The 115343-nt window shown below is 39.0% G+C and carries 103 protein-coding genes and 3 pseudogenes (2 of these 106 cut by a window edge); 72 read left to right on the top strand and 34 right to left on the bottom strand.

What is annotated here, in order from left to right:
• Positions 1-622, top strand: the 3' portion of a protein-coding gene (locus tag BK575_RS17365; RefSeq protein ID WP_078412050.1) for a CitMHS family transporter. The gene continues 701 nt to the left of window position 1, outside the view; the window shows 622 of its 1323 coding nt (coding positions 702-1323); its start codon lies off the left edge, out of view; the stop codon is at positions 620-622.
• Positions 623-757: 135 nt separating this feature from the next.
• Here the strand turns inward: BK575_RS17365 and yyaC are convergent, their stop codons facing one another.
• Positions 758-1369, bottom strand: a complete 612-nt coding sequence (gene yyaC, locus BK575_RS17360; RefSeq protein ID WP_078412048.1) for a spore protease YyaC — start codon at positions 1367-1369, stop codon at positions 758-760.
• Between the two features lie 94 nt (positions 1370-1463).
• The gene (locus tag BK575_RS17355) at positions 1464-2606 is read right to left on the bottom strand and encodes an AbrB family transcriptional regulator (RefSeq protein ID WP_078412046.1); all 1143 of its coding nucleotides are present in this window, start codon (positions 2604-2606) and stop codon (positions 1464-1466) included.
• 211 nt (positions 2607-2817) lie between these two features.
• Here BK575_RS17355 and BK575_RS17350 point away from each other — a divergent pair, with 211 nt between their 5' ends.
• A complete protein-coding gene (locus BK575_RS17350) occupies positions 2818-3690 on the top strand; it encodes a LysR family transcriptional regulator (protein WP_078412044.1) in 873 nt (290 codons plus the stop codon).
• Positions 3691-4166: 476 nt separating this feature from the next.
• Here the strand turns inward: BK575_RS17350 and BK575_RS17340 are convergent, their stop codons facing one another.
• Positions 4167-4673, bottom strand: coding sequence for an acyl-CoA thioesterase (locus BK575_RS17340; RefSeq protein ID WP_078412042.1), 507 nt, complete (start codon positions 4671-4673; stop codon positions 4167-4169).
• Positions 4674-5168: 495 nt separating this feature from the next.
• Here BK575_RS17340 and BK575_RS17335 point away from each other — a divergent pair, with 495 nt between their 5' ends.
• The 7 genes from BK575_RS17335 (at position 5169) to ftsZ (ending at position 13649) form a co-directional block, all read left to right on the top strand.
• Entirely contained in the window at positions 5169-6743 is a 1575-nt protein-coding gene (locus BK575_RS17335) for a spore germination protein (RefSeq protein WP_078414843.1), read from the top strand.
• A gap of 28 nt (positions 6744-6771) precedes the next feature.
• Complete coding sequence (locus tag BK575_RS17330) at positions 6772-7875, top strand: spore germination protein (protein ID WP_078412040.1); 1104 nt, start codon at positions 6772-6774, stop codon at positions 7873-7875.
• Positions 7859-9070, top strand: coding sequence for a Ger(x)C family spore germination protein (locus BK575_RS17325; RefSeq protein WP_078412037.1), 1212 nt, complete (start codon positions 7859-7861; stop codon positions 9068-9070). The genes BK575_RS17330 and BK575_RS17325 overlap by 17 nt, the downstream gene beginning before the upstream one ends.
• A 76-nt stretch (positions 9071-9146) precedes the next feature.
• Positions 9147-10250: a spore germination protein gene (locus BK575_RS17320; RefSeq protein WP_078414842.1), complete on the top strand. Its 1104-nt coding sequence runs from the start codon at positions 9147-9149 to the stop codon at positions 10248-10250.
• On the top strand, positions 10234-11445 hold the full coding sequence (locus BK575_RS17315; protein ID WP_078412035.1) for a Ger(x)C family spore germination protein: 1212 nt from the start codon (positions 10234-10236) through the stop codon (positions 11443-11445). Before BK575_RS17320 ends, BK575_RS17315 begins: the two co-directional genes overlap by 17 nt.
• Positions 11446-11652: 207 nt before the next feature.
• Positions 11653-12108 (top strand): NUDIX domain-containing protein, encoded by a 456-nt coding sequence (locus tag BK575_RS17310; RefSeq protein ID WP_235867407.1) that lies wholly within the window; start codon positions 11653-11655, stop codon positions 12106-12108.
• Between the two features lie 173 nt (positions 12109-12281).
• Positions 12282-13649, top strand: coding sequence for a cell division protein FtsZ (ftsZ, locus tag BK575_RS17305; protein ID WP_169907868.1), 1368 nt, complete (start codon positions 12282-12284; stop codon positions 13647-13649).
• Between the two features lie 174 nt (positions 13650-13823).
• Here the strand turns inward: ftsZ and BK575_RS17300 are convergent, their stop codons facing one another.
• A complete protein-coding gene (locus BK575_RS17300; protein ID WP_078412033.1) occupies positions 13824-14039 on the bottom strand; it encodes a hypothetical protein in 216 nt (71 codons plus the stop codon).
• Between the two features lie 431 nt (positions 14040-14470).
• On the opposite strand from BK575_RS17300, the gene BK575_RS17295 reads away from it, so the two are divergent.
• From BK575_RS17295 to BK575_RS17280, 4 genes and pseudogenes are all read left to right on the top strand, one after another.
• Positions 14471-15286 (top strand): cell wall hydrolase, encoded by an 816-nt coding sequence (locus BK575_RS17295; protein WP_078412031.1) that lies wholly within the window; start codon positions 14471-14473, stop codon positions 15284-15286.
• A gap of 52 nt (positions 15287-15338) precedes the next feature.
• A complete protein-coding gene (locus tag BK575_RS17290) occupies positions 15339-15863 on the top strand; it encodes a hypothetical protein (RefSeq protein ID WP_078412029.1) in 525 nt (174 codons plus the stop codon).
• A gap of 15 nt (positions 15864-15878) precedes the next feature.
• A pseudogene (locus BK575_RS17285) lies at positions 15879-16109 on the top strand (DDE-type integrase/transposase/recombinase); the annotation flags it as partial.
• An 830-nt stretch (positions 16110-16939) separates the two neighbouring features.
• A complete protein-coding gene (locus tag BK575_RS17280) occupies positions 16940-18208 on the top strand; it encodes a cation:dicarboxylate symporter family transporter (RefSeq protein ID WP_078414841.1) in 1269 nt (422 codons plus the stop codon).
• Between the two features lie 251 nt (positions 18209-18459).
• Here BK575_RS17280 and BK575_RS17275 read toward each other — a convergent pair whose 3' ends face one another.
• Complete coding sequence (locus BK575_RS17275) at positions 18460-19383, bottom strand: MFS transporter (RefSeq protein ID WP_078412027.1); 924 nt, start codon at positions 19381-19383, stop codon at positions 18460-18462.
• A gap of 674 nt (positions 19384-20057) precedes the next feature.
• Here BK575_RS17275 and BK575_RS17270 point away from each other — a divergent pair.
• Complete coding sequence (locus tag BK575_RS17270) at positions 20058-21662, top strand: sensor domain-containing diguanylate cyclase (protein WP_235867500.1); 1605 nt, start codon at positions 20058-20060, stop codon at positions 21660-21662.
• A gap of 226 nt (positions 21663-21888) precedes the next feature.
• On the opposite strand, the gene sstT is transcribed toward BK575_RS17270, so the two are convergent.
• The 6 genes from sstT to BK575_RS17235 all read right to left on the bottom strand — a co-directional run bounded on the left by sstT (position 21889) and on the right by BK575_RS17235 (position 28426).
• Complete coding sequence (sstT, locus tag BK575_RS17265) at positions 21889-23127, bottom strand: serine/threonine transporter SstT (RefSeq protein WP_078412025.1); 1239 nt, start codon at positions 23125-23127, stop codon at positions 21889-21891.
• Positions 23128-23548: 421 nt separating this feature from the next.
• Positions 23549-24508 (bottom strand): L-threonine 3-dehydrogenase, encoded by a 960-nt coding sequence (locus tag BK575_RS17260; RefSeq protein ID WP_078412023.1) that lies wholly within the window; start codon positions 24506-24508, stop codon positions 23549-23551.
• 202 nt (positions 24509-24710) lie between these two features.
• The gene (locus BK575_RS17255; RefSeq protein WP_078412021.1) at positions 24711-25901 is read right to left on the bottom strand and encodes a glycine C-acetyltransferase; all 1191 of its coding nucleotides are present in this window, start codon (positions 25899-25901) and stop codon (positions 24711-24713) included.
• A 381-nt stretch (positions 25902-26282) separates the two neighbouring features.
• On the bottom strand, positions 26283-26846 hold the full coding sequence (locus BK575_RS17245; RefSeq protein WP_078412017.1) for an MFS transporter: 564 nt from the start codon (positions 26844-26846) through the stop codon (positions 26283-26285).
• Positions 26847-26978: 132 nt separating this feature from the next.
• The gene (locus tag BK575_RS17240) at positions 26979-27209 is read right to left on the bottom strand and encodes a DUF1450 domain-containing protein (protein ID WP_169907865.1); all 231 of its coding nucleotides are present in this window, start codon (positions 27207-27209) and stop codon (positions 26979-26981) included.
• A gap of 245 nt (positions 27210-27454) precedes the next feature.
• Positions 27455-28426 carry a cupin domain-containing protein gene (locus BK575_RS17235; protein WP_078412013.1) on the bottom strand — a complete coding sequence of 324 codons (972 nt, stop codon included), beginning with the start codon at positions 28424-28426 and terminating at the stop codon, positions 27455-27457.
• 119 nt (positions 28427-28545) lie between these two features.
• Here BK575_RS17235 and BK575_RS17230 point away from each other — a divergent pair, with 119 nt between their 5' ends.
• From BK575_RS17230 to BK575_RS17205, 6 genes are all read left to right on the top strand, one after another.
• On the top strand, positions 28546-29409 hold the full coding sequence (locus BK575_RS17230; RefSeq protein WP_078412011.1) for a LysR family transcriptional regulator: 864 nt from the start codon (positions 28546-28548) through the stop codon (positions 29407-29409).
• A 54-nt stretch (positions 29410-29463) separates the two neighbouring features.
• Entirely contained in the window at positions 29464-29877 is a 414-nt protein-coding gene (locus BK575_RS17225) for a BlaI/MecI/CopY family transcriptional regulator (RefSeq protein WP_078412009.1), read from the top strand.
• 3 nt (positions 29878-29880) lie between these two features.
• Positions 29881-30729 (top strand): M56 family metallopeptidase, encoded by an 849-nt coding sequence (locus BK575_RS17220; protein WP_078412007.1) that lies wholly within the window; start codon positions 29881-29883, stop codon positions 30727-30729.
• Positions 30730-30820: 91 nt separating this feature from the next.
• Positions 30821-31225 carry a DoxX family protein gene (locus tag BK575_RS17215; RefSeq protein ID WP_078412005.1) on the top strand — a complete coding sequence of 135 codons (405 nt, stop codon included), beginning with the start codon at positions 30821-30823 and terminating at the stop codon, positions 31223-31225.
• A gap of 69 nt (positions 31226-31294) precedes the next feature.
• On the top strand, positions 31295-31987 hold the full coding sequence (locus tag BK575_RS17210; protein ID WP_078412003.1) for a DsbA family protein: 693 nt from the start codon (positions 31295-31297) through the stop codon (positions 31985-31987).
• A gap of 207 nt (positions 31988-32194) precedes the next feature.
• Positions 32195-33574 carry a protoporphyrinogen oxidase gene (locus BK575_RS17205; protein ID WP_078412000.1) on the top strand — a complete coding sequence of 460 codons (1380 nt, stop codon included), beginning with the start codon at positions 32195-32197 and terminating at the stop codon, positions 33572-33574.
• 125 nt (positions 33575-33699) lie between these two features.
• On the opposite strand, the gene BK575_RS17200 is transcribed toward BK575_RS17205, so the two are convergent.
• From BK575_RS17200 to BK575_RS17185, 4 genes are all read right to left on the bottom strand, one after another.
• Positions 33700-34029: an antibiotic biosynthesis monooxygenase family protein gene (locus tag BK575_RS17200; RefSeq protein WP_078411988.1), complete on the bottom strand. Its 330-nt coding sequence runs from the start codon at positions 34027-34029 to the stop codon at positions 33700-33702.
• A gap of 159 nt (positions 34030-34188) precedes the next feature.
• Entirely contained in the window at positions 34189-35982 is a 1794-nt protein-coding gene (locus BK575_RS17195; RefSeq protein WP_328589555.1) for an ABC transporter ATP-binding protein, read from the bottom strand.
• A gap of 10 nt (positions 35983-35992) precedes the next feature.
• On the bottom strand, positions 35993-37735 hold the full coding sequence (locus BK575_RS17190) for an ABC transporter ATP-binding protein (RefSeq protein ID WP_078411986.1): 1743 nt from the start codon (positions 37733-37735) through the stop codon (positions 35993-35995).
• Entirely contained in the window at positions 37732-38475 is a 744-nt protein-coding gene (locus BK575_RS17185) for a PadR family transcriptional regulator (RefSeq protein WP_078411984.1), read from the bottom strand. The genes BK575_RS17190 and BK575_RS17185 overlap by 4 nt, the downstream gene beginning before the upstream one ends.
• Positions 38476-39065: 590 nt before the next feature.
• On the opposite strand from BK575_RS17185, the gene BK575_RS17180 reads away from it, so the two are divergent.
• A complete protein-coding gene (locus tag BK575_RS17180) occupies positions 39066-39302 on the top strand; it encodes a hypothetical protein (RefSeq protein WP_078411982.1) in 237 nt (78 codons plus the stop codon).
• A 47-nt stretch (positions 39303-39349) separates the two neighbouring features.
• Here BK575_RS17180 and BK575_RS17175 read toward each other — a convergent pair whose 3' ends face one another.
• On the bottom strand, positions 39350-39562 hold the full coding sequence (locus BK575_RS17175) for a phosphoglycerate mutase (RefSeq protein ID WP_078411980.1): 213 nt from the start codon (positions 39560-39562) through the stop codon (positions 39350-39352).
• A 518-nt stretch (positions 39563-40080) separates the two neighbouring features.
• Positions 40081-41286: an MFS transporter gene (locus BK575_RS17170; RefSeq protein WP_078411978.1), complete on the bottom strand. Its 1206-nt coding sequence runs from the start codon at positions 41284-41286 to the stop codon at positions 40081-40083.
• A gap of 278 nt (positions 41287-41564) precedes the next feature.
• Here BK575_RS17170 and BK575_RS17165 point away from each other — a divergent pair, with 278 nt between their 5' ends.
• Positions 41565-42449, top strand: a complete 885-nt coding sequence (locus BK575_RS17165; protein ID WP_078411976.1) for a LysR family transcriptional regulator — start codon at positions 41565-41567, stop codon at positions 42447-42449.
• Positions 42450-42721: 272 nt separating this feature from the next.
• Entirely contained in the window at positions 42722-43954 is a 1233-nt protein-coding gene (locus BK575_RS17160) for a Bcr/CflA family efflux MFS transporter (protein ID WP_078411974.1), read from the top strand.
• A gap of 158 nt (positions 43955-44112) precedes the next feature.
• Here the strand turns inward: BK575_RS17160 and BK575_RS17155 are convergent, their stop codons facing one another.
• The gene (locus BK575_RS17155) at positions 44113-44295 is read right to left on the bottom strand and encodes a YolD-like family protein (RefSeq protein WP_078411972.1); all 183 of its coding nucleotides are present in this window, start codon (positions 44293-44295) and stop codon (positions 44113-44115) included.
• 883 nt (positions 44296-45178) lie between these two features.
• Between BK575_RS17155 and BK575_RS17150 the strand changes: the two genes are divergently transcribed.
• Positions 45179-46636, top strand: a complete 1458-nt coding sequence (locus tag BK575_RS17150) for a protein adenylyltransferase SelO (RefSeq protein ID WP_078414838.1) — start codon at positions 45179-45181, stop codon at positions 46634-46636.
• 543 nt (positions 46637-47179) lie between these two features.
• Here the strand turns inward: BK575_RS17150 and ftsX are convergent.
• The 3 genes from ftsX to BK575_RS17135 form a co-directional block, all read right to left on the bottom strand.
• Positions 47180-48073 carry a permease-like cell division protein FtsX gene (gene ftsX, locus BK575_RS17145; RefSeq protein WP_078411970.1) on the bottom strand — a complete coding sequence of 298 codons (894 nt, stop codon included), beginning with the start codon at positions 48071-48073 and terminating at the stop codon, positions 47180-47182.
• A complete protein-coding gene (ftsE, locus tag BK575_RS17140) occupies positions 48070-48750 on the bottom strand; it encodes a cell division ATP-binding protein FtsE (RefSeq protein ID WP_078411968.1) in 681 nt (226 codons plus the stop codon). The genes ftsX and ftsE overlap by 4 nt, the downstream gene beginning before the upstream one ends.
• A gap of 159 nt (positions 48751-48909) precedes the next feature.
• Positions 48910-50118 carry a glucosaminidase domain-containing protein gene (locus BK575_RS17135; protein WP_078411966.1) on the bottom strand — a complete coding sequence of 403 codons (1209 nt, stop codon included), beginning with the start codon at positions 50116-50118 and terminating at the stop codon, positions 48910-48912.
• 320 nt (positions 50119-50438) lie between these two features.
• Between BK575_RS17135 and BK575_RS17130 the strand changes: the two genes are divergently transcribed.
• The 28 genes from BK575_RS17130 (at position 50439) to BK575_RS16990 (ending at position 80550) form a co-directional block, all read left to right on the top strand.
• Complete coding sequence (locus BK575_RS17130) at positions 50439-50744, top strand: antibiotic biosynthesis monooxygenase family protein (RefSeq protein ID WP_078411964.1); 306 nt, start codon at positions 50439-50441, stop codon at positions 50742-50744.
• Complete coding sequence (locus BK575_RS17125; protein ID WP_078411962.1) at positions 50741-51121, top strand: hypothetical protein; 381 nt, start codon at positions 50741-50743, stop codon at positions 51119-51121. The genes BK575_RS17130 and BK575_RS17125 overlap by 4 nt, the downstream gene beginning before the upstream one ends.
• Before the next feature lie 14 nt (positions 51122-51135).
• Entirely contained in the window at positions 51136-51804 is a 669-nt protein-coding gene (locus BK575_RS17120; RefSeq protein WP_078411960.1) for a cobalamin B12-binding domain-containing protein, read from the top strand.
• Positions 51773-52528 (top strand): STAS domain-containing protein, encoded by a 756-nt coding sequence (locus BK575_RS17115; protein WP_139368064.1) that lies wholly within the window; start codon positions 51773-51775, stop codon positions 52526-52528. Before BK575_RS17120 ends, BK575_RS17115 begins: the two co-directional genes overlap by 32 nt.
• A gap of 1085 nt (positions 52529-53613) precedes the next feature.
• The gene (locus tag BK575_RS17110; protein ID WP_078411956.1) at positions 53614-54948 is read left to right on the top strand and encodes an ABC transporter substrate-binding protein; all 1335 of its coding nucleotides are present in this window, start codon (positions 53614-53616) and stop codon (positions 54946-54948) included.
• Between the two features lie 489 nt (positions 54949-55437).
• Positions 55438-56745, top strand: a complete 1308-nt coding sequence (locus BK575_RS17100) for a Gfo/Idh/MocA family protein (RefSeq protein WP_078411952.1) — start codon at positions 55438-55440, stop codon at positions 56743-56745.
• Positions 56746-56936: 191 nt separating this feature from the next.
• A complete protein-coding gene (locus BK575_RS17095; RefSeq protein ID WP_078411950.1) occupies positions 56937-57878 on the top strand; it encodes a carbohydrate ABC transporter permease in 942 nt (313 codons plus the stop codon).
• An 8-nt stretch (positions 57879-57886) separates the two neighbouring features.
• A complete protein-coding gene (locus BK575_RS17090) occupies positions 57887-58723 on the top strand; it encodes a carbohydrate ABC transporter permease (RefSeq protein WP_078411948.1) in 837 nt (278 codons plus the stop codon).
• 44 nt (positions 58724-58767) lie between these two features.
• Complete coding sequence (locus BK575_RS17085; RefSeq protein ID WP_235867406.1) at positions 58768-60114, top strand: ABC transporter substrate-binding protein; 1347 nt, start codon at positions 58768-58770, stop codon at positions 60112-60114.
• A gap of 214 nt (positions 60115-60328) precedes the next feature.
• The gene (locus BK575_RS17080; RefSeq protein WP_078411946.1) at positions 60329-61438 is read left to right on the top strand and encodes a glycoside hydrolase family 88/105 protein; all 1110 of its coding nucleotides are present in this window, start codon (positions 60329-60331) and stop codon (positions 61436-61438) included.
• A gap of 375 nt (positions 61439-61813) precedes the next feature.
• Positions 61814-63619: a sensor histidine kinase gene (locus BK575_RS17075; protein WP_235867405.1), complete on the top strand. Its 1806-nt coding sequence runs from the start codon at positions 61814-61816 to the stop codon at positions 63617-63619.
• Entirely contained in the window at positions 63606-65159 is a 1554-nt protein-coding gene (locus tag BK575_RS17070; RefSeq protein WP_235867404.1) for a response regulator, read from the top strand. Before BK575_RS17075 ends, BK575_RS17070 begins: the two co-directional genes overlap by 14 nt.
• 337 nt (positions 65160-65496) lie before the next feature.
• Positions 65497-66144 carry a bifunctional 4-hydroxy-2-oxoglutarate aldolase/2-dehydro-3-deoxy-phosphogluconate aldolase gene (locus tag BK575_RS17065; protein ID WP_078411944.1) on the top strand — a complete coding sequence of 216 codons (648 nt, stop codon included), beginning with the start codon at positions 65497-65499 and terminating at the stop codon, positions 66142-66144.
• Positions 66144-67160 carry a sugar kinase gene (locus tag BK575_RS17060; protein WP_328589518.1) on the top strand — a complete coding sequence of 339 codons (1017 nt, stop codon included), beginning with the start codon at positions 66144-66146 and terminating at the stop codon, positions 67158-67160. Before BK575_RS17065 ends, BK575_RS17060 begins: the two co-directional genes overlap by 1 nt.
• A gap of 27 nt (positions 67161-67187) precedes the next feature.
• A complete protein-coding gene (gene kduI / locus BK575_RS17055) occupies positions 67188-68018 on the top strand; it encodes a 5-dehydro-4-deoxy-D-glucuronate isomerase (RefSeq protein ID WP_078411940.1) in 831 nt (276 codons plus the stop codon).
• A 40-nt stretch (positions 68019-68058) separates the two neighbouring features.
• Positions 68059-68841, top strand: a complete 783-nt coding sequence (gene kduD / locus BK575_RS17050; RefSeq protein ID WP_078411938.1) for a 2-dehydro-3-deoxy-D-gluconate 5-dehydrogenase KduD — start codon at positions 68059-68061, stop codon at positions 68839-68841.
• Between the two features lie 111 nt (positions 68842-68952).
• Positions 68953-69798: a sugar phosphate isomerase/epimerase family protein gene (locus tag BK575_RS17045; protein WP_078411925.1), complete on the top strand. Its 846-nt coding sequence runs from the start codon at positions 68953-68955 to the stop codon at positions 69796-69798.
• Positions 69799-69928: 130 nt separating this feature from the next.
• Positions 69929-71332, top strand: coding sequence for a glucuronate isomerase (gene uxaC / locus BK575_RS17040; RefSeq protein WP_078411923.1), 1404 nt, complete (start codon positions 69929-69931; stop codon positions 71330-71332).
• Positions 71333-71400: 68 nt separating this feature from the next.
• The gene (locus tag BK575_RS17035; protein ID WP_407984353.1) at positions 71401-72870 is read left to right on the top strand and encodes a tagaturonate reductase; all 1470 of its coding nucleotides are present in this window, start codon (positions 71401-71403) and stop codon (positions 72868-72870) included.
• 14 nt (positions 72871-72884) lie between these two features.
• Positions 72885-74372 (top strand): UxaA family hydrolase, encoded by a 1488-nt coding sequence (locus tag BK575_RS17030; RefSeq protein ID WP_078411919.1) that lies wholly within the window; start codon positions 72885-72887, stop codon positions 74370-74372.
• 129 nt (positions 74373-74501) lie between these two features.
• Positions 74502-75830: a pectate lyase family protein gene (locus BK575_RS17025; protein ID WP_078411917.1), complete on the top strand. Its 1329-nt coding sequence runs from the start codon at positions 74502-74504 to the stop codon at positions 75828-75830.
• A 574-nt stretch (positions 75831-76404) separates the two neighbouring features.
• Positions 76405-76791: a DUF192 domain-containing protein gene (locus BK575_RS17020; RefSeq protein ID WP_078411915.1), complete on the top strand. Its 387-nt coding sequence runs from the start codon at positions 76405-76407 to the stop codon at positions 76789-76791.
• Positions 76792-77097: 306 nt separating this feature from the next.
• Entirely contained in the window at positions 77098-77574 is a 477-nt protein-coding gene (locus BK575_RS17015; RefSeq protein ID WP_078411913.1) for a DUF2975 domain-containing protein, read from the top strand.
• Between the two features lie 10 nt (positions 77575-77584).
• The gene (locus BK575_RS17010; RefSeq protein ID WP_078411911.1) at positions 77585-77803 is read left to right on the top strand and encodes a helix-turn-helix domain-containing protein; all 219 of its coding nucleotides are present in this window, start codon (positions 77585-77587) and stop codon (positions 77801-77803) included.
• A 344-nt stretch (positions 77804-78147) separates the two neighbouring features.
• Positions 78148-78687, top strand: a complete 540-nt coding sequence (locus BK575_RS17005) for a CBO0543 family protein (RefSeq protein ID WP_078411909.1) — start codon at positions 78148-78150, stop codon at positions 78685-78687.
• Positions 78688-78901: 214 nt separating this feature from the next.
• Positions 78902-79258 (top strand): DoxX family protein, encoded by a 357-nt coding sequence (locus tag BK575_RS17000; RefSeq protein WP_078411907.1) that lies wholly within the window; start codon positions 78902-78904, stop codon positions 79256-79258.
• 30 nt (positions 79259-79288) lie between these two features.
• Positions 79289-80056: a pirin family protein gene (locus tag BK575_RS16995; RefSeq protein WP_078411905.1), complete on the top strand. Its 768-nt coding sequence runs from the start codon at positions 79289-79291 to the stop codon at positions 80054-80056.
• Between the two features lie 44 nt (positions 80057-80100).
• Complete coding sequence (locus BK575_RS16990) at positions 80101-80550, top strand: MarR family winged helix-turn-helix transcriptional regulator (RefSeq protein WP_078411903.1); 450 nt, start codon at positions 80101-80103, stop codon at positions 80548-80550.
• 102 nt (positions 80551-80652) lie between these two features.
• Here the strand turns inward: BK575_RS16990 and BK575_RS16985 are convergent, their stop codons facing one another.
• Positions 80653-80856, bottom strand: coding sequence for a tautomerase family protein (locus BK575_RS16985; protein ID WP_078411901.1), 204 nt, complete (start codon positions 80854-80856; stop codon positions 80653-80655).
• A gap of 22 nt (positions 80857-80878) precedes the next feature.
• Entirely contained in the window at positions 80879-82078 is a 1200-nt protein-coding gene (locus tag BK575_RS16980; RefSeq protein WP_078411899.1) for a YbfB/YjiJ family MFS transporter, read from the bottom strand.
• A gap of 139 nt (positions 82079-82217) precedes the next feature.
• On the opposite strand from BK575_RS16980, the gene BK575_RS16975 reads away from it, so the two are divergent.
• A complete protein-coding gene (locus BK575_RS16975) occupies positions 82218-83096 on the top strand; it encodes a LysR family transcriptional regulator (RefSeq protein WP_078411897.1) in 879 nt (292 codons plus the stop codon).
• Position 83097: 1 nt separating this feature from the next.
• On the opposite strand, the pseudogene BK575_RS29145 reads toward BK575_RS16975, so the two are convergent.
• Positions 83098-83234, bottom strand: a pseudogene (locus BK575_RS29145) (FMN-binding negative transcriptional regulator); the annotation flags it as partial.
• Positions 83222-84124 (bottom strand): DMT family transporter, encoded by a 903-nt coding sequence (locus BK575_RS16965; RefSeq protein ID WP_078411895.1) that lies wholly within the window; start codon positions 84122-84124, stop codon positions 83222-83224. The pseudogene BK575_RS29145 and the gene BK575_RS16965, both read right to left, overlap by 13 nt.
• Positions 84125-84285: 161 nt before the next feature.
• Between BK575_RS16965 and BK575_RS16960 the strand changes: the two genes are divergently transcribed.
• A complete protein-coding gene (locus tag BK575_RS16960; RefSeq protein ID WP_078411893.1) occupies positions 84286-85662 on the top strand; it encodes an aminotransferase-like domain-containing protein in 1377 nt (458 codons plus the stop codon).
• Between the two features lie 203 nt (positions 85663-85865).
• On the opposite strand, the gene BK575_RS16955 is transcribed toward BK575_RS16960, so the two are convergent.
• Genes BK575_RS16955 through BK575_RS16940 form a run of 4 tightly spaced genes read right to left on the bottom strand, consistent with a single transcriptional unit; the run spans position 85866 to position 89136 of the window.
• Entirely contained in the window at positions 85866-86171 is a 306-nt protein-coding gene (locus tag BK575_RS16955) for a PTS sugar transporter subunit IIB (protein ID WP_078411891.1), read from the bottom strand.
• A 15-nt stretch (positions 86172-86186) separates the two neighbouring features.
• Positions 86187-86516 (bottom strand): PTS lactose/cellobiose transporter subunit IIA, encoded by a 330-nt coding sequence (locus BK575_RS16950; RefSeq protein WP_235867403.1) that lies wholly within the window; start codon positions 86514-86516, stop codon positions 86187-86189.
• A 12-nt stretch (positions 86517-86528) separates the two neighbouring features.
• A complete protein-coding gene (gene celB / locus BK575_RS16945) occupies positions 86529-87809 on the bottom strand; it encodes a PTS cellobiose transporter subunit IIC (protein ID WP_078411889.1) in 1281 nt (426 codons plus the stop codon).
• A 13-nt stretch (positions 87810-87822) separates the two neighbouring features.
• Positions 87823-89136: a 6-phospho-beta-glucosidase gene (locus BK575_RS16940; RefSeq protein ID WP_078411887.1), complete on the bottom strand. Its 1314-nt coding sequence runs from the start codon at positions 89134-89136 to the stop codon at positions 87823-87825.
• A gap of 221 nt (positions 89137-89357) precedes the next feature.
• Here BK575_RS16940 and BK575_RS16935 point away from each other — a divergent pair, with 221 nt between their 5' ends.
• The 3 genes from BK575_RS16935 to BK575_RS16925 all read left to right on the top strand — a co-directional run bounded on the left by BK575_RS16935 (position 89358) and on the right by BK575_RS16925 (position 91546).
• Positions 89358-90083: a GntR family transcriptional regulator gene (locus BK575_RS16935; RefSeq protein ID WP_078411885.1), complete on the top strand. Its 726-nt coding sequence runs from the start codon at positions 89358-89360 to the stop codon at positions 90081-90083.
• A gap of 49 nt (positions 90084-90132) precedes the next feature.
• Positions 90133-90849, top strand: a complete 717-nt coding sequence (gene chbG / locus BK575_RS16930) for a chitin disaccharide deacetylase (protein ID WP_078414833.1) — start codon at positions 90133-90135, stop codon at positions 90847-90849.
• Between the two features lie 196 nt (positions 90850-91045).
• The gene (locus BK575_RS16925; RefSeq protein WP_078411883.1) at positions 91046-91546 is read left to right on the top strand and encodes a sigma-70 family RNA polymerase sigma factor; all 501 of its coding nucleotides are present in this window, start codon (positions 91046-91048) and stop codon (positions 91544-91546) included.
• A 134-nt stretch (positions 91547-91680) separates the two neighbouring features.
• On the opposite strand, the gene BK575_RS16920 is transcribed toward BK575_RS16925, so the two are convergent.
• From BK575_RS16920 to BK575_RS16910, 3 genes are all read right to left on the bottom strand, one after another.
• Positions 91681-92961, bottom strand: coding sequence for an ATP-binding protein (locus tag BK575_RS16920; protein WP_078411881.1), 1281 nt, complete (start codon positions 92959-92961; stop codon positions 91681-91683).
• Between the two features lie 176 nt (positions 92962-93137).
• The gene (locus BK575_RS16915; RefSeq protein ID WP_078411879.1) at positions 93138-94340 is read right to left on the bottom strand and encodes an MFS transporter; all 1203 of its coding nucleotides are present in this window, start codon (positions 94338-94340) and stop codon (positions 93138-93140) included.
• A gap of 28 nt (positions 94341-94368) precedes the next feature.
• A complete protein-coding gene (locus BK575_RS16910) occupies positions 94369-94947 on the bottom strand; it encodes a TetR/AcrR family transcriptional regulator (protein WP_078411877.1) in 579 nt (192 codons plus the stop codon).
• A 366-nt stretch (positions 94948-95313) separates the two neighbouring features.
• Here BK575_RS16910 and BK575_RS16905 point away from each other — a divergent pair, with 366 nt between their 5' ends.
• Positions 95314-96264, top strand: coding sequence for a nucleoside hydrolase (locus BK575_RS16905; RefSeq protein WP_078411875.1), 951 nt, complete (start codon positions 95314-95316; stop codon positions 96262-96264).
• 349 nt (positions 96265-96613) lie between these two features.
• Here BK575_RS16905 and BK575_RS16900 read toward each other — a convergent pair whose 3' ends face one another.
• Complete coding sequence (locus BK575_RS16900) at positions 96614-97168, bottom strand: helix-turn-helix domain-containing protein (protein WP_078411873.1); 555 nt, start codon at positions 97166-97168, stop codon at positions 96614-96616.
• Between the two features lie 113 nt (positions 97169-97281).
• On the opposite strand from BK575_RS16900, the gene BK575_RS16895 reads away from it, so the two are divergent.
• The 8 genes and pseudogenes from BK575_RS16895 to BK575_RS16855 all read left to right on the top strand — a co-directional run bounded on the left by BK575_RS16895 (position 97282) and on the right by BK575_RS16855 (position 106227).
• Positions 97282-97866, top strand: coding sequence for a LysE family transporter (locus BK575_RS16895; protein WP_078411871.1), 585 nt, complete (start codon positions 97282-97284; stop codon positions 97864-97866).
• Positions 97867-97965: 99 nt separating this feature from the next.
• A pseudogene (locus BK575_RS16890) lies at positions 97966-98520 on the top strand (MBL fold metallo-hydrolase); the annotation flags it as partial.
• Positions 98521-98705: 185 nt separating this feature from the next.
• Positions 98706-99701, top strand: coding sequence for a LacI family DNA-binding transcriptional regulator (locus BK575_RS16885; protein WP_078411869.1), 996 nt, complete (start codon positions 98706-98708; stop codon positions 99699-99701).
• Between the two features lie 186 nt (positions 99702-99887).
• Positions 99888-101336, top strand: a complete 1449-nt coding sequence (locus BK575_RS16880) for a sucrose-specific PTS transporter subunit IIBC (RefSeq protein ID WP_078411867.1) — start codon at positions 99888-99890, stop codon at positions 101334-101336.
• 66 nt (positions 101337-101402) lie between these two features.
• On the top strand, positions 101403-102932 hold the full coding sequence (locus BK575_RS16875; RefSeq protein WP_078411865.1) for a glycoside hydrolase family 32 protein: 1530 nt from the start codon (positions 101403-101405) through the stop codon (positions 102930-102932).
• Positions 102933-102948: 16 nt separating this feature from the next.
• Entirely contained in the window at positions 102949-103923 is a 975-nt protein-coding gene (locus BK575_RS16870; RefSeq protein ID WP_078411863.1) for a carbohydrate kinase family protein, read from the top strand.
• 104 nt (positions 103924-104027) lie between these two features.
• Entirely contained in the window at positions 104028-104555 is a 528-nt protein-coding gene (locus BK575_RS16865; RefSeq protein WP_235867498.1) for a GNAT family N-acetyltransferase, read from the top strand.
• A 604-nt stretch (positions 104556-105159) separates the two neighbouring features.
• Positions 105160-106227 carry a M14 family zinc carboxypeptidase gene (locus BK575_RS16855; protein WP_078411857.1) on the top strand — a complete coding sequence of 356 codons (1068 nt, stop codon included), beginning with the start codon at positions 105160-105162 and terminating at the stop codon, positions 106225-106227.
• Between the two features lie 713 nt (positions 106228-106940).
• On the opposite strand, the gene BK575_RS16850 is transcribed toward BK575_RS16855, so the two are convergent.
• A complete protein-coding gene (locus tag BK575_RS16850; RefSeq protein WP_078411855.1) occupies positions 106941-107531 on the bottom strand; it encodes a hypothetical protein in 591 nt (196 codons plus the stop codon).
• A gap of 389 nt (positions 107532-107920) precedes the next feature.
• Between BK575_RS16850 and BK575_RS16845 the strand changes: the two genes are divergently transcribed.
• The 6 genes from BK575_RS16845 to BK575_RS16820 form a co-directional block, all read left to right on the top strand.
• Complete coding sequence (locus BK575_RS16845) at positions 107921-109165, top strand: ABC transporter substrate-binding protein (RefSeq protein ID WP_078411853.1); 1245 nt, start codon at positions 107921-107923, stop codon at positions 109163-109165.
• A gap of 8 nt (positions 109166-109173) precedes the next feature.
• A complete protein-coding gene (locus BK575_RS16840) occupies positions 109174-110928 on the top strand; it encodes a cache domain-containing sensor histidine kinase (protein ID WP_078411851.1) in 1755 nt (584 codons plus the stop codon).
• Positions 110929-112101 (top strand): response regulator transcription factor, encoded by a 1173-nt coding sequence (locus BK575_RS16835; protein ID WP_078411849.1) that lies wholly within the window; start codon positions 110929-110931, stop codon positions 112099-112101. It abuts the gene before it with no gap.
• A gap of 234 nt (positions 112102-112335) precedes the next feature.
• Positions 112336-113715, top strand: a complete 1380-nt coding sequence (locus BK575_RS16830; RefSeq protein WP_078411847.1) for an ABC transporter substrate-binding protein — start codon at positions 112336-112338, stop codon at positions 113713-113715.
• A gap of 65 nt (positions 113716-113780) precedes the next feature.
• On the top strand, positions 113781-114725 hold the full coding sequence (locus BK575_RS16825) for a carbohydrate ABC transporter permease (RefSeq protein WP_078411845.1): 945 nt from the start codon (positions 113781-113783) through the stop codon (positions 114723-114725).
• Positions 114722-115343: the 5' portion of a carbohydrate ABC transporter permease gene (locus BK575_RS16820; protein WP_078411843.1), read on the top strand. It continues 212 nt past the right edge of the window; only the first 622 of its 834 coding nucleotides appear in the window; its start codon is at positions 114722-114724; the stop codon falls past the right edge of the window. The genes BK575_RS16825 and BK575_RS16820 overlap by 4 nt, the downstream gene beginning before the upstream one ends.

Here is a 115343-nt window from a genome sequence, read left to right as displayed (position 1 = left end):
TAAACGCCCCAAACTATTATGGGTCAATTTGCTTCTAACGCTTACTGTCATGGTTGTATTGGTTATGGGGATATTGCCTGTTCCGGTATTGTTTCTTATAGGATTTGTTGTGGCTTCCATGATCAACTATCCTGATTTAGAACAGCAAAAAGAACGCTTACTAGCTCATGCCGGGAATGCGTTAACAGTGGTAACTTTAGTATTCGCCGCCGGTATATTCACAGGGATTTTCTCTGGAACAAAAATGGTAGATGCAATCGCAAACTCATTAGTTTCCATTATTCCAGATTCTTTAGGTTCTTTTTTTCCTATAGTCGTTGCCCTTACTAGCATGCCATTTACATTTGTTCTATCTAATGATGCTTATTACTTCGGGGTGTTACCGATTTTAGCTGAAGCGGCATCCGCTTATGGAGTAGATCCCGTAGAAATTGCGAGAGCTTCCGTATTAGGACAGCCTGTACATTTTTTAAGCCCACTTGTTGCATCAACGCTTTTGCTGGTAGGAATGGTCAAAACGGATATTGGGCAGCTTCAGCGTTACGGATTTAAATGGGCCGTTTTTTGTTCCATTGGTGTGACAATCATTGCGGTGTTAACCGGAGCGATTAGTTTATTTTAATGAAAATCTTCAATTAGTTCATTTTATTAGGTGAATGGGGTTGTCAAAAAATCCAGTCAAGGGCTGAATTTTTTGACAACCCCATTTTTTTAGGAGATGCAAAGTATAAAAATCATAAGACATTTGAGAAATGGGTTAACTCTTATGTTCTAAGCCATTATCTAATGCAGCCGTTTCGGTAATAATCTTTGTAATCGTTTTAGCCAGGTTCATAACGGTATATAACCGAGTGTCATTTAAAAATTGCGATGTTGGTAAAGGATCTATATAGTTGACCATTCCTTTAATATGGTAGTCTCCGACTTCAGGCAAAACTTTTTCAAGAGCTTTTCCTGGAAGAAGCGGTCCCTCTTTGAAAAGGACGTAACCCACTTGGTCTTGATCTCCTAAGCAGGCATCAAGACTAAAGATAAGAGGCTTTACAAATCTCTTATGGATTTCTTTTAATGTTGCTTTTAAATTAAACGCATGAACAGGGGCTTCTAATGTTCCATAAACATGATAAGGAACTTCATTTTCTTTAAGCATCGTACCTACTAAAGGACCTAAAGAATCTCCAACATAGCGATCTGATCCAATGCACAAAAAGATAACCTCTTCATTCTTGCATGGTGAGTTTTGAATAAGCTCTCTCATTTTAAGGGCTACGGTTTTAATGTCTTTTTCTTTCGTTCTTTCATCGGGTCTCACATAGTAGACCTTTTTTTCTGGAGTTTCTCCCGTTTTCTCGTTATAAAAAGGGCACATCTCCATCCTCCTCACTGAAATTTCAGTATACACTCCGATATTAAAAGGCTTTTCATTTATTATACAGCCAAAAGAAAGCCAGGACACCGAAAAATTAAGCTGATGCATGAGAGTGCATGTTTTTTCGTAATCTCCGCCGATTTAATAGTTTAAAGAATGGAGGTAATATCATACATACCATTATAACCCGGAGTACTTGCACCACTACTACAAGTGTTGAATCCGCATGAAGGACAACCGCTGTTGTAGCCATTTCAGCAATACCGCCGGGCGCAAATGCCAAAGCTGCCGTGATAAAAGTAATCCCTGTTATTTTTGAAACGAAAAATGCGCATACAAACATGGCGATAATAAGGCCAAGCGTACTTAATAAAGCAACTAACAATGTTTTCTTTAATCCTATAAACATATTTTTTCGAAAACGGGAACCGATACTGGAAGCTATTAAAACTTGTGATAAAATGATGACGGTATGAGGCCACCAGGCAATGAGGTTGTGACCAACATAAGAGGAACCGAGTGCTTGGATGACCGAAACACTTAACATACTTCCAACTAACCATGGAGCAGGAAACTTTAAATGTTTTCCTATATAATAACCGCCCCATGCTGCCACTACTAAAATAATGGTCCAAAAAAGCTGGTTTACCTCAAAATTGGAGATTCCACGGGAAACAGGAGCATTATAGGTTATTGTAGGATCTGCAGTATGAACGGCCAAAGAAGAGACAATGATTGGGACGGTAAATACAACTAAAAAAACACGCATGGTCTGAATAATACTGACTACTGCCGTGTTCGCACCTACCTCTTCTGCAATGCCTGGGATTGCGGATAATCCTCCAGGGGCCGTTCCAAAAAAGCTCGTCAGCATATCTGTTTGGCTGAACTTCCATAGAACGAAACCAGAAAGCAAGGAAAACACAACTGATAGAAAAAGCATGATGAGGATGGATGCCCAATTTTCTTGAAAAATGGAGATAACGGACAGATTCATTTTTTGACCCAGTTCAATACCTAAAATGCCCTGACCGGCATACAACCAATATCGTGGAAGCCCCTTTTGATGATGAGGCAGCTGTAATGAAGACAGTCGCCGAAAAGAAAGAAAAACCGCCATGATCAATGTTCCGATCATCCAACCAATTGAAAGACCTGTCAAGGAAAGAATCAATCCGCCGATGCTGCATACGGCAATAAACCAAACATCTTGAAAAAACTTTTTATTTCTTTTCATATAAAGCCTTCTTTCTTTAAATGCGTTGTTAGAAGTGAAGATTAAGAGTACGATATGAAACCAATGCAGTTTGGAGAGTGTAGGTATTCGCTGATTTGTAAATAAATATAGTATAATTTTAGAAATAAATAAAATATTAATATTTTATAATTATCCATAGAAAAAATTGATGGTATAGAGATCGATTTAGAATATTGAGAGGAGAGTTTATATGGATGAACGGGATTGGTTAATTTTGCAAATCCTTTATAAGGAGAAAAATATTACGAAGTCAGCGAAAAGCTTGCATATTTCCCAGCCTGCTTTAACACATCGCTTGCAGCAAATGGAAAAAGAATTCGGAGTTCAAATTGTAAACAGAGGGAGATGGGGCGTCCAGTTTACCCCCCAGGGAGAGTATTTAGCAAAATGTGCGCATCAAATGTTATTGAACATTCAGCAAATCAAGGAGAATGTTATGAACATGGAGCATAAAGCAGCTGGAACATTAAGGCTGGGCGTTTCCACCTTTTTTACCGATTATAAACTTCCTGGTCTATTAAAACTCTTTAAAGACCAATATCCCAACATTGAATTCAAAGTAACGACAGGGTGGAGCAGCGATATGGTCCATTTAATTTACAATCAAGATGTACATATTGGTTTTGTGAAAGGAGACTATAGCTGGAAAGATGAAAAACGTTTGTTATTTGAAGAAACCATCTGTATTGCTTCGAAAGAAAAGATAGATATTCACAACCTTCCCCATTTGCCAAGAATTGATTATCTTACAGATCACTTGTTAAAAACCACCGTGCATAATTGGTGGGTAGAAAATTATTCTCAGCCGCCATTGGTGAGCATAGAAGTCGATAAAGCGGATACATGTAAAAAAATGGTTGCGAACGGCTTAGGTTATGCTATTTTACCAAGTATGATTTTACAAGATGTAGAAGGCATACATAAAATTGATCTCAAAACCAAAGATGGGGAGCCCATCATACGAAAAACGTGGATGTTTTTCCATAAGGAAGCTTTAAAGCTAAATATAGTGAAAGCATTTGTTCAATTTGTAGAAAATTTGGATTTACATAACATTAAATAATAGAAGTTGAAGGGATTATTAATAATAAAGCATGTCCTTGCTGAATTAGTATCTCATCTCGCAAGGACTGGCAGAAGAACTTTTAAGAAAAGGGTTAGATTTCATTTAAAACGAATTGAAAGAAACAACTGTTAAAATCCAAGCCCAAGCGTATTTGCAGGAATTCTACAGCTCCTTTGGTTTTCAGCCTATATGTCATACTTAGAAGATCACATTCCTCGCACTAATATACATTTACGGACTGGAAAAGGTGGTTTCTAATACGAAATATTTTTGTTTGCATAACACTAATTTCGGAAATCAAAAAAATGAATGAATATAGGGTTTAGGAGGCAGGAGGAAATGGTAGATGTTATAACAGAAATAAAAATTCGGTTTGACTATTAGATCGATTTAGAACATTCGACATGACCAAAGAACGGCCACGTCGAATGTTTTTGTGCCTGAATTCCAAATTAACAGGGTTTATGTGAGCCCTAGCGATGATTAATCGTTAAAAACGCGGCCAGTTCTTTACTTTTTTGTTTTCGTTCTTTGCGTATTCTCGCTCGTTCTGGTGCGGTTTCATGCAGTTTTTTCTCTTCTTCGGTTTCTGGAATGACTTCTGGAACACGTGCAGGACGTTTATGTTCATCAAGTGCGACAAATGTCAATAGAGCCGTTGCGGCAATTTTGCACTCGCCGCTCATTAAATCTTCGGCAATAATTTTGACGAACACTTCCATGGATGATGTGCCTGTCCATGTCACATATGACTCAAAACAGACTGAATCGCTTGGTCGAATCGGATGTAAAAAGTCGACTGAATCCGTAGAAGCCGTTACACACTCTCTTCGACTGTGACGCGCTGCGGAAATCGAGGCCACTTGGTCCACATCACTCATGAGCCGACCGCCAAATAGTGTATTGTGATTGTTTACATCGTTTGGGAATACACGACTTGTTCGTATCACTCGTGATTCCTTGCAATATTTTGCTTCCATTGTATGGCCCCCTTGGTCTAAAATTCTTAACTTTATCACTTCTTTTTCCTCAATCTTTCTACTTGATTCAGCAAGGAACATGTCGAGTTTTTTGTCGCATAAAGTTATTTTATAAGAAAACCTTGATTTTTTAAATATATATCTGAATTTTCATTATTCGACATGACCATCCTTTGGTCATGTCAAATGTTCTACATCGATTTTTATAGTGGAAAATTTTGATTGATTTACATGTCTTCATGTAAGTAAGGCAATAATACTATTCAAGAAATAATGAACTTTTTCATTGAATAAACAACAAAATTTTACAGGACTTCACTCCCTATGCCAGCTGCTGAAAGGGAGTATTTATAGGGTGTTGAAAATGTGGAAAACGATCGTCTCCTATCTTCCCGATTGGCAAGTTTTTATACAAGCTTTTATTGTATTTTTCACTCCGTATATGATTTCAAGACTTTTTAATTGGATTCGTAATTTAGAGGAAGAGTGATGAAAATGAGAGAACGGAAATCCAAGATTAGACAAACGCAAAAATATGCCAGTCAAGCGAATAAAAAGCAGGAAGATAAGTCTTCTACGGATTCAGCAGGTGATTTTACGGGTGATTTCATCTTGGATCTGGAACTTGTCAGGCAAGAAATCAGTCATCACTCAGATGTCCACTTTCGAGAGTTTACTATAGGAAGAACCGGCATTCGAGCGGCTATCATTTTTGTGGAAGCCTTGTCGGATAAAAACCTTATTGACACACATATTATGAAGTCATTGATGGTTGATTTCTTCGACGAATATAAATATGAACCATCTTATATGAAAGGGGACGCTTTTAAAGAGCTGATTAAAAATCAAGTTCTGTCCATTAGTGAAATAAACGAACTACATACCGTACATGATTTGGTGTCAAAAGTATTGACAGGCTGGACGGGTCTTTTGATTGATGGATTATCAGATGTGCTCATTCTGGGTACAATCAAAACAAACAAACGGAATATCGAAGAGCCCGTATCAGAGGCGTTGGTCAGAGGTCCACGGGTAGGTTTTACTGAATGTATAAGCGATAATACCGCCCTCTTGCGGAGCCATGGTGAAAATGAGAACTTATCATTAACAAAGTTCCAGGTAGGAAAGCGGGTAAAAAAAGAACTGGTTATCGCCTATATGGAAGAAATCGCTGATCCGGAATTAGTGGAAGAAGTAAAGAAAAGAATACAAAAAATCGATATTGATCATTTACCGGAATCAGGCTATGTAGAGCAGCTCATTGAAGATAATTACCTTAGTCCTTTTCCGCAAGTACAGAATACGGAGCGCCCCGACCGCGTCATCAGTGCCTTACTCGAAGGACGAGTGGCCATTTTGTTGGATGGAACACCTTTCGCCTTGATTGTTCCTGTTACATTCAGCATGATGCTGCAATCACCGGAAGATTATTATGAACGCTGGATTCCCGGCACGTTCATCCGCCTATTGCGTTTTGGAGCAGCTATGATTTCTCTATTTGCTCCTGCTTTATATATTTCTTTTATCTCGTTTCATCCAGGGTTAATCCCGACCAAGCTGGCTATTTCCATCACCGGCACAAGGGAGGGCGTTCCATTTCCTTCGCTTATAGAAGCCCTGATTATGGAAGTAGCCATTGAAATTTTACGGGAAGCCGGATTGCGCTTGCCAAAGCCGATTGGTCCGGCGATGGGGATTGTCGGGGGGTTAATTATTGGGGAGGCCGCCGTACAAGCAGGAATCGTCAGTAATATTATGGTCATTGTAGTGGCGATAACCGCCATTTCCTCCTTTGCTCTCGCACAGTATAGTGCAGGGATTCCATTGCGCATGCTTCGCTTTGTGGCCATGTTTTTCGCTGCTGTATTTGGGTTGTACGGAGTCCTTTTGTTTTTCCTCTTGCTCTGCAGTCATTTGGTGAAGCTGAAAAGTTTTGGCGTACCTTATGCAAGCCCGGCCGTTCCTTATCACCTAAGCGATTGGAAAGATTTTATGGTTCGCATGCCGCTCCAGATGATGAAACGCCGACCAAAAATGATGCATACGAAAGATCCGATACGAAAAGGATAACTCACTATGAAAGGGAGAGGGCCCAGCGATGATTCTCAATCCCAAAGACCAAATTACGGCTTCTCAAACAGCTATTATCACCATCAATTTCATTCTTGGAACAGGCATTCTCACCTTACCAAGAACATCTGTGGAGAAGGTAAAAACACCCGATGTTTGGATAAGCGTTCTATTAGGCGGTCTAATTGCGATGATGGTGGGGGTAATCATTGTTAAATTGAGCCAGAAGTTTCCCGGAAGAACCTTTTATCAATACAGTCAAGAAATTGTGGGGAAATGGATTGGCGGTGGGTTTAGTCTCCTGGTTCTATGTTATTTCCTTACAACTTCCGGTTTTCAGATCCGTGCAATGGCAGAAGTGACAGGTTTGCTGCTGCTTGAAGGTACCCCTATATGGGCCATCATTATGCCATTCATGTGGATAGGCCTCTATCTAATCATGGGAGGTATCAATTCGATTGCCCGTCTGTTTGAAATCATCTTCCCGATTACAGTTTTTCTTTTTTTACTGGTAGTTCTTTTGAGCATCGGAATATTTGAAATCAATCATCTGCGCCCCGTATTAGGGCTAGGAATCATGCCTGTACTGAAAGGGGTAAAGACAACATCTCTCGCGTTTTCAGGTCCTGAAATCATGCTGCTCCTTTTAGCATTTATGCAAAATCCAAACAAAGCGGTAAAAACCGTACTAGTGGGAGTTTCCGTTCCCTTGATTTTCTACATGATAACGGTCGTGATGGTCATTGGAGCGTTATCCATTGATGGAGTGGTCACGAGAACGTGGCCGACCATTGACCTTATCCGAAGTTTTGAAGTACCTGGCTTGATCTTTGAACGATTTGAGTCTTTGCTGCTTGTCATCTGGATTATGCAGCTATTTTCTACCTTCACGATCACCTACTATGCTGCGGCTTTAGGGCTGGCTCAACTTTTCAAAAAGAACATCCATCCATGTATGTATGTCTTGCTTCCGGTTATTTACATCATTGCCATGACTCCTGGAAACACGAATGACCTATTTAAACTTGGCGATATGGTTGGGAATATGGCGTTGTATCTATTTGGCGGACTACCGTTGCTGCTTCTTATCGTCACGAGCTGGAAGGGGAGAAAGCATGAAGCAAAAGGCTAAAAATGCAGAAATATTCTTTGTTTTGTTATTGGGGCTTTTGCTTCTATCTATGACAGGGTGCTGGAGCAGCAAAGAAATTGAAGAGGTAGGTTTAGCTGCAGGTCTGGCATTGGATAAAGGAGAGGAGTCCACCATTGAGAAAGAGCTGAAAGAACAAGGTGGGGGATATCCCAAAAGAGATATCATAACAGTGACGTATCAATTCGTTAACCCGCAAGCAGAAGATAAAGAAAGCAGCAGTGGAGGAGCGCAGCAGAAATCTTACACAAATGTTTCAGAAACCGGTGACTCTGTCCATCAAATAACTCGTGAAGTTTCATTGAGAAGGGAAGGTCCCTTATTCAGTCCACACTTAAAAGTGATCGTCATCGGTGAGGACCTTGCACGTACGTATAGTTTAGAGCCATTGCTCAATCAATTTATTCGTGATAATGAGATCAGGCCAAGCTGCCTTGTGTTCATTAGCAAAGGCCAAGCCCGTAAAGTCATGGAATCAAAGGAACCAGGAGAAGTTCCATCGTTTCGTTTAGTCGGGATTGTAGATAATGAATATCGAACAACAAGGATTTTGCCCTCTGTATCGCTCGCTAAATTAGAGGGAAAGATGCAATCGGGATCCAGTTTTCTGTTGCAAAATATCATCTCGGCAAACGGAGAAGTAAAATTTGCGGGAGCTGCCGTCATCAAAGGAAAGACGAAAAAGCTGAACGGTTTTTTGGATGAAGCGGAATTAGATGGCATAACGTGGATAACCGGAAAGGGGAAAGGCGGTTTGGTAAAGAGTTTTGATGAAAAGACAGGGCAATTGGTCGTATACGAGATCAAGTCCATGAAAAGCAGAATCATCCCTCATGTTCATGGAAACAAAATTTCGTTTGATGTGGACATCGAATCAGAAGGACGCTTATCTGAAAATTGGGCGGTGTCGGAGGCCGCTTTTGAAAATGAATTTTTAAAAAGGGTGGAAAAAGCCGCTGAACAAGAAGTGAAAGGTCTGGTGAAGAATGTAACAGAAAAGATGCAGAAGGAATATGAAGCGGACGTTGCAGGCTTCGGAAACCGTTTGAGAATTGAGCATCCTAAAGTATGGGAAAAGGTCAAAAAAGATTGGGATGAAACATTTAGTGAAGTTCCAATCAAATACAACGTAAAATTAACGATCAAAGATTATGGAACATCCGGCTCCAATCAATGAGAAATTTCACCCGAAAACGAATGGACTTTACCTCTTATACAAAGGGCAGCTCACGATGAAAGGAAGCAAACGAGCGATGATTATCACCCAAAAAGATCGAATTACCACTCCGCAAGCAGCTGTTATCCTCATCAACCATATACTTGCAGCAGGGGTTCTCACCTTGCCGCGAACATCCGTGGAGAAAGTCAAAACACCCGATGTTTGGATAAGCGTTCTGTTAGGTGGTGTAATCGCCATGGCGGCGGGGGTCATCATCGTCAAATTAAGCCAGCAGTTTCCCGGAAGAACCATTTATCAATACAGTCAGGAAATTGTAGGAAAATGGACAGGCAGGCTGCTTAGCTTGTTTATTGTAGGTTACTTTTTTACCATTTCGGCGTTTGAAATCAGGAATCTGGCAGAAGTAACCAGCTTTTTTTTACTGGAAGGCACTCCCACATGGGCAATCATTATGCCATTTATGTGGATAGGTCTCTATCTGATTATGGGCGGTATCGATCCGATTGCTCGTCTGTTTGAAATCATCTTCCCGATTACCATTTTTCTTTTTTTGCTGGTCGCTCTTTTGAGCATCGGAATATTTGAAATCGATCATTTGCGTCCTGTATTAGGGTTAGGAATCATACCTGTGCTGAAAGGGATAAAGACAACGGCTCTTGCATTTACAGGTCCTGAAATTATGTTGTTCCTTTTAGTATTTATGCAGCAGCCAAACAAAGCGGTAAAAGCCGTGTTAGTGGGATTTTCCATTCCCTTGATTTTTTACATGATAACGGTCGTGATGGTCATCGGAGTGTTATCCATTGATGGAGTGGTCACGAGAACATGGCCCACTATTGACCTCATCCGAAGTTTCGAAGTTCCCGGCTTGATTTTTGAACGATTTGAGTCTTTGTTGCTTGTCATCTGGATTATGCAAATATTTTCCACTTTTACTATTACCTACTATGCTGCGGCTTTAGGGCTGGCCCAACTTTTCAAAAAGAGCATCCATTCATGCATGTATGTCTTGCTTCCAATTATTTATATCATCGCCATGACTCCGAAAAATACGAATGGTCTATTTAAATTAGGCGATATAATCAGCAATGTCGCATTGTACTTATTTGGTGTAATGCCGTTGCTGCTTCTCATTGTCACGAGATGGAGGGGGAGAAAACATGAAACAAAAAGCTAATAATTCAGGGTTCTTCTTAGTTTTGTTGTCAGGACTGTTACTCCTATCTCTGACAGGATGCTGGAGCAGTCATGAAATTGAAGATCTGGGTTTCGAGGTAGGTCTGGCATTTGATAAAGGAGAGGAGTCAACCATTGAGAAAAAGCTGGAAGAGCAAGGAGGAGGATATCCCAAAAAAGACAACATAACAATGACGTATCAATTTGTTAACCCCCGAGCAACAGGTACAGAAAGCAACAAAGGTGGGGCACAACAGAAAGCTTACATGAATGTTTCTGAAACTGGAGATTCCGTCCATCAAACAATTCGTGAAATTTCATTGAGAAGAGACGATCCTGTAATTTTCCAGCACACGAAAGTGGTTATTATCAGTGATCATATTGCACGCACGTATAGTTTGGAACAATTAATGGACCTTTATCTCCGTGATAATGAAGTTAGGCCAAGCTGTCTCGTATTCATTAGCAAGGGTCAGGCCAGGAATATTCTGGAATCAAAAGAACCAGGAGAAATCCCATCGTTTCGTTTAGTAGGAATGGTGGATAATCAATACCGAACAACAAAGATTTTGCCCCCTGTGTCGCTTGCTAAATTAGAGGGAAAGATGCAATCCGGATCCAGTTTTCTTTTGCAAAATATCATCTCGGCAAATGGAGAAGTAAAATTCGCAGGAGCCGCCGTGATGAACGGAAAGACAAAAAAACTGCGCGGCTTTTTGAATGAAAGGGAGCTGGATGGCATAGCATGGATAACCGGAAAGGGGAAAGGCGGTTTAGTGAAAAGTTTTGATGAAAAGACGGGACAGTTGGTCGTCTATGAAATCAAGTCCATGAACAGCAGAATCACACCTCATATTGATGGAAACAACATCTCGTTCGATGTGAACATCGAATCAGAAGGACGTTTATCTGAAAATTGGGCGATGTCGGAGAAAGCTTTTGAAAATGAATTTTTAAAAAGGGTAGAAAAAGCTGCTGAAAAAGAAGTGAAGGATTCGGTAAATAATGTAATAGAAAAGATGCAGAAAAAATACGAAGCAGACGTTGCAGGTTTTGGAAACGAGTTGAGAATCAAGCACCCAAGAACCTGGGAAAAGGTCAAAAAAGATTGGGATGAACGGTTTAGTGAAATACCGATCAAATGTAACGTGAAATTGACGATTACTGATTATGGAACTTCAGGCTCCAATAAATGATAGCTCCTCGTTTAAGTGATTTTGGTATAAAACATAAATATCGTCAAAGTACGTACAAAAATATGGTTTGATGAACGAATGTTATATATAATTTCCACTTTAAGCTACTCCCGCTTACTCATGGAGCTGCTCTTTGCACATTCCTTGAGGTGGAGGTATGAATAATTAAGAGATATATAAGGATAAGGGAAGATAGGGGATTAAATCATGATAAAAAAAATAATCGTTTATATAACCAGGCTTCATAATCGGCGCAGAGAATTACTAGTGTGTGTAGATAAAGGCCGCCCAGAAGCAGGTATCCGAGTACTTGCTCGTATGGTAGGCGAGAACGAAACCGTTGCAGATGCTTTGTATAGAGAGGCTGAGGAAAAATGCAGTCTAACGCATTTAATCTCCAAGAACAAGATAAAAGAATATATTTATTATGATGAAGCTAAAGCGGAGTATCATGAACGCCATGTTTTTCATCTAGAAGTAGCAGACGAGACACGTGAAAAGCAAGAATGTATCATTTCCTCTCTTGATCAAGATGCAGGAGTTATCTTTGATTATAATTGGGTACCGATTGAAGTGGTTTCTGAACTGGAAACTGGACAAGATGACGGTATTCATCTTTTTTTAATGGAATCGGGCAAGTCAGCTTACATTAAATCGTCTTGAAATGCCGAGAGAATGAGAAACACTCTATCTATTGAAAACATGGCATTAGGCCTCTTAATCTACTGAATTATACAAAAAGCGAATGAACACTTCGGATAATATGAAGAATTTCTTCTAGTAATCTTTGAATGCTGTGAAGTTGAGGGAATTTGGGTGAATGAGGAGGAATAAGCATGTTGGAATTTGATACAAATATAGATCAATTTGCTACGATTAAAGTCATCGGTGTTGGCGGCGGGGGAAACAACGCCGTGAACCGTATGATTGATGAGGGGGTTGAAGGCGTAGAATTTATTGCCATTAATACAGATGCACAAGCTCTTAATCAATCAAAAGCAGAGATTACGATGCAAATTGGTGCATCCTTGACAAGAGGTTTAGGAGCGGGAGCGAATCCCGAAATAGGTAAAAGGGCTGTCGAAGAAAGCAGACTGCAGATTCAAGAAGTGTTACAAGGCGCAGACATGGTTTTTGTTACAGCCGGAATGGGCGGTGGGACAGGCACAGGGGCAGCACCCGCCATTGCTGAAATCGCCCGTAACCTTGGTGCCCTGACAATTGGGGTTGTAACGCGCCCGTTCAAATTTGAAGGCTACAAACGTGCAGAAAACGCAGCAAGTGGAATTAACGCCATGAGGGAAGCTGTGGATACCTTGATTATTATTCCAAATGATCGCTTATTGGAGATTGTTGATAAAAAAACACCTATGCTTGAAGCTTTCCGTGAAGCGGATAACGTTCTTCGCCAGGGGGTTCAAGGGATTTCCGATTTAATTGCTGTGCCGGGTTTAATCAATCTTGATTTTGCTGACGTGAAAACGGTCATGTCCCATAAAGGAACGGCCTTAATGGGAGTTGGTGTTGCCAATGGCAAAGGCTGTGCTGCTGAAGCTGCGCAGAAAGCCATCAATAGTCCGTTACTGGAAACTTCGATTAATGGAGCTCAAGGTGTGATCATGAACATAACTGGCGGCCGCAATTTAAGTCTTTTTGAAGTACAGGAGGCAGCCGATATAGTGGCTTCTGCCTCGCATGAGGAATTAAATATGATTTTTGGTTCGGTCATTAACGAAAACCTAACAGAAGAAATTATTGTAACGGTCATTGCTACCGGATTCACTGAACAAGAGGCTCCACGATTACACACGTCTTCCCGGCCATCTATGGAAGAAAGAGCTAGCCTTTATCAACAGGAACAACGTATGCACCGTGCCCCGATGAATCGTAGAGAACCGGTTGACGAGTATGATGATCAACAACCACAGCAATCGGCTCACAAATATTATGGCCGACAACCACAACAGCCGGTCCACGAGCATTATAGCCAACAACCAGAACAGCCAGCTCGTGAGTATTATGATCGCCAACCGGAACAGCCGGCTCACGCGTATTATGATCAACAACGGGAACAACCAGTCCAAAAACATTATGGACGGCAATCGGAACAGCCGATTCACCAATATGATGATCAACAATCAAAACAGGGGAAAGAATCTCCGAATACCCCAGCATTCTTTCGAAAACGAAGAAATCGATTTTGATAATAAAAATATATGTAATAGTTCTGGTTCAAAAACTATATCCATTAGGAAATCTCCAACTACGGGTATTACTAATAGCTCCAGTTTACATATCTAATCATTCCGGTAATCAAAAAATCCTCGGATCTAATATGAATCCGAGGATTTTTAGTGCAATATATAGTAAGAGTACATTTAGACTATTTTTTTATCAAAAATACGTACATAACGTATGGAAGCGGTATTTATAATGCGGCTTCCTTTGTCCGTTTTGGCAATAAGATACTTACGGTTTTTTATCCTTTTTAATACCTCTTGTAAAACATCTTCCGTGTTAATATTAGGCTTTTTTATTACTCTTTCCCATTTTACATCGGAGTCGAGAGTATAACAAACAGTAAATTCTTTCAACAAATAACGCTCCTTTTCTTTTACTTTAATTACTAGTATTTGATCATGTATATTCGTTTTAATTTTTTCGTTCCCTCAGGCTGTTCTATATAATATTCGAAACAAGCCTTTTTATTTAGGGGTTTAAATTTCAAAAGCAACTATAATTTCAAAAATATAGATTAAAATCCACAATTTTTCAATGGATATTTTATACTAATCTGGGTATTATCAAGTTTTTCAATTGTAATAAAGAATTGCGCTAAATTAAATTCGCAATAAGAGCGTCATGTTTATTCAGCTTTTTTAAGCTTGATGTAAATGTTGCAACATTTACATCTGCTGTGTAAGAAACTTAATACAATTGGTATAAATGTTACCTATTCTTTTCATGAAATCCTCATCCCCTGTGCTACGATAATGCCAAGCAGTTTTTAGGGGAGGTATTTTTTATGAAAAAGACAAGCATGAAAAAGTGGTTCTTTACTTCGGCAGTAACTTTAAGCTTTCTAGCAGGGCAAGGAACAGCACAGGCAGCACCACATAAAGTGGTGAAAGGAGACACTTTATGGCAGCTTGGCAAAGAACACGGGGTAACAGTTGATGAATTAAAAAAAGTGAATCATCGTCAAAATGATATGATTTATATTGGTGAAACATTAACCATTCCTAATCATGCAGGAGTCCAAGCAAGCAGTCCTGCTATACATAAAGTAGCAACAGGAGATACGCTATTCAGCATTGCAAAACAATATAGAGTAACAGTGGAAGGGCTAAAAGCCGCGAATCATCTACAAAATGATACGATTTATATTGGACAAACGTTAGCTCTAGGAAATGGTTCGTCTACCTCTGAAGTTCAAATGAGTCAGCCTGCTCCAACTCAGTCTTCCGCTATTTCAGCTGAAGATAAAGACTTACTGTCCAGATTAGTAGAGGCAGAAGCGAAAGGCGAGCCATATCAAGGGAAAGTAGCAGTGGCGATGGTCGTATTAAACCGCGTTGCTTCTCCAGAGTTCCCGAACTCTATACATGATGTCATCTATCAACAGCTGGAGAACGGCGGTTATCAATTTACACCTGTAGGAAATGGAGCCATCGATCAGCCTGCTTCTGATGAGTCAAAACGAGCCGTGGATGAAGCACTAGCCAGTCAAAATCCTGCAAATGATGCTCTTTATTTCTACAACCCAGAAATAGCAACCAATGACTGGGTGAAAACACAACAAGTAACAGCCGTTATCGGCAATCATGTATTCGCGAAATAAGTATTGAACATTATGCTATACATAACGAATCTTCAGCGAAGGAGGGAATGATATGAAAACGTACTCTAATAAGGATATGGCGGTTATGACAGGACTTGCCGGCTCTACGATACGTAAGTATGTACAGCTCTTGGAAAAATCGGGTTATACGTTTACTGAAAACGAATTCGGTCATAAGGTTTTCTATGACAACCACATATTACTTTTTAGGGTTATGAAGGAACTCTCTGACGCAGGGGCCGTGTCCCCGGAACGCATTGCCGATATAATCGTCATGAAGGAACGAGAATATGAAAAGACACTCGAAAAAGAGCATACTGTCATATCGGATTCTGCTAATCTCCTGATAAACAAGGAAAGTCCGGATAATATCGTTCAATACGATGAATGGTACGGAATACTGATAAAGAAGTTAGAAAAGCTGGACAGGATAAATGATTTGATAAAGGAAAATCAGGAATTAAAAGAGGAGATCAAGAAACTTCGAGAGCAGATGGAGCAGCGTGATGCAAGGTTGCTGGAAGCAATCAGGTCGATTCCAAATTTGAGTAGTCTCTATAAATTAGTGGAGAAATAAACTATAAAGTTTAATGTTGATTCAGAAGGAAAGAACATTGATTTTTATCTGAGTGAATCGAGGGATACCAAAGCAGTTAAGTGCTTTTTTAAGAAAGCCTTGGCTGCTTTTCATGTTTCAAAGCCTCAGTTGATAGCAGTTGATAAAAATCCAGCATATCCAGTATCCATTTAACTTAACAACTAAAAGACGAGCAAAGTGATACTTGAAGGCGTCAAAATAAGACAGATTCGTTATTTAAACAATACTGACACTGTATGTTTCTAGGGAGTAGTTTTTGCACCAGGATCCTAAAATTCGTAAAGTATACTTATTTTTTAAAAATTAAAAATTATATATGTAGGATTTTGTAGGATTCGGTAGGATTCGGTAGTTCTTATTATAAATTAAAGTTATGTTTTTGTTAGACAGAAGAAATTTGAAAGCGCTTAATATTTTTGAGTGTTTGGAGTTTTGAAACCTGCCTGTGATGAAACCTCCAGTAGAAGCTATTACAGTGTCGTTTCATTCACCATTGCCAGTGGTGCATCAAGGCCCTTTCAAGAATTGCTTTCTGATGAAATTTATTCATCTGATGTTTTAACAAATACATATATGGCCATGAAAGGTGGGACAAGATTAGTACATAACAAAATCAGATTTCAATAGTTTCTTAACAAGACGAAAAAGAAAACATCATCTTCCGCTGCATTAACATTCATGTCTATACGGATGATTAGCTAACTCTGCAAATGATGCTAATACATCACACCCTATTAAAAAGTGATCTAATATTAAAATTTCAGCAACAGGTGGCACCATCGCCAGAACTGACTTTACTTCAACTCAAACTATCAGCTATCAAACTGATATCTTAACTCCGAATCAACTTCTGTAATCGATTCCGACACTAAAAGATCTTGCTCATATCTTCGCTGAGCAGTTCGCACACATCGATTCGGATATGTCTAATCCCAATGGTTTTTCCTTCATGGCTATGAATAATTCAATAGGGTCTATCGGGCATGCAATTATCAATGAACGGGAAGAAAGCAAAATTAGAATTCTTACAATTGAAACGGAAGGTGAATTTATTTATGAAAAGACTTGGACTAGCCTGGCAAATTTTTATCGGACTAATTGCAGGAATCAGTGTAGGGGCAATTTTTTATGGAAACACACAAGTAGTAGAGTTTCTTCAGCCAATTGGGGACATTTTTATTCGCTTAATCAAAATGATTGTGATTCCAATTGTTGTTTCCAGCTTAATTGTCGGTGTTGCCGGCGTTGGGGATATGAAAAAGCTTGGCAAACTGGGTGGGAAAACCATTTTATATTTTGAAATCATTACGACTATTGCCATTCTCGTTGGGCTGCTAGCGGCAAATATCTTTCAACCTGGCAGCGGCGTTGATATGTCCTCCTTACAGAAGACAGATATCGACAGCTATGTAGAGACAACTGAGGAAACGAAAAGCCACGGTTTTGCTGAAACTTTCGTCAACATCGTTCCTCCGAACATCATTGCAGCAATGACAGAAGGAAACATGTTAGCGATTATCTTTTTCTCTGTTTTATTTGGGCTGGGAGTAGCCGCTATTGGGGAAAAAGGAAAGCCTGTCTTAAAGTTTTTCGAGGGTACAGCTGAAGCCATGTTCTATGTGACAAACCAAATCATGAAATTTGCTCCATTTGGTGTATTTGCATTGATTGGTGTAACAGTATCAAAATTCGGTGTCCAATCATTGATCCCATTAAGTAAGTTAATGATTCTTGTGTATGCGACGATGATTTTCTTTGTGCTATTTGTTTTAGGGCTTGTCGCAAGATGGGCGGGCATTAACATTATTCATTTTATTAAGCTATTAAAAGACGAACTGATCCTTGCCTATTCAACGGCTAGTTCTGAGACTGTTTTACCTCGCATCATGACTAAAATGGAGAAATTGGGATGTCCAAAGGGAATCGCTTCATTCGTTATTCCAACAGGATATTCTTTCAACTTAGATGGGTCTACGTTATATCAAGCATTAGCGGCAATCTTTATTGCGCAAATGTATGGAATTGATTTATCGATTAGCGAACAAATCTCTTTATTACTTGTATTGATGGTTACATCTAAAGGAATTGCGGGGGTTCCGGGAGTCTCATTTGTTGTATTGTTGGCGACGCTCGGTACAGTTGGAATCCCGGTAGAAGGATTAGCCTTTATCGCTGGGATTGACCGTCTTCTAGATATGGCACGAACAGCGGTTAACGTCATAGGTAACTCGCTGGCAGCAGTTGTTATTTCAAAATGGGAAGGCCAATTTAACGAAAAAGAGAAAGACGCCTATATACAAGAGGTAACGAACAAAATTTCATAATGTTTATCTGTTGTATGAAATCAAAACCAACTGACTATTCACTTATGTTTCTTTTCTTATCCTAAAATAATAGGCTAACAATATTATAGAAAGCAAAAAAGCCTGATCCTAATGGAATCCAGGCTTTCTACTTGTTATATAGAATGGATCTTTACGAACGATACATGTTTCAATAAAATTTATCTTCTTGGGACTTTTACTTTTTGAGTTAACAGATCTTTTTAGTTTAGTAGTACCAGTATGTTCAAGTCTCATAGATTTCTTGAACCAGATTCTGAAGAATACTCCTTACTCGTTAAGATATCCCTATTTTGGGGCGGGAGAAGGTAGGAACTTAACGATAGTAGAAGGCAAGACACAACAATTGTTAACACCATAGGTGCTTGTGAATCAATATGGAAGCTACTAAGAATAAGACCACAAATTGCTCCAAAAATCATTTGGATAAAGAAAAACAATCCTGACGCAGTTCCGGCAATGTGAGTGAACGGTTGCATGACTGCAGCTTGACAAGCTGGGAAAATTCCACCGACTCCCATCATAAGGATAGTCATAGGTACCAAAATGCTTAAAATTAATCCTAGATTAAAGTATGTTAGAACAAGCATTAAAATTGAAGATCCTAAAGCGACGAAACTTTCATATATAATCACATGATTTATTCCAATTTTATTGGAATATCGTCTTGTAAATGTAGTACCTATAATATAGCCTATGATAATTATTTCATACATGGCATCATAATAAACAGTCGGTGTTACTTTAAAGACACTTTGAAACACAAAAGACGATGACTGTATGAAAGAATAATAAGCACACCATGCAAGACCAATAGTAATACTGTACGCTAAAAATAATCTTTGAGTTAAAAGATATCTATAGTTATTTAGTATAGTAATAATATTTGCAGCATTCGGATCAGAGTTCTTATTAGATTCTTTCAAACCAAAAGTAGAAAGAATCAAAGCCATTAGATCAATCAGACAGAGAACTAAAAAGCCTGATCTCCATCCAAAATAAGTTTTTACCCCGCCATAATTATTAATCGTGGCATAGCCATTGCTGATTAAGGAGCCAATTAACCCGCTTTTACAAGGACCAGAAAGATGTTTAGACGGACCTGTTGCATTGATAATCCAATCATAGTTTAGGTGCTTATTATTATTAAATTGCACGTAGAATGTATGATCTTTGAGACTTGATTGATTCCTTCATAATTAATTCCTCCCTTATATGCGTATTTGTTTTTACGGAAGTTAATTTCTTCAAAAAAGTTTACTTAATGCAAAATTTTAACCTATGATCAAATAATGTCAATTGTTATTTAGAAAAAAATGTAAAATAGTGAGAGAGTCATGGTAGAAAGAGGTAGTATGTAAAAAGTACCTCTTTTTAAGGACTCTCGAAAAAACTATGACATCTTTCTATGAAATTATACATTATTTGATAAAATGATAAATATTTCCTATAATGTGGATTGTTAGCGAAAAAAATAAGCACATTCTTTTCTTTCTCTACTTAAGTAAAATGTGTATTAAATCTTCTAAGTTTATATTAGAGGTAGTAACAAAGCGTGAAAAACATACGCTATGACTTATTTTGGAAACGGAAAGACGGTTTTCCTTTTACATAAGAAAAACCGTCTTTTGTTCGTTTATTTCATGATCAATCGCCGATAGTTGACTAAATATCTATCGCAATGAATCGCCTTTTACGACTTTAAACATGGTATAAGGTGTTTTCATGCAGTATATATGGTAGGTTTTTTCACTTATGATAAAGGCTAATAGTTAACGAATTATTATTAAGTTTTTTAATCTTTACAACTTGAACACAAGGAGGGCATCGGATACCTGTGCTACGCGAAAAAAAAGAAAACCAATGGAAAAGGATTAGCCTGACCACACTTTTAACGGGGTTGGTCTCCTTATCTGTTCTCATGACTTTAACCATTCTTCTCATTGCATCCTATCAATCGAAAAAACAGTCACTGATTGATACTACACTCACCTTGAATTATACAAGCGCAGTCAAAATGAGTGAGACCATAGACTCTTTGTTTAAATCCATGCGGAGCAGCTTACGCTATTCCGCGAGCACCCTATCAAATATGAATTCTATGAATACAGATGAAATTGATTCTAATCTAGAACTACTGCGTCATAGCAGCCACTACTTTAATTCTATTGTCGTGGTGGATGAAACGGGTATCGTTCGCAATGTGTCTCCGAAATCACTTGGTATAGTTGGACAATATATTAAAACGGAGGAAGCAAAGGCCGCATTGGTATCGAAAAAGCCTTACATCTCCAAACCTTATATTACAGCAAAATCCAAACGCCTCATCGTATTTATGAGCGAGCCCATATATGATATGAAAGGTAGATACCGTGGGTATATCGGAGGATCTATTTATATTCACGAAAAAAACATTCTGAATATGATCTTCGGCAGCAACCCAACGGATAAACTAGGCTCATATTTTTACATCGTATCATCCAATGGTCAATTGCTTTTCTATCCAGACAAAAACCAGTTAGGCAAGGATATCAGCGCCGATCAAGTCGTCCAAAAACTTATACAAGGTCAAAGCGGACATGAACAGATGGTTAACTTGAAGGGAGAGGCTTTACTATCGGGATACATAAAGGTTCCGGAAAATGGCTGGGGAGTGGTTGTGGCGTCGCCTGTCAATGTCGTTTATGAACAATTGATTGATTATATAAAATCTCTTCTATTATATATACTGCCTCCATTTGTATTATTAATGCTAGTCGTCATAGTGCTAGCACGCCAATTGGCGAAACCTTTCGTATCACTGGCCAACCTAGTGAGCAAAATCAGTAGAGAAAAAGTTGAACTTCCTGAAAGAAAACATCATTGGAATAGAGAGGCCGACTTGTTAACAAAAGCAATTAGCTATGCATTAATGGATATTAAAAAGAAAACGGATCAATTGACGCATGATGCAATGTCAGATCCATTGACAGGGCTGGCAAACCGGAGAACACTCGAAGCAATCATGCATAAATGGATTGAGGACCAAACATCTTTTTCTATTATTATTATGGATATTGATAGATTTAAAACCATTAATGACACATACGGTCATCAGGCCGGGGATAAGGTTTTGAAGCATTTCTCGAAAATTATTACATCATCTGTCCGACCAGGTGATGTGTGTTGTCGTTTCGGAGGTGAAGAATTTATTGCACTTATTTCACATGCGGCAGTTGAGGAGGCTTATCTTGTGGCTGAACGAATCCGCAATAGACTGGAAAAAGGGGCCAATCCTGTTGGGAAACCTATTACAGTTTCACTAGGTATCGCACACTATTCTTTGCATTCAGATTCGCCTGAAGGGCTGATTCATTTAGCCGACCAAGCTTTGTATAAAGCTAAGAAATCAGGAAGAAACCAGACAATTGTAGCAGAAATGAGGAAAGGGGGCTGAAAAAGGGGTTCTGGAGCAAAAAAATTATAAAACTTGAACCTACCGATAAAACAGTAAAAAACAAGCGTATATCATATTTACTTTTAGTTTACCTAACACTTGAAGATATTCACAAATAGCAGCTCATTTTTGTTTAAAGTCTAGTTTTCCATAAAAAAACTGCACCTCCAATTGCCGAGTTTAACAATTGGGGTGCAGTTCAATCACAGATAAGAGGATTTCTTCCTTATGCTGCTTTACGGATCTCTATTTTTTTCCCTTTTTTACGCCACTCTTTAAATTCAGCTGCTGCTGTGAAAAGTACATCAGTAGATGAGTTAAGGGCCGTTTCAAAAGAGTCTTGTAAAACACCGATGATAAAGCCTACTCCAACTACTTGCATCGCAACCTCAGCCGGGATTCCAAATAAGCTGCATGCCAGCGGAATCAGCAATAACGATCCACCAGCAACCCCTGAAGCACCGCAAGCACATACTGCTGACAGTACGCTGAGAATGATAGCTGTAGGAAGGTCCACTTGAATGCCAAGTGTATGAACCGCCGCAAGTGTCAACACAGAAATCGTAACAGCGGCACCCGCCATATTGATGGTTGCCCCTAATGGAATGGACACTGAATAACTATCTTTATCCAAACCTAAATTTTCGCATAATCTCATATTGACAGGAATATTGGAAGCTGAGCTGCGTGTAAAAAATGCTGTAATGCCGCTTTCCTTTAAGCACTTAAAAACAAGCGGGTAAGGGTTTTGACGGATAAATACGAACGCAATGACCGGATTGACAACCAGCGCCACAAAGACCATACAACCAATCAACACCGCAAGCAATTTCCCATAACCTAGTAACGACTCAATTCCATTTGCAGTAATCGATTCAAACACTAGACCCATGATGCCTAATGGCGCAAATTTAATGACCCATGTAACCATTTTGGATACAGCATCTGAAAAATTAGAAATCATCGTTTTTGTCGTATCAGGGGCATTTCTTAACGCCAAACCAAGGAGTATCGCCCAAGCTAAAATACCGATGTAGTTCGCATTATAAATCGCTTTAACCGGGTTATCAACGATGTTCAGCAATAATGTTTTGAGAACCTCTACAACACCGCCGGGAGCCGTCACACCCTCAGCGCCCTCTGCAAGTGTTAAGCTTACAGGGAAAATAAAACTTACAATAACGGCCGTTAATCCAGCTAAAAAGGTTCCTAAAAGGTATAGGACAATAATGGACTTCATATTCGTTTGGTGACCGCTCTTATGTTGAGCGATGGCCGACATAACCAAGAAGAGTACCAACACAGGTGCAATTGCTTTCAAAGCGCCTACAAATAAAGAGCCAAAAATGACAACAGGTTTTGCTGCTTCTGGAATCGCTACAGCCAAGGTAATACCAATAATTAAACCTATAATGATTTGTTTTACCAGACTCAATTGACTCCACTTTTTCACTATACTCTTCATAGATATTCCCCCACTAGTTTAAGATAAAATTTTAACATTGCTAATATCGGGCTATTCATTTCTTCTAACACTTAAGATAGTGTTAAGTCCATTACAAATAGATACGATTGAATAATAGATGACCTTAAAGAAAAAGAGTTGCTGTGTTATACGCCTATAGAAAGCGCTTACTTTTCAATGGTTATAAAAGGTGCATCACTTAACGTTAAAAAATCTCAAAATTTCTGAGTGAAGTAACTCGAATAAAAGAGTGTTACAACTCTTTTATTCCGCATTAACGGGCAGTAAGACCTCCACTTCCGACGCACAGGATGTGCTGGCGAAGACGTAGAGATTAACGTCGCGGTTTAGTCTTCGTTCTTTAGTCATTGGAGAAGCTTAAGTGGGGGATAAAGGAAACCCCACTGATGGAAGGTTTCCTTTATGCGGTAATTAAAAGTGACTTTAATCTCAGCTTCATCAACATATCCTTCGTCATTTTCTCTAAATCATATTCCGCTTTAAATCCCCATTCTTCCTTTGCACAAGTTGAATCTATTCTATTAGGCCAACTGTCGGCAATAGATTGTCTTACAGGATCCACTTCATAATTTATGACAAATTCCGGAATATACTTTTTAATTTCGGCTGCAATTTGCTCCGGATCAAAGCTCATAGCAGACACATTGAAAGAATTCCGGTGTTTTAGTTTTGAAGCATCTGCCTCCATTAATGTAATGATCGCATCTAAAGCGTCAGGCATATACATCATATCCATATATGTTCCCTTATCAATGTAAGAAGTATATCTCTTGTTTTTAATCGCTTCATAATAAATTTCAACTGCATAGTCGGTCGTACCCCCGCCAGGAGGTGTAACATACGAGATCAGTCCCGGGAATCGAAGACCTCTCGTATCAACTCCAAATTTATGATAGTAATAATCACATAACAATTCTCCAGATACTTTATTCACTCCGTACATCGTAGTCGGCCGTTGAATGATGTCTTGCGGAGTCCAATCTTTAGGAGTGGTTGGACCAAACGAACCAATCGAACTAGGTGTGAAGAATTGGCAATTCAATTCTCGTGCTGCTTCCAAAGCATTCACCAATCCGCCCATGTTTAAATGCCAGGCTAAAAGAGGCTTCTTTTCAGCTGTTGCTGACAATAAAGCGGCTAAATGAATAATCGTATCCACTTCATGTTTTTTAGCCATGTTAAACATCGCTTTTTCATCTGTAACATCTAAAATCTCAAATGGACCTGATTGGACTACATCGCTTTCCGTTTTTCGAATGTCCGTCGCAATAATATTGTCACTTCCGTAAATTTCTCTCATTTTCAGCGTTAGTTCTGAACCAATTTGGCCTAAAGCCCCCGTTACTAAGACCTTTTTCATTAGAAATTCCTCCCCGTTATGCACTCTGCAACAAGCAATCCCCTTAAAGAGGTTGTTCAAAAAGTCCGGGAAAAATGACCGTCGAATTTCGGCGTCAGCTTGTCTCTCCGCTACTCACGTATTAACAGCATACGCTCCGTTGCTCGAGACGGCGCTTCCTTGAACTTCTTGGTCCTTTTTGTCCTCCTTTTTGAACCCACACTTAAATAATCGACATTTCTTTTCCAACTTTTTCATAAATGGCTAATGCACGATCCAGCATTTCCTTTGTATGAGCAGCTGTCGGCATATTCCGCACTCTTCCTGTTCCTTTTGGAACGGTAGGGAATACGATCGATTTAGCATACACACCTTCTTCGTTCAGCCGCTTACTGAATTGCTGCGTTTTAGCTTCATCTCCTATAATGCAAGGTGTAATCGGTGTTTCGCTCTCTCCAATATTAAATCCCAATTCTGTTAGGCCCTTTTTCAAGTAATCACTGTTTTCCCACAGCTTATTTTGAAGCTCTGAGCTGTTCATCAAAATATCAATGGCTTCTATACAAGCTGCAACTGCTCCCGGTGTGACAGCCGTTGAAAATAAAAACGGACGGCTTCTTACTTTTAACCAATCGATTAAATCTTTCTTTCCTGCTACATAGCCTCCTACAACACCGATGGCTTTGGATAATGTTCCAATTTGGAAATCCACTTTGTCTGATAACCCAAAGTGTTTTACCGTTCCCGCACCATTACCTAATACACCGGAACCATGTGCATCATCAACATATGTAATTAAATCAAACTCTTCGGCAATCTCCACAATTTCAGGAAGCTTGGCAATATCCCCATCCATTGAGAACACTCCATCGGTAATAATCATGATTTTGTTATACAATCCGGACTCTTTTGCTTTACGTGCTTGTGTTCGCAAATCTTCCATGTCGGAATGGTTATAGCGAATAATCTTTGCTTTAGATAATCGGCATCCATCAATGATTGAAGCATGATTCAGTTCATCTGAAAGAATGGCATCGTGTTTATCCATCACTGCTGAAATGGCTGCCATATTACAATTAAATCCCGATTGATAAGCAATGGCTGCTTCTGTATGTTTAAATTCAGCAAGCTTTTCTTCTAATTTGACATGAATAGCTAACGTTCCGTTGATCGTACGGACGGCACCGGCTCCAACACCATATGTTTTCGTTGCTTCTAAACAAGCCTCTATTAATCTTTGATCTGTCGCTAAGCCTAAATAGTTATTGGATGATAAATTAATTAACTCTCTGCCTGCAATGGTGATCATCGAACCATTTGGACCTTCTACCGGATCAATCACGTTGTAAAGTCCTTTTTCTTTTAAATCATTCAAATTTTCTTTCAAAAATTGATTTAATGTTTCACTTGACATTTCATATACCCCCTCATTGATGGTTGGAATAAATGCAGGATTTTGTAATGATTTATCCCTATTCTTCAGCATTGCTTTTAAGAATGTTGAATTTCGCCCCTTTTTCTAAAAATACATGTGTCCTCCCCATAAACACACGAAGAAGTGGATGAAATCCTTTTGTACTAACAATTACAACAATTATGATAATAGAAAAATTCAGAATTGTCCATATTGAGCGGACAAAAAAATCCGATTTTATTCGACAAAATACAACGAGATCAATTTGAACAAAAAGCAACAGGTAATTCAAAAACCTCGAATCTTATAGAATTCGAGGTTTTCCATGCAATAAATATAGTTGTTATGCAGAACTAGATTTTTCCTTACTCTCAAGGTCGGTCACATACTGATCGCTGCCGGCTGATGGGGAAGACGCAGCCTGGGAATCCAAAATACAATCGAAACGATCGAAAGAAGCACCCAGCAAACGAGAGCGCCTCGCCATCCAAAGCCTAATCCTTGGGTAATGGGAATACTAATCCCTGAGGCAATGGCTGCCCACATATTCATTGAAACAGCGTAGACGCCCGTCATGATTCCGACTTGGCTGGAAAATTCCCGTTTAATCAATCCCGGTAAAAGGACGTTGCATATAGCAATCGCGGTACCGAGTAAAGCGGTACCGATAAATAGTGTCTGGATAAACGGCACGGAACGAAGCATAATTCCGGATTCAAGTAAAAGCAAGGCTCCAAATAAAGTATATTCCAACCCAAAACGACGGGCGATTTTAGGAGCAAAGGGTGAGAAAAGAGCAAATGCCAGCAGGGGCAAAGTCGTCAACATCTCGGCTGCCGTATTGCTCATCCCCATATCCCGGCGAATCGTTTCAATGACAGGTCCTACAGATGTAAGGGGAGCTCGTAAGTTCGCGGCGGCAAAGATAATGCCTAAGATGAGCACCCACATTCCGAGACGAGAAGAAGTTTGTGCATGAGTGATAGAGTTTTTCGAAATCGTAAAATTACTCCTTTTGCGTTTCTAATGTATGTACTCATATATTCTATTCTCGATTCGGTATCACCTTCACTCTGTTTACTTTCCAATGGCTTGCAGAATTTTTTGGATGAGGGAGTCGGCATCTCCTGCTTCAACGGTTGTTAGTTGAATGCGGGAAAATGGTTTCACTCTGCATTCCAAACATCGTCTGAAGCAATCGACGACACAAACTTCCACTTCATCCTCATAATCCCGGCGGAGAATGTCTGCAGCTTTGCCGGCCTCCGTTACTTTCACGTTCCGTTCACAAAATTTTGCCGCTCTCATTTTCATTCTTCCTTTCATGAAAATGGACCGCCATGTAAACCCGATAGGAGGAAGGGGTTTGAGTGACGGTCCATTTTTTGTGTGGGGGAGGGTGAATAAAGCTTCCATTCCTCTCCTTTATTTAGAGGTGTCTAGCTGCGGCTCCTAACCTTTCGGTCGTTCCACTTCTGACCATGAAACCAAAAAGCGGTTTCCCGGCCAGAAGCTCTAACGCCTCTCAAGGTTAAACAGTCGCCTCCGCTTTCCTATTCTTGTTCTTCGTAATGAGTAAATTGAATGTCCAATGTACGAAGGTACGTTTGCAGACCTGCATCTTGGATCGGGATAATGAATGCCGGCTCCCCGGATTCATTGTGGTGGGAATGCCATAATCCTGGAGGAGTGACGAAAGCTTTTCCTGTCACCCAGTCGATGCGAATCGGGTCAATGATTTCTTGTGTCTCCGGATTGATTTTATCTCCAACGAGCGTATACGTTCCAGGCGCTGCATAGGCAACAAAGTCAAGTGCTACTGATTTATGGCTGTGAGGAGCCTGATTGGACCCTACCGGAACGATCCCGAACATGGCCCATAGTACATGTGTAATCGTTAATGTTTGATCAAATTTTTCATTGTTTAATAGAATCGAGATCCGATTTTTTAAATGGGCATCCGGAGCATTCGCCACTTCATTCAACTTTGCTTCCGCTTGTTCCGCTGTAAAAAGAGTGGGTTTGAAGCGTGCTTCCGTCGCTTCCGCTCCTAAATAGTTAAGAAGAGGGGTATCAAGAATATAGTAAATTGCTGCATCTTCCGTCGCGGTGTGGCAGCTGACAGATCCGGATGGAAGCGTCAAGAAATCGCCTTTTTTCCAGTTGATCGTTTTGCCGTTCACTTCTGTAGTGCCGGCGCCTGAAATGATGTAGTATAACTCGCTCGTCGCGTTTGGTTTTGTATTGATGGAATCGCCTTCATTAATACGGATGAAATGGGCAAGAAGGGACGGGCTTGTTGCTGGATATTCCGTTCTCAACTCGTTCGAAAGATTCAATGTGACGATACGAGTTTCACCTGAGTTATAAAGTTCAGGCTCAAATTCCTTAGCCGGTATAGAACTGATGATTCCGCTTCCAATTGGATCCGCCGCAGTCGTATATTCGTAAAAACGGGCATCTCCGGTCCAGTTTTCATTTACAATTCCAACAGATAATTGTCCTCGTTGTGCAGTTGTCGACATATCAAAACCTCCAGTCATCTTTATGACCTTATCTTATCTTGCTGGAAGAGGTCTGTAAAATATATAATTTATATTATTATGATATGTTTTATGTATAACTGATTAGGAGGGAATGAAGGATGGAGCTTCGCCAATTGCATTATTTTCTTACCGTAGCCGAGGAGTTGAATTTCAGTCGTGCTGCAGAACGTCTTCGAATTACGCAGCCTCCGTTAAGCTTGCAAATTCAAAATCTAGAGAAAGAATTAGAGGTTCCGCTTTTTTATCGAAATAACCGGCATGTGGAATTAACAGATGCAGGAAAAGTCTTTCGCGATGAGGTTCATAAAATATTGGATCAGCTTGATCGTGCGGTCGAAAACACCAAACGTACCCACCACGGCGAAATCGGAATATTGAGGGTCGGATTTGTAGGATCTGCCACGTATGATATTCTTCCTGCCGTTTTGCGGGAGTTTCGCCGTTCGTATCCTAATGTGCAAGTACATCTTCACGAAATGTCCACACCCGCGCAAATCGAAGCATTGCGTCAAGAGGAAATCGATGTAGGAGTTCTAAGACCTCCTGTTGACGACGAGATGTTATGTACGGAAATTGTGTCTATTTCGCCTTGCGTGCTGGCCGTTCCGAAACAGCACCCTTTATTGGAAAGAAAAAACGTCTCGCTTGCCGATCTTCGCCCATACCCGTTTGTGATGCTGTCTCCCAAAACATGGGCCGGTCTTTATCAGGAGATTCTGGAATTATGCAATCCAATCATTCAGCAAGAAGCCCTCGAATTCCAAACGGTCATCGGGTTGGTGTCCGCCGGATTGGGAATCGCAGTCGTTCCTCAATCGGCCATGAATTTGCATACTCAAGAGGTGGTATACTTGAATCTAAATAATCAGCTTCCTGTCGCTTCGATGGGTGTCTCCTGGCGCACAAAAAACCAATCACCCCTTGTCAAAACGTTTATTAATATGATCAAGGAAGCAGGATGACGCTTGACGAAAGGAACACCTCACACTACAATAGGTAGTGTGAGGTGTTCTGCGATGAGAATACAAAAATTCAAGTTTAACGAGAAAGGTTTAAACCGTTTTTTCGGTCCGCTTGAAGCCAAGATCATGACCGTTTTGTGGGATGGTGAGGAAATGGCCATTAAAGATGTTCAACAGGCTCTAGAGAGAGAGAAAGCCGTGAATTTCAATACCGTCATGACCGTCATGAATCGCCTGGTGGAAAAAGGGGTGCTGCAAAAAAGAGCAGAAGGCAGGACTTCTTTATATCGGCCTATCCTTTCAAAAGAGGAGTTTTTTGACACACAATCAAAAGAATTGACTCACGAGCTCATCGATGAATTCGGTTCTCTTGTTGTGACGCATATGTTGGATGCTTTAGAAGACGTGGATCAAGGGCTTATTGAAAAGCTGGAGCAAAAAATAAAAGAATTAAAAAAGGAAAGATAATACATGTCAAAAAATCAATCAAAAATGATTTTTACAGCGTGTACGTTGATAGCAGGAACGATTCTTTTTCAAATGGGGATTTATACGCTTTATGTGTTGATGGGCTGGGATTTAACCTTCAATCTTATCGAAGTATGCCATAGTGCAGCAAAATCTCTTGGACTCACTTCAGTTGAATATATGCTGGATGCTCTCGTTTTTTACACGGTGCTTTTATCGGTATGGAAGATTGGAAAACAGCTTTTTACAGCCCGCAATACTTATAAAAAGTTCCTTCTGTACGAAGATGCACAGCTAACGAGGGAACTGAACGATATGTACAGTAAGGGAAAGCGAGATTTCACCGTCATTTCTTGTCCTGCCCCAATCGCTGTTACGATGGGATTTTTGAATCCAAAAATCATTCTTTCAACGGGCCTTTTGAATTTGTTGGATGAAAATGAGCTGGAGGCAGTCGTTTATCACGAGCTGCATCATAAAATACATCGAGATCCTTTAAAAATATTTTTGTTATCCCTTTTCGCATCGATTATGTGGTATATTCCGATTTTAAAGTGGTTTCACAAAAAGTATAAAATTGTAAGAGAAGTTTTGGCGGATCACTACGCAATCGATAAGCTCGGTTCATCAAGGGACCTGGGCAGCGCCTTATTAAAAATGCTGAAAACGGGAAGGCAAGCTAATCTGCCTTTTTCCTATGTTTCGTTTGCAGATACGTCCGTTAACTATAGAATCAAATATATACTTGATCCGCTGACGGAATTTCCTTTAAAGCTTCCAATTATGTTGACGATCACATCCATCTATGTGTTTTTTATGTTGTGTGTCTTATTTATCCTTGCACTGCTCTAATTTTTTTTAGTGAATTACACTACATAATGTAGTTTAAAATAGATGTCTCATCACAAATCAAACACAACCTATTTTAGAGGAGGAGATTATAATGGTGAAAAACGCAGAACTAGGGTCTTTTATCATTCGTTTAGTATTAGGTTTAACTTTTTTCGTGCATGGTCTTGCAAAATTTCAAGGCGGCATTGAAAACACGGCGGGCTTTTTCGATAGCGTCGGAATACCCGGTTTTTTAGCCTATGCGGTAGGGGGAATTGAACTGATCGGCGGAATTCTTCTAATGCTTGGTTTCGGGACAAGAATCATTGCAGGGGCATTTGCCGTCATTATGGTGGGGGCGATTTTTATGGTAAAGCTGAAAAGCGGTTTTGCTGGCGGATATGAATTGGACTTGGCGCTGCTTGCTATGTCTGCGCATCTTTTAGTAAGTGACAACCAGTTTCTTTCAATTGGCAATGTACTTGGAAACCGTGAAGCTGAAAAACACAGTGCATGATTTTCAAAGTGCCCGATTAGAGTCCAGCTGATCGAAAAAGGATGATAAAAAAAGAAAGAGGTTGAACACGTGGCAAAGTCGAAGAAAAAAACAGCATCGACCTCCAATCAATCTTCGAAATGGATTTTTTGGGTAGTTGGCTTATTTAGTGTATGTGTACTTGGTTTAATCTTTCTGGCAAAGGTGCCGGAAAAAGAGGCAGCTATTGAGTATGAAGGCCAGCCTTACTTGGGAGAGGAATCGGCTCCTGTTCAAATCGTCGAGTTCGGTGATTACAAATGTCCGGTTTGTAAAAATTTCAATGAATCCTTCTTTCCTTTAATCGAGAAGGAGTTCATTGAAACAGGTAAAGCTAAGTTTTATTTCATGAATTATTCATTCATCAATATCGATTCCATTCGTTCAGCCCAATTTGCGGAAGCGGTCTATCAAGAACTCGGAAATGATTCATTCTGGAAATTCCATGAGCTTTTATACAAGAAACAGCCGGAAGACACCAAATATGAAACAATGGATGTTTTTACAGACTCGTTCCTTGAAGAGACATTAAGAGAAGTTGTCAGCGACGAGGAAGCAGAAAAGGCAGTAAAAGCATTTCAAGAGGATCGTGCTAAAGATGCCTGGGATCAAGATATGTCTTATGTAGAAAAACTGGGAGTGACAGGCACACCGACCATCTTTATCAATGGCAAACAGTTCGAAGGCAATACCATGGAAGATTTTAAAGAGATGGTAGAAGAAGCGGCAAAAGAAAAGAAGTAGTGATGAATCCAGTCATGCAGAAAGCTAAAATATGACCATCATTTTATAAGCACAAGCTGCCGAACGGTATTGATAGACCCAATCGGCAGCTTTTTTGATTTCGGGCGCGGGCAAACATGTGTAATGTGATAAAAAGCACTGACTCCATGGATCAATGTGGTACACTTTAAGTGAACGAAAATGGAAGATAAACAGAGGTGTCCATAAATGAAAACAGTTTTAGTAATTGGCGGCGGTATTACCGGATTATCTGCCATGTATGAATTACATAAATGGAAAAAAGCGAATGGAGCAGATGTGAGACTAATCCTTGCTGAAGCGTCAGCCGAACTCGGCGGAAAAATTCGTACGGTAAAAGAAAGCGGCTTCGTGATGGAGGCAGGGGCCGATTCGATGGTAGCCCGGAAAGCAAACGGCATGACATTCATCGAAGAACTCGGGTTAGAGAATGAAGTCGTTTACAATGCCACAGGCCGATCGTTTATTTATACAGACGGAGAATTAAAGGCCATTCCTGCTGATTCCGTATTTGGAATTCCGGCAAGTGTGGAATCATTGGCAAAAAGCACTCTCGTCTCTGCTGACGGAAAAGTGGAGGCGCTGAAAGATTTTTACACGAAAAATGAAACGTTTACGAAAAACGATTCCATCGGAGCATTCCTGGAGCATTTCCTAGGAAAAGAATTGGTAGAAAAACAAATCGCCCCGGTGCTTTCCGGTGTATATTCAGGGGAACTGAGCGACTTGACGATTGCTAAGACCCTTCCGAATGTGCTCGAGTATAAAAATGAATACGGCAGCATCATAAGGGGGTTTGAGGCAAACAAGGAAAAGTTCCAAAGCGGCAAGAAGTTCCTTTCTTTCCAAAACGGCTTAGGTACACTAGTTGATGCCTTCGAAGAAAAGCTTGAGGAAGCGGAAATTTTAAAGGGGGTAAAGGCAAGCAAAATCGAAAAAGCGGGGGATCGTTATCACGTGTCTTTCAACAATTATGAAACGATTGAAGCGGATTATGTTGTACTTAGTATTCCTCATAACGCTGCGGAAGCATTATTCGATGACGAAGAGCTCAAAAAAGAGTTCACTGGTTTGAAAAACAGCTCACTGATCAGCGTATATGTGGGCTTTGACGTTCCGGACAGCTCCCTTCCGGCAGACGGAACCGGATTTATCACGGCAAACAACGATGAATTGTCATGTAATGCCTGCACGTGGACAAGCCGAAAGTGGGAGCATACGTCAGAAACGAGAAACTTGCTCGTCAGGCTGTTTTATAAAAGCAGCCATCCATTCTTTGACGCATTACAAAAAATGACCGAAGAAGAACTGCTTGAAGTTGCGCTTGACGATATTAACAAAAGCCTTGGCATTAAACTTGAGCCGATTGCCAGTGAAGTAACAAATTGGCCGGAGAGCATGCCGAATTATCTCATTACCCACCCAAAAATTGTTGAAACGATTGAACACCAGCTTGCGGCAGCATATCCGGGAATCATGCTCGCCGGTTGTTCGTATTACGGAGTCGGCATTCCGGATTGCATCCAAAATGGTGAAAATACCGCGAGAAAGATTATTGAAAGTCTTTGATGAAGATGACTCAAAAAGTACTTTTTGAGTCATCTTCATCAAAGGACCCGTCATGATAATCCGGTAAAATCACGGGTTCAATGACGGGTCCTTTTAGTTTAGTTCATTTGCGGTAAAAAGATTCATTAATGTTCCGAGCTGTCATAAAGCTCATATGCACGCAATGTTTTTTTCATTTTTACTTGCTCTGTCTGCTCGTTTTCTTTTCTTCGCTTGTTCATTTCTTTATGTTCGTTCACATGTTCATCGCGTGAGATCCATGCTTTGAAGGCATCTTGTGATTCCCACTTTGATACGTACACGAACTCGACCGTGTCTGTATTCTCTCTGCGCCAGCACTCAAAAGAAAGGATCCCTTTCGCCTTTGCCAATTGGGCTTGATCTTTTTCGCGCTTCTTCACAAGACGCTCCTCGTATGCTTTTTCGATTTCAAAAGCAGCTGTATTGACAAACATTTGAATCATCCTTTCATCGTTTAATGTTTTTACTATTCTAATCTAGCTGTGGCTCCTAGGGGCTCGAGGTCAAAAGCTCATCCTTTCTGTGGCAAATGGCGCCACGCCAAGGCCGCTCTTTTGCTTGTCGCCCCTGAACAGTCGCCTCGCTTTATCATGTTAGATACGAAGCTGATTAGAATAAAGGCCACGATAAAATCCGCGTTGTTTCAGCAGTTCCTCATGATGGCCTTGTTCAATCAATTCTCCGTCTTTAATGACTAAAATACGGTCTGCCTGTTCAATCGTCTTCAAGCGGTGGGCAATGACAAAGCTCGTTTTTCCCTTCGTCAGATTGCGCACCCCTTTTTGAATCGCTACTTCTGTCCGCGTATCAATGTTAGACGTGGCTTCATCTAAAATTAAAATATCGGCGTCCGCCAAGATGGCTCTGGCAATCGAAATCAATTGTTTTTGCCCCTGGCTTATATTGGCTCCCCCAGATGTGATCCGGGTATTATATTGATCTGGTAAATGCTTGATAAATCCATGGGCCGCTGCGGTTTTCGCCGCTTGTATGACTTCTTCATCCGTCGCATCCAATCTGCCGTAGCGGATATTTTCCATGACCGTTCCGGAAAATAAATAGGGGTCTTGCAGGACAATCCCGATTCTTTTCCGTAAATCTCTTATTCTATAATTCTTGATATTGTGACCGTCTATGAGTATTTCACCAGAATCAACATCGTAAAAGCGCATAAGTAAGTTAATGATCGTTGTTTTACCGGATCCTGTTGGTCCGACAAGGGCGATCATCTCACCGGCTTTCGCCCTGAAATGAATATGCTGTAAAATGCTCTTTTCCTGATCATAGCTGAAGTTCACATCGATAAATTCGATATTCCCGTGAAACTTCTGAACCGAAACTGCATCTCTTTTATCTTTTAAATCCGGTACTTCATCCATCGTTTCAAAAACGCGTTCCGCTCCTGCAAGGGCCGCTTGAATCGAATTAAGCAATGTCGACATTTGATTGATCGGCCTGGAAAACTGCCTAGAGTAAGTGACGAACGAAGCGATGATTCCGACCGTTGTCATTCCTTTTAGCGCCATTATCGCCCCGACACTAATAACGAGTCCCAACCCTAAGTTACTGAGGAAGTTATTGGATGGTCCTAGAAAGCCGGAGAACATGTCCGCGCGCATTGCAGATTGACGCAGCCGTTCATTGATCGCATGAAATTCAGTAAATGTATCATGTTCTTTACCAAATAGCGTAATGACTTCGCTCCCGCTAATGGATTCTTCGATAAACCCGTTGAGTTCTCCCAAATCCTTTTGTCTTTTTGAAAAGTTTTTTCGGCTTACTCGAACGATTTGTTTTGTCACCAAAAGCATCAATGGAATGGTTATAAAGGAGACAATCGCTAATATCCAATTCAAAGAAAACATGGCAATCGTGACACCTGTAACCGTTAAAATCGACGAAATGATTTGGATGACGCTTTGGCTCAATGCTTGATTCAAGTTATCAATATCATTCGTGAACCGGCTCATTAAGTCCCCATGCTTATGCCGATCGAAAAAGTTTAAGGAAAGCGTTTGAAGCTTCGTGAACAAATCTTCACGAAGCGTGCCGATGGTGCTTAACGACACATTGACCATCATATAGGCCTGCAGCCAAGTGAAAAGGGAAGAGGCCGCATAAATTCCGAACAACATGCCTGCCATTTTGATCGTACCGGATACCTCCTTCGGGATAATATAATGGTCGATAATGACCCCGATATAATAAGGGCCCAATAAACTCAATAACGAGGAAAGAATGACAAACAGCGTTGATAACAGTAAACCGGCTTTCTGTCTCTCCATATACTTCCAAATGCGAAACAAGGTGCCTTTCGGGTCCTTCGTTTTAGCAGCAGGGGCGGGTATTCTTCCTTTCGGGCCGCTACCGCCTGTGGATTGCTGTATTTTTGTAATACTATTCAACGACTACCCCGCCTTTCTCCGCTTGTGTATGGTAAATCTCTTGATAGAGAGGACAGCTTTCAAGCAATTGACGGTGTGTCCCGGTCCCGACAATCTCCCCATCGTCCATGACCAGAATTTGATTGGCGTGGATAATGGATGAAATTTTTGAGGCGATGATAAAGATTGTTGTATCATGAAATTCAGATTCCAACGCTTGGAGAATCGCAGCTTCCGAGTTTGCATCAACGGCAGAAGCGGCATCATCTAAAATGAGAATTTGCGGCTTTCTGACAAAGGCTCTTGCAATCGATAATCGCTGCTTCTGACCGCCGGACAGATTTGTCGCGCTTTGAGTTAATTCATGATCAAATTGACCTTTGAACTTCTCGATAAATTCCGCGGCACATGCCTGGTCGGCTGCTAATCTCAGATCTTCCTTCGTTGCCGATGTTTTACCAAATTTAAGGTTGTTTTCGATACTGCCGGAAAATAAAAGCGGCTTTTGTGCAATATAGCCAATCGCTGAACGAAGGGTTTCAAGCTTGATGTTCTTTATATTAATACCATCAATAAGAATGTCGCCTTGATCCGCGTCGTACAGCCTTGGTACCAGCTTGCCTAATGTGGTTTTTCCGCTTCCGGTTGGCCCGATGATTCCAATCTTCTCTCCTTTAGAGGCTCTAAAGGAAAGATGTTTTAGAACGTGTTCACCATTTTTGCTGTAGGAAAAAGAAACATCCTTAAACTCTACATCTCCTTTAATAAGCGAAACTTGCTCTGAATCTATGAAGCTTTCGATCTCATTTTTCGTTTCTAATACTTGCCGAATCCGATCAGCAGATGGAAAAGCACGCATTAATTGCATCAGAACCATACTGCTGGACATGAGGGCCATTAAAATAATATTCAAATAGTTGATAAATGCGAGGATGAATCCGACTTCCATTGCACCTTGATCGACCCGTACCACTCCAAGCAAAAGGGCCATCACGATACCGATATTAATGACAAACATTAATATCGGCATGAGGATCGTAATGATCTGGTCGGCTGTCATCGTCGTTTTCGTTAATGAATCATTGACCTTTTTAAACAGGCTGATTTCGTAATCTTTACGTACGAACGCCTTCACAACCCGGATTCCCGCAATGCTTTCCTGCAGCTTTGTATTAAGCTGATCTATGTTTTCCTGGACCCGCTTAAACCATGCTCCCGCTTTCCTTGAAAGCAGAATAATGAAAAATAATAAAACCGGAATCAGAATAAAAAGAAGCGGAAAAAGCGCTGGTGCCTGAAAAAAGACAATCAGGATGCTTCCGATAAAAAGAAGAGGACCTCTTACAAACACGCGAAGTGTCATCATTAAGGCCGTTTGCACCGCTGAAATATCACTTGTTACGATTGTAATTAGTTTTCCCGTGCCAAACGAATCGCGGTTTTCACTTGAGAAATATTCCACCCTTTGAAAAACATCCCGTCTAATATCCGCGGCAAAATTCACAGCCGCACGTGTACTGTAAATGATACATCCGACCCCGCCTGCCAGCCCAATGACTGCGGCAGCGAGCGTCAGTATACCCATTTGTACGACGTATGCCATATCGTCATTTGCGATTCCATTATCAATCATTTTTTGCATCATGAGCGGCTGCAAAAGATCCATCGTTACCTCTAACGCCATCAATAATGGGGCCAGTATGACAAAAAGCTTATAAGGCTTTGTATAGGCTAGCAATTTTCTGACCGATTTCATTCCTCATACTCCTGACTAATCATTCGCTTCTCTGACCAGTTCATCAGCTCATTTCTTCCATTTTTGATGATCGACACGAGCTCAGACGCAAGGGCCGGATTTTGCAATACGATTCTTGCCGCATATTGAAATTCCAAATGAAGTTTCTCCATCTCTTCCTGCAGCAATGCCGCTTCCTTTGATTGCTTCCATTTTAAGCGGATGAGCCATTCTTCCCAAAACACTTCATCCTCATCATGAACAATGTCCGATAAAAATTCCAAGCCTTGAGGATTCAGCGTATATACCTTTTTATCTCCTTGTTCATCAACCGAAATCAATTCTCTTTCCAATAAATCCTGTAGAGCGGGGTAAATCGTTCCGGCACTTGGAGAATAAAAGCCTTTACTCCGCTCTTCCAACAGCTTCATCACTTGATAGCCATGCCGCGGCTCTTCCTTCAGAAGCTGGAGGATTGCCAGCTGGATGAGACCTCTTCGTTTGGTGAATTTTGTTTTGATTTTTTCTCGAAGGTGCGGCGGCTTTTCGTAAAGATGGCGGGCTTTTTTCAGCCCTTTTTCGGTAATTGAAAAGATTCCATCCTTCATCGAAAGGACTTTTTCATTCAGTAACTGATTGATTATAGGAGCTGGATCAGGAACTTTATTACTTAAAACCTGCAGCAGCTCTTCCTGCTTCATATCCTTACGGCTTATATGCGTAAGGATTGTCAGAACATCTTGTTTATTTACACGAGACATATGAAACCTCCAATATCATCGATTTATTACGATAAATATTAATCGATATATATAAAGATAGCAAGAGATATATCGATTATTTTTATTCGATATATTTCTTTTTTCTGTTTTCTCATTAAAATCTCTGTTAAATCCTTTTTATGGATCGTGCTGTAATGGAGGAGGGGGACATATGTATATAGATCGATTTAGAAAATTGGACATGACCAAAGAACAGCCATGTCCAATTTTCTAGACCTAAGCGGATGACACCCCCCCTTGCGGGGTTGGCGCCATCCGCATAGGTGAACCTTTGAGAGCCAATTCAAGTGGTCTAAATAACCGATTGTGAATGTTCCTCGATCGAATGAAGCTGTGTCGAGTTATTTAGTGGAATGTATATAGATCTATCAGTGATAGAAGTCAAATGTAACATCATGGTCAAAGAACGGTTATATGTTGACATGAGGACTGCGCTAAAAGTCTACCAGAATCATCAATAGCACAAAAACGCGAAATAAATCGAATGTTGGAAGCGTTATCGCTGGAGAACGGACTCATGAAACATCCATTGCTCGCATATTCTTATTTTAGAATAGGAGGCGGTATATGTGATGGTTATCGAATCAGCCAAACGAATGGTGAAAGACTTGTATCCGGTTGTGGTAGCGAAAAGAGGGGAAATATTTGAGGATAGTGTTACAGTCGCTGCATTAAAGAAGTATTTAGATGACGATTACGCTGTCAGCCTATATGTGGGATTGGCCATTATATACCGATTAGAAGCCGAAGGATATGTATCAAAGCCGTTGGCGGAATTTGAGTATCGGAGAAAACTGCTGAAATGAAATGGGTTGGACACAGACAAATAAAAAACGTGCAACAATCAGCACGTTTACTCCCATTCGATATTCACCTTAATTTTACCTAAATTTCGGTCAATTTTAGCCACCAAGTCGTGCAGCTCCCCATTTTCCAATGCAGAGAAATCTTCTCCTTTTTCTTTGCTTAAAGTGATTGTTTGATTAATCAGCCTCAGGCACGATTTAATCAGAGACAAATCCATTTGTATGGCTTCCTTGCTAAGAATTTCGACATTTTTATCCATCGTAATTTCCCCCGTTTTATGTAGTTGGTACATCGTTCCCAACACTGTTGAACTTGGTATTTTTCTATGTTTATCGTCCCCAATATTTGTATTTAATTGTATTATCCTCTAAACAAAATATGCTGACAACTATAAATAAAGCTGAATATATCACGGAATGAACACCTAGTAGAGGTCGTCAAGCGGGCACTAACTATACTTATTAACTAAACTTAAAAAACAAAAATCCCTTGAGAGAAATGATTTCTACTATTTTACAGAGTATGTTCTTATAATGAATAGGCCTGATCCTAATTGGATACAGGCCATTAAGCATTACATCTAATACTTCTTTATCCCACCTTAACGGGCAGTAAAACTCCCGCTTCCAGATTCGAGAGAAGCAAAGAAGATAAGTGGGAGATAACTGCCCGTAAAGATCCGATAAGTCTCGCTAACCATCAGTGGGGGATGAAGAAAACCCCCATTGATAGAAGTCTCACTTTATATTTCTAACTCTTAATATCCCAACTTAGAATTTACGTATAAGTGCTTTTCTTTGACTGTAGTTCCATTCTTGACAGATATACTGAAAGCATAAAAGCGATCATTAAGAAAAACACAATCATAAAAGTTAAGCCTCCCCATCCGAATTGGGACCAACATATCCCTCCGATTGTTCCACCTGCACTCGAGCCAGCGTAGTAAAGAAATAAATATAAGGAAGAAGCCTGTGCCTTGTTTTTTAGAGCGCGTTGTCCAACCCAACTGCTGGCAATCGAATGGCCGCCAAAGAATCCAAAAGTAGTAAATGCAAGGCCTATTATCTTAATAAATAAATGAGAATTCAACGTTAAACAGACGCCGATAAATATGATTAATAAATTAATGATTAATATTTTTTGTCTACCGTGATGACCTACCAATTTTCCTATCCAAACAGAGCTGAACATTCCGATAATGAAAATCGTAAATATCCAGCTTACGATGTTTGGACTCAATGAATAAGGCGGTGCAATTAATACATAACCAATATAATTATATAATGCCACATTCGTCCCTAACAGCAAAAACCCTAAGCCAAATAAACAAACCAAACCCGGATCTTTTAGATGTTCAATTAATGATTTTCCTAACTTTCCAATTTCTAAATGACGAGATTTGAAATTTTGTGAAGGCGGTAAGCTCATCCAAAAAATGAAGGTGGCCACTAAGCTTATTACACCAACGCTTCCTATTGCTATATGCCATCCAAAATAATTACCTACTATACCCGAAATCATTCGGCCACCCAAAGCACCAGTGGCATTTCCGCTGATATACAGCCCCATTGCCGTTCCTAGACTATTAGACTCCATTTCTTCTCCAAGATAGGCCATTGCAATTGAGGGGAGACCAGCTAATGCAATGCCTTCAAGGGCTCGAATGACCAGTAAGACGTGAAAATTAGGGCTGAAAGCAGCAATAATGCAAAGTAAAGCAGATGCGAACATCGAAATGACCATGATGGGCTTACGTCCCCATACTTCAGATAATGAACCGAAAATCAGCATACTGAAAGCCAAAGCAATAGTTGAAATGGATAGCGGCAGGCTTGCAGCAGTTGGAGAAATGTTGAATGATTGGGTGAATTCCGGCATTAAAGGCTGTGCACAGTAAAGAATAGCAAATGTATTGAAACCAGCAGCAAAGAAAGCAAAGTTCGTTTTACGAAAGACTGGTGTACCTTGTTGAATGTAACTCATAATACAATCAACCTAAAATTTGTATGGTGTTCCTCATACTGCATAATCAATCATTCCTTTTAAAGATAATTATTTGTAAAAAAGCGATTTGGTTCTATACGATGACAAACAAAAATTTTTTACTTATAATCCTATAGATTGTTTGCACAAAAGCCTTATATATTAGGGAACATCCTCGAGTATGTTCTTGAATTTTATATTACCATCGACGGTGTATGTTGTATAATTCATTATAATAATGCTTTTAATGAATATATGGAATGAAAGGGGTGTAATGAATGGAGTGGCAACAATTTGAATATTTCCAAACTCTGGCACGCATGCAACACGTGACGCGCGCGGCAGAGGCACTATCCATTACCCAGTCTGCTCTCAGCCGTTCGATTGCTCGATTTGAGGATGAAATAGGTGTTCCATTATTTGAACGTCAAGGACGTTCGATTAGATTGAATCAATATGGCCACATTTTTTTGAAAAGTGTAGATGCGATGATGAAAGAATTTAATAAAGGTAAACAAGAAATTCAAGATTTGCTAGAACCAGAGCAGGGACAAGTATCTCTCGGCTTTCTGCACACGCTGAGTACGAATCTTATTCCAGATTTAATTGCTTCTTTTCGTACCGACTATCCAAAAATCAATTTTCGGCTTGGACAAGGACCCTCCCATACTATTCTTGAACAGTTGCAACGAGGTGAATTGGATCTTTGTCTAATTGCTCCTATGGAAATGAAACCTCCCATTCAATGGCAACAACTTTGGTGTGAAGAGCTCTTTGCTATAGTCCCTAAACACCACAAATTCGCTGGCTATGAAAGTATCACGTTAGAAGAAATGGCAGATGAATCATTTATTCACTTAAAAAAAGGGTATTCTCTCCGACTAACGATCGAACAATTATTTAAAGAAGCGGGAATCACACCTAAGATTACATTTGAAGGAGAAGAAGCTGATACCGTAGCAGGGCTTGTGGCTGCTGGGTTAGGGGTTTCCATTTTACCGGATTTGAAGGGGGTAGACCAAAGTAAACTATCACAAATACGGATACGTGGACGGAAATGTCAACGGGTAATTGGACTTGCTTGGATCCAAGGAAGATATTTATCACCGGCAACTCAACAATTTAAACAATTTGTGATAGATCATTTCTGCGGATTGGAATAGGATTTTTTGTCAAGAGAATGATAGACCTGTCTTCAACATAGTAAAAAATTAGCTGAATCATTATTGTGTGAGTGTAAGCATTATTAACCCAATGAGAGAAACGAAGAGGGGAAAAGCTTGTATTTACCAAGAGTTGCATACTTGAAAAAGTTTAGAAGTTTTTATATGAACAGTTACTGCCATTGGACAGACTGCTTTTTCTGCCGTATACTAAACTAATCATTTTTATGTAAAAATATAGTAGAGTTAGGCAGGAAAGGTGTTTGACATTTATGCTTCATAATCCAACAGGAAAAGAGCGTTTAGCATTGGCTTTTCTTCTCAGCATGCTTGGAATGCTGGGGCCGTTTAATATTGATATGTATTTACCGAGCTTTCCCGATATCGCCAATGATTTAGGGGCTCGTGCCTCGCTAGTACAGCTCAGCTTAACAACATGTCTAATAGGACTTGCAATCGGTCAGCTAATTGTTGGGCCAATTAGTGATGCACAGGGTAGAAGGAAGCCCTTATTAGTATCTATTGCCTTATTCGCATTATCATCACTTCTCTGTGCTTTTGCACCCAATATTACAACGTTCATAGCAGCCCGGTTTTTACAAGGCTTCACCGCTTCAGCAGGGATTGTTCTTTCTCGTGCGGTTGTGCGTGATGTGTTTAGCGGAAGAGAGCTGACGAAATTTTTCGCGCTTTTAATGGTTATAAATGCAACGGCTCCAATGATTGCGCCGATGGCCGGCGGAGCGATCTTGCTTTTGCCGTTTGCAAACTGGAATACCATTTTTTATTTTTTAAGTTTGCTCGGACTTTTCATTGTTGTGATCATTGCTTTGGGATTAAAGGAAACATTGCCGCCGGAGAAGCGAACTCCAAGTTCAGTTCGACATTCTGTTCGCACGATGGGCAGTTTGCTGCGGGATCGTTCGTTCATCGGCTACGCTTTGACTGTCGGGCTTATTCATGGGGGGAGTTTTGCCTATGTGTCAGGAACTCCTTTCGTCTATCAGGGCATCTATCATGTATCGCCGCAAGCTTTTAGTATTTTATTTGGCATTAATGGTTTAGCCATTATTACGGGGAGCTTTATCATTGGGCGGTTTAGTGCAATCATTCACGAACGGAAATTGCTTCGAACTGCCGTCATGATGGCTGTAAGTGCAACCTTCATTCTTCTTATCATGACCATTATCGAGGGGCCGCTGGCTACGCTCGTCATCCCGATTTTTATTTACATGGCCTCTATGGGCATGATTATCACAAGCTGTTTTACGCTGGCAATGAAACATCAGGGACACCGGGCCGGAAGCGCAAGTGCCTTGTTAGGTTTATTGCCGTTATTACTGGGATCCATGGTCTCACCGCTTGTCGGCATTAATGAAGAAACAGCAGTGCCAATGGGAGCGATATTATTTACCACCTCTTTTATGGGTTCTATCGTTTTCTTGAAATTAACGAAAAATGAGGAACAAATCGAACAAAGTGTAAGGGTAAACGCAGGGGGCTGATGTTATTAGAAAGCACTGCGGAAAGCCACAGGCACTGGAGAAATACCTGAAGATAAATAATAGCCATATTTTTTCTCATCAGTCAACGACCTAAAATGAGTTAAAATATGGCTGTTGTTTTAGTTAGAACTTCATGCAAAACATTCGTCATACGTCATTTAATTAACTTCCACAATAGTTGATAACCGAATAGACAAGATGTTCTCTTGTTGATCTTTTAAAGAAAGGGTTTGCTCTGCCAAGTTAAGGTTTTGAACATACCCCTTGCATTTATGAATCACCCCATCTTTATAATAATTAATTGTGATTAAGCCTGTTTTGATTAACTGTTTTAAAATCATTTCACTCTCTCCTCATCTTTTGAATTTTATTGAAAACTATAAAGGTTTTCTTAAATTAAGTATACCAACAAAATGGTAAGCGTTTACACGTATTTTGTGACACCTTTGTGAAATTTTGAACAATAGAGGAGAAATTCATTTTGTAAACCAGCTCTTTAATGGAAAGAGGATACTATAAATTTTAAAAAATATCTTCATTCCACATTTTTCCTGAAAGAAATGCGTTTTATGCTTATATTCCCGGGTAAACAACCTATGCAAGGCAATACAAAATGAAGGGACTGGTCAAATTGGAAGATTTAGCAGCGACTTCGAAATTCGTATTGATTCCTGTGAACAGCAAATTTGTTTGGCGAACGAAAGGCACTACTGTCGCCAATCATTGGACGTAACGAAAGGCTGCTAGATTTAGCAGAGACAACATTTATTTCAAAGATTAAAAAACGGACAATACCAAAACGGAAGGACTGATAAGCATGAGTGTCTTAACAGCAAATTCGGTGGAAGTATTGTTCCAGCCGAATAAAAGATTTGTATGGTTAACGAAGGGAACGCTTGTGAGAAACCGGTATATTCCACGTAAGGATCGTAAACGAGTTACAACAAATCTCCCCGTAGAAATTTACTTTTAATATAGAAGTAATAGGAAGGGTCCATACCAGATTGGTGTGGGCCTTTCCTATATAACAGAAAATGTAGTTTGATGGAATACAGATTCATAATTGTTCAGATTTCCCCTAAATAATCCATATTTGATTTCCGTTTATAATCAAAAATATTTAAAATGCGTCATCTTTATCTGGAAAGGTTATAATAAACTGGAAGAAGCAGACATGAAGAAGGCTTTCTTATGGGAAACCTTCAAAGGAAGAAAGGGGATACGATGACAAAAGAACTAGGATGGAATTTAGACAATAGTTATGCACGTCTGCCAAAAGCATTTTTCACCGATCAACACCCACACCCTGTACAATCGCCGAAGTTAGTTATTTTCAATGATGCGCTGGCAGCATCATTAGGGTTGAACGGCGAGGCGCTGAAAAGCGAAGACGGCGTAGAGGTGTTTGCCGGCAACAGGATTCCTGAAGGCGCTTCCCCGCTTGCTCAAGCCTACGCGGGGCATCAATTCGGGTATTTTAATATGTTAGGGGACGGCCGGGCTGTGCTGCTTGGCGAACAGATGACTCCGTCAGGCGACCGGTTTGATATCCAGCTTAAGGGACCGGGGCGCACGCCATACTCCCGCGGAGGCGATGGTCGAGCGGCACTTGGGCCGATGCTGCGCGAATACATCATCAGCGAAGCGATGCATGGACTTGGTATTCCTACCACCCGCAGTCTGGCAGTGGTGACAACGGGTGAATCCGTCATTCGCGAAACCGCTCTTCCGGGTGCCATTCTGACTCGTGTGGCTGCCAGCCATCTGCGTGTTGGCACCTTTCAATACGCTGCAAATTGGGGCACAACCGAGGATCTTCAGACCTTGGCCGACTATACATTAAAGCGCCATTTTCCAGACGTTGAAGCCGATGAGAACCGCTATCTTTCGCTGCTTCAGGAAGTGGTTAAGCGGCAGGCTAGGCTGATTTCGCAATGGCAGCTGGTCGGATTTATTCACGGAGTGATGAACACCGACAACATGACCATCAGCGGGGAAACCATTGATTATGGACCTTGCGCTTTTATGGATGTTTATGACCCGGCAACGGTATTCAGTTCCATTGACAGGGAAGGCCGCTATGCCTATGGCAATCAGCCTCCTATTGGCGGATGGAATCTCGCTCGATTTGCTGAATCTCTATTGTCGCTGCTTCATGATGATCAGGATCAGGCTGTCGAGCTGGCACAGGAGGCCATTTCAGAATTTCCGAAATTGTATCAGCATCATTGGCTTTCTGGAATGAGAACAAAACTGGGGCTGTTTACTGAAGAGGCAGAGGATCAATCTCTTGTTGAAGATCTTCTCGGTATGATGCAAAAGCATCGTGCAGACTACACCAACACCTTCCGCGCCTTAACGTTTGATAAGTTGGAGGGTATGGAACTGTTTGGAACCCCTGAATTTTCCCAATGGCATGAGCGGTGGCAGGCAAGACTCGGCAGACAGGACGAACCGAAAGCCTCCTCAAGTCAGTTGATGCGGGACAGCAATCCTGCGGTCATTCCTCGGAACCATCGGGTAGAAGAAGCACTGGAAGCCGCGAACAATGGGGACTACAGTGTGATGGAACGGCTTATTGATGTTCTTTCCCGTCCGTTCGCGCACGTTCCTGAACAGGATGATTACTGCACATTACCTGCGCTGTCAAACCGTCCTTACCGAACTTTTTGCGGTACCTGATATAGAGCTTTTGACTCAAATACTTCGTTCATTCTAAATCTTAGAATGAACGAAGTATTTTTGTGTCTTTAGGTTATTTTAACGAAAAGGAAAAACGAAGAAAATATGAAGAAATAGAAGCGAAGCTATTTTATGATGCTTATAGATCATTCAGCCAGCCACGCAGGTCATGAGTATTTGATTGGTATCAATCTGTTTTATACCACATTTTTCCTGCACAAAACGTGTTTTGTATCAATCCAACCGGGTAAACAACCTATGCAAGGCAATACAAAATGAAGGGACTGGTCAAATTGGAAGGGTTAACGGAAGATTTAACAGCGACTTCGAGATTCGTATTGATTTCTGTGAATAGTAACTTTATTGGGCGGACGAAAGGCACGCCTGTAAGAAACAGGTATATTCCACATAAGGGTCGAGAATGAGTTACGACGAATTTGCCGGTAGAAATTTACTTTTGAATAGGAAGTAGAAGAAAAGGCCCATACTAGGTTGGTGTGGGCCTTTTCATATGGAGATAATCATATAGGATGAATAGCAAGATTAGATTTTTAATATTCGCCTTAACGATGAAACAGCTCCCCAAATTCCGATTAGATGACCAAAGATAAGAAGAGTCAAACAAAAAATAGGAAGGAGAGGAAGGGGAGAAATGAGCGTAAGAAAAGCAATATCTATATATTTATTGAAATAGCTATAAGTAAAACAATACCCAATCACAACAAGTAAGCTGGCGATGGATGCCCCTAAAAGCCCGATGAGTGAGCCTTCGATATAAAAAGGGAACCTGATGAAATGGTTGCTGGCTCCTATCAGCTTTCTCAGTTGGATTTCTTCTTTTCTGGCTAGAACCGTTAGTTTTATTGTATTTGTCACTAAGTGAACAGCAATCAAAGTAAGGCAAATAATAAAAATAACCCCGATGATACGAGCTAGTTTCGTTGATGTAAACAGGGGATTTACTACGCTTTCTGCGTACACCACTTTATCCACTTCGTCTAATTTTTCCACCTGTTTCGCAACAGCTGTTACATCTTGCGGCTGTTTTGTTTTAATAACCAATAAATCATTTAAAGGGTTATCCTCTTTTAATGTTTGAAAAGCTGCACCTTCATCACCTAAGCTTTCCATAAAACTTTGAAGCCCTTCATTTTTTGAAATAAACTCAACGGATGACACATGTTCAAAGGATTGTATCGTGTCTGTAAGTGCTTTTAAGTCGGCGGAATTAGAATTTTTTAAATAGACGTTTATTTCAACATTTTCCTCTACTTTCGTCGTCAAATGGTTTAAATTTAAGGTTAGTAAGACCGTTAGCCCAATGAGGAAGAGCATAAAAGCCAGGGAGCTAACGGAAGCAACGGTCATCGAGCCATTTCTTTTGAAATTGTTTATTCCTTCTCTTACATGCCGATGCCAATACGTGTTCCGTTTCAACTTGTAAGCACCTTCCCTTTATCATCACGAAGCATTTTTCCATGGTCCATTACAATGATTCGTTTTGTTGTATGTTTAATAAACTCTTGATTATGAGTGGTCATGATAATCGTGGTGCCTTGTTTATTAATGTCTTCAAGTACACTCATAATTTCCCATGCCGTTTTTGAATCTAAATTTCCGGTAGGCTCATCTGCTACAATAATGTTAGGTCGGTTTACGATCGCTCTGGCAATCGCTACTCGTTGTTGTTCGCCCCCTGACAATTCTTTTGGAAAATAATCTGCTTTTGAATCAAGCCCAACGGTTGCCAATGCTTGTGATACATTGTCAGAAATAAGATCTAAGGGAATACCGATCGCTTCTTGGGCAAACGCAACATTTTCAAACACCGTCATTTTCGATAATAAACGAAATTCTTGAAAAACCATCCCGATGGATCTTCTTAAAGAGGGGATATCCTTTTCTTTTAATGACGATAGATTAAAGCCATTCACAATAACTTCGCCGCCTGTTGCTTTTTCTTCTCTTGTTATAAGTTTATTTAGCGTCGATTTACCTGCTCCGCTCTCACCGATGATCAAAACAAATTCTCCTTCTGATATATGAAGATTCATTTTTTTGAGGGCATGCACGCCGTTTTGATAGAGTTTCTCTACTTCTTTAAATTCAATCAATCTGTTTCAACTCTCCTTTTATATAGATCGACTTAGAAAATTTGAGGGTAAATTCAAGTGGGCTGGACCTCCGAATGTAAATACCTCTCGATAGAATAAATTCGTGTCGAGTTATTAAGTAGAATGTATATAAATAGGGGTGATATAAAACTCCTAAACTTATACATCTAATTTCCATAAATCGTACTGATAGATCACCTTCATTAATTTGGCTGCATAGTTTGGATCAGTCGCATACCCGGCATCATGAATGCCATGTGCATAATCGCCAATGGTCTTGGCATTTTTTAAATGCTTTTGGTATCTTGGTCGTAATAATAGATTTGTATGAGCTGCCATACTATCATAATAAGTGTTGTACTTGGCAAACTGGGCTTTGGTGACGATTTTTTGGCCATCTACATATTCGGTTGTATCCATATGTACCGAACCGGCTGTACCTGTTCCTTTCACTCCAAATAAATTTTTTGCTTCATAAGCAAGGCCTGATAAACCATTATAACGACCAGAACTTTCCAGCAGGATTTGACCTAAAATGATAGACGCAGGAATTCCGTTTTCCTTTTGCAGTTTTTGGGCATCGGACACAAAAGGGGATATAACGGAATGGATGATTTGAATATTCCCATGATAATTACCATTGTCGTTATTAATTAAGTTAAGAATCTCTTGACTATTTTCCTGTAATAATTCAAGTGCCAATGTTTTTCCCTGTTCTTCTTTTTCCAATTGTGTTTTCTTTTCGCTTAGGGTTATGGTTAACGTTTCTTTTTCTTTTTTACTTTTTTCTTGATTTGCTTTAAGTAATTCAAGGGCTGCTTTTTCTTGTACCGTCGATTTTTGTAATGATGTTACCTTTTCTTTAATTTCCGCTACTTTGTTCTGATTTTGAATATATTCTTCAATGAACTTTTTATCTTCATTTACGATGATGTCATAGGAAACAAAGTAATTAATAAATTCTTCAAAACTATTAATAGAAAAAACAACATTTAAAAAAGACATTTGACCTTCTGTCCGATAATAGGAAGATACCCTGTCTTTAAATTCTGCTTCCCTGTTTTTAAGTAGAGTCGTTATTTCTTTTTCCTCTTCGTTTAAATCCGCTATTTCCTCGTTAATTTTATTTAATTCTTGTTCTTTCTTTTGGATATTTTTATTCGAGTCCGTAATTTGCTGGTTTAATTCTTGTATCTTTTTTTGAGTGGCTTCAATTTCTTCCTGGACTTGCAATTTCTGTTGAGTCACTTCTGATAAATCTTGTTCGATTTGTTGTGTTTGTTCTTTAATCGTCTCCGCACTGGCTGTGATAGGAGCTGTTAATAAAGCAAGAACACAAGAAGATAACAAATATACTTTTTTATTCATTATTGTGATATCCTCCGTTTTTCTTTATCCTTCGTTCTGCATTTTTGTGAGGTTCATGCAATAGATAGTCTGTGTAGTGGTAGATTTCCATTTTTGATGATACCAGAGTTAAAATTGAAAGTAAAAGCGTATGCTGCAAACTAACTTCATAATTTTACCACCCTATAAAGGACTAAAGCTAATGCGATTTTTTTGTTTTATACCATTTTTAAAATTACATTTATTAGAAATCATCATATATTACGACGACTGTAGAAGAGTTTGATAGAATAGAAGCAGGAATTATTTATTTTTTATAAAACAAAAAGAGGTGATTTTTCATGTACACTGTTTTTTCGACCTTCAATGTTCCAGATGGAAAAGCGGATGAAGTCATTAATATTTATAAGAATAGATCACGTTCTGTCGACCAGGCAGAAGGATTCGTGGATTTCTTCCTTCTTCAAAATGACAAGAAGCCTGGGGAATTAACCGTGCAGCTTATTTTCTCAACGAAAGAAGATTATTTACGCTGGGTAAGGAGCGAGGAATTCAAGAAGATTCATGAACTGGAGAAGAAATACCCTGATCAAGAATTGGCCGCAGTCATTCCAACCGTTAAACAATATAAGGTGGTGGCTAAATGACAAATCTTAACATTCATGATATGGTGGAAAGAGTAACAGAAAAAATTTATGAAAAAGACCCTACTTTAGTCAATCGTTATGGAGATAAAGGAAGGGCTAAATGTATAGAGGATAACCATCACCATTTCAAGCATTTAGAAACAGCTTACGAATTAAGGAACGGGCAATTTTTTATAGATTATGCTTTATGGTTGAACGGAATCTTGCAAAAGTTTGGAATGAGTACGGAACTTTTGATGGATAACTTTGCTTTTATAATCGAAGTGCTAAGAGAGAACATTCATATCATAGACGCTCAAAAGCTCGAATCATACATAAACTATTTGGAAAAAGCGAACGAGGTGTTGGCCAAGAAAAATGCAACGAAGTCATCGTGACGAGGGGGAGAAAGATGGAGGCTGCTGAAAGATTAGCTCGATTTTTTTTAGATGGAGATTGTGACGGGGCCATCCAACTGATTAAACAACAGCCGAATCAAGATTGGATGGTTCTTTATCGAGACCTGTTCACCCCTGCCATGTACGAGATTGGTGAACTTTGGGAGAAAAATGAAATCTCGGTCGCTGATGAACATTTAGCCACAGGCATTTGTGATTTTGTTCTTTCAAGGCTTTTTCAAATACGAAAGAAAACGGCTCCTTCGAAAAAAGCGATGTTTCTATGCTTGCAAGGTGAGCAGCATTATTTAGGACTCAAAATGGTGAATAACCTTTTTGAGGAAAGGGGTTGGGAAACGAAATACTTTGGTTCCAGTTTGCCTTTAGAATACGCACGGCAGACAGCCCTAGAGTGGAAACCTGAAGTGATTGGATTATCCGTATCCATCGTTTATAATCTGCCAAATTTGAATAGTTATGTTAAAACATTATCTGCTCTGCCTCATAAACCTCATATTTTAGTAGGCGGCAGGCTGGCTCATCGCTATGATTTAAGCCCCTATACAGAACAGAAAGCAGAAATATTAACCAATCTTAGGAAGGTTGAAGAATGGTTTAATCGATTTGAAAAGAAAGGACCGCTGTCTGACTATGAACGTCCAAATGCCAGTACCTTATATTAGAGTAAATGTTCATGGGACAATTGAGCATTTATCTCATCAAGCAAAACAATTGTTAAGGAAAGATGTTACTTCAATTTTGGATTGTTTTGATGAAGAAAGTCATAAAAAGCTTACAAATTATATGATGCCGTTTGAAGGGGATAAGAGCTTTGAAGCAAATATAAAAAGTATCGAGCATCCTTTCCTCCTTTGTGATGTGTACATTTCATGGGAAAAACATTTTGCCAATATGATCTTCATTCCTAAGGGCCATCAAATAAAAGGACTTGAAGAGAAGATCCATGATTTAAAGAAAAGGCTGGCATCAACGGATTTTGAACTTTTCGAGAAAAAAGAAGCATTAGAACGGACAATGAAACGATTAGATGAACTCTCCGGACCATTTATCCCGATCAGTGAAAAAATCGCTTTCGTACCGTTATTCGGCGATATTTCGGAAGGGAAAATGAAAACCATTACTGGCAATGCCTTAAAAGCAGCCTATGAAGGTGAGTTTGAAGAAATCCTATTTGATTTTTCAGCAACGGGTGAGATTGATCCGGACGGTGTATGTAAATTAAACCAACTCTTTCAAATGATTCAATTCATGAACGGAAATCCTGTGAAAATCATGGGGATCAAACCAAAGCATGCCCGGCAGCTTCATACACTGCAAGTAGATTGGCCTGTTTACTACGAAACGTCGTTAAAAGCGTTTCTCCAAAAAATAGAAGTTACAGATTAAGCAGACTCACGACGTTAATAAGTGAGTCTGTATTTTTGTTGATAAGAAATATAAATTTATCAGAAAATTTATAATATTTAGTATTTACAAATAGGCTTATTTCTTGTATGATAAATATACACCATACATACACCATAAAAAATCACACCAACTATATCATGAAAGGGGAGATGTACACGTAAAATCCAACATAACATCAAATGAGAGAGGCGTGATTCCAGTGAAGTAAGTAAGGCGAAGGCAGATGATTTATATGCCTGGTACACGAAACAGCCATTATAAAAAACTCTCTTGCCATGGGGAGATCCTCCTAATTATATAAAAGTCAGTGAAAGGATTTATCAACATCATGAATGAAGAAATAGTGTAAGCGACCTTGTACTTCCTCAGAGGATGAACGAGGTCGCTTACTGTCGTTTCACACCGTTCTTTCTTTTTAGTGCATACATACAATTGCTATCGAGTCCTTTGGTTCTCATGTAAGCCAGCGGAATAGATAAATTTTTTGAGAAGATATGCAGATCAGGAATATAGAGGGGGAGAAAAGCATGACCGAAAATCTTATTGTAGGACTTTTATTTATCATTCTTTCTCTAGGCACATTATTCATGATTTTGATGATGATTGGAGGAGTCTTTTCCTTTCTTCCATAGACAATTATAATCAACTTTCCTCATGTCTTTCCACACATTAACTCCTTACAGTAATCATCATTAACTTATCGGGTTTCATCCTGATTAATCAAATCCCAAAAGGGCAGAGCGGCTTAGTTAGCTGATCTGCTTTTTTTGTTTGTCGAACGAGTCAAAATTAAATCAACATATGTATTCCACTTAATAACTCGACACATCTTCATTCAATCGAGAGGCATCATAATCGGTGACTCGGACAACTTGAATTTGCGCTCAAAGGTTCATCTATGCGGATGGCTCTATGTTTCTATAAAGTTGTGTTTTATAGACTGCAGGAGTAAAATTCAAGTAAATACCAAAGATATGAGGGAAGGCTTTTCGTTGAGTCGTTTGAAACAGGGGACAAGCGTATTCCGTAAAGCAGAAATAACACTACATGAAGGAGGAAATGCCATGTTTAAATGGCGGAAATTATCAACTCCTGTTCTAGTATTAACGATGATCACTGGTTTGCTTTTAACAGGATGTAAAGGCGAGGATTCTCAACCTAATGATCGTACTAAAAAGGCAGAAGAGAGGGTAAAGATTACCTTTTGGGATGATAATGCGGGACCACAGCGTACACCCATCTGGGAAGAATTGATTAATAGATTTGAATCGGAAAATCCAGCTATTGATGTGGAGTATGTTGGTTTGCCTAAAGATTATGCAAAGTCAAAGTTTGACGCTGCGATTGCCGCTGAAGATACGCCTGATGTAGCCAGTGTCTATACCAGTTGGCTTCCTGAATTTTCACATCGAGATGCACTGTTGCCTCTGGATTCTTATTTTGAGAATTGGAATGAAAAGGACGAAATAAACAAAGAAGTGATTGAGTTTAATAAGAGAATTGTACATGATAAAAAGTTATATGGCATTCCGTATACGCAAAACCTCGATATCCTTTGGATTCGTTCCGATTGGTTTAAAGAAGCCAATGTAAAAACTCCTGAAACATGGAAGGAATTCTTCGCTGCTGTAGAGATTCTAACAGATCAATCAAAAGGGCGATATGGCTATACAATCCGGGGAGGTGGCGGAGGATCGTTCCAATTACAAAGAATGATGTATGCTTATTCAGGAATTGAGAATTACATTGAAGATGGGAAAAGCACTATTAATGATCCAAAACATGTTGAATTCCTAAAAAGATATTTTGAAATGTATCAAAAGTATACCCCTAAAAGTGATATCACGAACGATTATAAAGCTATGATTGCTAATTTCGATACGGGGGTTGCTGCGATGGTCCAGCACAATATTGGTTCCTTTGCTGAGCATAGCGAAGGATTAACACTTGACCAATTTGAGGCTGTTCCATTGCCGAAATCCATCAACGGACAGTATGTGGCAGAGGGAGGGAACACAATCGGGATCAGTGTTTTTAAAGGAACCCAACATCCTGATGAAGCATGGGAATTTGTTCGGTTCGTCAATTCAAAAGAAGCGCAGAATTTATGGAATCAAACGGCAGGACAAATTCCAACCCATTTAGATGTACTTGATGAAAAATGGGTCAAAGAATCTCCGCATATTCAGATTTCTGCACAAGTCTATGATGATCCCAATACGATTATTTATGAACCGCCATTCTATCTTCCGGAATATCGAACAATCCTCAATACTATAGTGGATCCAGGTATCCAAGAGGTGTTAAGCGGGAAAACGACCGTAGAGGATTTTCTGGATGAGTGGGCAAATTCGATAGAAACGGCTCAAAAGCAATATGAGGAACCACTTAGTGATTAGTCGTTTCTACATCCAATTTTAAGCAAGGAAGGCCCAAACAATCTTAAAGCTTAACTGTATCTTCTCCATTATTTTTAGAAACCTGTGCTGGAATAAAGAGTTGATCGCCTTTTCTTACTTTTTGACGATCTTCACCCGTTTGAACCGCTGCGTTTCCAGAAGGGAATGTTTTTCTAAGCGGATCGTCGTATAGTCAGTAGGCCCCTGAATCTCCACTAACAAGCAGCCCGCTCCGATTGCATGGGGAGTGCCTGCTTCAACAAGAAATTCAACGTCATTTCCTCCTTCTTTTTTGTCTCTCCATTTAAATTTTAGGTGAATGCGCTTTCTGAAATAATTAAAAATTTTAAGATGAATGAGCAAAATTTTAAGGTAAATGGAAAGTTGGATTGAGAGTGGAGAGACATTGAATTACACTATTTTTACCTTTGCAAGATTTAGGGATTCTCTCTAAGGATAGCGTTAACATAAAAAAAGGAGGATGTTGATATGAAAAAGTATGTCATTTGCGGCGTTAGTAACCGGGCATTACAAATGTTTATCGGTCCAATTATAAGCGACTTTTCAAAAGGAAATGAGATTGTGGGTTTACTAGATTCCGACCCTTATCGCTTTACCGTATGTACAGAAAAATATCCACTCCTAGAACAAGTTCCAACGTTTTCCCCAGAGCAATTTGAAACAATGATTGACCAAACAAAGCCGGACTATGTGATTGTTGCGGGGAGGGATGATACCCATGTTGATTACATTCTAAGAGCGTTACGAAAGCAGGTTAATGTGATCACAGAAAAACCAATGGTGACAACTGCACAAGATGCCTGTAAAGTCATGCAGGCTGAAGCAGAAAGTGAGGCAAGCGTCATTGTCACGTTTAACTATCGATACAGTCCATTCCATCGGAAGATTAAAGAGATGATTCTTGAAGGAAAAGTCGGCAGAATTACGTCCGTTGATTTAAATTGGTATATTGATACGTTCCATGGCTCTAGTTATTTTAGGAGATGGAACCGAAATCGGAACATTTCAGGAGGGTTGTCGATTCATAAATCAACTCATCACTTTGATCTTGTGAATTGGTGGTTAGATCAAAAACCTGAAGAAGTATTTGCTTATGGAAACTTACATTATTTCGGTCCGGACGGAGAATTAAATCCTCAAAAGGAACCGAGTCGCTTTTGCGGAACATGTGATGTTCAAAGGAACTGTGCCTATTATAGGCGTTGGAATCCATGCAGCGGTTCCAATCGTGTGAGGGATGACCATCTTTTGGCAGGGGTTTATGAGGACATTCCTTATACGAATTACAGACCTGATGCATGTATTTACGATGAAGAGATTAGCATTGAAGATACGTATGTGGCTGCGGTGAAATATGATGGGGGGAGTTTACTAAGCTATTCAATTAATTTCTCCGCTCCATACGAGGGATACCGTCTCGCTATCAATGGAACAAAAGGAAGGATTGAGACAACTGAATTTCACGAGCCATCAAGAATTCACTTTAACTATCCGGCACAAACAATCGATTATTTTCCGCTTTTTGGCGCGAAAGAAACGATTGAACTCGTGCAAAATCCTGGAGGCCACGGAGGCGGAGATCCTATCTTACTAGAAGATCTTTTCCTTGGTCCTGATTCGGCACGGAACTATCCAATTTTAGCCGGCTCAGAAGCGGGTGCTTATTCCATTGCTGTTGGGGAAGGTGTATGGCGATCTGTGCGAGAAGGAAAGCCAATGAATATAAAAGAGCTTTTATATCATCCAGAGAAAGTCATGAACAATTCTACTAATTAAAAGGGAAGAATTTTAATAAAACATACGAAATTCCTTATTCAAGGACGACTCGTATGTTTTTTTTGCTGTAAAAAATGGGGTAAAAATAAATTTCCTAAAATATCTTAAAATTTTAATCAATCATCTTAAAATCTTTAATTATTAAAGAAACCGTTTTCATTTACAATTGGAATCAGAAAGGAGGAAACTAAATGAGTTATTCACAAGGATTTCCTGAAACAGCTGTAAACAGTAAAAAGGTGGTTCATAAAAAGAAAATAAAGAAAGATAAATGGGTACCTTATCTTTTTATTTTGCCATCATTTCTCATTATTTTAAGTTTTCTGTTTTACCCGATTGCGACTGTATTCTACTATAGCCTTCAAAACTATGACATATCTGCACCATACTACAATAGCTTTGCAGGTCTTGATAACTTTGTACAAATCTTTACACAAGACCAAATGTTTGTCCCAAGTTTAATCAATAGTTTGAAATGGGTTGTATCAGAAGTCGGTCTTCAATTAACGTTTGGGATGATTTTGGCTTTATTGCTGAATCAAACTTTCAAATTTAGAGGGCTGGCACGAGCAGTTGCCTTTATTCCTTGGGCAATCTCGGGGGTACTTGCTTCCGTTATGTGGTCAATGATGTTCAACGAACATATGGGTGTTCTTAATGACATGCTTATGAAATGGGGAATCATTAACGAACCGATGGCATTTCTAGCAAGTACATCTACTGCTTTTGGAGCCGTGGTGATCGCTGAATTATGGAGGGGAATTCCTTTCTTTGCGATTACTCTATTAGCTTCCTTACAAAGTATTCCGAACGAATTATATGAAGCAGCGCGAGTGGATGGTGCAAGCAGATGGAAATCATTTATTTACGTCACTCTGCCGCAACTAAAAAATACGATTGTGTTAACCACATTATTACGGGTCGTTTGGGAATTTAATAACGTCGATCTTCTATTCAACTTAACAGGCGGCGGTCCTGCCCATTCAACGACCACACTAACGATGTATATTGCTGATTTAGCTGTACATGGAAGCAATTTCGGTTATGGTTCAGCATTAACGGTTGTTTCATTTGGTATTCTATTAGTCTTTGCCATCCTTTATTTGAAGCTATCACGTTATGAAAAGGAGTGACTTGAAGGATGTTTTCCAAAAATAAAAAATTAGACAAAATCTTAACTCTATATCTGCCTCTCGCGTTAATGCTTAGTTTTACCTTGTTTCCAATCTATTGGACAATCAATACAGCATTGAAACCGGAAGGAGATATTATCAAGCGGCCGCTGCAATACATGCCAGCCAATCCAACAGTTGAAAACTTTGTATATGCCTGGAACAATATCGGATTTGCCACATTCTTTAAAAATAGCCTAATCGTCGGAATTTGTACGATTATCATTGTTCTTATTTGCTCTACTTTATCTGGTTACGCTCTGTCCAGATACAAATTCGCAGGGAAAAAGGGTTTCATGCTGATGCTGTTATGTACTCAGTTCATCCCGCGAGCGATGATGATCATTCCATTATTTATCATTTTTAAAAATTTAGGATTAATTAGTCATCCGCTTTCGCTGATCATTACGTATACAGCAGTTGAGATTCCGTTTACAACGATTCTTATGGCAGGATTCATCTCAAATGTTCCAAAGGAATTGGAAGAAGCGGCCATGATTGATGGGTGTTCAAAATTGCAGTCCTTGCGCTATGTCGTCTTTCCATTACTGCTGCCAGGGATTGTAGCAACAGGAGTATTTACGTTCATTTATACTTGGAATGAATTTTTACTGGCCTTGATGCTGACCAATCAACAATCCAAGTTCACCCTTCCTGTCGGATTAAGTTCAATGATGGGAGAATTTAACGTCAACTATGGAGCATTGGCAGCTGGAAGTGTGATTGCTTTAATTCCTGCAGTTATATTATTTGCCTACGCACAGAAGCACCTTGTCAATGGAATGGGTGGAGCTGTCAAAGGCTAATTTTGTAATAAATGAATGATGAAAAAGATTAAGGGGGTAACATCATGTTTATGAAAAAGAGAAAATGCACACATTCCGTTTTAGCACTTTCAATGGCTTCAGGGTTTCTGCTTGCTGGTTGCAGCGGCGGGGATGAAACATCTTCGACACCAAAAGATTCAGGAAGCAAGTCAGATGAGCCTGTGAAGATTACGTTCTGGGATGAGAATGCAGGACCAGAACGCACACCGCTATGGGAAGAAGTGATTAAACAGTTCGAAGAAGAAAATCCAAGTATTGACGTGGAGTATGTAGGGATTCCGAATAAGTCGGCTAAATCTAAATATGATGCGGCCATTGCGGCAAATGATACTCCGGACGTCGGATCTGTTCAAACAACATGGCTGCCAGAATTCTCTATGCGTGAAGCGTTACTTCCTCTTGATGAGTATTATGAAGGTTCTGAATTAAAGGATAAAATGAATGCAAACGCGATCGAGTTTAATAAGAAAATGACACAAGATGACAAACTGTATGGGCTTCCATATGCTCAAAACTTAGATACAATCTGGATTCGTACAAATTGGTTTGAGGAAGCAGGGGTAAAAGAACCAGAAACATTTGATGAATTCTTTACAGCGATCGAAAAAATGACGGATAAGGATAACGGCCGCTATGGATATACCATCCGCGGCGGTGCAGGCGGATCTTTCCAGTTGCAGCGTTTAATGTTTGCTTATAGCGGTTTAGATTACTTTGGGAAAGATGGCAAAGTAAATATCAATGACCCTAAACATGTAGAATTCGTTGAGAAATATCTATCCTACTACGAAAAATTCACTCCAAAGAGTGATATCACAAATGGTTATAAGGAAATGATTGCAGGCTTCGATACGGGTGTTGTTGCCATGGTACACCACAATGTTGGTTCTTACGGTGAACACAAGAAGTCATTAGAAGAAGGTACATTTAAGACGCTTCCGCTGCCTAAGACAGCGGATGGTCAATATGTCGCCGAAGGTGGAAACGCTGTCAATGTGGCACTCTTCAAGGGTTCTGAACATCCTGATGCTGCTTGGAAATTTGCCGAGTTTGTTAACTCTGAAGAAGCACAGAGCTTATGGAATGAAGCTACTGGTCAAATCCCAACCAACTCCGATGTATTGGATGATGAGTGGGTACAAAATTCACAGCATATCAAGGTAGCGTTTGAAGTGTACGAAAACCCTGAAACAAAGCTTTACGAACCGCCATTCTACTTGCCAGATTATCGTTCGATTCTTGATAATTTAGTAGACCCTGGCATCCAACAAGTGATGAGCGGCCAAAAGACCGCCAAAGAATTTTTAGATGAATGGGCAAAGGCAATTGCAGATTCAAAAGCAAAATATGATAAGACGTTTAAGAAATAAGAACGAACGTAAACTTCATTCAGTGGAGGATTGTCTCCACTGAATGAACTATGGAAAAGCTTCATCTACAAAATCTCGGTATATTTTGGCAGTTACATTCACCTGCTTTTGGGGGACTGCGAGTTCATATGGGAGAAAACAAACGGGCAAGCAAAGATTCAGCCCAATCATGTCAATATAAGTAAAATCTCTTTCAAGAAAAGGGGAATGAACAATGGGAAAGACAACAGAAAAAATCGCAACTGAAACTCCATTATTGATGGCAGAAAAGGCATGTCAAGCTTTAATGCAAACATTTCGTGCCGAAGAACTGCCGCCTGTCCATGATTTTCACTACCATCAAGGTGTATTTCTGTATGGAATGTACAGAGTCTATCAAGCAACAGGTAAAAAAGAATATTTTGATTATATTAAAGCCTATTTCGATCATTTAATTGATGAGCATGGAAATGTGCGCTTCGCGAGAGATGAGCTTGACTCAACAATGGCAGGAATTCTGCTGTTTCCATTATATGAAGAAACAAAAGACCCAAGGTATATGATTGCGGCTAAGCGATTAAGGAGTGCTTTAGATACGCTCAATAGAACATCAGAAAATGGCTTCTGGCATAAAGAAAAATACCCATATCAAATGTGGTTAGATGGTCTCTTTATGGGCGGACCATTCATGATTCTTTATAGCCAGCATTTCCATGAAGAAGAATTAATTCAAACGGTCCTTCTGCAAGAAAAATTAATGAGAAAACATATGACAGACGAGAAAACAGGTCTGCTTTACCATGCATGGGATGAAAAGAAGGTCCAGCCATGGGCGAATGCTGAAACAGGATGTTCACCGGAATTTTGGGGACGCTCTGTCGGCTGGTATGGCACAGCATTGATTGATTTATTAGAGCTTTTAGGAGATCGAAAGCGAGGACAAGAGCAGTTAATTCAATCGCTTCAAAGCTTCATTCCAGCGATTGTTCACTTCCAAGATGACAAAACGGGTTTATGGCATCAGATTGTTGATAAAGGCGGCCTTGAAGACAACTGGTTAGAATCCTCTTGTTCTGCATTATTCCTTTATTTCATCGCGAAAGGAATTCAGCATGGCTATGTAGATGACTCCTATCGTGCGGCAGCAGATAAAGCTTATAAAGGATTGTTAGAGCATATGGTGGAAGAAAAGGAATCTACACTTACTTTAAGCGGAATTTGTATTGGAACTTCGGCTGGTGTGTATGACTACTATGTGGACCGCCCAACATCTGAAAATGATTTACATGGTATAGGGGCGTTTATTTTGGGAAGTATGGCGTATTACGACCTGATAAAGGAATAACTAGAATAGAAGCTTCCATTTTATTGGAAGCTTCTATATTTATATACACTTCACTTAGTAACCCGACACTTCTTCATTCAATTGAGAGGCCTCACAATGGGTCATCCAGACAACTTGAATTACCTTCAAAGGTTCATCTATGGGGATGGCACCAGCCCTAAAAGGGGGTGTCAGCCGCTTGAGTCTAGAAAATTGGGTATGGCCGTTTTTTGGTCATGTCGAATTTTCTACATCAATCTATATAGTTACACAATGTAATGAAAATTCAATATATTCGGAATCGGATAGAAAATTTTATTTACCGCTTACATCATATCGGTTATTGTTTAAATAGGGGAGGCAATCTTCTATCTTGTTTCTATTAGGAGAGCGTACATGATGGTAAAGAAAATAAAGAACTTAATTCGGAAATATTTCTTGTACTCGATTAAATCAACGATTAACACTCTCTATTTACCTATCATTATTATTTTTATATCCATTTCTGGATGGGTGTCTTCTATGCTTGCAACCGCACAAATTGAAGAAAATGCATATAAAAATGTCAATGATACGATTTTCCAAACAAAAAATTATTTAGACTATATGCTTTCAGACGTTTTTCAGCAACTCGTTTCTGTTTCGAGCGACCCAAGGATTTTAAACTTAATCGGAACCAAGGAATCAGAAATTAAACCAGAGTATTATGTGGAGATTGATAAGAGTTTGCAGCTGGTATATTCCCGATATAACGTCATACTGGAATCCGTCCTAATTGACCTCAATCAAGGAGAATTTTTGCTTTATCATAGTGATTATACTTCGAACCCATCGGTACCGTATAATGATTATTTTAACCGATATAAGGGAAGTAAAGAGGGTTTTTATTGGAGAAATATCCATCAAGATCAAATCTTTAATACAAATGATCAAGTGATGTCAGTATTTAGATTAATTGAGAGAGGCTCCACTTCTGATAAAGGGATTATCCTATTTAATCTGCGAGATGATTATTTTGAACAAGTGTTGAACAAATCGTTAATCGGGGAAAATGGATATCTGACGCTTATTAGTCCAAACGGGAAATATGAATCTAAGGACGTTAAAACGGAATATAGGCTGGATAACAAAACGCTTTATTCCCTTCAAAATACGAAAAAAGAGAGCGGGCAATTCACTTATGAAAGCGCTGCTGGAGAAGATATGATCGTCATTTATGATACAATCCAGGCAAATGACTGGAAACTGGCAGCAGTCGTTCCTGAAAATGAAATTTTGAACAAAGTAAATTATATTAAACATTCTACTGTTTTTTTCATCTTAATGATGATTATTAGTGCCATCTTTCTAACCTCCTTCGTTGGAAAGTATATTTCAAAACCATTTGAAAAAATGGCTGAACAAATGCGCACAATGAATAAAAAGAGCCTTGAATTTTATGATGAAACGTCTGGTCCAGAAGAAATGAAAATCCTTCATAATGGGTTTAAAGAGTTATTTTATCGAATTCAAACATTGATGGACCAGATTCGGTTAGAGCAGGAGGAGAAACGGCAATTAGAATTTGCTGTTATGCATGCGCAAATCAATCCTCATTTTCTTTATAATACGCTTTATTCGATTAAAGGGTTATGTGATATGGGACTGAATAAGGATGCGAGCCAAATGGTAAGCGCTCTCTCAAGCTTTTTTCGTATCGGAATTAGTAAAGGGAAAGAAATAATTTCCATTAAGGAAGAGATCGAGCATATTGAGCATTATTTATTTATCCAGGAAATGCGTTATGGGGACGACTTCGCCTACGAAATTAACGTTGAAAATGACATTTTGCCCTATAACATTATTAAACTTTCATTGCAGCCTCTGATCGAAAACGCCATTTACCATGGAGTAAAGCAGAAACGAGGGCAAGGGAAGATTATAATAAAAGGCTATCAGACGGGAGAAGTGATACATCTGGAGGTAGCCGATAATGGGAACGGAATTGAAAAAGAAAAATTACTAGAAATTTCAAGAGAAATGGAAGCTTCCTTTCAAGAGAAAAAGAGCTTTATTGGAATTGGGCTAAAAAGTGTAAATGAACGAATTAAAATTCACTTTGGACAAGAATATGGTTTACATATATCAAGTGAACCTGGTCATGGCACAGTGGTGAGCATTCTTATTCCCAAAACAAAAGGGGAGATCAATGAAAATGTATAAAGTGATTGTTGTTGAAGATGATCGTATTATTCGTCGTGGGATTTGTCAGTCCATCAAGTGGAATGAGCATGGATTTATCGTTGCAGGGGAAGCAGGCGATGGGGAGATGGCACTCGGGTTAATCGAAAAGGAGCAGCCACAAGTCGTCATCTCGGATATTAATATGCCATTTATGGATGGCTTAGAAATGGGAAAAAAAATAAGAGAAATTAGTCCGGAAACGAGAATTATTTTTCTGACAGGCTTCGAAGATTTTAAATACGCTCATCAAGCAGTAAAACTCAAAGCATATGATTATTTATTAAAGCCGGTGGACTCAGATCAATTGCTAAGTAAAGCAAAAGAAGCAGCGGCAGATTGGGAACAGGAAACAAAAAAAGAAAAAAGAATCATCGAATCCTTGCCTTACCTTCAGCAAAAATTCTTTCAAGAGTTGATGAAGGAAGGAGTGCAGCGGATGGATGTGGAGAAGGAATTAGCAGAGCTTGGGGTTGAGTTAGAAGGACCTGAATTTGCCGCGGTACTTGTTCATTCTCCTATTGGCTTTCAGGATGAATGTAAACGAAAGCTGACAGAGGTTGCTTCTTCCTTTTTTTTACAGAGTGACTTTATTGTCATGAATATTGATCCTAATGAATACGCCATCCTTTTATCTCTGGAAGGTGAAAATGATGTAAGGAAGGGGCAGATGGCGCAAGAATTATTTCATTCTTATAATGTCCTCGAACATTCTGTAACGATTACGCTTGGGCGAACATATCCAAATTTATTTGAATTAGGCAAATCATTGCTTGAATCACGTTTAGCGATGGATCTCAGACATATTATGGGGACAGGCAGGATATTTTCTTTTGAAGATACTGTTTCAAGTAAGGAAGAAACAGAAGATCGATTAAAAGAGTTAGAGTCTGAATTAGAAATTCAAATTAAGTTAGGAATACCTGAAAAGGTGAGGGAAACGCTTAATCAATTAAATAAAGCCATTCTTGAAAAGAAGTCCGTGCCTTTGACTGATTTAAAAATCCTCGCCCTAAAGTTTAGTACGATGCTCTTTTTCGAAGTTGAAAAATGGAAAAAGGAAGAAATTAATAGTTTTAATTCATCGGATGTTTATCAAGATATCATAAAAATGGAAACCCTTTCAAAAATGATAGAGATTCTGAATCGCCTTATTCAACAATGGTGTGATGAAATGTATAAAAAAGAAGATAAGAATCATTTCAGCCATGTTGATCAAGCGATTATGTATATTAAAGATCACTTTCACGACAGCACCTTAACACTCAAAAAGGTGGCTGAATTTATCCATGTTAGTACTCCGTATTTAAGCAATTTATTTAAACTCGAAAAAGGATTTAATTTTGGAGATTTCTTGTTGGAGTTAAGGATGAAAAAGGCCATGGAAGAATTGCGTGAAGGTGATCGGAAAACGTATGAAGTTTGTGAAAAAGTCGGCTATAACAACCCTCAATATTTTAGTATTTGTTTTAAAAAATTTACCGGCTATACTCCTGCCGAGTATAAAAAGCAGTTTAAATAAAATCAAGCTTTAGAACGATGTGAAAGGGTCTGAACCTCCCGCCAAACCAATGAGTTAGGAGGATCTGACCCTTTTTTTCGTCCGATCTTTTTCGAATAATCCCACAAAGGTCTTCGTATAAGCGGCTTATACATAAAAAAGGGAACACGGGCGTTCTTTACCCGTGTTCCATTCTTTATGTGGACTTATATAATGTACAAAATCTTAAGATAATGGTTTGAGATTTTAAGATGTTTGCCAAATCAAATTGTAATCCCTTTCATGAGTTTATATACTCAACGTATAAGTTCTTATATCGCATTAATTTCTAAATGATAACCACGTTTGGGGTGACACGATGAAAAAATTTAATATATTATCAAAGCTTTCAGATGGCGGAGTTGTTGCGGTTGTTCGGGCAGACTCGCAAGAAGATGCTTTAAAGATTTCAGATGCATGCATTGAAGGCGGGATTACAGGAATTGAAGTGACTTTTACAGTCAATGGTGCCGATGAGGTCATAAAAACGTTATTGGCCCATTATGAGAATAATAGCAATGTGGTCATTGGCGCAGGCACTGTGTTGGATGTGACAACGGCACGAATCGCTATTTTGGCGGGTGCGCAGTTTGTTGTCAGCCCAAGCTTTGATGAAGAAACAGCGAAATTATGTAATCTCTATCAAATCCCTTATATGCCCGGCTGCCTGACGATAACCGAAATGAAGCGGGCACTAGAATACGGATCAGATATTATAAAACTCTTCCCCGGAAGTGGGTTTGGACCCGATTTCGTGAAGGCAGTAAAAGGCCCTCTTCCGCAAATTAATCTCATGCCTACAGGTGGAGTCGACTTAGAAAATGTCGGTCAATGGATCAAAAATGGCTGTGTCGCTGTTGGCGTCGGGGGAAATTTAGTCGCCCCGGCGAAAACAGGTGATTTTGCTAAGATTACTGAATATGCAAGAGAATATGTGAATAACGTCAAAATGGCTCGAGAGGTTTAATGATGAAAAAGATTATTACTCTAGGAGAAATGTTGCTTCGATTGTCAACGGATGTTGGAAAGCGGCTTTCCCAGGCAGACCAGCTTGATATGAACTATGGCGGCGCGGAAGCGAATGTTGGTGTATCATTATCAAGCTTTGGGTATGACGTCTATTTTGTCAGTAAAGTTCCTGATAATCCTCTTGGATTAGCCGCAGAAAGACACTTGAAAACAAACGGTGTTCGTACAGATTTTTTACTAAAAGGCGGAGGGCGGTTAGGTACGTATTATGTTGAGTCAGGTGCAGGGATTAGAAGTTCTCAAGTAACCTATGATCGAAAACATTCTAGCTTTTCACAAATGACCAGCGAAGAAATCCAGTTTGAGGACATATTTAAAGACGCTGCTCTCTTCCATATTACTGGGATTACGCCGGCTCTGTCATCTGGTTTAGTAGAGTTAACTTTACTAGCATTGCAAAAGGCAAAGGAAAATGGCGTGACAACGAGCTTTGATTTTAACTATCGCTCTAAATTATGGAGCCAGCAGGAAGCAGCAGTAACCATGAAACGGTTCCTTCCATATGTGGATATTTGCTCTTGTGGAGAATTAGATGCGATTTACTTGCTTGGAATGGAAAGAGCGCCTGATTCTTTAGACAAAGAAACTAGACTTACGTATTATTACGAAAATATTCAACAAAGGTATCCAAATATTCAATACTTTAGCTCCACATTCCGAGATGTTTTTTCCGCCTCAACAAATACCTTGCAAGGAAACCTGTTTACTGGGGGCGCTTTGTATCAGTCGAGAATTTACCAGATGGATCATATTGTCGACCGTGTAGGCGGTGGAGATGCTTTTGCTGCAGGAATGTTATACGGAATCCTTGAAGACATGCCATTTGAGGAAGCGGTTACATTTGCGACTGCAGCATCTGTCATGAAACACACGGTTCTTGGTGATTGTAACACCTTTTTACCCGAAGAGATTAAAACCTTTGCCAGTCAAGCACCTGGCAAAATTGTTCGATAAACAAATTCTGTAGGAGGAATGTTCAACATGGAAACTCGTTATGCAAACCATCCAGAAGAAATAAAAAGGTACAACACGGATGAATTAAGAAAACATTTTTTAGTGGAAACCCTTTTTGAACCAGGAAAGGTTCACTTAACGTATACACATGCCGACCGAATGATTTTTGGCGGAGTCACTCCAACAGAAGAGGAGTTAACGATCAAACTTGATAAAGAATTGGGGGTATCTTATTTCCTTGAGCGCCGTGAGTTAGGGATTATTAATATCGGAGGTGATGGATACGTCATTCTTGATGGTGTTGAGTACGATATGCAGCGTCGTGACGGTTTATATGTAAGCAGGGGGACAAAAGAAGTATGGTTCCGCTCAAGAAACCCGCAGGATCCAGCTAAGTTTTATATCAACTCCACTCCGGCACATCATACGTATCCGACCGTGAAAATCGATATTAACGAAATCAAACCACTCGAAGCCGGGGAACCAGGAACGTTAAATGAAAGAAAAATTTATCAGTATGTTCATCCAAATGTGTGTGAAAGCTGTCAGCTTCAGATGGGCTTAACGATGCTCTCTCCAGGAAGCGTTTGGAATACGATGCCATGTCATACTCATGAGCGTCGAATGGAAGTGTACTTATACTTTGATATGGAACCTGATACTCGTGTGTTCCACTTTATGGGACAACCAAATGAAACAAGACATTTAGTGATGAAAAATGAACAGGCAGCTATTTCACCAAGCTGGTCGATTCATACCGGAACAGCAACAAGCAACTATACCTTTATATGGGGAATGTGTGGGGAGAACATCACATATACAGACATGGACCACGTAAAAATGGAAGATTTACGCTAAGTAAAAGATTTCTAGATTCATAAACAAGGAGGTTCCACGAATGACGACACCATTAAACGATTTCTCATTAGACTTTTTCTCATTAGCAGGAAAGGTTGCCATTGTTACAGGAGGTAACACCGGATTAGGTCAAGGATATGCCGTTGCGCTTGCGAAAGCAGGTGCGGATCTATTTGTTGTAGCGCATGGGACCAATTGGGATGAAACAAGAGAACTAATTGAAAAAGAAGGTCGCCGCGTTGAGTTCTTTCAAGCTGATTTAACCAATCGTCAAGCGACTAAAGATATCGTTGCTGCTTGCTTACACACATACGGAAAAATTGATATTTTAGTAAACAATGCGGGAACGATCCGCCGTGCCCCTCTGCTTGAATATAAGGAAGAAGATTGGGACGCGGTCATGGAGCTCAACTTAAACTCCGTTTATTTCTTAAGTCAAGAAGTCGCGAAAGTAATGGTCGAACAAAAGAGCGGGAAAATCATTAACGTCGCCTCTATGCTATCGTTCCAAGGAGGAAAATTTGTTCCGCCATATACAGCGAGTAAACATGCGATTGCGGGGCTAACTAGATCGTTTGCCAATGAACTTGCAGAACATGGAATTCAAACGAATGCAATTGCTCCCGGGTATGTGGAGACGAAAAATACAGCGCCGATTCGTGCAGATGAAAAACGTAATGCCGAAATTCTCGCTCGTATACCTGCCGGCCGCTGGGCAACTCCGGCAGATTTAATGGGCGTGGTTGTGTTTTTAGCAAGTCAAGCGTCTGATTATATGAATGGTCATCTATTAGCAGTTGATGGCGGCTGGCTGGCGAGATAAAGGAAACCTCCATCGGGTGGGGTTTTCCTGCCCGTTAATGCGGGATAAATAAATTGAAAAGGGTCTGGTTCAATCAGGCCTTCTCTTTTTTTAGAACAGGAGGGAGAAAAGGTGAGCGTAAAGATTGGAATTAGAGCTCATGATATCGCAAACCTTCCGTTGGAGGGGTTAGTAAGCGAGATTTCCAGTAAAGGCTTAACCGCTGTTCAGTTAGCGCTAGGGAAGTCATTTAAAGAGATGAATACCTCATTAGGCAGTTTGAGTCCTGGATTAGCTCATCACATTGGGAGTTCATTTAAGCAAAAAGGGATTCAAATTGCGATTTTAGGTTGTTATATCAACATGATTCACCCAGATCAGCATACGAGAAGAAAGGAACTCGATCGCTTCAAGGAGCATATTCGGTTTGCAAGAGATTTTGGCTGCAGCATTGTTGGGACCGAGACAGGAAATGTGAATCCGGACATTGTGTATACAGACGAAAATTTTAAGGAACAGCCTTTCCTTGAAGTAGTCGAAAGTGTTAAAGAACTTGTGGAAGAAGCAGAGAAATTTGGTGTGATGGTTGGAATTGAAGGGGGGATTAATCACCCGATCCATACACCACAACGGATGAAACGTTTACTTGATGAAATTCCTTCCAATCACCTTCAAGTCATCTATGACCCTGCTAATTTTATCTCAATGGATAATTATCAACATCAAGAAGAGGTCATCCAAGAAGCGGTAGAGCTGTTTGGAGATAAAATGATCGCGCTGCATGCAAAAGATTTTATTATTAAAGATAATTGGGTCAAAATCGTACCTGTCGGACAAGGATTATTGAATTATGATGCCGTTTTTAAGAGCATAAAACAGAAAAAACCTTTTCTAAACGTTCTTATGGAGGGGACAAGAGAACCTTATATCGATGGAAGTATGATTTATTTGAAGGAAAAATACGAGAATGCTTATTAGAAAGATTTACCCCGCATTAACGGGCAGTAGGGCCCCCACTAATGGAAGTTTCCTTTACAACAAAATGTTAGCGTTCACATTTTTGGAAAAATAACGCGACCTCTAAAAAATAGAGAAAGCTGGTGTTCATATGCGAAATTTCATGGATGAAAATTTTTTATTAAACAATGAAACCTCCGTTACTTTATATCACGAGTATGCAAAGGATATGCCAATTATTGACTATCATTGCCATTTAAGCCCCAAGGAGATTTACGAGAATAAAACATTCAAAAATATAACGGAAATCTGGTTATATGGTGATCATTATAAATGGCGCTTAATGAGAGCGAATGGAATTGACGAGGAATATATCACAGGCAATGCCAGCGATTACGATAAGTTCCTCGCATGGGCTCGAACGGTTCCAATGACCATTGGAAATCCAGTATTCAACTGGGCTCACTTAGAACTGCAAAGATTTTTTGGAATAGATGACCTCTTAAATGAAGAAACTGCCCCTGCCATTTGGGAAAAGGTGAATGCATTATTAAATAGTGATGGTTTCGGCGCAAGGGATTTTATTCAAAAGTCAAATGTTCGGGTCGTATGCACGACCGATGACCCGGTTGATAGCCTTGAGTATCATTTGCGCTTGCAAGAAGAAGCTGGTTTTGATGTGAAGGTTTTACCTAGCTTCCGCCCGGATAAAGGGCTTGAAATCAACCGTGACGGTTATCTAAATTGGGTGAAAACACTCGAGGGAGTTTCACAAATTCAGATTAATCGTTATGATGACTTCCTTCAGGCGCTTGAGTCAAGAGTTCGGTTTTTCCATTCCACAGGCGGCAGAGTCTCGGATCATGCAATCGATACGATGATGTATGCAGACACAACGCTGGAAGAAGCGGCACGGATTTTTGAAGAAGCTTTACAAGGTAAAAAAGTTTCCTATGAAGATGAAAAGAAGTACAAAAGCTTTACATTGAGATTCTTAGGAAAGCTGTATGCCGAATTAGGCTGGGCTATGCAGTTCCATATTAACGCGCTACGTAATAACAACGAAAGAATGTTTACTGTTTTAGGACCGGATACGGGCTATGATTCGATCAATGATGAAGAAATCGCCAAACCATTGGTGCAGCTATTAAATTCAATGGATCAAAACCATGCACTGCCGAAAACGATTATTTATTCTTTAAATCCGAAAGATAATAACGTAATTGCTGCCGTGATTGGAAGCTTCCAAGGAGGAGGAATTCCGGGGAAAATCCAGTTTGGTACCGCTTGGTGGTTTAACGATAATAAGTCAGGAATGCTTGAGCAAATGCAGTCCTTATCCAATATGGGTCTTTTTAGCCGCTTTATTGGCATGCTGACTGACTCTAGAAGTTTCTTATCCTATACAAGACATGAATATTTTAGAAGACTAATATGCTATCTAATTGGTGAATGGGTAGAAAATGGAGAAGTTCCGAATGACCCTGAATTTTTAGGTGAAATCGTTCAAGGAATTTCCTACCATAATGCAAAAGAATACTTTCAATTTGACTAAAGAGCAACAGGCTAAGAGGCTATCGGAAATGCGGTGAAAATATAGATCGGTTCATGAGGAGGGTGTTCGTGGAAAAACTAAATAAGCAATTCGTGGAAAATTACCAAAAACGTCCGGAGAAAGTCTTGCAATTCGGGCAAGGAAATTTTTTAAGGGCTTTTATTGATTGGCAAATCAATGTACTAAACGAAAAGACAGACTTTAATGGCAGTGTGGTCGTCGTTCAGCCGCGCGGGCAAGGGGCGGTTGAAAAATTAAATGAACAGGATGGGTTGTTTACCCTTTATTTACAAGGGATAAAAGAAGGCAAACCTGTCAAGGAGCATTCAACGATTAGTTGTATTAGTCGAGGCTTAAATCTCTTTCAACAATATGATGAATATTTGCAGCTAGCTCATAATCCTGAGCTTCGGTTTATTTTTTCCAACACAACAGAAGCCGGAATTGCCTTTGACGAGAATGATCAATTAACAGATCGACCTCAACAGAGTTTTCCAGGAAAACTTACAGTCTTTTTATATGAACGCTATCAGGCTTTTGGAGGGGAAATGGATAAAGGCTTGATTATCATTCCTTGTGAACTGATTGATCGGAATGGGGAAAAATTAAGGGAATTGGTCTTAAAGTATGCAGAATTATGGAGTCTGGAAGCAGGGTTTTTGGACTGGATTTATGAAGGAAATACTTTCTGTAACACACTTGTGGATCGAATTGTTCCAGGGTTCCCTACGGAATCAATCGATGAGATCACAGCAGAGCTTGGCTACATAGACGAGTTCGTCGTTGTCGGTGAGCACTTTCACCTGTTAGTCATTGAAGGGCCGCAATGGATTCGTGAAGAGTTTCCAGCTCATCTGGCAGGGCTGAATACTTTATTTGTTGATGACATGACTCCTTATCGGACAAGGAAAGTCCGCATCTTAAATGGTGCCCATTCAGCGATGACTCCTGTTTCCTATTTATATGGTCTTAACACGGTAGCCGAGGCAATTGACCATGAAGTCATTGGAACGTTCGTGAAAGAGCTGATTTATGATGAAATTATTCCAGCACTGGATCTCCCGGATGATGAATGTCGTTCATTTGCAGATGCAGTGATTGAAAGATTTAGGAATCCATATATGCAGCACTTCCTGTTAAGTATTTCACTAAATTCTGTGTCTAAATTTAAAACAAGAGATGTACCATCCTTGTTGGAATATGTGAACCGTAAAAAAGCATTGCCGAAAAAACTAGTCTTCTCACTAGCTGCGCTCATTACCTTTTATAAGGGAAAAAGAGACGACGAGGAAATCGAACTTTCCGATATCCCTGAGGTACTTGAATTGTTTAAGGTACAGTGGAGTCAAGCTAATGGCAGTCTAGAAAGCATCAGGGGAGTTGTCAAAAGTGTATTAGGCTGCGAAAGGATTTGGGATATCGACCTAAACACTGTACCCGAATTAACAGACGAGGTGACAAAAAATCTATTTGAGATCGAAACAAAGGGGATGAAACAGGCCGTTGAAGCCGTATTGAGGCAAAAGACAGCCAACTAATAGGGGGAATGTTCATGTTGGATTTCATCCAGTTACATGATCACGATAATGTAGTTGTGGCACTAAAAGATTTGCCAAAAGGCCAAACACTGACCATTAAAGGGGAAACCATCGAACTAAAGGAATCGATTAAAAGAGGTCATAAGCTGGCAATCAAAGATTTTTCTATCGATGACCATATTATGAAATATGGATATCCAATTGGCCGCGCAATCACAGCGATTTCGATAGGAGAACATATTCATACCCATAATACAAAAACAACTTTGGATGGAATTCAGGAATATCAATTCCATCCAAAGTTAAACAGCAATCCTTATGAACATAAAAACCTTACGTTTAATGGCTACAAAAGAAAGAATGGAAATGCAGGGATTCGAAACGAATTGTGGATTGTACCAACCGTTGGCTGTGTGAATGGGGTTGCAGAACGGATGATGAAGCTTTTTGAAAAAGAAGTGGGCGATATTCACCCGTTTGAAAACGTTCTTGTGCTAAAACATAATTATGGATGCTCACAATTAGGAGACGATCATGAAAACACGAGAAAAATTTTAAGAGATGCAGTGCTCCATCCAAATGCCGGCGGTGTCCTCGTTTTAGGGTTAGGCTGTGAAAACAACAACTTATATGAGTTTAAGGATGCTCTTGGAGAATATGATAAGGATCGTGTAAAGTTTTTAGTTTCGCAAGAAGTGACCGACGAAATAGAAGCAGGGGTTGAATTATTAAAAGAAATTTATCAAGCTGCTAAAAACGATAAGCGCGAACCAGTGCCATTATCTGAGCTAAAGGTTGGGTTGAAGTGCGGCGGTTCGGATGGTTTTTCAGGGATCACGGCGAATCCATTGCTTGGCAGGTTCTCAGATTTCCTTGTTGCTCAAGGAGGGACGACGGTGCTGACAGAGGTTCCGGAAATGTTTGGCGCGGAAACGATTCTTATGGAGCGGGCTGCGGGCTTTGACGTTTTTGAAAAAACGGTTGAATTAATTAATGAATTTAAAGGATATTTTATTGAAAATAAACAACCAGTCTATGAAAATCCTTCACCAGGAAACAAAGCAGGCGGAATTACGACATTGGAGGACAAATCTCTAGGATGTACGCAGAAAGCGGGCACTTCAACTGTAACAGATGTTCTTAAATATGGAGAAATCCTTAAAGAAAAAGGGTTAAACCTCTTGAGTGCACCCGGAAACGATTTGGTTGCCTCTTCTGCTCTGGCTGCAGCCGGCTGTCAAATGGTGCTATTTACAACAGGGCGGGGAACACCATTCGGATCATTTGTGCCAACGGTGAAAATTTCAACGAATACTCAGCTTTTTGAAACAAAGCCGCACTGGATTGATTATAATGCCGGAGTATTGCTAGAGAAGGAATCTAATGTTGTATTAGACGATTTTATCGAGTATATCATCAGGGTAGCGAGCGGAGAGCTTGTGAATAATGAGAAAAATGATTTTAGGGAAATTGCCATTTTTAAAACGGGAGTTACTTTATAAGAGTGATATGAGTGTAAAGCATGATCTCGTTCGAAGCGCTCGAAGAGAATTCTATTATTTTAGATGTTTTTACCCCGCAGCGTGAAGATTTTTTAGAAGAAAAGTAAACAGAGAGGAATAGGTGTACCTATGAAAAAAACGATTAGTACCATTCTGGCAGCATCTTTATTCAGTTTTGGTCTTTCTTCTGTATCAGCTGCACCACATGACTTAGGAAAAGAAGTATTGCAGCCAAAAGATGGCTGGGCCTCTTTTGGAAATGGAACAACAGGCGGGTATAAAGCAGATAAAAATCATATTTTCACTGTTACAAATAAAAACGAATTGATTCAAGCTTTAGGCGGTGATAATAAATCGAACGGCAAGAATGATACACCGAAAATCATCTATGTAAAAGGGACAATTGAGCTTAATGTAGATGAAAACAATCATCCGGTTGGTCCGGAATATTATGCGGCGGGTACAGGGTATGATTTTGATGAATATCTAAAGGCATATAATCCTGAAGATTGGGGTTATGAAAAGGAAGTAGAGGGTGGCCTCGAGGATGCACGTGCCGAAGCTCAGAAGAAACAAAAAGAACAAATTGTCATCAATGTTGGATCAAATACGTCCATCATCGGAATTGGCGATGATGCCAAAATCATTGGCGGAAGTCTGATCATGAGCGGAGTAAAAAACATCATTATTCGCAATATTGAGTTTGAAGCACCGCGTGACTTCTTCCCGCAATGGGATCCAACAGACGGAGATTATGGTGAGTGGAATTCCGAGTACGATAATGTTTCCATCACCAATAATACTGAAAATGTTTGGATCGATCATAGCTCGTTTACTGACGGCGAAAACACAGATGCGTCTTTTGGAAAATACTTTGGCCGTACGTACCAGCAACATGATGGATTATTAGACGTAACGAACGGTGCAAACTATGTGACGATTTCATATAACCAATTTGAAGACCATGATAAAGTGATGCTGATAGGGTCAAGTGACAGCAAAACAACTGATAGAGATAAATTAAAAGTGACAATCCACCACAATTACTTTAAGGATTTAACGCAGCGTTTACCAAGAGTACGTTATGGACAGGTTCATGTCTACAATAACTACTATGAGTTTACCAATGATTCTGACTACCCATTCGACTATGCATTTGGCGTAGGGGTTGAGTCAAAAATCTATGCAGAAAACAACTATTTCAACTTTGATTATGATGTAGATCCATCTCGCATTATTCATTATTGGAAAGGAACCTCCATATATGAAGATGGTTCATTTATTAATGGATCGAACAAGGCAAGTAAAGTAGATCTTGTTGCAGCACATAATCAAGGAAATGACGTACAGCTTAATGAGAATGTTGGCTGGACACCATCCTTGTACACAAAGATACATCCAACCCAGGCTGTTCCTGCCCTTGTAAAGGCAAAAGCGGGCGTAGGAAAGATAGACTAATATCTGAAGACTCGTTCAGTTTACATGCTGGCGGGTCTTATTTTATTTGTTATATAGATCCATTTAGAAAATAGGCTAAAGACCGTTTCGTATGCTGACAAACCGAAAGCAAGTACAAATACAATGAACATAAGCAAGCGAAAAACATATTTCGATATCTAAACAAATCATTTTAACCCAAAAGATATCGAAGAAAATGAAGGAGAATGCCCAAACAAAAACCAGACAAATTCATATAAATATAAAGTCGAAAGACGTAAAAAAATAATAACCTTTCACAAGTATTAAAGGTTACTCCTCAGACAACTTCTTCCGTTAACTTAATAAGCAAACGTCCCAATAGGGTAAACTTGTTGGGAACTTTTTATTTTCGCCAAAATTCCATCATTATAGCGGCTCAAATGACTGATCCCAAAACAGATGCAATCTAGTTATTTTTTCTTCAACTTTCTTCCTTTTTATTTATGAGGGGAAAAGACACTTTTCGAAAAAAGGAAATTTCAATCTCATGAACTTCTTTTTAAAGATATCAAATTTCTTTCCTGTTTATAATAATATTCGAAGGTGAGTGAACATGAAAAACAAAATAAAAACAAAAATGATAAAAATACTCAGTGGAAACAGGGAAACTAGATTAACCGTTCAAGTTGCAGATACTCAAGGAAAAAGAGAAAAGGGCTTAATGTTTGTTGGAAAATTACCCGAAAACGAGGGGATGTTATTTGTGTTCTCAAAAAAAATATATGGTGGCTTTTGGATGAAAAACACATTAATTCCTTTATCTATTGCTTTTCTTGATCCAGATGGAAAAATTCTAAAAATACTTGATATGGAGCCTTGTAAAAAGGATAAATGTGCTACCTATAATCCAGGACTTTTTTATCACTATGCACTTGAAGTGAATCTTGGATGGTTTGAAAAGAATCAAATCCAAGAAGGCGATCTTGTAAAGTTTGATTGAATTCACCTCACCTCTAGTTCTTAAAGGTGAGGTGGGTTTTTAATGGGATATTTATGTTAATATCGCTGAAAAGTTTGTCTAGTAATGTACTTTAGCTAGCTGGAGGTTAGTTAAACAATTTATCAATCGAATAGTTTTAAGTTTATAGAGCATTTCTTTGTAATGAGGAATGCTTTTTATCTTGCCTAAAATTAAAAGGATACTTCTATAACAATAATAAAGTAATTTAAATCAATATCTTTTCATTATAAAACAATAAATTATGTGTTAAATTCAAATTGACAATAAATAAATGAGGTGCTTTTTATGAAACGAGGAACAACACTATTTTTAAAGATAGCTGTTATTCTTATTGGAACTCCAATTGTTGCTTTATGTATATTCGGGTTGCCTTGGTTAGCTAATAATCCAGTAAATCCAGATTATGCCTATATACTATATCCCATTTTAATAGGTATGTATGTATCAGCTATACCGTTTTTCGCTGCATTGTATCAGGCTTTTAGACTTTTAAGTTATATTGACAAGAACAAAGCTTTCTCACAAATTTCTGTTAAAGCTCTAAAGAATATCAAATTCTGTGCAATGACAATCAGTGGTTTGTATGTGTTAATGATGCCGTTCGTTTATCTCGTAGCAGATCTAGACGATGCCCCAGGTCTCATAATAATTGGAATGGTCCCTATCTTTGCCTCAATGGTAATCGCAGTATTCGCTGCTGTTCTTCAAAAGCTTTTAAAAGAGGCGATAGATATAAAATCAGAAAATGATTTAACGGTGTGAGGTGGAAACAATGGCAATTATAATCAATATTGATGTGATGCTGGCTAAAAGGAAAATGAGCGTGACAGAACTTTCGGAGAGGGTTGGAATAACGATGGCTAATCTTTCTATATTGAAAAATGGAAAGGCAAAGGCGATTCGATTATCAACTTTAGAAGCGATTTGTAAGGCTTTAGAATGTCAACCCGGAGATATTTTAGAATGCCGAAGTGATGAAGACACCCAATAAGCAAGACTTACACCTATTCAGGAAAAATCTTTGGAGGCACGAATCATGAGACATTAAAACAACTCGTTCGTTTTGGTTGGGAGCAGGCTCTACCCGTAGTCCCTACGGTGAACACTTTTTAGAATCTTGTGCGTTGAACTCACCGCACGTTCTACTCTGCTTGGTTTTCGCTACTTCGATACGTGCGGGGCGACTGAACGTTGAAAATTTTACGTGAAAGACGTTTTTCCTGTCACAACCACCCTGCACAAAATGGAAGTCGGAGTCTTCTCGCCTAAAATGATAAAAGCGGGGCGTATTAATACGATTGTTTCAGGAGATACTTACTGCCAAGGAGGGATTAAATGATTAAAGAAATGAAAAAAATAACCAGTACATTACATCAAATTGAAATGGACTATTGGATTCATCATGCTTTATTCAGTTTTCAGTGGTGGATCATCTTAATCTTAAATGTTATCTTCCTCCTCTTATTTCTTCTGTTTATAGATCGACAAAGGATTTTACTCATTACACTTGCATTTATGATTAGTTTTGTAATCGTTAGTATTTTTGATGATATTGGAGAATACTTCCAATTATGGAGTTATCCTCATCAGTTACTTCAGTTTCTTGCACCACTTACTTCAGTAGAATTTATTATTGTTCCTAGTATTATGGCCTTAATGTATCAGATGTTTAGTAAGTGGAAATTTTTCCTGATTGCTGATTTTATGGTTTCGTTTATCATTTCTTTTATTGTTCAGCCAATTTTTGTTTATCTTGACATCTATAAATTACATAATTGGACTTACTTTTACTCATTGCTTGTTTTATTTGTGATAGGTGCTGTTGTAAAGATCATTATAGATTGTATTAAAATGAAACAGCTTAACCATCTTTAAACATGTGGTTTTAATTTCTGCTAAAACTAACAAAATTAGTTTTCATGACAATATACCTTACGAGAAGTAAAAAAACTTTGGGCAACTCAATAACTAAATTGGGTTGCTTTTTTTGTTGACATAAAACATATCCTAATGTTAGGATATGTTCATCCTATTATTAGGATAAATAATTTAATAATAAATAATATTAGGGTAAAGGGAGAGGGAATTAATGAGTGTTTTATCAATTATTCTTCAAGTTCTATTAGGATTAGGATTCCTAATGTTTGGATTTATGAAGTTCGGATCAAAGCAAATGGTGGAAGGATTTAAGCATTATGGGTATCCAGGATGGTTTAGAGTATTTACAGGAATGATAGAAGTCATATCGGCGGTTTTAGTTATGGCGGGTATTTGGAATAAAACACTGGCTGCTTGGGGTGGATTAATCATTGCAGCCACAATGATTGGGGCTATATTTACTCATATTAAAATGAAAGATACTGCACAACAAATGATGATGCCAATCATTTTATTAATTTTAGGATTGGTAGTGTTACTGATAAACTTTGAATTTTTACTAGGTTAAATACCCCATCAACTTATAGGAGGGATATAAATGGAAGTTAAAATCATTAAACCACAGGACCAAGCGAACGGGCAGTTCGATGGCGGTAAAATAAAAGAGCAAAAACCGATTGGCTTTTCTGGAGAAGGATCACTAATAAATCGGCTAGGACCATTATTTTACTGGGCTTGGGGACACTCTCAGGAACCTGCGGAAATTGGTCTGCATCCTCATCAAGGTTTTGAAATCATCACTTATGTAATTAAGGGTAAGGCTTATCATCGTGATACACTTGGTACAGTAAGTGTTGTAGAAGAAGGTGGAACTCAGCTCATGCAAACAGGCTCTGGTGTGTATCATGCAGAAGCATTTAAAGAACCATCTGAAATGTTTCAAATTTGGTTTGAACCACATTTAAGCCAAGCAATAAAACGAACACCAACTTACTTACAATACAATTCAGAGGATTTTTCCGTAATAGGTGAAGAAGGAGTGACGATTAAGACCATACTGGGAAACGATTCACCCATGAAAATCGTGACAGATGCAGGGATGTGGGATATCGGCATTCCAAATGGAACGGTATATACCCATAGTCTTGCTCCAAACCGGACATTAGCGGGCTTAGCCATCAGAGGGGATGGATTGTTTACATTCGATACAAATCAACCGACTCATTTTGAACATAAGGATTTTGTTATCGTTCAATCAGAGATTGGTGGGGAAGTAGCCTTTCAAGCTTTGGATAAAGACCTTAGAATTTTCCTAATTGAAGTTCCAACCGAAGTTGAGTACCCTTTATACAGAAAACCAAGATAACTTAAATTGAATGTTTAAAATTATTGTAATAGGAGGTTCGATGAATGTATCAAGGAGATGAACAAAGTCAGTTGGATTTGAGATTGTTTCGTGTTTGGATGAAAGCTTTCCAAGCTGTTGCTGAAAACATACTGAAAGATATTGAAAGTCATAATATTAGTAAGGAAAATTTTATGATTCTTGAATTGCTTTACAGTAAAGGTCCGCATCCTGTCCAAAAGATCAGTGAGGCGTTCTCTATTCCAAGTGGAAGTATCACCTATGTCGTAGATAAGTTGGAAAAGAAAGGGCTTGTAGAAAGACAACCAAACCCTAATGATAGAAGGGCTTCTAATGTCGTCCTAACGGAAAAAGGAAGAGCACTTTTTGACGAGATTTTCCCAAAGCACGTTGCAACGATCTCAGAAAATATTTCATTCATTACTAACGAAGAGAAAGAGCAGTTAATTGATTTATTAAAGAGAATTGGAATAGGTGCACAAAATTTACGATAATAAATACAACATAATGGATCGATATTTAAATTCTCATACTCGTTGTTGATTACAATATATGTAATCAACAACGAGTGTTTTTCAAAAGAACTGCCGATATGATTACTGTCCATTTTTTCTGCGAACCGTTATTGTTTCTCCCGCAATCCCCCAGTTATCAGTATTAACCTCATCAATTACTACAACCGTTGTATTAGGGTTTTTACCGAGCACGTCGACTAGTAACTGTGTTGCTCCTTTAATAAGTAATGCTTTCTTTTCTTGAGTTACATTTTCATTTGTGATTTTGATATTTACATATGGCATAACAATGACCTCTTTTCATTTTTTATAATTTTTTGTAATTCATGGGTGCATTTTCTATGTTGGGCTTCTTCTCAAATTGAATGCCTTTTAAAAGCAAGCATGCACCAATTAATACTACACTTGCTGCTCCTATTAAAGCAGCATTATAATCACGGGTGAATGATGATAAAATCCCCGCAATTGTTGGTCCAATCATTTGGCCAACAGCATAGATAGCTGTAAGATGGCCAATGATCCGACTGCTATTGGATGGACTCATTTGGCGTGCCAATGTTGTGGCAAGTGTAGTAATCCCCATAAAGGTGGCTCCAAATAATAATGCACTTATTACCAGACCGGTTTGGGACATCCAGAACACAGGCATCGCAATACCGACGGACTGTATAGTCATTGCAAACACTAAAGACTTAACGTATCCCCATTTTTTAGCCAGAGATGACCAGGTGATACATGATGGAACAGCCGCCAACCCTACCACCATCCAAACGAAGGTAGCATCGCCACTAAAGTTTGAGGTCTTTTCAGCAATGGATACGATAAACGTACCCGTGACGATGTAACCTAATCCTTCCAAGCCGTAGGCTGCAATCAGCCAAGGGAGCCATTTGACTGGAGGTACCTGTGTGGAAATTTCTTGTTTAATCTTTCGCCCGCGAATGAGGGGGGCATCTTTGAGCCAGATCCATACTAAGAAAGCAAAGATTACACTTGCGACAGCCAATCCTATCCAAGCGCCTTCCCACTTAAATGATTGGTTTAAACCCGGAATAATCAAGCCGGTAAAAAAGATTCCAAGCCCTACTCCTCCGTAGAAAAAGCCGGACCAATTTGTCTGGTCTCTGGCAGCGAGTTTATCTAACACGATGCTGGAGGCTAAAACAAACACAAAGGCACTGGCGATTCCAGAAAGAAAACGAAGTACATACCAAATTAAATAAGAATGAGATAGACCCATACAGGCAGTGGTTAAGATACTGATGGTCAGACTTAATCTCAAGGAAAGCGTTCTGTGCTGCCTCAAAGGGATGACCCCTGCTAAAATTGCTCCAAGCAAATATCCTGCGTAATTGCTGGTGGCAAGGTAACCGGCTATTGCATCTGAAAAAGAGAGATCATTTTGCATGATTGGAAGAATGGGGGTATAGGCAAACCTCCCAATTCCCATAGCAATGATTAAAGACAATATTCCTCCTATTAAAAAGAGAAATGAATGTTTAGTCAAACCCTCAACTCCTTTGAAAGATTAACCTATATGTATCATATCCCTTTTTTTGCTATATGGTATAATACAGAAAATAGATACTTGCCATCTGTTATTGAGATAGCAAAAAAAACGATACACAAACAAAGGGAGATGTCTTATGGATTTACATGCCTTAAAGGTTTTTCAGTCCGTTGCCGAAATGGGGAGTATTTCAGGGGCAGCACGGGAGCTAAATTATGCACAATCAAATATCACTACTAAAATTCAGCAGTTGGAAACTCAACTTCAAACAACTCTGTTTTATCGACATAATCGTGGCATTATCTTAACAGCCAAAGGGAATTTGTTACTGACATACGCTGAAAAAATTTTTCAACTTATAGAAGAAACTAGTAAAGTGATGAAAGATGACCAGACACCAAAAGGCCCTTTGATTATAGGATCTATGGAAACAACTGCTGCAGTTCGCTTGCCGTCACTACTTACAAAATACCATCACGATTATCCCGAAGTAGACCTAACTTTAAAAACAGGGCCAACGGAACAAAATATCCAAGGAGTTCTTAATTATGAATTAGATGGAGCATTTGTAGCCGGGCCTATTGATCACCCTGAACTGATTCAGAAAACAGTAATAGAAGAGGAATTGGTGCTTATCACAAATACGACTCATCCGTCTTTGTCATCTATCAAAGATATTAAGACTCGGACTCTGCTTGTATTTCGTACTGGATGTTCCTATCGGGTAAAACTCGAGCAATGGATGCACCAGGAGGGGGTATTTCCTAATAAAATTATGGAATTTGGCACACTTGAAGCAATCCTTGGCTGTGTATCTGCTGGTCTAGGCGTCAGCCTGCTCCCTATTTCTGTCATCCAAAAGCACGTAGAAGATGGAAACATTAGATATCATCCAATTCCGGGCCCATATGGAAAGGTAAGAACAGTATTCATCTACCGAAAAGATACATTTATGCCTACATCTTTAATAAAATTCATAGAAATGTTTAGTGATGAGAGAAGTGTTTTAATGTAAACACTTCTCCATAAACATGAAAAGTCATATAATTCCATGATGGAACTGCTTTGTTCGTCTCATACCAGGATGGAGTTTTGACATCTTTTCACTGAGGATTAGGACGAGCAAAATGTCCATAGCAGTTAGTGTTTCTCTGATATAGCTCCTTTTTTTGATACGGGAGCATTTTTGCCTAATATAACAGAAAAAACAACAATCACTGCTATTACAAGGGTGAACAATGTGATGGATTCATCTAGAAATACTGTTGCAAATAGAATCATTAAAAATGGTTGTAAGTATTGAACCTGACTAACTCTTGCGATTCCGCCCATAGCCATTCCGCTATACCAAGCAACATAGGCTAGAAATTGACTAACCACTGCGAGATAGATAAAACTAACCCAAGCATGTATTGGGGCATGGATCATTTCAGTTGTAAGGTTTAGCCCAACTGGAATAATGAAAAATGGAGCACCGATCATAATTGCCCAAGCAATCACTTGCCAACTGCCTAATTCTTTTGCTAATTTCCCACCTTCTGCGTAACTAAGTCCAAGTATAAGCACGGCTGCTAGTAAAGCTAAATCGGCAAATTGTAATTGACCGAATCCAAGATGAAGTGCATACATCATAACAGCTAAAGAGCCGATTATACTTGAAATCCAGAATTGGAGAGAAGGGATTTCACCTGCTCTAAACATAGCAAATCCGGCTGTTGCTAATGGTAACAGGGCTAATTCCACAGCGCCATGAGAAACAGGCAAGGATTCCATTGCCCAAGAAGTAAGGAGAGGAAATCCTAAAACTGCACCAAAAGCAACCATAAGTAGACTTTTGAATTGGCGAGGAGAAGGCAGTTTTTCTTTTCGAGCAATCAATACCACAGCTACTAAAATAGCGGCAACAACTGTTCTTCCTAAACCGACGACCGTAGTCCCAAAATACTCTACTGCAATACTTGTAGAAGGGAGCGTTAAGCTAAAACAAATGACACCCACTAATCCCAACAATAATCCAAATTTCTCCTTGGTTTCTCTCTGCATCTTTCCTACCCCTATCTTTTAATTTCGTATCATATCTGTACCATTTTCTGCTGTTCTAAAAAACAGTTCTGCTATAATTAACATGATAATGGGGTACAAACAATAAAATAAATCATTTTTTTACCCATCTGTACTGGTACAATTAAAGGGGAAATAATATAATGAGCCCAAAATATATCAAGATAATGGAAGAAATTAAGCTTCGGCTAGCAGATGGATCGCTTATTGCAGGCAGTAAACTCCCTTCTGTTCGTCAGTTATCTGAGTATTTTTCATGCAGCAAAAATACGGTCATTAAAGCATACGCCGAACTAGAAAAAGAGCATTTCATTTATTCTGTTCCTAAAAGCGGCTACTATGTTGTGAATGAATTTCAAAAGGCAACGAATGAAAATGAAGTGATTGATTTCTTGTCTGCTGGTCCAGATAAAAACGTTATGCCATATCTTGAATTTCAGCATTGTATGAATCAAGCAATTGAACAATATAAAGAAGAGCTTTTTACATACTCTGATCAACAAGGGTCTTACTCATTGCGAGTACAGTTAGTGAAATATTTGCAGAATTTACAGGTGTTCACTCAACCTGAAAGAGTAGTCGTTACATCTGGCTCACAGCAAGCCCTTAATTTATTAGTTTCTATGCCATTTCCAAATGGAAAAAACAACATTCTAATCGAACAGCCTACTTATTTCGGATTTATTGAGTCCATCAGTCTGCACCAAGCTACTACCTTTGGAATTGAGTTATCGATGGAAGGGATTGATCTTGACCGTCTGGAATACATTTTTCGAAACAATGATATAAAGTTTTTCTATATTATCCCGAGATTTCACAATCCTCTTGGACATTGTTACACGAATAGTGAAAAGAAAAAAATTGTTGAGTTAGCTGAAAAATACGATGTATATATAGTGGAAGATGATTTTTTAGGAGACCTTGATCCAAATGCGAAATCAGATCCTTTATTTTCTTTTAATCCTTCTGGGAGAGTGATTTATATTAAAAGCTTTTCAAAAGTTTTTCTCCCGGGGTTAAGGATTGCTGCGGTCGTTCTTCCTGCATTAATGATTAACCATTTTTTACGATATAAATTTAGTTCGGATTTTAATAGTTCAGCACTTTCTCAAGGTGCTCTTGAAATTTATTTAAAAAGTGGTATGTTTAATAGCCATCTGAAAAAAATAAAAGAGGTATACCGTACTAAAATGCAAATCCTTCAAGAAGCATGTGAATTATTGCTGCCGGCTAATACTCATTTTTCTAAACCGATTTCAGGATTCTACCTCTCCATCAGTTTGCCCGGGAATGTGACAGCAAAACAGGTAGTCCATATGTTAAACGAGCAGCATATATATGTTGATGATGCCTCTAGAATGTTTTTACCAGAATATAAAAAGGGAAATCTCCTTCGATTAAGCATCTCTCAAGTGAACGAAAGTCAAATTAAACTAGGGGTAGAGCGATTGGCTCACTGTATAGCTTTAATTGACAGTAGAAAAAATCATATTACTCCAAATAACTTTTTACTCTTTTAGTATGGGTAAGTTTAGATAGAAAGTAGCATTAGCGTTATGCGAATTTCCAACGTTAAGAAACTATGATCAAAACGGTTGTGAATTAAAACCCTCTCAAAACGATGATTTTTGAGAGGGTTCTTCAATTCATTTGCCATGGCCGTTCTTTGGTCATGGCAAATTTTCTATATCAATCTATATAGATAGGGAATGGAATTGTACCATTAACCTTCCAGTAGCCCTTGTGCTTGCTCCAGTACTTTTTCTCCGTTCATCGTTCCATAATACATCGAATTAATCACATCTACTTTAATACCATGAGGTTCAGCTTTCGTTTTAATTTTTGATGCAAGATAACGAACTTGGGGTCCAATTAAGATAACATTTGTATTGTCTAAATGATTTCCTAACTCAGCTTCCGATGTTGCATCGATTGTTGCAGTTACACCTTTCTCTTCTGCAGCTTTTCTCATTTTTTGAACTAACATGCTCGTAGACATGCCTGCTGAACATACTAACATAATTTTCATGAATCATTCCTCCTATTATTTCATTCTTTCATACAGCTCAATAAATTCTTGTGCCATTTCTTTAACAGTCATAGCAGTCATTAAATGGTCTTGTGCATGTATAAGCAGTACGGTAGGATTTTGTCCTTCACCGCTTGCTTCTTTTTGCAATAACTTTGTTTGTGCGTGATGAGCTTCTAAAAACTCTTTATCGGCTTCTGCTATTTTTGCTTTAGCTTCCTCAAATTTGCCTTCTTTAGCTAGATGAATGGCTTCCATTGAAGAAGATCGTGCATTCCCTGCGTGAAGAATAATTTGGAAAGAAATCTCCTCTAAGCTTGGTGACGCCATGTTTTCTGTACTCATATCAAATTCCTCCTATGCAGCATCGTTTTGTTGTTTCATTTGAGTGCGGTCCGCCGCTTTGATGAACGGAAGGTATAACACTGTTGCAATGGTAAAGTTAATGATTTGCAGGATGACTCCTGACCATGAACCTCCTGATACTAAATATCCGCTGATAAACGGTGGAGTTGTCCAGGGTAAAATGGCTACCGTTTTCGGCACAAACCCTAAGCTAATCGCAAAATAAGAGCTAATTGTTAAAACAGTTGGAATGAGAATAAACGGAATTAACATCATCGGGTTTAAGACAATCGGCAGCCCGAATAAAACAGGCTCGTTAATATTGAATAATCCAGCAGGTGCCGAAAGTTTTGCAACTGAACGGTAATGCGCTGACTTAACAACTATAAAAATTGCAAGGATAAGCGATAGCGTTGTTCCTGATCCTCCCATGAATACATAAGAATCAAAGAAAGGTTTTGTGACAATATAAGGAACATCAAAAGCACTTGTACCTGCTGAGAATAAACTTTGATTTTTCTCAATTAAAGGCAGATAGATAGAGTCCATGATTGGACCTAAAATGTTTGTGCCATGCAATCCGAAGAACCAAAGTAAATGGTTGAGGAATGCAAAGATGATGGCTGTTGGCAAGGAGTCTGATAACGCCTGCAATGGTTTTTGAATACTATTAAAGACAACCTCGTGTAAGCTTGTGTTTCCTAAAACCGTAAGTAATGCTTGAAGCAATCCTACCAAAATTAAAATGATTGTTGCTGGTAATAAAGCTTTAAAAGATTTAACAACACCATCGGGTACACCTTCTGGCATATTAATGGTCAGTTTCGATTTAATCAGAATCCGGAATAATTCTGTTACGACAAGGGCCGTAAGAACGGCTACAAACAGGCCTTGTGCTCCTGTCCATGCGTATGAAATTCCCCAATCCTTTGTAACGGGAGTTAAAATCACAAGGGAAGCAACTGAAATCAAAGCGGCTGACAACCCATCTAAATCATAAGAGCGGGCCAGTCTATAGCTGATAGATGCAGCGACCAGCAAACCTAATATGGCAAAGGAACCATTCCAAACGTTTCCTCCAACTGTCTTCCATTGCTCGCCAAACAAGCTGAGCATGAAATTCTGGAAAGCTTCTGAAGGAAAGTTATTAATTAAGATGGCTAAAGAACCGACAATAATAAGAGGCATGATTGCAACGAACCCATCACGAACTGCTACTAAATGTCGCTGGGAACCAATGCGGCCGGCTATCGGCATGAACTTTTCTTCCATTAACTGCATGACTTTACTCATAGAAAATCCCTCCTTATTTTATCTGAAATTGTGGTAAGTAATCTTTATGTACTTCTAAAAGCTCATCCAAGAGAATTTTGGCTTTCTTTTCACTTGGTACAAGCGGATTCATGACCATTGCTTGATAAGCTTTTAAGTACTCTCCAGAAACAGATGCTTCGATGACAAGTTGCTCAAATGCTTTCATTTGTTGGATGATACCTTTAACAGATAACGGTAATTCACCGATGGCGATAGGTTTAGGACCGTCCTTTGTAATAACCGCATTTACTTCGATGACAGAATCATTCGGCAAATCAGTAATGGCTCCCTCGTTTAAAATGTTAACGGTTTGAATATCACCTTTATTGTTATAAATGCTGTTCATAAGACTGCATGCTGCATCGCTGTAGTAGGCTCCGCCTCTTTTTTCTAGTTCTTTTGGCTTTTCTTGCAGCTTTTTGTCCTGATATTTAACGAACAGCTCTTTTTCAACCTCTTTTACTATTTCTGCTCTTGTTCCATTTTCTGCAAATGCTTTTAAGTCCTTTTCCAAGACGTCCTCCGTTTGGAAATAATATTGGTGATAAGGATTTGGCAAAAGATTTAATGATTGAATAAACTCTTTTGACCATCCCAGCGAAACGATATTGGCAGGTGAATAATCCATCTCTTTATTGATGAGTTTCTCAATCACTTCTGCTGTTCGGTTCATTCCTTTGATTAGAACTTTGCGCCCAAATACAAAATGATTTATTCCGACAAACTCAATTTCTACATCCTTTGCCTCACAATTCATCATTTCAGCTACACTGTTTTTCATGTTAAAAGGAATGTTACAAACCCCAATTACCTTTTTATGCGGACTGTATTTTAATAAAGCCTCCGTTACCATGCCTGCTGGATTCGTAAAGTTAATCAGCCATGCGTCAGGGCAAATTTCATGAATGTCCCGGCAAATATCCATTAAAACAGGAATCGTGCGAAATGCTTTAAAAATGCCTCCTGGCCCGTTTGTTTCCTGACCAAGTACTCCATGGGTCAATGGAATTCGTTCATCTTTTTCTCTTGCGTCTAATCCACCAACACGAATTTGAGTTGTAACAAAGTGAGCATTTTGCAGTGCTTCTTTTCGATTAAGCGTCCAGGATATTTTGATTGGAAGGCCTGATTTCTTAATCATGCGGGCTGCCAGTGCTCCGACAATCTCCAGCTTTTCTGATCCGCTTTCTATATCTACAAGTGCTAGTTCAGTAACTGGGAATGATTCGTATCTGTGAATAAATCCTTCTATAATCTCAGGCGTATAACTAGAACCGCCGCCTATGATTACGATTTTTAAACTCATAAGTATTCCCCCTAATAAAGTTGTAAGCGATTACTTGAATAAAATTTATCATAACAAGTTAGAGTTGTCTATACCAAATTGTAATAACAAATAAAGAAATTTTTATAAAAATATGATTTGTTATTACAATTAATATTTTTTTTGTAGTAAACTAAAGAAAAAGTCCATATTTGTCTTTATCATAAGAGGGCAAAGAAGTACGAAGGAAAGGAAATAATTTTATGGATCTTGAAAAAGAAGGGAAATCCTTACATTCAAAAGTGAAAGAAGAAATCATACGACTAATAAAGGAAGAAGAGTATAAACCCAATACGTTGCTGCCTACAGAGGCTGAATTCTGTGAAAAGTTTGGAGTCAGTCGGACAACCATTCGGACAGCTTTGCAACAGCTAAGCACAGAAGGTTATATTTACCGGGAACAGGGAAGGGGAACATTTGTCTCCGATAGTAAAGTGAAACAAACTTTATCAACGACCGATGTAAAATTCGGAGAGCAATTGATGACACAGGGTAAGAAACCTTTGATTAAAGTGTTAAGTCTTCAGGTGGTCCCCGCTGATGAGTTCCTGGCAGGCTTATTTCAGTTAAAAGAAGGGGATCCAATCAATAGGCTGGAAAGAATTCGCTATGCTGATGAAGAGCCTCTTCAATATGAAACTGCTTATTTACCTTGGTATAAAACTCCGGGCTTGGATAGAGAGGAGTGCGAAAAGTCGCTTTACAAGTTATTGGACGTACAATTCGGACTCATCATCAAAAAAACGGTTGAACAGCTGGAATTATTTTTGGCGGATGAAGTAATTGCGGATAAACTTAGTATTTCTGTAAATACACCTTGTTTCTTAATGGAAACATATGCTTATTTAGAGGACGGAACCCCAATCGAATATTCGAAAGCTGTTTTCCGCGGTGATCGCGCAAACTTTGTTATTGAAAGAAATTACTAACCCAATTTTTGATTTTGAAGAATTTATATTTAAGAGGGAGGAAACTGAAGTGATTCAATTGATTGTTAATGCCGATGATTTTGGTTTTTCGAGGGGAGTGAATCATGGAATCATCGATGCACACCGTTATGGTATTGTGAATTCCACAACCATGATGGTCAACACACCGGGAACAGAACATGCGGTAGAGTTAGCGAAACAACATCCTCATCTTCGAGTAGGGATACATCTTACTCTTACTTTCGGAAAGCCGGTGAATCAGTATGTTCCTTCACTCATTGGTGAAAACGGTTTCTTTAGAGTGGATAAAAATTACGAAAATAACTCCGGCGTGGTATTGGAGGATGTAAGGAATGAGTGGGATGCTCAAATACAGAAGTTTTTCTCTTTTGGTATTGCACCTGCTCATATTGACAGCCATCATCATATCCACGCATGGCCTTTTCTGGAGCCGGTTGTAAAAGAGCTGGCAGAGAAGTATAAATTGCCTGTAAGAAATGCGTTCAAGAACAAAGTAGAGGGAATTCAATTATTATCGGATGTATTCCTTGATGGTTTCTACGGAGAAAATGTAGGCATAGAGTTTTTCACCACTCTTCACCAAAAAGTGCAAGATCATGTAACGCTGGAAGTGATGTGCCATCCTGCATATGTTGATACGTTTTTAAAAGAAAATTCTTCTTACTGTGATAAGCGGCTTAAAGAACTAGACGTTTTAACCAATATCTCATTACAAAGTGAACTTTCTTTAGTTTCTTTTGGATAGTTCTCATTTTTGAAATGTGGATCTGTATGGATATCTTGAAATCTTGAGCAAAAGTAAAGAGAATCGAGATATATAACTATTTAACTGTGTATTCAGGTCTTTCTTCCCTATTTGAATATTTTTCATTAACTTCCACATTTTTACATAAATCCAAGGTATAATTTTTTTATAAAATAATAGTTTGGATGGAGTCTTAATGAAGGAGAAAGAAACAGTTATCAACCAATTTGTAAATCAATATAGTCATAGACTAGCCAAGTTTGCCTTTTCCTATGTCAGGGATCAACAATTGGCAGAAGATATTGTACAGGATGTCTTTATCAAGTGTTGCCAACACTTCGATACATTCAGAGGAGAGTGTCCTGTAGAAAAGTGGTTATATAAGATTACATTCAATGAATGTATGGATTATTTGAGAAGCAGTCATTTTAAGAGAACAGTTCTTACAGAGCATTTTGATATGTTGATACAGGAACATACACGCCCTGAATGGAAGGTAATCGAACAATTTGATAAAGAAGAATTACTCAAAAACATATCGGCCTTACCTGGAATATACGAGGAAGTCATCATTCTTTTTTATTTTAAATACCTTTCCCTTAAAGAAATACAAGAGCTTTTACAGATTAATATATCTACAGTGAAAATAAGATTACATAGGGCAAAACATTTATTAAGGATGATGTACTGTGAGTAAACAGTACATCATCCTTATTTGTGGCATTTCGGGTAACTTTTTAATATGTTCTATAGATAAAAAAGGAGCAAATCAGATGATAACAAAACCAGCCGGATTTTGGAGACGGAAGTACTGATGGATGGTCTTATTAACTAAACTCTGAAGCCGACATAGTGTGAGTCTCGTTCTGTATCCCATGTTTGTTTCATTTGTCTTTTGTTAGCAGCTTGTAGTTCTGAGCATAGTTGATCGATATCTACTTTATGTTCATAATGCCATTGTAAAGCAACTGAAGTGTATAATTCATTAAGCTGGGCAAATGAAAAACCTTCTGTTGAATTGACGACTCTTTCTATATTCTCCAGTGACATAAATTGATCAATTTTTTTCTTCAGTAAATAACTGAACCGTAAATCATGAGTTGGCAGTTTTATCTCATAGGCTCTATCAAAGCGACCCGAACGATTAATCAGGGCGGGGTCTATTTTTTCAGGATAATTGGTGGTACCAATTAAGAAAATCCCTTCTTTTGAAGTAGCTCCATCAAGAATATTTAAAAATACAGAACGAACCCCTTCAGGCATGGAGTCAATGTCTTCAATCACTAAAACCATCGGTGCCATTCTAGCCACTGAAGAGAAGACTTCCTGAATGGAGTAGCTTGATGTATACTCTGTAATCTGCCAGTAGGCAACAGGAGCTGTGATACTATTTGCAATCGATTTAACGAGAGTTGTTTTTCCATTTCCGGGTTTTCCGTAAAAAAGAATTCCCCTCCTATAAGGAATGTTATAAGTTTTAAAGAAGTCGCGACTTTCCGAGAAGAACTCATCGATGGACCGGTAAATTTCTTTTTTTAAATGCTCGTCTAGGAAAACCTCTTCCCGTGTTACCAATGAGGTGATTTTCTCTTTTGTGCTTTCAACACCATTCTCAGTATCTGTAAATACAGTTACATGATTTTTAGTATATTCCCGTTTTCTTCTTAAAACGTACTGAAGAAATTTAACTAAACATTCATTATCTTTTGCTAGAATAAAATCATGGGTAGTTTCACTATGACTTTGAAAGACAGGGGTTCTAGCTAAAGCCACTTGATAATCAGGATAGTAATAAAGGGCATTTGTTATTCTTGGTTTAATAATGAGTTCTAACGTTTTGTCGTTGTGGTCAGAAGAAATAGTAAACGCTTCAACTCCATCAAATATATGTGAAAGTAAATTTACCTTATCCGGATTATCCTCAAGGTCTTCCTCTAATACTTCCCAAATTTCGTTTGATGTCTCATCATCACTATACAGCTTAAAATCAAAACCGCATTCTTGAGCCATCTTCTTCTTAATACTATTAATCACATATGCATAATCATAGTAATTGGGCATTGTTGCAGGGTCTATTTCATGAAAATTAATAAGATAATGGGTATTGTTCATCTAAGTTCCTTCTTTCATTCCGTCTTATTGGAAGTTACGTGAATGATCCTATTTTACTTTAAAAAAGGAATTTGGTAATAGTTTAAAATATTACTAAGGGCGTAAACTATTCTGAATGATCTTTGGAGAAACAATTCAGGTCTTTCATTGTTCCAAAGGCGCCAGTGCTTTTCTAATTATCCCCCTAAGCTTTCTGCCAATTGTTTTTCTTTCCACATGACTGTAATCCCGAGGCCGATAACCATAATGACAGCAGCAAAAAGATAAGGATAGTGGATGTTTACGTCAAATAGTATTCCGCCCATCGCCGGTCCGACGATATTCCCTAAGCTCGTATAGGTTGAGTTCATTCCAGCCACAAATCCTTGCTCTTTCCCAGCAGCTTTTGATAAAAATGTCGTTAGTGCCGGACGAAGCAAGTCAAATGCGAGGAAAATGAAGCAAGTTACTGCCAGCACTGCCAAAAAGCTGGAGATCACGGTGGACGCTATCGCCAATATTACACCTGTAATTAAACATAATTGAATCAGCTTCTTTTCACCGAGCATATCAACCATCTTTCCAAACATAAATATTTGCACAACAACGCCGAAGATTGCGCTTATCGTAATAATGGCTGCAATGTCCTTCGGTGCGAAGCCGAATTTGTGATCGGAAAATAGGCTAAAAACTGTTTCATATGCTGATAAACCGAAAGCGAGTACAAATACAATGATAAAGGCAATAAAGTAAAGTGGACTGAGTGATCTTTTTAAATCGCTTATAAAGTTTGTTTGCTTTGTATTAGCCGAAATTTCGGCAAGCTGTTCCTTTGTTAGCGGCTCTTTTAAAATAAATATTGAGAAAATGCATGCTAAAAAGGCAATGGCTGCCGCGAAGAAGAAGGGAACTCGGATACCGTATTCTGCAATAAAGCCACCGACGCCGGGGCCTATAATAAAACCAGTGCTAATGGCGGCAGACATATAGCCCATCGCTTTGGAACGTTCCTGAATGGACGTAATATCTGCAATATAGGCAGTAACACCCGGCATAATAAAGGCAGCACTAATTCCTCCAAGCATTCTTGATAGATATAGCACCGATACATTCGTTCCTAAACCAAAGATAAGTTCCGAAACACCAAAAAGGAACAAACCGATGATGATCATTATCTTTCTGCCATAACGGTCGACCCATCGCCCTGCAAGTGGTGATATCAGTAATTGTGTCACTGCAAATACGGCTACAAGATAGCCCATCGTTTTTCCTGATAGATGCATGATATTCATAAAAGACGGCATAACAGGGATGATTAGGCCAATTCCCAGAAATGGAATAAATATATTGCTAAGAAGAATAATTAGTACCGCCTTTTGTTCTTTTATTGTTTTTACCATATATCAACATCTCTTTCTGTCAGAATTATTAATGTGAAATACCTCTCCAAAATACGGTCCAAGAGGCTTCTAATTTATCGTTCAGCCGTTTCTCATCATTGCCGTATACAAGCTCCAGCATAATGGAATCGACTATTCCTAAGAAGGCGAAAGTCGGCGTTTTTGCCGCATCTCCGACTATTACTTTGGCATCAATCCAATCTTGAAATTTACTTTCCAGTATCGCCTGGACCTTCTCTTCGATATCAATTACTTCCTTTTCGATTGTTTTCGCAAGATGTGCTGGCGGAAAAAAAGACATACGCAGCCAAAACTTTAACTGCTCATTTTTTTGGAATAGATCGATGATCAATTGTAGAAATCCGTATAAATCTTTTTCGGGATTTTGTGAATTAATGTTACTGAAATATTGGAGTTTTGAAGATAGCTCAGTCTCTTTCGCATCGCGTAAAACTTGCAGAAAAAGATCATCCTTTCCTTTAAAATGGGCGTAAATGGACTGCTTTTTCATGCCGACTTCTTCAGCGATTAGAGAAAGAGATGTTCCTTCATACCCATGAATTGTAAAATATTTTAGCGCTGCTTCCTTAATTTCGTTGCTTTTCAATAAAATCACCTCGAATTTAACGAACGTTCGTCAGTTATAGTATCAAATTAAATAAAGATAAGCAAGCGTAAAGTATATTTAGATAAAGCGATAACATAAGCAAAAAATGCTTAAAATCATTTATATATAAATATCTACAAGAATATATATGAAGCAAGGTTTCTTATTTTAAATAGATTAAGATTTTCTTTACAAGATGAGCAGCGGACACTTGAATTTTATTTAGACATTTACAGATGAAACGACAATACATTATTCATTTAGATGACAACATTACAATGATATATCAAAGGAATAAATACAAAAAATTATTCTTTGAATAACTTGAAATATTCCGGCCATTGATATTAAAAGGAGAGATGGACAATAGGGAAGAAAGTGTTATTTTTCGGTGATGTAGGAATAGATGATACGATAGCTTTGATATATGCACGCTTAACAGATAAAATTGATATCGTTGGAATTGTAGCGGATTATGGTAACGCACCCAAGATAGAAACAATTAGAAATGTTCGGTATTTACTTCAATCGGTAGGGAGAGAAGACATAAAAGTTTTTGGAGGGGCAGAACATCCCATGACAAGTGAGGCCCCAACATTTTATCCTGAAATTCACGGCCCATTTGGTTTGGGTCCTATCGAACCGGGTTTGGAGATTGAAAAGTTAGAAAATTTCTTTGAGGTTATCCACTTGATTGAGAAGTACAAAAATGAACTCATTATTGTTAACACTGGAAGATTAACCTCGCTTGCAACCTTGTTTCTCTTGTATGAAGAAATGATGAGAAATGTTCATTCTTACTATATCATGGGAGGAGCGTTTCTCTATCCTGGGAATGTTTCACCAGTTGCAGAAGCTAATTTTTATGGTGATCCCATAGCGGCAAACGTTGTTATGAGGTATGCAAAAGGTGGATCTATTTTTCCTTTAAATGTGACACAAAATGCTATTGTCACTCCTGAAATGACCAATTATATCCACTATAAGGGCAAAACTAAGTTTTTAAAACCTCTTTTGGATTATTATTTTTTTCAGTTTTATCAAAAGAAAGTTCCTGGGATAAAAGGCAGTCCAGTTCATGATGCATTGACTCTTATGGCAGTCATTCAAAACGATATGTTTACATACTATCAATCTGCTGTTGTAATCAATACAGCCAATGCTGCAAGAGGTCAAAGTATTGCAGATTTTCGAATGACATATACTCCTGAACTGTTTGATGGGAGACCGAAACACCGAATTGCAATAGACTTAAATTATGAAAGGTTTTATACAGACTTTATGTCAGTCATGACAGGTGAACAATTCTATTATTAAAATACACGTTACTTAAGGTAATGAAATTTGAAAGGCATTTTCGGATGGTAGTCCACCAACTAATGTGAGTTTCTTTTTATTCAACAAAACGGTGGAGTTAAATAACAGATTTCGAAATAATTGATATGAAGTGGCAGGGCAGGATATTGCAATGAATGTGTTGAAAAGATAGGGTCGCATACAAGTAACTGATATAAGAGATTCTGAATGGAATAAGAGAAGGGATTATTAGAAAGTAAATCGACACTTTAAGTTATTCAATTAACAGCACAGTTTAGTTTAATCACTGCATTATTACAAAGGTCTAAATAAAAACAGAAACAAAACCCCGTTCTGCAAGAATGGGGTTTTAAACTGGATAATATATAATCATACTTAATCGAGTTAAGGTTTCCCCTGAATTATGATAGGTATGGGGCCTGTCAGCCTTGAATCTGATAGAATCGCCACTTCTGACTGTATATTCATTGTTATTTACACGTATAGTCAGTTCCCCTTCAAAAACAGTTACAAACTCTTCGGTTCCCTCTCTGTGCGAATCGGAACTTAGGAATCCGCCTTTTTCTATCTCAACTGAATAAACTTCAAAGCGCCTATCATCTTCGAAGGGAAAGTAGGGATGGACTCGATATTTTCCGTTGTCTTCAGACAATGTTTGAATTTCACTTTTTAACACCACTTTTGTATCTGGCTGCGGATTATTTATTAGTGAAGTAAAAGAAATTTTTAATCCATTGGCTATTTTCCAAATGGTTGTAATCGTAGGGCTTGATTCTCCTCTTTCAATTTGACCTATCATCGTTTTACTTACTCCTGTTAATTCTGCAACTCTTTCAAGACTTAATTTCTTATTTTCTCTAAAGGTTTTTAAGTTTTTTGCAATGATAAGATGTATTTCCTCCATAAACACACTCCTATATTAATGTACAATATAACGTCTATGTTATACAATAAAAAGTAAGACGTTATATTGTCTGTTTTGGACATTATAACATACATTACAAGGGAGGTTTCAATATGCCTTTATTATCGTTTTTACTATATATTTTTGTTACCAGTTTTACTCCTGGTCCCAATAATATTATGGCAATGTTATTTGCTAACAAATACGGGTTAAAAAAGACAATTAGATTTTGCTTGGGAGTAGGTGCAGGTTTCTTTGTAATCATGTTATTGTGTAGTTATTTTAATCTTTTGCTTAAACATTTCATTCCAAAAATTGAATTTATTATGACTATCCTAGGCGCGATCTATATGTTGTATTTGGCTATAAAAATTATGACCAATAAAAATAAGGATAAAGACAATGATATGGACAAGAATAACAGTTTTTTAGCAGGTATGCTTTTACAATTCATAAATCCGAAAGGTATTCTATATGGCATAACCGCAATATCAACCTTCATCCTTCCGTATCACACTTCAAATTTCAGCTTAATATTTTTTTCATTATTTCTAGCTTTTGTTGGTTTTATGAGTACTTTCTGTTGGAGTATGTTTGGTTCAGTTTTTCAAAATTTCTTATCAAAGTATAGAAGTCAGTTTAATGTAATTATGGCTTTGTTACTAGTGTATAGTGCAGTTTCGATTCTTGTAGAATAAAACAGGTTTCTTATTCAATTAACGGGAAGCGGTTGCTGCTTAGAGTCATCACTCTTCTTATATTTATATAAAAGAATCGGGCGCTATGGAGGAAGAAAAATGAAGATAATAGAACTACCAATTGAATTTGTATTTAATGGACAAAAAAATTACATTTATCCTAGCTTAATTATATTGAATAATGAACTAACTTTGGTCGATACAGGGTATACAAATTTTTTAACGTTAATCGAAAATGAAATTTTAAAAAATGGATATGAAATGAAGAATTTAAAGAATATAATCATTACTCACTATGATGATGATCATATAGGTTCCTTATATGATTTTAAAGAAAAATATCCTTGGATTAACATTATAGCTAGTGAAATTGAATCAAAATACATTAGTGGTGAGACGAAGTCAGAGAGATTGGTTCAATCCGAAGAAATGCTAGAAAATATGCCAAATGAAGAGATGGAATTTGGTAAATGGTTTATACAGCAATTAAAGAATTTAAAGCATGTTTCAATTGATGAAAAGGTGCATGATGGCGATATGATTTTAGATAATAAATGTAAAGTAGTAGCAACACCAGGGCATACTTCAGGGCATATTTCATTATATTTTCCAAGTTTAAAAAGTGTAATTACAGGTGATGCAGCTGTTAAAGAGATATAGGAGAAACTAATTGAAATTCTTTTTCCCTTGATTCTTAATAATTTTGTTTCTTAAAAAACCTCAATTTAAATCACCTCGAAGGTGAGTTGGAAAATAAATCCCTTATGTGTTAGATTTGATTCGTGTATTGATGTATACTTGTCATAACAATATACATATATGAATACGGAGATGAACGAATGATTACAATCGCTGATATCGCACAACTGGCAGGGGTGGCAAAAAGCACGGTTTCGCGTTATCTTAATGGCGGCTCCGTCAGTGAGGCAACGAAAAGGAAAATTGAACATGTCATCAAAGAAACGGGCTATACACCCAATGCGTTTGCTCAAAGTTTAAAGGCAAAGAAAACGAACATCATCGGTACCATTGTACCGCGCCTTGATTCGTATGCCACGTCCCGTACTTTGATCGGAATTGATGAACGGTTAAGGGAATTTCAATATCAGATGTTGATTTCGAATACGAGCCAAAATTTAGCGCGTGAAATTGAAAATATTTACACACTGGCCAAACAAAAGGTAGCTGGAATCATCTTGCTGGCAACACAAATAACGGATGCTCATCTAGAAGCGTTTCATGAGATCCAAATACCTGTATTAGTGGTCGGGCAGCAGCATCAAGATGTGTACAGTTTAATCCATCATGATGAAGAGGCGGGCTACGCTATCGGAAAATATGTTCTTGAGAAGGGGCATCGCAGAATTGCCTATTTAGGTGTAACGGAAAAAGATATTGCCGTAGGAGTAAAGAGAAAGGAAGGGTTCAAACGAGCGATACGAGAGGTGGAAGGCTGTGAAGTCAAATTTTTCGAAACGAGCTTCAGCATGGCCGAGTCCGTGATAAAGGTACCCTCCATCATAGAGAAGTTTCAGCCTTCCATGTTAGTATGTGCAACAGACAACATCGCTCTTGGTGCGTTAAAGGCAGCTAATTTAAACGGGCTAACGGTTCCAGCTGACTTATCCATCACAGGTTTTGGCGGGTATGAATTGACAGAAATGATGCACCCTGGTTTAACGACTGCAAAGTTTTACTACAAAGAAGCAGGAGAAATGGCAGCCCAAAGCATCGTGAAGTTAGTGAACGGCGAAGAGATTCCGAAATTAACTCTATCAAATTATGAAATAATTGAAAGAGAAAGCGTTGACAAACGAGTTCTCCATGAATTATAATCATAGCGAAACCGGTTCCAACACAGGTTTCATATTACATCTTTTGGAACCGGTTCCTATGAGTATGGAAGAATGTTATTTTTTTTAATTGAAAATGGAACCGGTTCTGTTAATCGGTAAAGAAATATTTTTTTATTCATTTACGGAACCGGTTCCAACGCCAGACTATAAACGAGGGGGATTATCATGAATCATAAGGAAATAGCCAAAGACATATTACAGGCAATCGGCGGCAAAGAAAATGTGGCAGCTGCCGCTCATTGTGCCACACGATTGCGCTTAGTGCTAAATGATGAAGAAAAAGTCGATCAAGCGGCACTGGATGGAATGGATGTTGTAAAAGGAACCTTTTCCACCGGCGGCCAATTTCAAATCATTTTAGGGTCAGGCACTGTGAACGAAGTATATAAAGAACTTGCGAAGCTGACCGGTCTTTCAGGCATGTCGACAAAAGATGTGAAGGATGCGGGAGCGAAAAAAATGAATCCGCTTCAACGTTTTGTGAAAATGCTTTCTGATATTTTCGTGCCGATCATTCCTGCCATTGTAGCCGGCGGTTTGCTAATGGGGATCAACAATCTGTTGACGGCACAGGATTTATTTGTAGAGGGACAATCATTAGTAGAAGCCAATCCGGGACTGGCGGATTTAGCGGCTCTCATTAATACATTCGCCAATGCGGCATTCGTCTTCTTGCCGATTTTAATCGGTTTCTCGGCCACACAGCGGTTTGGAGGAAACGCTTATCTTGGAGCGGCACTTGGGATGCTGATGGTTCACCCGGATTTGCTGAATGGCTGGGGGTATGGCAGCGCGTTGGTGAACGGTGAAATACCGGTATGGAACATCTTTGGATTTGAGATTGAAAAAGTGGGCTATCAAGGCACCGTGTTACCGGTTCTTGCCGCGTCCTTTATTTTAGCGAAGACCGAAACCTATTTGCGGAAAGTCGTTCCATCTGCACTGGATAATCTTTTAACGCCATTATTAACGATTTTTATTACAGGAATTTTAACGTTTACGGCAGTAGGGCCGATTACACGCTCTGCGGGGAACTTGCTGACAGATGGCATGATTTGGTTATACGATACAACAGGCTTCATCGGCGGTGCGGTTTTTGGACTTCTTTATGCACCGATTGTTATTACAGGTATGCACCACAGCTTCATTGCCGTTGAAACGCAATTACTGGCGGATATGGCCAAAACGGGCGGTTCATTCATTTTTGCGATTGCGGCCATGTCCAACGTTGCACAAGGCGCAGCTACACTTGCCGTGTTCTTTTTGACAAAAGACAAAAAAACGAAGGGGACGGCATCCGCAGCAGGAATTTCAGCTTTATTGGGAATTACGGAACCGGCAATGTTCGGTATCAACCTGAAATTGAGATATCCATTTATCGGAGCGATTGTCGGTTCGGCAGCAGGCTCTTTATTCGTCACTTTATATAAAGTAAAAGCGGTAGCGCTTGGGGCGGCTGGCCTTCCAGGCATCATCTCGATTAAGCCGTCTTCGATCATTTTTTACATCTTCGGTATGGCGATCGCCTTTGTCGTCGCCTTTGCAACAACGGTAGTATTAGCGAAACGAGACAGAAAGAAAACAACAAGTGATACAGGTAGAAAAGCGGCATAGTGAACGCATGCCAAAAGAGGGGGAATCGCGTGATTCTCCTCTATCTGTTTAAGGGAGTGGACAAACATGGAATGGACAAAAGAACAGCGATACCGAACATTGAAAGAAGCCGGCGGGGATGAAATGGCGGAGTTAAAAGCAAGAGTTGACAGCTGTCCGTGGCGGCAAATGTTTCATATACAGCCGGGTACAGGGCTTTTAAATGACCCAAATGGGTTTTCTTATTATAATGGAGAATATCATTTGTTTTACCAATGGTTTCCGCTTGGACCCGTACACGGTTTAAAGTATTGGTACCATATGAAATCAAAAGATCTTGTTCATTGGGATGACGCGGGTGTCGGATTAGAGCCGAATGATTATTACGACAGCCACGGGGCCTACTCGGGGAGTGCCATTGAGCATGAAGGGAAGCTGCATCTGCTTTATACAGGAAATACCCGTGATGAAAACTGGGTTAGACATCCTTATCAATGTCTCGCAGTTATGGATGAAAAGGGAAATATCTCTAAATTGGACAAAGCGGTCATTTCATCCGTACCAGCAGGATATACGGATCATTTCCGCGATCCGAAAGTGTGGAAAGAAGGCGACACCTTTTATGCGGTCATTGGCGCACAGCGGACAGATGAAACGGGCTGTATTGTGTTATACAGCTCACCGGATTTGCTTGATTGGACATTTGAGGGTGAAATTGGTACGAACTTGAATCCATTCGGCTATATGTGGGAATGCCCCGATTATTTTGAGCTGCAAAATCACGGTGTATTGATTTTTTCGCCGCAAGGATTAGCTCCAGTAGGAGACAAATATCAAAATATTTATCAATCCGGATACATCATTGGGGAGACATTAAACGTGCAGCAAAAAACATTGAAGCACGGTGATTTCATCGAGCTTGATAGAGGATTTGATTTTTACGCTCCACAAACGATGGTGGATCCGAATGGGCGCCGCATTTTAGTCGGCTGGATGGGCTTGCCGGAAATCGAGTACCCGACCGATCGAAATGGCTGGGCACACTGTTTAACATTGCCTCGCGAACTATCAATCCGAAACGGGAAATTGATTCAGCAGCCTGTTGCAGAGCTTCAGGCACTTCGAGGACCGGAGACGAAAGCAGAAGATACAATTCGTAACGAGTCGAAAACATATGATGGTTTTACGGGCACTGCCTATGAAATGGTTTGCGAATTTACGAATATCGATGCAGCGGAATTCGGAATTGAATTTCGGGTAAGTGAACAGGAGAAAACCGTTTTGACCTATGATGCAGCGGCGAAAAAGGTGATTCTGGACCGCACTCTTTCGGGAGAAGAGGTTGGCGCAGATTATGGAACGATCAGAAAATGCGAGATGGATGCAGCGAAAGTAAAGTTTCATTTGTTCGTCGATGTTTCTTCTGTTGAAATTTTCATCAATGATGGGGAAGAGGTATTCACGAGTCGGATTTTCCCTCAAGAGGATAGTGACGGCATCCGGTTCTTTGCATCAGGAGGAAGCGCGGCGTTCCAGGCGGTGAAATGGAATTTGCGTCAAAATCCAGAAGAAGGACAAAGATATGACTGCAATGAAATGGCAATGCTAGGAAAGTAAGGATGAGGTGGAAAAAGTGGGACGTTTATTTTCAATCGGTGAAGTATTAATTGATTTTATTCCTCTGCAAAAGGGCAGAGCATTAAAGGATGTTCTCTCTTTTGAACGCGCTCCAGGAGGGGCCCCTGCTAATGTAGCCGCAGCTGTGGCTAAGTACGGAGGCTCTGCCTCGATGATTACAAAGCTGGGGAAGGACGCTTTTGGCGATTTTCTTTTGGAACAGCTGCAAGAAGCGGGCGTCCAAACAGACAAAATCACGAGAACGAAAGAAGCGAATACAGGATTGGCGTTCGTATCGCTCCGGGAAGACGGGGAACGGGACTTTTCGTTTTACCGAAATCCTTCAGCAGATTTATTGCTGACAGAAGAAGAGATTGATGAGAGCTGGTTTGAGAATGGGGATATTCTTCATTTTTGTTCCGTTGATTTAGTGGAAAGCCCGATGAAACAGGCACATCGAAAAGCCATTCAATTCGTCAAAGAAAAAGGCGGTATTATCAGCTTCGATCCGAATGTGCGCCTTCCGCTTTGGAATGATCCGGAAGAATGCAGGACGACCATTTTAGAGTTTATCCCAATGGCCCATCTTGTGAAAATCTCGGATGAAGAGCTGGAGTTCATTACGGGTATCGCAGATGTAGAAGAAGCCATTCGTTCTTTATTCACAGGCGATGTAAAGGCTGTCATTTTTACAAAAGGCGCAAATGGAGCAGACGTTTATATAAGAGATAAGAAATACGAGTCGACAAGCTACCGGGTTGACGTACAGGATACGACCGGTGCGGGAGATGCTTTTATTGGCGGAGTGTTGTACAAGCTGCTCGAGAAGCAGGCAGACCAGAGTAATTTAGAGGATATTCTCAAAGACAGCCATCCACAAATCCTTGCCTTTGCCAATGCGAGCGGGGCCCTTACCACAACGGGAAAAGGGGCGATTTCTGCTCTTCCGGAAAAAGAAAAAATTAATCAGTTAATCGAAGGAAATAAGTAAAAATAGCTTAAAAAAGCAGAAAGAAGCCCAGCTTCTTTCTGCTTTTTTGTTTAATGGGCTTTGTTAAAAAATGCTATAATAATTTACTTACTTTTGTACTGGAGGTGTTTTGCTTGGAGATTCGGAAAGCAAGTAAAGAAGATATAAAGGGCGTAGCAAAGGTTTATGTTGATGGTTGGAGGACTACTTATCGCGGCCTAGTACCAGACGATTATCTGGCCGAATTATCTTATGAACAGGCAGAAAAAAGATGGAATGCTTTTTTTAATAACGTAAATGGATCTTTTATTTATGTTGCAATTAATGATGCGGGGGAAATGATAGGTTTTGCATCAGGTAAAAGTAGTGCTGACGAGAATTTCGATGGAGAATTATATTCTCTGTATCTCTTCCAGGAATGTAGAGGATTAGGCGTTGGAAGGCAGCTTGTTTCAGCTATCGCCAAGCATTTTAAAGAACATGGCATGCTTTCCATGATGGTTTGGGTGATGAAACAGAATAAATCTGGACTAGGTTTTTATGAATGTTTGGGTGGAAAAGAATATAATCATAGGACTAGTACGTTTGGAGAAACCGTAGTGGAGGATGCCGCGTACGGATGGAAAGATATCTCGGTATTATGTGTTGAGTAAAAATAATGAAGATTTAAACATATGTACCTTGTTGAATGGATAGCGTCAACAAGGTACGATTAATACAGAGAAAAAAATGGTCGTTTTTATTTTGCTGAAATATCAACATAGCTGTTTAAGAGGGAAATCTAATTAAAACCTTTCAGTCATCGATTTAATATTCATTAAAAAATTCTTGGATTTTCTTTGGGTTCTTTGTTTAGGTTAACGTAAACATCAGCAAAATACGCGATTTTTGAGGGTTTAATGAACCTGATGAGACCAGGCCGTTTTGATGATCAACAGCTTGTTGTTTCAGGCTTGTTCTTACTTGCCGCTGATATAAAAAGTGGTGTCCCAAATCCTGAAAATAATAGAGTGGTAGTTAAAGAGACGGTTCCTAGTGCTATAACAAAAATGGTGTCGTTCATCATGTTTGTTATAGATGCAATATTACAAAATGTCTATTATTTCCCAATCAAGGATATGAATGCATGTCTATTGACATATATTTCGCTATTCGAAATATGTCGAGCAAATAGGTTGTATACACTATTAACACTACTAATATGAAACAGGATAATAGAATAGTGTTACATTCAACAATAGGGTGGGGGAATCGTTGATGAGTTTGAAAAACAAAGTATTATCTGTTTCTTTATCTAGTTTAATGGCGTTTGGAGCTGTTACCGCAGCGGCTGTTCCAGCAGGTGCGGTTGGAAATGGTCCAACTCCCGGGCATGGTTCCATCCAAACATCGATACTGCATACGTATGAAAGCATGATCGATTATCTTGAAAAGCAAGATGCCAAACAGGACACGCTGGAACTTGAAGTTATTGGACAAACGGTAAAAGGGCGAGATATTTATATGGCAAAATACATATCCGATCCAAATAATCCGACGATTTTGTTTTTAACTCAGCAGCACGGAAATGAACAGCTTACGACTGAAGGGGCACTAGAGTTCATTAAGCACTTAGGTACGAACAAAACGAAAGGTGTTTTGGAAAATGTCAATGTACTCGTCATTCCAATGCTTAATGCAGACGGAGCTATGGGGGATGTTGATTTTTCACTTGATGACTACTTGGCAGACGGCGATCGCCATTTAACACGTTACAACGCGAACGAAGTGGATTTAAACCGTGAACATGATAAGTCTGTCAACGATATGGAACCAGAAGCGAAAGCATTGCACGAAAATGTGTTGGCCAAATACGATATTGATTATATGATTGACTTACACCATCAAGGGGCTATGAGTGAAACAGAAGGTGAGCTTGTGTCGGGTTCCATCCTTTACCCGACAAATGCAGAAGTCAAACAAGAAGTGTTAGAAGGCTCTAAAAAACTTGGAGCTGTTGTGTATGGTGCTCTTGAAGAGACAGGCTGGGGCCATATAGGCAAATACAGTGGAGGAGACGGTAAAAATATTGGGCGCAATGGTGTGGCCGTTCGTTATGATATTTCTACTCTTCTTTTTGAAATGCGCGGAATGTCCGATCATTATATTGAGTCATACGCGCTAGGACAAAAAAGCAACGGGTATTTAATTAAGCAAACGATTACGACATTAGATGCGACGGTAAGAGCCATTGCAGATGGATCGATCGAAACAGCGGATACAAGCTTTTGGGACACGCTTCCTTTCCAAACAACAAGGACAGGTGAAGAAGACGATAATGAATAGTTTTGTTAAAAGGAGACCCGTGCGTTTTGCGGGTCTCTTTGCTGCACGTGAAGTACCGGGGTTTTTTCATCCTGTTATAAAAATCAGAAAATTTATAATATTTAGTATTTACATGTTCCCTTACTTCTTGTATGATGAATATACACCATACATACACCACAAATAATTTCATCAACCAAACGGTGAAAGGGGAGATGTGGAAAAACAATGAAAAAAGCAGCAAGAAACATAAAGGAAAGGTGTGGTTCCAGTGATTTGAGTGAGGCGAAGGCAGATGAAGGATTTGCCGGGGATACAAGATACCATCATTAAAAAGCTCTCTTGCCATGGGGAGATCCTCCTAATTATATAGATGTACGGAAAGGATTAGCATTATCATGAATGAAGAAATAATGTAAGCGGCCTTGTGCTTCCTCAGAGGATGGACAAGGCCGCTTATTGTTGTTTCCGATAAACATACATGGCATACCCAGGAGAAACAGGCCGCGGGCGATAGAAGCAAGATGATGGATGGAGGGGGAAAAACATGACTGAAAATCTGATTGTAGGGCTTTTATACATTATTTTGTCGATAAGTTTGTTAGCCGTCGTGTTAATCATGATAGGAGGTGTTTTTCCCTTCTTACCATAAATAAGCTTGGTTTCTTCTATTTCTATCGTATTTATGACTTATTCGTGCAGAAGAAGGCTTTCATAGAGCCTTTTTTGGTTTGTCAGGCGATTTCCTTCCGATAATGAACGGCAGACAACCGCTTTAAGCCTTTAAGCTTTAACAGTTGTTCGTCAAGCATCGCAAGTGCCTCAGCTTTGCGGCCTTGCTGGACTTTTTCTTCGACTTCAAGCCAAGTGACATAATCTTGATCTTGTATTTTCCCCTTATATTCCTCGTAGCCGGAGTTGTCCTGTTCTTCATAGGCGATGACCGCGCTGTAATACGATTTCACATCGTCATCTTTCATTTGTGGGAGCAGCGCTTTTACTTCTGTATACTGCTTTTTCTTCGTGAAAAGGAGAAGGTTGGAAGCATTTTGCATACGCTTGGAACGGATGCGTTGAAGGGACGCCTCCGCTTTTGGCATGTCATCATTGAAAAAATGATAAAGAAATTGATAATGTGCCTGTTTCGACTTTCCAAGAAATTTCATGATTTTCTTTTCGTCTTTTTCAAATAAAATTGGATAAAACGACTGCCATAAAGAAAGGGCTGTAAATCCGATGAGGGTAGCAATTAAAACCCATTGCGAAACGTTTAACATGCCCATTATAAGAGCGGTGATGAATAAAGCAACGTACAGCCAGAGCAATTAAACTCCTCCTTGATAACTTTGTGTCATGATTCCTTTGATGAATTTGATATAGGAGACACCTTTTTCTTCATTTTTCTCCAATATTATACATCATTTGAAGGAATCCGTCGTTCGTTTTATTGGAAATGCAGCTATGGGAAGGGTTTCAAAGATTTTCCGCATGTGAAGTCCACTCCTTCATTAGTGGACTGTAAGCCAAGCATTCCAATTGTGATCGTGAATCTGATGTATGTCAAACACTTAAAGAATTTAGATCATAACTCACCACTCCCCTAATTTTCTATGATTGAAAATAGAGGCATTGCTTAGTAAAATAGGGAGATTTATAGTATAGATAAAGGAAAATATAAACAACGGAGTATTTGATTATTCTATTAGGAGGATATATGAACCAATTACTTTCTCTCAGTCCCCTTTTTCTCATTCTCTTGTTGACCGGGTGTATAGACAATGAATTGAATCAATCTATCATGAAAGAAGAGAGGATTGAACTTGAATTTTTTTCACCGAAACCTGAAACAGAAGTGATTTTTAATGAACTTATTCAAGAATTTGAAGCGCTGCATCCGAACGTGACGATCAAGCAGGAAATCGTGCCTGAACCGATGACAGTGTTAAAAGCAAGAATTGCACGAGGAGATATTCCGGATCTGTTTATTACGTATCCGATCGAACAAGATTACAAAGTAAGAGCTGAAAAAGGATATTTGCTGGATTTATCAAATGAACCTTTTATTAAGGATATCCAGCCAACTATCCAAAATCGCTATCTTGTAGACGGAAAGATGTACGGTGCTGCTTTAACGCAAAATGCGGTCGGTGTTTTGTATAATAAGAATCATTTTGAAGAACTAAATTTGGCCATTCCTCAAACCTGGAATTCGTTTGTTCACACATTGGAAGCGTTAAAGTCTAATGGAAAAACAGCTTTAATTATGCCGAACAACGATATTAACCAGGCAAGTATTTTTAATCTAAACTTAGTGGCAAATGAATTTGAACCTAGCTATTGGGAAAAAGATGAGTACTCAATCGTATCTGATCCGAGGTGGAGAGAAATATCTGAGAAAATGCTTACTGTACTTTCATATGTGCAGCCAGATTCTTTTAAAGACAGTTATTATGATGCCAATAAAAAATTTGCAAATGGTGAGGGTTCAATGTACATTATGGGCACATGGGCGCTTACAATGATTGAAAAATCCAATCCTTATTTAAATTACGGAATTTTTCCATTTCCAGCAATAAATCAAAAGGAGCACAACGTATTAGGGGGAGTTGATATCGGCTTTGCGGTTTCGGCTGATACGAAGCATCCCGAAGAAGCAAAAGCGTTTTTAGCGTTTTTAATAAAAAAGGAAAACGCTCAACGAATGTCCGATTTCGAAGGTTCAATCAGTGCTGTTAAAGGAGTTACAAACACCTATAAAGAAGGGCATTTAATAAGAGCAAAAATCGCAAGCGGGCAAGTAGCAAATTGGCCAAACCATTACTGGGCAGGAGGAACTGCCGCAGAATCGGAGTTTCGAAAATATACGGCCAAGTTTTACGATGATCAAAATATCGATGTTTACCTTCAAAATCTGGAAAAAATGTTTAACCGCTATGCAAATGCTGCTGAAAAGAATTAGGTGCCGATATGATTAAATTTCAACATAAGTTAATTATAGCTTTTCTTTGTTTTGTGTTAATTCCAATTATTATTTTAGGGGTTGTTTCTTACACAATCTCATCCACCACGTTACAAAAAAATATTAGTGAGCAGATGATCCAAACGTTAAAGGCGGTTGATCGCAATTTATTAGCCACTGTTTCTGAAGTGAATTTCTTTTCTGACTATGTTGTTTCATCAAGTGCTGTTCAGGACTATTTAAGTACACAAAATGCGTCCTCGATTTATGAATTTTACAGCGATCAGCAGGAGATCGCCGCAAAGATGTACGGAAATTCACAGATTGACAATCTTGTTCTTTATACGCTTGACGGAAATGTAATTACGTATAATGATGAGAAGGTTACGAACTTAGATACGCTTCGCTCAAGTTTGTTTTTGGATCAGATTTTACAGGAAAAAGGACGTCCGGTTTGGTTAACTCCATATGAAAACCAAAACCTGTTTTTTAGTCAAGAATATATGCTAACGCAGGCAAGAGTCGTAAAAGACCTTAACACACTTGATGATTTAGGATATTTCATCTTACAGGTAAAACTAAATTTATTTGATCCAATTTTTAAAGATATTTATGGAGGTCCGAGTGATGAATTAATTGTAAATAAAGAAGGAATCGTGCTTTATTCATTAAATCGCAATTTCATTGGAAGAACATTAGACATAGAAAGTTTTTCTGAATTTCCAATAAATAAAAGCGGTTACCTTACTGCTGAATGGAACGATGAAAAAAGTTTGATAACGTATATGCCGTCCAGCTTTGAAACGGGAGGTAACTCAGAGCTTTTCCTCGTATCGATAAAGCCGTGGAAAACAATTGCCAGTGATATCGTTAATATTCGAAACACGATGTTAGTCGTTGTAGGGTTTACGGTGTTAACCACGATTTTATTTAATTTATTGTATTTAAAAAGAATTTCCCATTTTATTCATGAACTGTTAACAAGCATGAAGCAAGTTGAAAGCGGCAGATTAAGCAAACGAATGGGAAGATTTAAATTTAAAGAATTACAAAATATTTCGCAAGGCTTTAATAACATGATTGGCAAACTGCAGCAATTGATGAGCGACATTGAGAACGAACAGGAACGCAAGCGCGAGGCGCAGTTTAAAGTGTTGCAGCAGCAAATCAATCCTCACTTTTTATACAATACGCTTGAGTCGATTAATGCGCTCGCTGCTTTAAACGGTCAAAGGGAAATTAGTAAAATGACGATTAACCTCGGTAAACTGCTTCGTATCAGTATTAATGGCGGTTATGAAGTAAAAGTAAAAGATGAAATCCGTCATGTAATCAGCTATCTTGAAATACAGAAAATAAGATTTGATAATCGCTTTGCTTTTGAAGTTAATGTAGAGGAAGAGCTGAATGATTATCCGGTTCTTAAACTGATTTTGCAGCCGCTCGTAGAAAATATTCTTATCCATGCGTTTTCAAACAGTGACGATGAAGGAGGGCTCATTAAGATTAGAGGAACGATTTCAAACGGTCAAGGCGAGTTTTGGATTGAAGACAACGGCAAGGGTATTGACGAAAATGTTTTAATCGAATTAAATAAATGGAAACTAGAAAATCATCATACTCAAAGAAATAACGGTCATGGTGTACGCAATGTGGATGAGCGAATCAGACTTTTTTATGGCGAAAAATATGGTCTGCTCATTTGTTCGACGAAACATGAAGGCACGTGTATTAAAATTTCATTTCCGATTAAAGGTGATTAAATGGGATATAAGGTAGTAATTGCGGATGACGAAAAAATCATTTTAAAAAATCTTACGAGAATCATTGATTGGAACGGATTAGATTGTGAAATTATTGGAACCGCTCAAAATGGACAAGAAGTCATGGAAATCTTTGAAAATGAACAAGTCGATCTTCTCTTAACGGATATTTCAATGCCGGAAATGAGCGGAATTGAACTGTTAAAAACATTAAATAAGCGCGATAACAAGCCGGTAGTTATTTTAATAAGCGGTTATGATGACTTTGAATATGCAAAAGAAGGGCTTAAAAATAACGCGTTCGACTATATTTTAAAACCAATTGATTATGATGAGTTGGAAGATTGCATTAAAAGAGCGCTTCACAAATTAAAAGAGCAAAAGGTAAGTGCGTATGAGCAAGAGAAATATGCCATTTATGAGTTGATTACGTCGGGAAAAGCGGACGCTTCACTCAGCAACAAACAAGCCTTTTATTTCTCAATAATCGTAAAAAACTATAAAGAAGGCATTGAAGCGATTTTTACAAAAAATAAAGAATTCCTTTCTAAATGGAATCCAAACTTTTTTGTTTATAAGCTTTCAGATAAAGAAGTTATTGTAGTCGTTGAAATGGCACATCACTTTATCAATGAAGCGGAGAATATTATCGAAGTCTTTTCAGGGAAGCTTCTTGAAGAAGGCTCGGCTCAATGCATCATCTCAATTGGTAAGGTTGTTGAACAGTTATTTGATGTAAAGCAGTCGGTTCATTTTGCCAAGCAATTATTAAAATATGAAAATTATATAAGCGGCAATGTTCTGACTGAAGAGCGGTTAAAAGAAGAATATAAAACGACTCAATCCGCGGCAGAAATGATGGAAGAGGCGCTTGAATATATCCGAAATCACTTTCAAACCGATCTTGGCGTCGAACAGGCAGCCGAAAAAGCAGGGTTAAGTGTGAGCTATTTCAGTCTGCTTTTTAAACAAAAAACGGGTCTTACCTTTCTTGATTATTTAACGAATGTCAGAATGGAATATGCCTGTCTTTTCCTGCAAAATACCGATCTTAAAACATATGAAATTGCCAAGAAAGTCGGCTATATCGATCAGCGCTACTTCAGCCAAGTGTTTAAAAGGAAAATGAATCAAACACCCAGTCAATATCGAAAGTCGGTAAAGAATAAGTAAGTCTCTCACTATTTGGTGATGAGGCTTTTTTCTTTTCTTGTGCTTGTCGGGGATGATCAAGGCACTTCTGCTTTGCTGCCATAATAAGAATTTAAACATTTTTTAGAGAAATGCCGCGTTTTGAAAGCGCTGTAAATATCTTATCATTAAATTATGAAAACGCTTCATAAACCCATATCTCAGTGATGGAAGCGCTTGATCATATCTTTTGAAAAATAAGGGGGAGAAAGAAATATGAAAAAGTTCATGTTGTTCATTTCCATTCTGTCTTTAGTTTTTTCATTAGCTGCCTGCAGTTCAGACAAAACTAGCAGCAGTGAAAAAATTATGATTTGGACACAGGCATCAGCTGATCATCCGGAAGGAAAAATGTTTGCAGACCGCGTGAAAAGCTACAATGAAGCAAATCCAGACAAGCCGCAGGTAGAAATTCAAAATATTACACGCGCCGGCGCCGGCTCAGGGTACATTGATAAATTAAACGCAGCAATTACGGCAAATGACATGCCTGACATTTTTACACTGGATGGTCCGGATATTGGTGCTTATGTAGATGCGGGGCTTCTTGGTGAATTAGACGGCTATATGAGCGAAGGATTTAAAGAAGGGTTCACACAGTCAATCATTGACCAAGGCACGGTTGATGGAAAGTTTTACGGAATGGGTTACTCAGATTCAGGTGTAGCAGTTATGTATAACGAAGACATGATTAATGCTTTACCAGAAGATTTAAAAGCATTAGTTCCAGCGGTTGATGAAGATTGGACATGGGATCAATTCGTCGACTTAGCCCGCAAAATTGATGAGTTTGCCAAAACAACAAATGATCCTGCCTTTGAAAACTATGAAGTGGCTGTAAGTTTATTATTAACAGATATTACTGCAGGTGCTTATGAGTTAGGAACCTATTATTTTACACCGCTTCTTTGGGGAAATGACGCAAACATTGTTGGAGAAGACGGTGTAACGGTTGATGGTGCGTTAAACAGTGAGAAAAGTGTAGAAGCATTAACGAAATATGCGCAGTTATTTGAAGAGCCGGCACTTGCAAGCGCAACAGAGTCGGAAAAAACGTTCCATACAGGAAAATCTGCTTTATCTGTAAGCGGTTTCTGGTATGTGAGTGAACTTGTTAATAATTATCCGAACTTAAAGTTTAAAACAGTTCGTTATCCGAAAATGAACGAAAATTATGATGGATTATACACTCCATCCGGAAGCTGGGCGTTTGTTCGTAACGGACAAATTGAAGACGAAGAACGCGTGAAGCAAATTGTCGAAGTAATGGAATGGTTAAATAACGATGAAGCGGCAAAAGAGTATTACCATATGAATGGATCGATTCCGACACGAGTTCATTCAATTGATGTCATTGATACAAATACGGACAACCCGTATCACAATGATGCGTGGACAGTATTAAAATATCAAGTTGAAGAAACGAATAAATCCCGTCCGGTATCACCTGGCTATCCGTATTTATCAGAAACATTTGCAAAAGATGTTATTTTAAAAATCGCCCAAAACAAAGCAACGGATTCAGAAACGATTCAGCAGTATTTAGATGATGCGGCAAAGAAAATTGAATTAGAATTTGCAAAGTATAAAAAATAATTTAAGAAATAAAGAGGCGGGGGAATAACCTCACCTCTTCATTTCTAAATAAAGGATGTGAAATTATGAAAAATGTAAATTTAGGCCGCTTTGTTCAAGTGAGGAATTTAACGGAGCATCATCGGAACAGCGAGCATTATAAAAAAGGTGAAGTTGCATCAGCATATGGGTTTTTAATGCCGGCGATGGTACTTGCTGTTCTGTTTATTGTTCTTCCGATTATTTTAGCGTTTACGTACGGATTTACGGACTATTATTTATTAAAGCCGCATGAAAAACAATTTACCGGTCTTGAAAATTTTAAACGAATGCTGACAGATGAAGTATTAATTCAAAGTTTTTATAACACGATCAAATTTACGGTCCTTGTTGTGCCTTTACAGCTATCAATGGCACTTGGTTTAGCACTTATCGCAAATAAAAAGTTAAGAGGGATCGGCTTTTTCCGCACAGCTTATTTTTCACCGGCGGTTTTATCATTAGTTGTTATCTCAATTCTGTGGACGGTTATGTTAAATCCGACATCCGGACTCATTAATGAAATTCTTATAAATCTTGGTCTTTCAAAGCAGCCGTTTCTCTCTAGTCCAGCGCAAGCGATGTACACAATTGTTGTTATCTCTGCATGGTCAGGCTGCGGCTATCAAATGATGATTTTCTTAGCTGGATTACAAAACATTGATTCCAGTTTATATGAAGCGGCAGACATTGACGGTGCAAATACATTTCAAAAGTTTTTATTTATTACGATTCCTTCCTTAAAGCCCATTTTAATGTTTTTATTGATTACAACGACTATTCAAGCGTTCAAACTGATTGTTCAGCCGATGGTTATGACAGGCGGCGGTCCTGATTATTCAACAATGACGGTTCTGCAATATATTTATGAATATGGATTCCGTCACCGCAATATCGGCTATGCAAGTGCGATTACATTAGTATTTACGGTGTTCTTAATTGTTGTATCAATTGGAGTGAAAAAGCTATTTAGAGAGGAGAAATCAGCATGAAGATTATAAAGAAGATGTCCTTTTCCTTCCTTGCTTTCATCGTCGCCCTGCAGTTTCTTATTCCTCTTGCGTGGATGATTCTTTCTTCTTTTAAAACAGACGATGTGATTTATAAAGATATCGGCACGATTTTTGCAATTATTCCAAGATTTGAAGACCTGTCGCTTAAGTCCTATACAGAACTACTCGGTTTTTATAATATATTTGACAATGTCTTAAACAGCTTAATTTATGCGTCGATAACGGTTATTGTCGGGTTAACGATCAATTCGTTAGCAGGCTATGCTTTAGCAAGATTTAAGTTTCCATTTAAAGACTGGATTCTGATTTTTGTGATTGCATTAATGATCGTTCCGATTGAAGCAACAATTCTTCCTTTATTTTTAATTGTTAATGAGATGGGATTAATTAATACGGTTCCGGGTTATCTTTTACCATTTATCGTAAATGTGATGAACATCTTTTTATTCAGGCAGCACTTTCTATCATTTCCCGGTGAGTTAATTGAAGCAGGGAAAATTGATGGACTGAGTGAAATAGGCTGTTTCTTCCGAATTGTTGTGCCATCAAGCTTAAATATGTATATTACAGTTGGTATTTTAACTTTCTTAGCTTCTT

The organism is Priestia abyssalis (genome assembly GCF_002019595.1).
GTDB lineage: Bacteria > Bacillota > Bacilli > Bacillales > Bacillaceae_H > Bacillus_BA > Bacillus_BA abyssalis.
This window is presented reverse-complemented; position numbering and strand designations above follow the sequence as displayed.

Excerpts from the sequence above, each read along its gene's own strand:
- BK575_RS16855 (WP_078411857.1), top strand. The coding sequence starts at position 105,160 with ATGAGTTTGAAAAACAAAGTATTATCTGTTTCTTTATCTAGTTTAATG.
- BK575_RS17085 (WP_235867406.1), top strand. The coding sequence starts at position 58,768 with ATGTTTATGAAAAAGAGAAAATGCACACATTCCGTTTTAGCACTTTCA.
- uxaC (WP_078411923.1), top strand. The coding sequence starts at position 69,929 with ATGCGAAATTTCATGGATGAAAATTTTTTATTAAACAATGAAACCTCC.
- BK575_RS17100 (WP_078411952.1), top strand. The coding sequence starts at position 55,438 with ATGAAAAAGTATGTCATTTGCGGCGTTAGTAACCGGGCATTACAAATG.
- kduD (WP_078411938.1), top strand. The coding sequence starts at position 68,059 with ATGACGACACCATTAAACGATTTCTCATTAGACTTTTTCTCATTAGCA.
- BK575_RS17165 (WP_078411976.1), top strand. The coding sequence starts at position 41,565 with ATGGAGTGGCAACAATTTGAATATTTCCAAACTCTGGCACGCATGCAA.
- BK575_RS16995 (WP_078411905.1), top strand. The coding sequence starts at position 79,289 with ATGGAAGTTAAAATCATTAAACCACAGGACCAAGCGAACGGGCAGTTC.
- BK575_RS17290 (WP_078412029.1), top strand. The coding sequence starts at position 15,339 with ATGAAAACGTACTCTAATAAGGATATGGCGGTTATGACAGGACTTGCC.
- BK575_RS17185 (WP_078411984.1), bottom strand. The coding sequence starts at position 38,475 with ATGTCTCGTGTAAATAAACAAGATGTTCTGACAATCCTTACGCATATA.
- BK575_RS17295 (WP_078412031.1), top strand. The coding sequence starts at position 14,471 with ATGAAAAAGACAAGCATGAAAAAGTGGTTCTTTACTTCGGCAGTAACT.
- BK575_RS17325 (WP_078412037.1), top strand. The coding sequence starts at position 7,859 with ATGAAGCAAAAGGCTAAAAATGCAGAAATATTCTTTGTTTTGTTATTG.
- sstT (WP_078412025.1), bottom strand. The coding sequence starts at position 23,127 with ATGAAGAGTATAGTGAAAAAGTGGAGTCAATTGAGTCTGGTAAAACAA.
- BK575_RS17330 (WP_078412040.1), top strand. The coding sequence starts at position 6,772 with ATGATTCTCAATCCCAAAGACCAAATTACGGCTTCTCAAACAGCTATT.
- BK575_RS16835 (WP_078411849.1), top strand. The coding sequence starts at position 110,929 with ATGGGATATAAGGTAGTAATTGCGGATGACGAAAAAATCATTTTAAAA.
- BK575_RS16920 (WP_078411881.1), bottom strand. The coding sequence starts at position 92,961 with ATGAACAATACCCATTATCTTATTAATTTTCATGAAATAGACCCTGCA.
- BK575_RS17025 (WP_078411917.1), top strand. The coding sequence starts at position 74,502 with ATGAAAAAAACGATTAGTACCATTCTGGCAGCATCTTTATTCAGTTTT.
- BK575_RS17260 (WP_078412023.1), bottom strand. The coding sequence starts at position 24,508 with ATGAAAAAGGTCTTAGTAACGGGGGCTTTAGGCCAAATTGGTTCAGAA.
- BK575_RS17225 (WP_078412009.1), top strand. The coding sequence starts at position 29,464 with ATGAGAATACAAAAATTCAAGTTTAACGAGAAAGGTTTAAACCGTTTT.
- BK575_RS17075 (WP_235867405.1), top strand. The coding sequence starts at position 61,814 with ATGATGGTAAAGAAAATAAAGAACTTAATTCGGAAATATTTCTTGTAC.
- BK575_RS16885 (WP_078411869.1), top strand. The coding sequence starts at position 98,706 with ATGATTACAATCGCTGATATCGCACAACTGGCAGGGGTGGCAAAAAGC.
- BK575_RS17060 (WP_328589518.1), top strand. The coding sequence starts at position 66,144 with ATGATGAAAAAGATTATTACTCTAGGAGAAATGTTGCTTCGATTGTCA.
- BK575_RS17015 (WP_078411913.1), top strand. The coding sequence starts at position 77,098 with ATGAAACGAGGAACAACACTATTTTTAAAGATAGCTGTTATTCTTATT.
- BK575_RS17155 (WP_078411972.1), bottom strand. The coding sequence starts at position 44,295 with ATGATTTTAAAACAGTTAATCAAAACAGGCTTAATCACAATTAATTAT.
- BK575_RS17220 (WP_078412007.1), top strand. The coding sequence starts at position 29,881 with ATGTCAAAAAATCAATCAAAAATGATTTTTACAGCGTGTACGTTGATA.
- BK575_RS16960 (WP_078411893.1), top strand. The coding sequence starts at position 84,286 with ATGAGCCCAAAATATATCAAGATAATGGAAGAAATTAAGCTTCGGCTA.
- BK575_RS17205 (WP_078412000.1), top strand. The coding sequence starts at position 32,195 with ATGAAAACAGTTTTAGTAATTGGCGGCGGTATTACCGGATTATCTGCC.
- BK575_RS16895 (WP_078411871.1), top strand. The coding sequence starts at position 97,282 with ATGCCTTTATTATCGTTTTTACTATATATTTTTGTTACCAGTTTTACT.
- BK575_RS17030 (WP_078411919.1), top strand. The coding sequence starts at position 72,885 with ATGTTGGATTTCATCCAGTTACATGATCACGATAATGTAGTTGTGGCA.
- BK575_RS17335 (WP_078414843.1), top strand. The coding sequence starts at position 5,169 with ATGAGAGAACGGAAATCCAAGATTAGACAAACGCAAAAATATGCCAGT.
- BK575_RS17350 (WP_078412044.1), top strand. The coding sequence starts at position 2,818 with ATGGATGAACGGGATTGGTTAATTTTGCAAATCCTTTATAAGGAGAAA.
- BK575_RS17320 (WP_078414842.1), top strand. The coding sequence starts at position 9,147 with ATGATTATCACCCAAAAAGATCGAATTACCACTCCGCAAGCAGCTGTT.
- BK575_RS16845 (WP_078411853.1), top strand. The coding sequence starts at position 107,921 with ATGAACCAATTACTTTCTCTCAGTCCCCTTTTTCTCATTCTCTTGTTG.
- BK575_RS17000 (WP_078411907.1), top strand. The coding sequence starts at position 78,902 with ATGAGTGTTTTATCAATTATTCTTCAAGTTCTATTAGGATTAGGATTC.
- BK575_RS17160 (WP_078411974.1), top strand. The coding sequence starts at position 42,722 with ATGCTTCATAATCCAACAGGAAAAGAGCGTTTAGCATTGGCTTTTCTT.
- BK575_RS16840 (WP_078411851.1), top strand. The coding sequence starts at position 109,174 with ATGATTAAATTTCAACATAAGTTAATTATAGCTTTTCTTTGTTTTGTG.
- BK575_RS16875 (WP_078411865.1), top strand. The coding sequence starts at position 101,403 with ATGGAATGGACAAAAGAACAGCGATACCGAACATTGAAAGAAGCCGGC.
- BK575_RS17215 (WP_078412005.1), top strand. The coding sequence starts at position 30,821 with ATGGTGAAAAACGCAGAACTAGGGTCTTTTATCATTCGTTTAGTATTA.
- BK575_RS17095 (WP_078411950.1), top strand. The coding sequence starts at position 56,937 with ATGAGTTATTCACAAGGATTTCCTGAAACAGCTGTAAACAGTAAAAAG.
- BK575_RS17120 (WP_078411960.1), top strand. The coding sequence starts at position 51,136 with ATGGAGGCTGCTGAAAGATTAGCTCGATTTTTTTTAGATGGAGATTGT.
- BK575_RS16940 (WP_078411887.1), bottom strand. The coding sequence starts at position 89,136 with ATGAGTTTAAAAATCGTAATCATAGGCGGCGGTTCTAGTTATACGCCT.
- BK575_RS17115 (WP_139368064.1), top strand. The coding sequence starts at position 51,773 with ATGAACGTCCAAATGCCAGTACCTTATATTAGAGTAAATGTTCATGGG.
- BK575_RS17130 (WP_078411964.1), top strand. The coding sequence starts at position 50,439 with ATGTACACTGTTTTTTCGACCTTCAATGTTCCAGATGGAAAAGCGGAT.
- BK575_RS16900 (WP_078411873.1), bottom strand. The coding sequence starts at position 97,168 with ATGGAGGAAATACATCTTATCATTGCAAAAAACTTAAAAACCTTTAGA.
- BK575_RS17340 (WP_078412042.1), bottom strand. The coding sequence starts at position 4,673 with ATGGAAGCAAAATATTGCAAGGAATCACGAGTGATACGAACAAGTCGT.
- ftsZ (WP_169907868.1), top strand. The coding sequence starts at position 12,282 with ATGTTGGAATTTGATACAAATATAGATCAATTTGCTACGATTAAAGTC.
- BK575_RS16990 (WP_078411903.1), top strand. The coding sequence starts at position 80,101 with ATGTATCAAGGAGATGAACAAAGTCAGTTGGATTTGAGATTGTTTCGT.
- BK575_RS17065 (WP_078411944.1), top strand. The coding sequence starts at position 65,497 with ATGAAAAAATTTAATATATTATCAAAGCTTTCAGATGGCGGAGTTGTT.
- BK575_RS16975 (WP_078411897.1), top strand. The coding sequence starts at position 82,218 with ATGGATTTACATGCCTTAAAGGTTTTTCAGTCCGTTGCCGAAATGGGG.
- BK575_RS17200 (WP_078411988.1), bottom strand. The coding sequence starts at position 34,029 with ATGTTTGTCAATACAGCTGCTTTTGAAATCGAAAAAGCATACGAGGAG.
- BK575_RS17235 (WP_078412013.1), bottom strand. The coding sequence starts at position 28,426 with ATGTCGACAACTGCACAACGAGGACAATTATCTGTTGGAATTGTAAAT.
- yyaC (WP_078412048.1), bottom strand. The coding sequence starts at position 1,369 with ATGTGCCCTTTTTATAACGAGAAAACGGGAGAAACTCCAGAAAAAAAG.
- BK575_RS17090 (WP_078411948.1), top strand. The coding sequence starts at position 57,887 with ATGTTTTCCAAAAATAAAAAATTAGACAAAATCTTAACTCTATATCTG.
- celB (WP_078411889.1), bottom strand. The coding sequence starts at position 87,809 with ATGAGTAAAGTCATGCAGTTAATGGAAGAAAAGTTCATGCCGATAGCC.
- BK575_RS16950 (WP_235867403.1), bottom strand. The coding sequence starts at position 86,516 with ATGAGTACAGAAAACATGGCGTCACCAAGCTTAGAGGAGATTTCTTTC.
- BK575_RS17020 (WP_078411915.1), top strand. The coding sequence starts at position 76,405 with ATGAAAAACAAAATAAAAACAAAAATGATAAAAATACTCAGTGGAAAC.
- BK575_RS17010 (WP_078411911.1), top strand. The coding sequence starts at position 77,585 with ATGGCAATTATAATCAATATTGATGTGATGCTGGCTAAAAGGAAAATG.
- BK575_RS17170 (WP_078411978.1), bottom strand. The coding sequence starts at position 41,286 with ATGAGTTACATTCAACAAGGTACACCAGTCTTTCGTAAAACGAACTTT.
- BK575_RS16915 (WP_078411879.1), bottom strand. The coding sequence starts at position 94,340 with ATGGTAAAAACAATAAAAGAACAAAAGGCGGTACTAATTATTCTTCTT.
- BK575_RS17190 (WP_078411986.1), bottom strand. The coding sequence starts at position 37,735 with ATGAAATCGGTCAGAAAATTGCTAGCCTATACAAAGCCTTATAAGCTT.
- BK575_RS17315 (WP_078412035.1), top strand. The coding sequence starts at position 10,234 with ATGAAACAAAAAGCTAATAATTCAGGGTTCTTCTTAGTTTTGTTGTCA.
- BK575_RS17175 (WP_078411980.1), bottom strand. The coding sequence starts at position 39,562 with ATGGATAAAAATGTCGAAATTCTTAGCAAGGAAGCCATACAAATGGAT.
- BK575_RS17255 (WP_078412021.1), bottom strand. The coding sequence starts at position 25,901 with ATGTCAAGTGAAACATTAAATCAATTTTTGAAAGAAAATTTGAATGAT.
- BK575_RS17150 (WP_078414838.1), top strand. The coding sequence starts at position 45,179 with ATGACAAAAGAACTAGGATGGAATTTAGACAATAGTTATGCACGTCTG.
- BK575_RS17310 (WP_235867407.1), top strand. The coding sequence starts at position 11,653 with ATGATAAAAAAAATAATCGTTTATATAACCAGGCTTCATAATCGGCGC.
- BK575_RS16825 (WP_078411845.1), top strand. The coding sequence starts at position 113,781 with ATGAAAAATGTAAATTTAGGCCGCTTTGTTCAAGTGAGGAATTTAACG.
- BK575_RS16925 (WP_078411883.1), top strand. The coding sequence starts at position 91,046 with ATGAAGGAGAAAGAAACAGTTATCAACCAATTTGTAAATCAATATAGT.
- BK575_RS17070 (WP_235867404.1), top strand. The coding sequence starts at position 63,606 with ATGAAAATGTATAAAGTGATTGTTGTTGAAGATGATCGTATTATTCGT.
- BK575_RS17005 (WP_078411909.1), top strand. The coding sequence starts at position 78,148 with ATGATTAAAGAAATGAAAAAAATAACCAGTACATTACATCAAATTGAA.
- BK575_RS16830 (WP_078411847.1), top strand. The coding sequence starts at position 112,336 with ATGAAAAAGTTCATGTTGTTCATTTCCATTCTGTCTTTAGTTTTTTCA.
- kduI (WP_078411940.1), top strand. The coding sequence starts at position 67,188 with ATGGAAACTCGTTATGCAAACCATCCAGAAGAAATAAAAAGGTACAAC.
- BK575_RS16955 (WP_078411891.1), bottom strand. The coding sequence starts at position 86,171 with ATGAAAATTATGTTAGTATGTTCAGCAGGCATGTCTACGAGCATGTTA.
- BK575_RS16880 (WP_078411867.1), top strand. The coding sequence starts at position 99,888 with ATGAATCATAAGGAAATAGCCAAAGACATATTACAGGCAATCGGCGGC.
- BK575_RS17080 (WP_078411946.1), top strand. The coding sequence starts at position 60,329 with ATGGGAAAGACAACAGAAAAAATCGCAACTGAAACTCCATTATTGATG.
- BK575_RS17135 (WP_078411966.1), bottom strand. The coding sequence starts at position 50,118 with ATGAATAAAAAAGTATATTTGTTATCTTCTTGTGTTCTTGCTTTATTA.
- BK575_RS17240 (WP_169907865.1), bottom strand. The coding sequence starts at position 27,209 with ATGAGAGCGGCAAAATTTTGTGAACGGAACGTGAAAGTAACGGAGGCC.
- BK575_RS16985 (WP_078411901.1), bottom strand. The coding sequence starts at position 80,856 with ATGCCATATGTAAATATCAAAATCACAAATGAAAATGTAACTCAAGAA.
- BK575_RS16935 (WP_078411885.1), top strand. The coding sequence starts at position 89,358 with ATGGATCTTGAAAAAGAAGGGAAATCCTTACATTCAAAAGTGAAAGAA.
- BK575_RS17125 (WP_078411962.1), top strand. The coding sequence starts at position 50,741 with ATGACAAATCTTAACATTCATGATATGGTGGAAAGAGTAACAGAAAAA.
- BK575_RS16965 (WP_078411895.1), bottom strand. The coding sequence starts at position 84,124 with ATGCAGAGAGAAACCAAGGAGAAATTTGGATTATTGTTGGGATTAGTG.
- BK575_RS17110 (WP_078411956.1), top strand. The coding sequence starts at position 53,614 with ATGTTTAAATGGCGGAAATTATCAACTCCTGTTCTAGTATTAACGATG.
- BK575_RS17230 (WP_078412011.1), top strand. The coding sequence starts at position 28,546 with ATGGAGCTTCGCCAATTGCATTATTTTCTTACCGTAGCCGAGGAGTTG.
- BK575_RS17280 (WP_078414841.1), top strand. The coding sequence starts at position 16,940 with ATGAAAAGACTTGGACTAGCCTGGCAAATTTTTATCGGACTAATTGCA.
- BK575_RS17355 (WP_078412046.1), bottom strand. The coding sequence starts at position 2,606 with ATGAAAAGAAATAAAAAGTTTTTTCAAGATGTTTGGTTTATTGCCGTA.